The organism is Rhizobium sp. NFR07 (assembly GCF_900111905.1).
Taxonomy (GTDB): Bacteria; Pseudomonadota; Alphaproteobacteria; order Rhizobiales; family Rhizobiaceae; genus Neorhizobium.
Map to the genome: position 1 here is coordinate 56,990 of NZ_FOKM01000014.1, position 115,343 is coordinate 172,332.

Sequence of the window (115,343 nt, forward strand, 5' to 3'; positions counted from 1 at the left end):
TCGCCACCCAGCCCCATGTAACGCAGCAGGTACTTGTTGGCCTTGATTGCGGTTTGCTCATCAGCATTCATTGACGAAATAAACTCTCTTGTTCGTGTTGTCCCCGACGACAAACGCGTCTTCGAGATCCGATTTCGAGAGAGTATCGGGAGAGCGGCACATGAAAAGCGCAAAGAGTTCGTCCCAATTGACAAGAAAAATTCATCATTGGAGTCTGCTACACAGACGGTACCCACGTGGGTGTCAGGCGGCTGGAGCGCCCTGGTTGTATCGCAGACATAGCCAAGTCAGTCAGTTGCCGGTCTACGCGGCATTCATCAGCCATTCGATGACGGCATCGACAGTCGCGCTCGGTCTTTTCGTCGATGGCGTGAAGATCCAGTAGCTTAGTCCCGGACGGTCTAAATGTGGAAACGGCGCAACAAGTGCTCCGGCCCTTACCTCTCGCTCTACCAGGATGCTGCTCTCCAGCACGATGCCCAGACCATCCGCGGCAGCCTGTATGGCCAGATAGGATGGATCCAGCTGGATCCTGTTGAGCGGGTTCCTGTCGAGTTGAACCCCTTGCACATTCAGCCATTCCTCCCAAGACATATGATTGTGGAACGTGCTGATCAGTGTCTGACCGAGAAGCGCGTGCGGGGTTTCAAGCGAATTCGCCGTCATCAGGCTCGGGGCGCAAAACGGTTGGAAGGTCTCACTAATCATCAAGGAGGCGCGATCCTTCCACATATCGTCGCCATAGACGATCTGGATATCGGCCGGCGCGTCGGCCTGGGGCTCCCAGGGCAATCTCTCGCCCTGGAGATTGGATCCTTGCGCGTTGAGCCGGATATCGAGCCCCGGCTGCAGGGCCAACAGATCCGCCAGCCGCGGAAGTATCCAGGAATGGGCGAAGGACGGGGGGGCTTCGATCCTGACGACATCGAGCGCGCTCCCGTTTTGCCCGCGCGCCCTGATATCGCTCGTTGCGGCACGCAGCCAACGGATACTGTGACGCACCGACCGGGCGTATTCTGCTCCCTCCGGTGTCAAAGTGACGCCCCGCCCGACTCTGTCGAAAAGCCGTACACCTAATATTGCCTCGAGCAGCCGGATCTGGTGGCTGACGGCTGACGGCGTGAGGTTGAGCTCCTCCGCTGCGGCATGAAAACTCTCAGCCCGTGCCGCGGCCTCGAAGACCGAAATCCCACGCAGCGGCAGCACCCGCTCAGTCATGTATCCTCACGGTCACCTGCCAAACCCAACAGAAAGAAGCATGGGCGAAATAAACCGTCGCGACAAGGGTAGATCGTAATCCAAAAACTCTCGAGACGTTGCTGTGGTCGAAAAAAGATATGTGATCCTATGACTGCGAGGCGCAGCACGCTTTGTAGCGTTTCGGCGCTAATCGATCCTATGGTCTTGAAGGTATATGAACCGTCGACCCCGACATTCTCCCAAACCGGTTCCCTACCAAGGCCTCGGCCATCAATGACTTACAAGTCCCAGTACTTATTCTCGATGGCAACTGCCTTGCCGATGACATAGGACAAACCGGAGCCCCGGAAAAAGTCATGGTTCTCGGCTGCTTTCGGAGACAGCCGCGTGTGTTGCCGGATTGGCCTTGCAAGCTTCGGCCGAAAGCCGCGCCTCGTAACCAAATTTCATCAGCGCCTTGTTGGCTTTGTAACGCAGCAGCTTCTTGACGTTGGCATATCATTGCCCGGCCGCCGAGCCTCCCGTCATTGGTGCCATGGCTTTTCTGGAATCGGCAATCAGAGCGTCCGCGCGACCAGCGTCTGCAAAGGCCGACACGTCGGAGAAGAGCCGGATCGCGTCTTGGTCGTTCAGAAGGCCGCAGGAAATCGCCGCCTGCGATATGGAAATGTCGTGGCGTGCCGCATGTTTGGCAACTGCGGAGGCCGCGAGATAACCGTATATTGCTGCAAGGATGGTAGACAGTGCCAGTGAACCATAGGCATCTGCGAGGCCTCGCTCTGCATTGACCTCTACACCGGACACGCAGCCGCTGATGAACAAGGGTATGGCACGGCGCATGAGGCGGATGGATTCGCTTAACGCCTCGAGGATGATGGATTCCCACACATTGAGATCCAATTCACCTTCTGCCGCCCGTGTTACCGTCGCATCGTTTCCGATGACTCGAAACGCGACCTGCATCATCATCTCCGGCATGACAGGATTGACCTTGCCGGGCATTATCGACGAGCCGGGTTGCACAGCAGGAAGCGCCATCTCGCCGAGGCCTGCTCTCGGACCAGAAGACATCAGCCGGAGATCGGACGACAGCTTCGATAGCGTGATGGCGATCGCCTTCAGGCAAGCCGAAACGCCCATCCAGTGATCGGCATTCTGCAAGGCATCGAAGAGGTTTTCCTCTTGGTGATATGCTTTGCCAGTCGAAGCCTGCAGCTCCTCGAAGACGAACGCGCGATAATCGGCGGAAGCGCCGAAACCGGTGCCGACAGCCGTCGCCCCGAGCGGCAGGCCGAGGCATGCCTGTTCCAAAGCTTTGAGGTCACTGGACTGACGCTGAAATGCCGCTCGGTAGCCTGAGAACTGTTGACCAAAGGTGATCGGCAGCGCGTCCTGCAGGCATGTCCGTGCGAGCTTGACGACATCGGCGAACAGACGCTCCTTTTCCAGAAGCGCTTCAACGAGTTGATCCAATGCCTGTCGGAGTGACGCCAGTTCATCACATATCGCCATTTTCATGGCAGACGGAATGACGTCGTTGGTGGACTGCGCCATGTTCACATGCGTATTGGGATGAACCGGATCCGATCCTCTGCGGCCCGTCAATATCTCACTCGCAAGGTTCGCCAGAACCTCGTTGACGTTCATGTTTGCCGCAGTGCCGCCGCCGCCATGATAAATGTCGACCGGATAATCCGCCCGCGATATCCAGCGCAACTGTTCTGTCGCGGCGTTTTCAATGGCCGCTGAAATCGCCTGATCGAGTTCGCCCGCCCGGCGATTGGCTATCGCCGCCGCTTTCTTGATCTGGATGACCGCTGGCACAAAACCTTCGATATCGGCGATGGTCCGCCCCGAGATGGAGAAATTCTCGATCGCTCTGACCGTCTGAATTCCATAGGCGATGTCGTCGGGGATCAGACGCGTACCGAGTGCGTCCTCCTCAAGGCGGGATGTTGTGGCGCGCATGATCGTCATGATGCATTCGCCGCCTGATCCTGGATCGTCTCAAAAATTCGTATCCAGCTACGGGCACCTTTACGAAGGCGCTCCGTGTCATATCGCTCATCCGGGGCATGAATGGCATCGCCCGGAAGAATGAAGCCGATGACCACACACTCAGCACCCAATCGATGGCTGAACTGCTCCACCAGCGGGATGGCGCCTCCGGTCCCGCGCAGCAGGGTCGGTGTCCCCCACTCCTCCTCAAGACCGCGGGCGGACGCGGTCAGGAACTGACTGTCCTGCGACAGGACGACGGCAGAACTGCCGCCCTCTCCCTCGAACGCTACACGACATCCTTTCGGCAGGCGCGTTTCGATGTGATTGCGAAAACTTTGCCGGATAGCTTCCGGCTCCTGTCCTGCGACCAGCCTGAAGGACAGGCGCGCCGAAGCGGCTCCCGGAAGGACCGAACGTTCTCCCGGCCCCTGGTTGCCGCCGGTAATGCCGTTGATATCGACCGTCGGCCTTCCCCACATGGCCTCGAGCGAAGAATATCCTTCTTCCGTCACGCCACCGGTCAGGTCTACGTCGCCCAGCAACCCGCGCTCCTGCGCCAGCTCGAACCATTGTTGACGCACGGGTTCGGACAGCTCCTTTACGCCATCATAGAACCCATCGATTGCTACGCGCCCCTTGTCGTCGTGTAGCCCGGCGAGGATCGTGCTCAGAATACGGATGGGGTTTGCAGCGACAGCACCATAGTGACCCGAATGGAGGTCCGGATTGGGAGCGGAGATCGTCACCTTCTCATGGACGAGCCCCTTCAGTTGCGTGGTGATGGCCGGCTGGGTTGGCGACCACATTTCAGCGTCGCAAATGAAGGCGACATCGCACTTCAGTTCGTCTCGGTAGGTCTCAATGAACTCCGGCAGGCTTGGAGAACCGCACTCCTCCTCCCCTTCCAAAAGCACGATGATGTCGGCCGGAAAATCACCTTGAACGATTTTCCATGCCCGCAGCGCCTCGATGAAAGTCCAAAGCTGGCTCTTGCTATCGGACGCGCCCCGGCCATAGAAGCGATGGACACCATCTTCCTCCACAATGCGCGGCTCGAACGGCTCATGTTTCCACTCCGCCCGATCTCCAACTGGCTGGACGTCGTAATGACCGTAGAACAGCAGGCAGGGACGCGCAGAGCCTGGACTTGCCGCAGACCGCGCCAGAACAACAGGATGTCCTTTTGTGGGAGCGACCTTCGCCGAGAGTCCGATGGTATCCAGCTCCGACTTGAGCCATTCAGCCGCTCTGGCGATATCCGCTCCAGCCGAAGGGTCACTGGAGATTGACGGTATCGCAATCAGCTCAAGCAGCTTATCGACCGCGACATCAAAATTCCGATCGATGTCGCGCAGCACATCTTCTCTATCCGACACGTCTCATTCCTCAATCTGTCTCGGAAGCACAGTTTTGGCCAATATCAACCGTTACTCGCGGCCTTCATCTGACCTTCGGCCGAAGCTGCTGTTGCGCGCCCCTCCAGCGTCTCAAGCAGCCGCTCCACATCGGTCCACAGTTCGGTCTCATCTTCGAGGCCGATGCTTAGGCGCAGGATGACATCCGGACCGTCCCAGGACGTTGCCGTGCGAAAACCGTCGATGGACATCGGCGCGGCCAGGCTTCGCGTGCCTCCCCAGGATGCGCCGATGGCGAACACCTGTAGCGTGTCGAGCGCTGCCGCAACATGGGCGGCGGCTTGCCTCTTGAAGACGATGCTGAACACGCCGCTCGATCCGAGAAAATCCCTTTTCCACAGCGCATGACCGGGGAAGGTTTCGAGCGCCGGGTGCAGAACCTGATCAACGACAGGATGCTCAGCGATCCTGCGTGCAAAATTCAGTGCAACCCGCTCCGAGTGTCGCAGCCGGACACCGAGCGTCTCGAAGCCACGCAGGACGAGCGATGCATCGTCCGGAGAGACCCCGATACCCATGCGGCCGATCATCGAGCGTATCGGTTTGAGGAGGCTCATATCCTTGATGGTGATCGACCCCATCAGCACGTCGGAATGGCCCGATACGAATTTGGTCAGCGCCTCGGTAACGATATCGGCACCATGCTCGAGCGGCTTGAAGTTGAGGGGCGTTGCCCAGGTGTTGTCGACGCCGACAAGCACGCCGTGCTGATGTGCAAACGCGGCGATCCTTGGCAGGTCCTGGATTTCCATGGTCGTGGAGCCCGGGCTTTCGCACCAGACGATTTTCGTGGTCGGACTGATCTTGGCGGCGACCTCTTCAGGCGACTGGGGATCGAAGAACTCCACCTCCACCCCTAGCCGTTTCAGATCTGTCTCGGCGAGATCGCGCATCGGCGGATAGGCGGTATCTGCAATCAGGATGTGATCACCAGCCGCCAGAAACGGCAGAACGGCAAGTGCGTTCGCGGCCTGGCCGGATGGTGTCAGGAAGCTCCAGGCGCCGCCCTCAAGGCTCGTCAGTTTTGCCTCAAGTGTACGCGTGGTGGGCGTGCCATAGAGACCATATGAATAGCCTTCATGGCCGCGGTCACCCCGAGAGGCATAGGTTGCCGCGTCCTTAAATACGATCGTCGAAGCTCGATGTACACCGACCCTGAGCGGATCGAACCCAGCGGTGGGCACTTCAGGCGTGAGGACGCATTGCGTGAGATCGTTCATTGCATCTTTCAGGGCATCGTTCATGGCCGGGCCTTTCTGAAGCGGCTTAGAAGTCCCGAGGAAAGCAATTCCAAACCGGACATCTTTGCGCTACTGCTATTCGCGTGAGTTATCAATATTGATTGAGAGTGGTGATGAACCTTCGGCAGGTTGAGATTTTTCGCGTGGTGATGACGAGTGGCACCACGGCGCGCGCAGCGGAAATCCTGCACGTCTCCCAGCCTGCGGTCAGCAAGATGATCCAGGAGCTCGAGCGCTCCCTCGGCTTTGATCTGTTCCAGCGCATCAAGGGACGACTTCATCCGACGCAGGAGGGCCAGCTCTTCTTTCGTGAGGTCGAGCAGGCTTTTCTGGGACTGGCGCACCTTCGGGGCGCTGCGGCTCGCATCCGCGATTACGGCTCGGGCGAGCTGAGGATCGCCTGCCTCTCGGCCCTGTCGACCAATGTGCTTCCGCGCGCGCTGCAGGCCTTCATGGCAAGAAATCCGAACGTCGCCATCACCTTTCAGGCAAGGATGTCGTCCAATGTCCGCGATCTCGTGGCATCTGGCCAGTTCGACCTCGGGGTCGTGGCGGACGAGATCGACATCACTGGTGTCGAGGTCGAGGAATTTGCCCGCTTCCGGGTGGCTGTCGCCATGCCCAAAGGCCATCCGCTGGAAGCGCTCGAGGTCGTTCATCCCGCCGACCTGGCTGGGCACGCTTTTATTGCGCTCGCTCCGGAAGACACGACCCGTCGGGAAGCGGAGGACGCGTTCGAGCGCGCCGGCGTCACCATTCGACCTGTCATGGAGACCCCCTACTCCACCACCATTTGTGCGATGGTGGCTGCGGGCATCGGGGTTGGGCTCGTCAATCCGTTGACGGCCGAGCCCTATGTCGAACACGGACTGGTTCTGCGACCGTTCGAACCTGCCCTGCATTTTCGCACACTGCTGATCACGCCGCCCAATCGGCTTGCGTCGCGAAATCTGGACGAGTTTGTCCGGGATCTGCGCGCCGCCGTCTGACAGTCTGCCCCTCATGATGGCCATGGCGGTCACAGGACTTTGGAGAGAAATGCCGCCGTGCGCGGGTTTTGCGGATCGGCCAACATCGAACGCGGATGGCCTTCTTCGACGATCTGCCCCTGATCCATGAACACGAGGTGATTGCCGACTTCGCGCGCAAAGCCGATTTCGTGCGTGACCACGACCATGGTGATGCCGCTTTGCGCCAGATCCTTGATGACATCCAGTACTTCGCCAACGAGTTCGGGATCGAGCGCGGAGGTCGGCTCGTCAAAGAGCATGACCTCCGGTTCCATCGCAAGCGCACGGGCGATTGCAACACGCTGCTGCTGACCGCCGGAGAGCTGCGCTGGATAGCGTTCACCAAATCCGCTCAACCCCACACGGTCGAGCAGCTGGCTGGCCTTGGCGCGCGCCTGATCCTTGGACCAGCCTTTGACATGCGCCGGCCCTTCCATGATGTTTTCCAGTGCCGTCATATGCGGAAACAGATGGAAACGCTGGAAGACCATGCCGGTCAGCCGTCGCTGCGCGGCGATCTGTCCAGAAGATAGCGGATGAAATCGGCCATCCCGCTCGACAAAGCCCTGTAATTCGCCTTTCAGGAGGACGCGACCTGCCGAGATTGTTTCGAGCTGATTGATGCAACGCAGCAGCGTCGACTTGCCCGATCCGGATGGACCGATTGCCACGCAGACCTCACCACGCCGCACGCGCAAGCTCACGCCTTTCAGGGCATGAAACGGGCCGTAGAATTTGTGAATGTTCTGCATCTCGACGTAGAATTCGGAAACGTTGGCGTTCATGACCTACTCCGCCCGTGTTGAATGAACGGAAACGCCCTTGCCGAAGTGACGCTCGAGAAAATACTGACCAACCATCAACAGGCTGGTGATGGCGAGATACCATGTGCCGGCGACCAGCAGCAGCGGGATCGGCAGGTAAAGCCTGTTCGAAATCGCGTTGGTGGCGAATGTCAGGTCCAGCGTGAACGGAATTGCCAGGACCAGCGACGTCATTTTCAGCATGCCGATGGTTTCGTTTCCGGTCGGAGGAATGATCACGCGCATCGCCTGCGGCATCAGGATGCGCATCCAGATCTTTTCCCGCTTCATGCCGAGAGCCTGTGCAGCTTCGGCTTGCCCGCGATCGATCGAATTGAAGCCCGCTCGGAAGATTTCGGTCAGATAAGCAGACTCGTTAAAGCCGAGGCCAAGGATTGCCGCCATTGCGGGCGTCAGGATGTATTTTGTCTCGACACTGACGATCTCCGGGCCGAAAGGGATCGAGAGACTGAGATTGGGAAAAAGAACCGCGAAAAGGCCCCAAAACAGCAACTGCGTATAGATCGGCGTTCCGCGGAAAAACCACACCCAGCCATAGGCTATTCCGCGAAAGATCGGATTTTCGCTGTCTCGCATAACGACCAACAGAGCCGCGACGGTGATCGCTACCGTCATTGCTACGACGGTGAGAAGAAGCGTCCAGCCGACCCCGCGGATAACCTGCGGAGCGAACAGGTAGTTCAGGTAGACATCCCAATGAAAGTTGGGATTGGCCGATATGGCCTGACCGATCTGAAGGGCAAGGACCGCGATAACCGCAACAGCGATCCATCGTCCCGGATGACGGCGGGGGACCACGACATTACGCGTGATTTCCTGCCTGTCACTGGAGACCGGCTTGAAGCCGGCCCCAATGTTTTCGACCCCGGAAGTCACGTGATCAGATCTTGACTTCAGGGTTGACCAGCGCCTTCTCGACGATCACCGAGCCAACGCCCCAGGTATCGAGCAATGTCTTGTAGGTGCCGTCGGCAATCAGGGAGTTGATCGTGTCGGCGACGAGCTGAGTGAGCTCCATGTCCGACTTGGCAACGGCAATGCCGTTCGGACCATGCTTTGCCAGGGGACCGGTGGTCGGCTTCAAGGTGTCGAAAGCGCCTTTCGACTGCTTTGCCGCATAACCGATGCCTGCCTCGCCGGAAACGGTAGCATCCGCGCCGCCGGCTGCCACACGGGTCAGCGCTTCAGGCTGCTTGGAGAACGGCAAGATCTCGATGGCAGCCTTGCCTTCCGTCTTGCAGCGCTCGTTTTCTTGAATGACGGCACGCTCATGATAGCTGCCGGACTGTATCGCGACCTTGCGACCGCAGGGATCACCCGGATCGAATTTGCCCGGGTTTCCAGCCTTTACGGCCCACATGCTGCCGGTATCGGCATAGCTGACAAAGTTGACCGCCTTCATGCGCTCCGTGGTGACAGAAAAGGCCGAGACGCCGAGATCAAATTTCGTGCCGAGAGCAGGAAGGATGGCTTCGAAAGCCGAGGTCTGGAAATCGATTTTTACGCCGAGCTTCTTGCCGATGGCGTTTGCGATATCGACGTCGATGCCCTCAGGCGTCTGCCCATCCTTTTCACTCAGGAATTCCCATGGTGCATAGGCCGTGTCGGAGCCGATCGTGATGACGCCCGATGTCTTGATTTTGGCTGGCAGGCGAGCGGCAAGAGCTTCTTCCACCGTGATGTTGGAGGTGTCGAAACTCTGGGCGGAAACCGCCGTGGCGCCACTGAGGGCAATCGCTGCGATCACCGGAATGCGAAAGACCGAATTGAACATTTGATGTTCCCCATCTTGTTATGTTTGCGACGGGTGGGACGCGGCTTGGGAGGACCGCATCCTCTTCGTCCCGGGCACTATGGGGTCTTGCCGCAAGTACGTCCAATAATAAGATCGGGGCACTCAATTCCTGCAGGTTATCGCTTCGGCTATACGTTCAGGTTCACGACAAACCCGCATATCGTGAAGGCCGTAAGGCCTTCTATGATTGGTTGCGCCACGCTTCCCGCGAGGGTCTGCTAGCCACCTGGTCGTGATTTGCGGCGTCGAGGACTGTTTTGCGGCCTATGCAGGAGATTGGACATTAGGCATCATGGATGCGGATGGAGCACTATCCTGGATAAACGCCCCACACACTCTGACCAATGCCGTAAAAAACCTCCCGCTTACTGAAAATCGCGAACTCGAAGGCGCGGCATGTCTAACGTCAAGCTTCCGCTCCAGGGAAGTTATTTCACCTACGATTGAGCGAATTGAAGGGTCGGCAACGCGCCTGATCATGGTTACCGATGGCTTTCGGTCGAGTTAAGTCCCGATCAGCAGATACTCTTCCTGAAGACCGGCAGCAGGGAAGTGTCAACCGGTCAGGACGATTGCAGTGCCCTGTTGATTAGCCTTTCCCAGACGGAGAGCGTGCATGGACTCCGTCTCATGGAGGATGGCTCGGACGGACTCTACGTTCGAAGGCTTGACTAAAGTCGGCCGGTCGTCGGTCGCGATCTCCCTCACAGACATTACTGCTCTTGATGACATCCGAACCGTTGTCCAGCAGGTGAAACGCCCGAGCTCTACAGTCGAGCTGCAAATCCGTCTTCCGGTACCTCGCTCCACCCAATATGATCAAGAGCCGCCCATACGAAGCTGCCCTCTCGGAGGGAGAGAGCTGGGCAAAGCAAACGTCTGCGCCCGGTTGATTACCGTAGGGTTCCAAAATCGTAGGTGGAACCGAGGGTCACCAGCGCCATGGAGCGAACACGATCATCACGAGCAATCGCCAGTTTACCGGAATGAGGTCATGAATTGCTTATTTGGTATCTATGCGAAAGGCGGATCGGAAAATCTCCAGCGCCGCAGTCGGATCGTCTTTCGCAAAGGCCTCAAGCGCGATCGGCCCGCGATAACCCATTTCGCAAAGCGCCGTCGCGATGCCGCGATAGTTGATTTCTCCTGTGCCCGGTTCACAACGTCCCGGCACATCGGCCACCTGTATCTCGCCAATCCATGGCAGGCAGGCGCGGCAGGTCTCGATCAGGTTCCCCTCGCCGATCTGCACATGATAGAGATCGAGGTTGAGCCTTAGACGCGGATGATTGACGCTTTCAACCAGCGCCAGCGTGTCTTCCGCCCGGCCGAAGGGCGTGCCCGGATGATCGACCGGCAGGTTGAGATTTTCCAGCGTGTAGACGATGCCTTCCTCCTCCGCCATATCGGCGATGCGCGCCAGCGTATCGCGCGCTTTCAGCCACATGCGTCCGGTCGTCACTTCGCTGGGTCGTACCGGAAGCCCGCCATCTCCAAGCCCCGTTCCGTGCAGGTTGAGCCGAGCGACACCAAGCCGCTTGCCGACCTGCGCCGTTTCGCGGGCCGAGCGCAGCAATTCGTCGGCACCCTCATCATCGGCAAGGCGGCCCGTCAGATAACCGTTCATGATGGAAAAGGTCGCGCCTGATTTTTCTAGCGCTCTGAGATCGTGATCCGGCCAGTTCCACAGTCCGACCTGGAAACCCAATTCCTGGAGCTGCGCGCAACGCCATTCGATCGGACGGTCGCACCAGAGCATTTCCGCGCAGGCGGCCAACGTAAACGGTTGGTCCATTGTCATCATCCGGACTGAAGGGAGGTCAGCGCATCAGGTGCTCGACCGGCGGTGCGGCAACAAAACGCCATTTGCGCAAAGGGCCAGCCATGACGTTGAGGTAATACATCTCGAAACCGTGCGGTGCGCCGCAGGGATGGTGGCCGCGTGGCACGCAGATGACATCGCCATCATGCACTGCCATGGTCTCGTTCAAAAGCAGGTCGTCGGTATAGACCCGCTGAATACCGAAACCATCGGCCGGGTTGAGGCGGTGGTAATAGGTCTCTTCCAAATAGGTGATGCGCGGGAAATCGTCCTCGTCGTGGCGGTGGCTCGGATAACTCGACCAGTGACCCGCCGGGGTGAACACTTCGGTCACCAGAAGGCTGTCGCAATAATCCTCGTTTTCCATGGCGATATTGTTGATGTAGCGGGTATTGGTACACTCGCCGCGCTGGGTGAGCGTGATACCATCGGGGCCGATCCGCCGTGCCTCGTGGCCTTGCTTGCCCGGAGCCGAGCAGACGGCAATCACGCAATCCGTCTCGGCCACGGCTTTCCAGTCGCTGCCGTTGGGCAGATAGAGGCAATGCGGCGGCGTTTTTTCGAAAACGCTCATGCGCTCGCCAAGCACGCCCCAGTCCCGTCCGCCAGCGTGAAGCGCCGCCTTGCCCTCGACGATGACCAGAATGACCTCGCGATCACCGGTCGCTTCCGCCGCCGTTTCTCCGGCTCGCAACCGGTAGAGCGAAAAGCCGACATAACGCCAGCCGGCCGAGGCCGGCGTGATCTCGTGGACCTTGCCATGAATACCAAATGGGCGATGGAGAAGGTTTGGCATCGAAAACTCCTGCTTTTCTCAGACAAGTCCGACCTTTGCGGCCGCAGCTTTCAAGATCCTCAGACCGAGCGACTGATACTGGAAGGGATTGCGGACATCCGGATCCTGCTCGGCCTCGATGACGATCCAGCCGTCGTATCCGGCATTTTTGAGGATCTGCAGCAGGGGTTCGAAATTCACGCCGCCCTCTTCGTCGCCCGGCACGGTGAACACGCCAGCACGCACGCCGTCCATGAAGGACAGCCCTTCATCACGCACGCGGCTCATGATGGCCGGGCGCACGTTCTTGGCGTGGAAATGGCTGACACGATCGACATAACGGGAGAGCACCGGCGCCGGATCGCGACCGTTGCCGCCAAAATAACAATGCCCGGCATCGAACAGCAGCCGTGTCGCCGGTCCCGTCGCCGCCATGAAGGCATCGATCTCTTCCGGCGTCTCGACCACCGTGCCCATATGGTGATGGTAGACGAGGTGAATGCCCTGATTTGCGGTAAAGGCTGCAAGCTCCTCCACTTTCGCGCCAAAAGCTTTCATTTCGGCGTCCGACAGTACAGGGCTTTCGGAAAGCGGTTTTTGCAGCCCCTGCACGCTGTTGGAGGTCTCGCAGGCGATGCAGACCGTGCAGCCATTGTGTTTCAGCTTGTCGAGATGCGGCTGAATGGCTTTCTTCTCATCCTCCACCGATTGCGACAGCAGGTTCAGTGAATACCAGCCGGAAACGAAGGCCAATCCGTATGACCCGAGCAGATCTTTTAGCGCCTGTGGATCGTTCGGCCAGCGGTGACCGTTCTCGATTCCGTCGAAGCCGATTTCGCCCGCTTCGCGGAGGATTTGGTCGGTCGGAGTGTTGGCGCCAAGGCTCTGGTCGTCGTCATTGGCCCAGGCGATGGGATTGGTGCCGAAGCGGATCATTCGTCTGCCCTCAATTCACGGTGTTCTGCTTGGCGGCGCTTGTAAGATAGTCCGCATAAGCCTGTTTCAGCTTGTCGGTTGCGCCCACTTCCGGCACGGCGACATCCCACCAATGGCCGGCATCACTGAAACCGGGACCATCGGTCGGGTCGGTATCGATGACGATGACCGTGGGGATATCGCGATTGCGGGCGGCGGCGATCTGCGTTTCAAGATCAGCGATATGTCTGGCTTTCACCGCGAAAGCGCCCATCGAACCGGCATGCGCGACAAAATCGATCGCCGGCTGCTGTTCGATATTGCAGTCCCTGTAGAGATTGTTGAACGCCTCGCCGCCGGTGCCGCGCTGCAGCCGGTTGATGCAGCCGTAACCACGATTGTCGGTCAGAACGACGGTGAACGGTACGCGGCGCATGACGGCAGTCGCCAGTTCGGAATTGGCCATCATGTAGGAGCCATCTCCGACGAAGCAGATCACCTCACGCTCCGGCCGCGCCAATTTCAGGCCCATGGCGCCGGCGATTTCGTAGCCCATGCAGGAATAACCGTATTCCATGTGATAACCGCCCTGGCTCGGCTGCCAGAGAAGCTTTAACGCACCCGGCATGGTGCCGGCGGCGCACATGGCGATGGCATCTTCATCCGTTGCCCTCTGCACCGCGCCGATCACCTGCGCATCGCTCGGCAGGCCTTCCTGTGCAGGTGCCGCGCAATGCCGGTCGACTGCGGCAAGCCATTCTCTGCGCAAGGTCGCCTCGGGCTGGGGCGCACGATAGGTGCCGAGCTTTTCGCCAAGCGCGGCAATCGCCACCTTGGCATCCGCCACGAGACCGATCGCTCCATGCTTGTCGGCGTCATAAGCCTGCACATTGATGGATACGAGTTTTCGCCCTTTGGCTTCGAACAGCGACCACGAACCGGTGGTGAAATCCTGAAAGCGCGTGCCGATGCCGATCACCAGATCGGCCTTGCGGGCCAGCGCATTGGCAGCGGCCGAACCATCGACGCCGGCCGCGCCAAAATTCATCGGATGGTTTTGGGCCAGCGCCGATTTTCCCGCCTGTGTTTCGATCACCGGGATGGCGTGACGCGTGGCGAAATCGGCAAGTTGCTGTTCGGCATCGCTGTAGATCACTCCGCCACCGGCAACGATCACCGGATTTTTGGCCGTTCGGATCAGTGCTACAACGTCATCAAGGTCACGGGCGTCCGGCGCCGGTCGGCGGATGCGCCAGACCTTTGGCTCGAAAAAGGCTTCCGGCCAGTCATACGCTTCCGCCTGCACATCCTGGCAGAAGGAAAGCGTCACCGGCCCGCAACTGGCGGGATCGGTCATCACCCGCAGTGCCCGCGGCAAGGCCGTCAAAAGCTGCTCGGGGCGGGTGATCCGGTCGAAATATCGGCTGACCGGACGAAAGCAGTCATTTGCCGAGACCGTGCCGTCATCGAAATCCTCGACCTGCTGCAAAACCGGATCGGGCCGACGGTTGGCAAAGACGTCGCCGGGGATGAGCAGAACCGGCAGGCGATTGACATGCGCGAGTGCCGCAGCCGTCACCATATTGGTGGCACCCGGCCCGATGGACGAGGTGACCGCCTGAACGCGTCGGCGTTTTTTCGCCTTGGCATAGGCGATGGCCGCATTCGCCATGGTCTGTTCGTTCTGTCCGCGCCATGTCGGCAGGCTGTTGCCGGCTTTCTGCAGGGCCTCGCCGAGACCCGCGACATTGCCGTGGCCAAAGATCGCCCAGACGCCATCGACAAAACGTTCGCCGTCTTCGGTCATCTGCGCGGCTAGCCATTTCACCATGGCCTGCGCCGCCGTCAGTCTTACCGTGCTCATGCCGCCTGCTCCCGTGCCTTTTGTCGCGCCCCGTCCCAGATGCGGCAGAGACGCTCGTAACGTTTCGCCATGTCGTCCACGGCATCCGCATCGGCCATTTCCCCAGTCAGCCAACGGCGTGCCGCATCGCCGAATATCGTGCGGCCGACCGCAAAACCCTTGACCAGATCGAACTGCGCGGCGACCTCGAAACTGGCGGACAGTTCCGCCTCCGGCGCATCCAGGCCGAGCACGACAATGCCGCGGGTAAACCGGTCATGTGCCTCAATCGCGGCAATGGCGTTCCGCCAGCCGGGCGCCGTCTTCATCGGCTCCAGTTTCCACCAGTCGGGATAGATGCCGGCCGCATAAAACTGATGGATCAGCGCCGCGACAGTCTGGTCATCGGTGACCCCGACCTTCGACGGTATGATTTCCAGCAGGAATTCCAGGCGATTGCGCCGCGCTGCTTCGAACAGTCTTTTGACCGTCTGTTCCTGCCCGGCACGCGTCGATGCGTCATCATCCGGGTGGCAGAAGCACAGAACCTTGACGACATCCTCACGCGCCCATTCCGACAGCGTGCCGCAATCCGTGCCCAGTTCCGGCTCCAGCGTCAGCGGCCGCGAACCCGGCCATTCCGCCGGCCGGCCGATCCACAATCCCGAGCCGGATGCACGATGCAGCGCCGAACGGCCGATGCGATTGTCGCAGAGAATGCCGTAACCGGATTTGCCGGACTGCACATGCAGAGCCGCCTTGAGGCAAAGTTCCTTGAAGGCCGCGCCCTTTTGCAGGGTGTAACCCGGCATCTGTTCCAGTTGCACACGGTGATCGAAGGCAAACACGCGCATGGTGGACCAGTCGCCATCCACCCGCCTTTGCCGCGTTGTCGACCAGTGCAACTGCTCCAGTTCCGGGTCATTGCGCAGATCGGGACGCACCACGCCGCGCTTCAGGAAAAACTGCAACTCCTCAAAACTTGGATAGGCCGGCGTGCAACCATGGCGGCTGACCGCGAAGGCGCCGCAGGCATTGGCGAATTTCAGCGATGTCGGCCAGTCCTCGCCGGTCATCCAGCCGCGCAGCAGGCCGGAGAAAAATCCGTCGCCGGCACCCAGCACATTGAACACTTCAATCGGAAAACCCTGCCCGCTCTGGCCGTCATCAAGGCTGCCGGGAATGCCGCCTTCAAAAGCCACAGCACCGAGCGGACCGCGTTTGCACACCAGTGTTGCAGCACTGACCGTGCGCACGGCGCTCAGGGCCTCCAGCGTATCAGTGGAACCGCCGGCGATATGAAACTCTTCCTCGGTGCCGACGATCAGATCGAACAGATTGAGCGTCGTCTGCAGTTTTGACGTCACTCTGGCGCTTTCGACGAACCGGCTTTCACCATCGCCATGGCCGGCGACACCCCAGAGATTGGGGCGATAATCGATATCGAGCGCGGTGCGCAGGCCATGTTTGCGGGCAAGCGTCAGCGCCTTGAGGACGGCGGCTTCCGTGCGCGTGTTGCTCAGATGCGTGCCGGTGACGACGACGGCGCGGGCCGAGGCGATAAAATCCTCGTCGATATCGTCTTCGCAGAGCGCCATATCGGCGCAATTTTCGCGGTAAAAAATCAAGGGGAACTGGCTGTCGTCACGAATGCCGAGAATGACCAATGCCGTCAGGCGTTCGGGATCGGTCTTCACGCCCTCGGTCGAGACACCCTCGCGCTTTAATTGCTCGAGGATGAAGCGGCCCATATGCTCGTCGCCAACACGGCTGATCAGCGCGGTCTTCAGGCCAAGTCGGGCGCTGCCGCAGGCGATATTGGTGGGCGAGCCGCCGATATATTTCTCGAACGAGCCCATATTCTCCAGACGCCCGCCGATCTGGGCGCCATAAAGATCGACGCCGGCGCGGCCGATGGTGATGACATCGAGTGTCTTCGTCATGTCGTCTGCCTTTCGATGCGGATGCCGCGGCCGTTGGAGGCGGCCATGGCGTGGATGACCTTTTCGATCTCCAGCCCCTGCGCGAAATCAGGCCCGGCATTCGGCCCGCCGGCAATGGCGGCCAGCAGATCGCGCGCCTCCACCACCTTCTGTTCGTTGAAGCCGAAATTGTGTCCGGGCGCCGGGCAGAAGGCCGCAAAATCCGGCTGGTCCGGCCCGGTCAGATGGCGGGTGAAACCGGCTTCGCCGGCACGGTGCAGCCACAGCTCGTTCATGTTTTCCTGATCGAAAACGAGAGTGCCTTCGCTGCCATGCACTTCCCACTGCAGACGGCATTTGCGACCACGGGCCACGCGCGATGTGGCGAACGAGCCATGCGCCCCCGAAGCGAAACGCAGCATGGCGAGCGCGCTATCCTCGTTTTCGACTGGTTTCGGCCCCTCCGGTGATGGCCGCGTGGCAATGGCGACCTGGGTCTGCGCCACAACCTCCACCACCGGCCCCATCAGCGCCAGCATATGGCTCACGAGGTGGCAGCCGAGATCGCCGAGTGCGCCCAGCCCGCCACCTTCGTGAGTCATCCGCCACGACCACGGGAAGAGTGGATCGGCGGAATAATCCTCGTCATAAACACCTCGGAAAGCGACCGGTTTACCGATCACACCATCGCGGATCATGTTGCGTGCCGACTGAAAAGCAGGACTCCGGAGATAATTGTAACCCAGCATGGTCGACTGCCCGGGATGGGCGGCGGCGGTTGCCGCCATCGCTTCGGCATCAGCCAGCGTCAGCGCCATCGGCTTTTCCAGCCAGACATGTTTTCCGGCCTTCAGCGCCGCCTCGGCCATCGGCCGGTGCATGCCATTCGGCGCCGTAATCGACACCACATCCACCTTCGGATCGGTGACGGCCTCTTCCCACCGCGCGGTAGCGCGGGCAAAACCGAACTGGCCGGCGAATTTTTGTGCGCTGTCTGGCGTGGCATCCGAGAGGATTTCCAGCCGGTGATGAGCACCACCGAACACGGCGGCAACATTGCGCCATGTCATGGCGTGGCACTTGCCCATGAAGCCGGTGCCGATCAATGCGATGCCAAGCGGACGATCCGGCAGAGTTTTCGTCTGTACCATCAAAAATGCCTCAGATCGTTCCGCCGAGCGAGCCTTCAAGCTCGGCCATTTCCTGTCCGCCCGCCATCATGTCCTGAAGCTGGGCGGCGTTAATCTCGCCCCGCGTCGCGGTCCCGAGCGTCTGTCCCCGGTTCAAAACAGTAAACCGATCTCCGACCGCCATGGCATGACGGACATTGTGGGAGATGAACACGACACCGATACCCAGCGCCCGCACCCGGTTGATGGTGGCAAGCACATTGGCGGTCTGGCGCACACCGAGCGCCGAGGTCGGCTCGTCCAGGATCAGCACCTTGGCCCCGAAATAGACGGCACGGGCAATCGCCACGGTCTGCCTTTCACCGCCGGACAGCGTGCCGACCGCCTGATCGGGACCACGCAGATTGATGCCCATCTTGTGCATCTCAGTCATGGTGATCTCGTTGGCGGTATCGATGTCGAACCGCTTGAAGATGCCCCGACCCTTTGTCGGCTCGCGCCCCATGAAAAAATTGCGCGTTACCGACATCAGCGGGATCATGGCGAGATCCTGGAAGACGGTAGCGATACCGGCTTCCATCGCATCACGCGGGCTGTTGAAGGAGAGCGGCTTTCCTTCGAAGTTGATCGAGCCTTCCGTCGGCTTGTGCACGCCCGACATGGTCTTGATGAAGGTGGATTTGCCGGCGCCGTTATCGCCAAGCAGGCAATGGCATTCGCCGGCACGCACGTCGAAGGTCACACCGTTCAGCGCAATGACGTTTCCATAGTGCTTCTTGATATTTTCCATATGGATGATCGGTGCGGACATTGTCAGCGCTCCCCGGTCACACGTCGGCGAATGACGTTGTTGAAGATGACGGCGAGCAGCAGCATCGCGCCAAGGAAAACCTGGAACCAGTCCTGATCGAACTTGGTGTAGGTCAGGCCGATCGTGACCATGCCGAAAATGATGGCGCCGAAGAAGGCACCGATGGCGGAACCGTAACCGCCGGTCAGCAGGCATCCTCCAATGACAGCCGCGATAATCGCTTCGAATTCCTTCATGAAACCGCGGCGGGCGTCTGTGGAACCGGCGTCGATGACAGTGATGATCGCAACCAGGGCGGCGGCAACCGCCGTCAGCATGAACAGCGAGATCTTTACCCGACGCACCGGAACGCCGGAATTCTGCGCCGCGAAAGCATCGCCGCCGGTCGCAAATATCCAGTTGCCGGCAGGCGTGCGCAACAGGACATAAGTGGCAATCGCCGCAAAGGCGATGAACCAGATGATCTCGACCGGAATGCCCGGCACCTTCGGCACGCCGGACTTGAAACTGTCGACGATCCCGGCTTCCGCCAGCCAGCGCATCAGGAAGCCGAAGGCATCGCCGGAAAAGATCGGGGCGAGAAAATCACCCTCGACGGCTTCGCGGATGCCGCGCAACTGGGTGGAACCACCGGTGAAGAGTTTCAGGCCGACCAGCGCTGCGCCGCGAAGGATGAAAAGGCCGGCGAGCGTGACGATGAAGGATGGCAGGCCGGTGCGCAGCACGACCATGCCGTTGGTCGCGCCGAGCGCGGCGGCAATGGCGAGCGTCAGCGGTATGGCGATGACGAGCGGCATGCCGACATTGACGACGAAGACGCCGAACACCATGCCGGCGAAGGCCACCATGGAGCCGATCGACAGATCAAATTCACCGCCGATCATCAGCATCGCGGCGGCAATGCCGAGGATGCCGAGCTGGGCGGCCGGCGTCATGAAGTTCATCACACCCGACAGCGTGAACATGGTGCTGTCGGCCGTGATCATGAAGAAGATCGTGACGAGGACCACGCCCCCAATGGCGCCGAGTTCCGGCCGTTTCATGAGTTTAGCGACAAAGGACTCGGATTTTACCCGCTCGTCCGCGCGCGGCAGCGTCTGTGTCGACATTGACCTGTCTCCTGGAGCAGCGTCCGGGCCGCGGCGGAACGCGCGGCGGCCCGGTGAACCGTGTGGTTAGCGAATGCCCTTGGCCGAAAGGTCGATGACCTGGGCAGCCTTTTCCTTGGTCACGAGGTTCGGGCCGGACGGCACGTCGCCGCCGGGCATGAGGCCGTATTCCGCGTTGAGGGCAAGGAAGGCGACCGGCAGGTAACCCTGGAGATACTGCTGCTGATCGATCGAGAAGGCCGCCTTGCCATCGGCGACATCCTTGAGAAAGCCGGCGGACATGTCGAAGGTCGAGATCAGCACCTCATCGCGGCCGAGCGCCTGCGCCGCCTTGACGGCCGGCTCGCCGACCAGCGAGGCGTTGAGCGACAGGATGACATTGACGTCCTTGTCGGATTCCAGTGCCGCGCGTACCTTGGATTCGACCTCGGTCGGATCATTGGTGGTCGGCAACACCTTCACTTCCTTGCCGAAACCCTCGGTGAAACCGGCGCAACGCTGGTCGAGCGAAACATTGCCGACTTCCTGGTTGACGCAGATGGCCTTCGTGCCGCCCATTTCGGCGAGTTTGGCTCCGGCGACCTTGCCGGCATCGAACTCGGACTGGCCGACATGCAGTTTGGCGCCGAGCTTGTGGGCGACATCCGAGCCGGAATTCATCGAGATGACCGGAATGCCGGCATCGACGGCGCGCTTGATGGCTGGGCCCAGCGCATCGCCATCCGGGATAGACACAACAAGGCCGTCCGGATCCTGATTGACGGCGGCGTCGATCAGCTGGCCCATGGCGACCATGTCGAAGGTTTCCGGCGAGCGGAACTCGACGTTCACGCCCGTATCCTTGGCTGCCTTTTCCGCGCCGTTCTTGACCACCGACCAGAACGGGTCGTTCGCCTGACCGTGCGCTACGACAATGATATCGGTGGCGAGCACCGGGCTTGCGGCGGCGACGAGCGCCACCGTTGCTGCGGCTGCGAGCAATTTCTTCATGACTTCCTCCCAGTTGAGTTCCAAAAGCGTCACTCCCAGACGCCCCGTCCATCCGGCCATGCGGGACCGGCACCGAAAGCCTGCGGCACACTCCCCTGCTCCGCAGCAATTCCCTGTCCGACGACGTTAGCCGTCACTCCCGATTTATCCGCCGAGCGCGACCGGCTGGCCGGATTTTACCGATTGCGTCGCCGCCTCCGCTAGCGCCAATGCCGCAACACCGTCCTTGAGCGTTACCGGAATGGTGGCCCCGTCGAGAATGGCGGCGACGAAGGCGTCCCATTCCGCCGCATAGGCGCGCATGTAGCGTTCGAGGAAAAAGAACTTCGGCTTGGCGCTGCTGACGCCCTGCTTGGTAGCCTTTGAAACTGTGTTTTCCAGCACATTGCCGGCCGACAGCAGTCCTTCGGAGCCGAGAATCTCAACACGCTGGTCATAGCCATAAACAGCGCGGCGGCTGTTCTTGATGACCGCGATGCGTCCATCTGCATAGGTCAACGTCACGACGGCGGTATCGACATCACCCGCCTTGCCGATCTCGTGATCGACGATCGAAGTGCCAACGGCATGCACCGTCTTCGGGACATCACCCATCAGGAAATTCGCCATGTCGAAATCATGGATCATCATGTCGCGGAACAGGCCGCCCGACACTTTGATATAGGCGATCGGTGGTGGCGCCGGATCGAAGGACGTGATCGACAAGAGCTCCGGCTTACCAATTTCGCCTGCGGCGATGGATGCCTTGACCGCCGCAAAGTTGGGGTCGAAGCGGCGGTTAAAGCCGATCATGACAGGAACGCCGCCCTTCGAAACGACATCAAGGCAGGCCTGTGCACGCTGCAACGACAAGTCGATCGGCTTCTCGCAAAGTACGGCCTTTCCCGCGGCCGTCGCCTTTTCGATCAGGTCCGAATGCGTGTCCGTGGAGGTTGCGATCAACACGGCATCAATCGATGCATCGCCTAAAATCTCTTCGGACGTGGTGGCTATTGCACCATGGGCATCGGCCAGAGACCGCGCCGCTTCCTCGTTCACATCGGATACGGCAACCAGCTGGCTGCGCGCGTGACCGACAATATTGATGGCATGCACGCGACCGATGCGGCCCGCGCCGAGCAATCCGATTTTCAGCACTCTCAATCTCCCAAAAGGCAGCTCCCGACCGCCTCAGAACGGAGCATTGCAATTTTTGCTCGCGTGAGCAAGCGTGGTTTGCTCACGCGAGCAAAATTAATTTCAGGCGATCCGAAAAAAACGTTATGAATGTAAGAGAACCGATCCAAGACGGATTCGGGAGATCGAGATGTCCGACGAGAAAAAGCCAGCCTTTGCAGGAAACATCACAGCCGACGACGTGGCCGCCGAGGCCGGCGTTTCGCGCTGGACCGTCAACCGCGCTTTCCGCAAGGATGCCTCGATCTCTTCAAAGAGCCTGGAAAAAGTACGTATCGCGGCGGAGCGCCTTGGTTATGTGCCCGATCTTCGGGCTGCGAGTCTCGCCTCCGACCGCTCCAACCTGGTGGCCCTGCTGATTGACGACTTCGCCAACCCGCATAAGCTGGTAATGATGGAGCGCCTGACCCGCATCCTGCGGCGCGAGGGCTGGGACATCCTGCTGGTCAACACGCTCGGTCGCGACGACGCCGGACATGCGCTGCTGAATGCCAGCCAGCGCCGCGTCGACGCAGTCATCCTGATCGGGATCCAGTTTGACGACGAGGTTCTCGACACGGCCTTGCACGCCCGCCGATTTCGCAAGCTCATCATCTTCGCCCGAACGTCACGCAATCCGGACACGATCTCGATTGCTGTTGACGATGTCCACGCGATGAAGGAAATCGCCAACTACGTGCACGAGCGCGGTTATCGCCGGCCAATGTTCCTGGCCGGTCCGCGGACGTCCTCCGCGCACCTGCTGCGCAAGGAGACTTTCGTGGACTATTGGCGTCGGCATTTCGGCAACGAGCCCGAGACGGTTTCGGTCTCCGCCTATGATCCGGCGCTGGCAGCCGGGATCGTCGAAGACACGCTCGCCGGACGGGACGCGGCCATGCTTCCGGACATTCTCGTCTGCGAGAACGATGCGCTGGCGATCGGCGCGACCGATGTGATCCGCCACAAGCTCGGCCTGCGCATCCCCGAGGACATTGCCATTACCGGGTTCGACGACGTACCGCAGGCGGAGGGGGCCAACTATCGGCTTACCACCTACCGCCAGCCACTGACGGACATGGCGGAATATCTCGTCGAGGTACTGGGCAGCGCCGAAGGGCGCGATCTCGATCGGCTCTTCGCAGGCCGACTGATCGTCCGGCAAAGCGCCTGAGGAAAAGCGCTCCAAGACTAGCCGCCTCGAACCGATCCTCGCCAAACAAGCTCAGCCTCAAGCTTGCGCGAGCCGCCACTGGTCGCCATCGGCTGAGCGAGCCAGGAAACCGCTTCGTCGGCGATGCGGTCAACCGGTTGCGTGAATGTCGTGAGATCGTAGGAGGACCACGACGACTGTTCTATGTCGTCAAAGCCGATCACGCATAAGTCCTCGGGAATGCGAAGCTTGAACTGGTTTCGTGCTGCGTCCATCAGCCCGCAGGCCAGAAGATCGTTCGCACAGAATACCGCATCTGGCCGCTTTTCGCGGGTGAGCAACCGTTGGGCCAGAACCACACCACTCTGGTAGCGTGTGGGGCCGAAACGTTCGACTTTGACGTCAAGGCCTTGTTCGAGCGCCGCTGACCGAAAACCTTCCTCACGCGCCATCAAGCTCGGCGTACCCACGTCGGAATTGGCGAACGCGAAATTCTGGCAACCTGCCCTCAAGAAGGCGATGAAAGCCCTTTTCGCCGCCTCGCGATCATACAAGTTGATCAGCAAGGCGCCGTCACGTCGTTCATCGCGATTGATCAAGACCATGCGCTGTCCACTGTTAATACAGCGCTCGGTGATGGATTTGTCGGGCATGCCGGAAAGGATTATTGACGCGTCCGCACGATAGCTGATCGCCTGACGCAAAGCCTGATCGACACTGTCATCCGACCGATCGGTGTTGATCAGCATCGCGATTTTTGACGCACTCTGCAGTCGTCGCGTCAAAGCTCGAATGAGGCTTGCTCGATAAGGTGTATCGAGTTCAGACACGATCAGGCAGACAATACCGCTTTCGTTGCGCGTCAGACTGCGCGCGAGATGGTTGACGTGATATCCTAGTGCCTCTGCCGCCTCGATGACGCGGCGACGGGTTTCATCCGAAACGCTTGCACCAGGCGTAAACGTGCGCGAGACCGCGGAACGGGATACGCCGGCACGGTCTGCAACCTCCTTCGCACTGATGAATATCTTGCCCCTCACGCATCCACTCCTTCGATACTTCATGCCCGTATTTGCAAGCGCTTGCAACACTCTTGTCACTCGACTGCCTGCGCCCGCGACCGAGCCTGCAACGCTCTTTCAATGAAGATGATTGACAACAAGTACGCCTTCATGGAACGATTGCACACGCTTGCAAGAGCGAGGTGACGTGGAGGCGTCACTCAATCTGGGAGGATTATCATGCGTCTTGCTGTGATGGCGTCGGTCGCGTTTGCCGGCCTGACAATGAATGCGCCGAACACCCGTGCTGCCGAACAACTCAACCTCATCTGCTCTGCCGATGTCGTGATCTGCGAGATGATGCAGCAGATGTTCGAGAAGGACACCGGCATCAAGGTCAACATGGTACGGCTGTCTTCGGGCGAAACCTATGCAAAGATCCGCGCCGAGGCTCGTAATCCGAAAACCGATATCTGGTGGGCGGGCACCGGCGACCCGCATCTTCAGGCGGCATCGGAAGGCCTGACACAGGAATACAAGTCGCCGCATCTCGACGAATTACAGGACTGGGCGAAAAAGCAGGCGGAAAGCTCCGGCTACAAGACTGTCGGCGTTTATGCCGGCGCACTGGGCTGGGGTTACAATACCGACCTCTTCAAGCAGAAGAACTACAGGGAGCCCAAATGCTGGGCCGATCTTCTCGACCCTGCGCTTAAGGGCGAGATCCAGATGGCCAATCCCAATTCGTCCGGCACGGCCTATACGGCGCTGGCATCGCTCGTGCAGATCATGGGCGAGGACAAGGCGTTCGATTACCTGAAACAGCTCAACGCCAATGTTTCGCAATATACCAAATCCGGCTCAGCGCCGGTGAAGGCGGCCGCACGCGGTGAAACCGGCCTCGGCATCGTCTTCATGCATGATGCGGTAGCACAGACGGTCGAGGGCTCTCCGGTCAAGTCGATCGCGCCTTGCGAGGGCACAGGTTATGAGATCGGCTCGATGTCGATCGTCAAAGGTGCCCGCAATCTGGACAGCGCCAAGAAATGGTATGACTGGGCGCTGACGGCCGAGGTGCAGTCGCACATGAAGGAGGCAAAGTCCTTCCAACTTCCGTCCAACAGACAAGCCGAGATTCCCAAAGAATCGCCGCGCTTCGAGGACATCAAGCTGATCGATTACGACTTCAAGACCTATGGCGACCCGACCGAGCGCAAAAAGCTGCTCGAACGCTGGGACAAGGAAATCGGCGCCAACGCCAACTGATCCCATTCGTCTCTGCCGCGCTTCGGCTGGCCGTGGCGCGGCATGATCGACTTGTCCTGTGATGAGGTCGCATCAAACCATGAACAATCGCAATCGTAGACTGGATATCGTGCTGGCGCTTGGCGCTGCCGCTGTATTGCTCGTTCCCTGGTATCGCATTGAACAGGGTTTTTATGCCTTTACATGGCTTTCCGAATTCCCCGGCGAGCCGGCGGCAGCACCAGGTATCATGCAGATTTTTCTTCATGGCCGCGTCTGGCTGATCGCGGTTCTCGTCGCCTACGGGCTTGCACTTGCCGCGCGTTTCACCGCCGATCCGATGCGGCGCGGAAAAATGCTTGCCCTTGCCGGCGGGTTTGGCGTCGCATTCCTTGTCCTGCAGGGATTGGCGATCGGCATTACCGGTTTCACCTGGACGATCAGTGAAACGATGTTTGGTCCGCTTGCCGACGGCCAGCCGCCGATGGGAGCGGGTGCGGTTCTCTCTGCCATCTGCTTCGTGCTGATGTTTGCCTTCGGCCTTGCCGAACGCGGCGTAATGCGCGGCGATGCCTTCGTGGTCGCCACCATTTCCATGCTGGTCTTTCTCGTCGGCGTCTTCGTGTTTTATCCGATAGGATCGATGTTCATTGGCGCCTTTCAGGATTTCGACGGCTCGGTCAGTTTCGATGGTTTTTCACGCAACATTGTCGATTCGTCGATCTGGAGCCTTGATTGCATCATCGGCGGCGCGCGCTGCGGCGTGGCATGGCGCACGCTGTTCCTAGCCATCATGACGGCTGCGGGTTCGACCGCGCTCGGCCTTGCCTTCGCGCTGGTCGCCACCCGCACGCGCTTTCCCTTCAAGAAGGGCCTGCGGCTCCTGACCATCCTGCCGATCATCACGCCACCCTTCGTGATCGGTCTGGCGCTGACGCTTCTCTTTGGCCGCGCCGGCATCGTCACGCAGGGCCTCTCCGCCACAATCGGCATCGAACCGAGCCGCTGGCTCTATGGCCTCACCGGTATCTGGATCGCACAGGTCCTGTCCTTCACACCGATTTCCTTCCTCGTGCTGATCGGTGTCGTCGAAGGCATCAGCCCGTCGATGGAAGAAGCCTCGCAGACATTGCGTGCCGATCGCTGGCGCACCTTCTGGCGCATCTCGCTGCCGCTGATGAAACCCGGTCTCGCCAACGCTTTTCTGATCGGCTTCATCGAGAGCATGGCGGATTTCGGCAACCCGCTGGTGCTCGGCGGCAGCCATGGCGTGCTGTCGACGGAAATCTTCTTCGCCGTGGTTGGCTCGCAGAACGACCCGGCCAGAGCCGCCGTGCTCGCCATGATCCTGCTTGGCTTCACGCTCTCCGCCTTCCTCGCCCAGCGCATCTGGCTGTCTGGCAAGAATTTTGCCACCGTCACCGGCAAGGGCGATAGCGGCGCGCATATCGCCCTGCCCCGGCCGTTGTCGATCGGTGTGCATGCCGTCGTTATCCCTTGGATGATCTTCACTCTCGTGGTTTACGGCATGATCCTGTTCGGCGGTTTCGTCAAAACCTGGGGCCTCGACAACAGCCTGACGCTCGCGCATTACGCCAAGGCCTTTTCCGTCACTTTCCGCGATGGCTCACTGGTCTGGACCGGGGTCGCCTGGAACTCGTTCTGGACGACGATGGAGATCGCGCTGATCGCCGCCCCGCTGACGGCGGCGGTCGGGCTTGCCACGGCTTACGTCATCGTGCGGCAGAAATTTGCCGGACGCGAACTGTTCGAATTCGCGCTGATGATGAGTTTTGCCATTCCTGGCACGGTCATCGGCATCAGTTACATTATGGCCTTCAACCTGCCGCCGCTGGAAATGACCGGCACCGCGCTGATCCTGATTGCATGTTTCGTGTTTCGCAACATGCCGGTCGGCGTGCGTGGCGGCATCGCGGCCATGACTCAGTTGGACAAGAGCCTCGACGAAGCCTCGATGACGCTGCGCGCCACCAGTTTCCGCACCGCCCGCAAGGTGATCCTGCCGCTCCTGCGCCCCGCCATCACCGCAGCACTGGTCTACTCCTTCGTACGCGCCATCACCTCGATCAGCGCCGTCGTGTTCCTCGTCAGCGCCCAGTACAACATGGCGACATCCTATATCGTTGGGCTGGTGGAAAACGGCGAATACGGCGTCGCCATCGCCTATTCCTCCATGCTGATCGTGGTGATGATCACCGTCATCACCGGTTTTCAGCTTCTGGTCGGCGAACGGCGGCTGCGGCGGGAAAACCGTATCTCGGCATCGCGCGTCCGCCTTCCGACAGCCCAGCCCAAGGAGAAAACCGCATGACCAGAAATGCCGGTTCGGTCACGTTCCAGAATGTGCGCAAATCCTTCGGCGCCTTCACGGCCATCCATGACCTGTCGCTGACGGTCGAGCCCGGCACGCTGGTGACGCTGCTCGGCCCCTCAGGCTGCGGCAAGACGACGACGCTGCGCATGCTCGCGGGTCTCGAACACCCGACGTCGGGCCGCATCCTGATCGGCGGCAAGGATGTGACCATGCTGCCGGCCAACGAACGTGACGTGTCAATGGTGTTCCAGTCCTATGCGCTGTTTCCGCATATGAGCTCGCTCGACAATGTCGCCTACGGCCTGGAATCCTCCGGGCTTTCGAAAATGGAGGCTCGGCAAAAGGCTGAACACGGCCTCGAACTCGTCGGCCTCGCCGGCATGGGCGGGCGGCTTCCGGCAGAATTGTCGGGTGGCCAGCAGCAACGCGTTGCCGTCGCCCGCGCGCTCGTGCTTGAACCCCAGGTTCTGCTGCTGGACGAGCCGCTTTCAAATCTCGACGCCCGCCTGCGCCGCCGGGTGCGCACCGAAATTCGCGAGCTTCAGCAACGCCTGCAGTTCACCGCCGTCTACGTCACCCACGATCAGGACGAGGCACTGGCCGTCTCCGACCAGATCATCGTCATGAAGGATGGCGAGATCGCCCAGCAGGGCTCGCCGCGGGATCTGTATGAAGCCCCGGCCTCGCCCTTCATCGCCGATTTCATCGGCGAAGCGAATGTCGTGCCCTGTGAGGTGATCGATATCAGCGGCAACGAAGCGACGATCAGCATCGAAGGGCTGCAGCATGTCGTGCCGGCGCGTGGCGCAAGACCCGGCAGAAGCCAGCTTGCCGTGCGCCCAAGCGCGATCACGCTCGAACCGGCGGAAACGGCGGCCTTTCCCGGTCGCATCAGCCATGCCGCCTATCTCGGCGACCATATCGAATACGAGGCGGAAACGAGCGGCGGGACCCTGTTTATCGTGGACCCGTCGGTCGACCACCCGCTTGCCCCCGGAACGCGTGTTGCCATCGGCCTGAAAAACCGCGGCATCGCCATCATTGCGCAGTGAGGATGGACCTATGACATCGGAACATGACGAGATCGCCAGACGCCACAAGCTGGCGGAAGGTATAGCCGCCGAGGCCGGCAAGCTGGCGCTCGGTTATTATCGCCGTCGCGATACGCTGGTGATCGAGACCAAGGGTGATCCGCAGGATGTCGTCTCGATCGCCGATCGCGAAGTTGAGGACCTTATCCGGAAGAGAACGGGAGAGGCCTTTCCCAATGACGGCTTTCTCGGCGAGGAATACGGGCTGACCGGCGGCGGAAGCGGCTATACCTGGGTAGTAGATCCAATCGACGGGACCAGCCCATTCGTACACGGCATGCCGAACTGGTGCGTGTCGATCGCCGTTCTCTACAAGGATGAGCCGGTGGTCGGTGTCATCCATGTTCCTTGCCATGATGAGCTGTATTCGGGCGCGCTCGGTAACGGCGCCACGTTGAACGGCAAGGCTCTCAAACTGGGTAACACCAAGACGATCCGCAACGCCGTCACCGGCATCGGCGCAAATCATCATGTGACACCGCAATCGGTCGGAAAGATCGTCGAGGACATCTTGGCGATCGGTGGCAATTTCGTGCGGCTGGGCTCGGGCGCTCTGATGCTTGCCTATGTCGCGGCCGGTCGTCTCGCAGGTTACTATGAGCCCTATATGCATGCCTGGGATTGCCTTGGCGGTTATTGCCTTGTGCGCGAGGCGGGCGGCTGGTTTCTGCCGTTTCCAAGCGATGGCGAGCGACTGACCAAGGGTGCTCCCGTTCTGGCCGCGGGCCCGGGCGCTGCCGAAGACCTTTGCCGCATCGCCGGCATCAATATGGGGGGTGTCGCCGCAGCCTGAAGGAAAAGGGTGCGAACGCCTGTCAGACGTGGCGAGACCGGGGAGGGGCTCGCAGAAAACCGCCGGATCGGCGACAGACCAATTCATGGAAAGGGAGGAAATCGACCATGAAAACCGCTTTTGCAGCAGTCCTTACCACCGCCGCCTCGCTGCTGATGGCATCGAGTGCGCTCGCCGCCACCGAAATCTCGTGGTGGCACGCCATGACCGGCGCCAATAACGAGGTCGTCGACCAGCTGGCCAAGGAGTTCAACGAAAGCCAGTCCGATTACAAGATCGTGCCGGTGTTCAAGGGCACCTATCCGGAAACGCTGAATGCCGGCATCGCCGCCTTCCGCGCCAAGCAGCCACCGGCCATCATCCAGGTTTTTGATGTGGGAACCGGTGTGATGATGGGTGCGCAGGGCGCCATCGTGCCGGTGGCGGAGGTCTTGGAAAAGGGCGGCTTCAAGTTCGACAAGGCGCAATACCTGCCTGGAATCGTGGCCTATTATTCGAAGCCTGACGGCACGATGCTGTCCTTCCCCTACAACTCGTCCTCACCCATCCTCTATTACAACAAGGATGTTTTCGAAAAGGCGGGTCTGAACGCCGACACACCGCCAAAGACATGGCCGGAAGTCTTTGAGGCCGCCAAGAAAATCAAATCAAGCGGGGCTGCCAACTGCGGCTTCACCTCGACATGGCTGACCTGGATCCAGACCGAGAACTTTGCCGCCTGGAACAATCTCTCCTATGCAAGCGACGAAAACGGTCTCGGGGGCACGAACGTCAAGCTGGCCTTCAATTCGGAACCCTTTGTCAAACATTTCCAGTCGATCGCCGATCTCGCCAAGGATGGCACCTTCCGCTATGGCGGCCGCACCTCGGAAGCCAAGCAACTTTTCACCTCCGGCGAATGCGGCATCCTGACGGAATCTTCCGGTGGACTTGGCGATATCATCAAGTCCGGCATGAAATACGGCATCGGCCAACTGCCCTATTATGAGGGTGAGGGACGTCCGCAGAACACCATTCCGGGCGGGGCGAGCCTGTGGGTGTTCGGCGGCAAGAGTGATGCGGAATACAAGGGCGTCGCTACCTTCTTCAACTTCCTGTCTCAGACCAAGATCCAGGCCCGCCTGCATCAGGTCTCCGGTTACATGCCGGTGACGATGGCAGCTTATGAAGAGACCAAGAAATCCGGCTTCTACGACAAGAACCCGGGCCGAGAGACGCCGCTTCTGCAGATGATGGGCAAGGCGCCGACCGAAAATTCCAAGGGCGTTCGTCTCGTCAACCTGCCGCAGGTGCGTGACATCATGAACGAGGAATTCGAGGCCATGCTGGCCGGCAAGCAGGACGCCAAGGCCGCTCTCGACAAGGCGGTCGAACGCGGCAATGCGGCGATCCAGCAGGCGCTCGGAAACTGACATCGGTCTTCGCCGCCCGCATGAGAAAAACATGCGGGCGGCTTTCCTGATCCTCAAGGAGCCTGCCCGTGCAAAGCACCGTGTTTCCGAACAAGATCCTTCCCTATTTTCTGGTCGCGCCGCAGATCGTGCTGACCATCGTGTTCTTTTTCTGGCCGGCAAGCCAGGCACTTTACCAATCCGCCATGCGGGAAGACCCGTTCGGGTTGCAGAGCACGTTTGTGGGTCTGGCCAATTTCACCACGATCCTGTCGGACGCCAATTACCTGCATGCGCTGCGCGTCACCGTCGTCTTCAGTATCGCCACCGCCGTGCTCTCCATGGGCATCGCGCTTCTTCTGGCGACCGCCGCCGATCTCGTCGTGCGTGGTAAAGGGTTTTACCGCACGATGATGATCATCCCCTATGCGGTGGCGCCTGCGGTCGCGGGCATGTTGTGGCTGTTCATGTTCAACCCGGCCATGGGCACGTTCGCCTATATCCTGCGCCGCAACGGCATTGCCTGGGACCCGCTCCTGAACGGCGATCAGGCCATGGCGCTGGTCGTGGTGGCCGCCGCCTGGAAACAGATCAGCTACAATTTCCTCTTCTTCGTCGCCGGCCTGCAGGCCATTCCGAAATCGCTCCTGGAGGCAGCCTCCATCGATGGCGCGCGCGGATCTCGCCGGTTCTGGACGATCGTTTTTCCGCTTTTGGCGCCCACCACATTCTTCCTGCTGGTGGTCAACACCGTCTACGCCTTTTTCGACACATTCGGCATCATCCATTCGGTCACCGGCGGCGGACCTGCCAAGGCCACAGAAACGCTGGTCTACAAGGTCTATAACGACGGTTTCGTGAACCTCAATCTTGGCTCGTCGGCCGCCCAGTCGGTCATCCTGATGGTCATCGTCATCGCGCTGACCGCCTTCCAGTTCCGCTTCGTCGAGCGGCGCGTGCATTATGGTTGAGGTGAGAAGATGATCGAAAACCGCCCAGTAGCCAGCATGATGGCGCATCTGATGCTGATCCTCGGCATCATCATCGTCGCCTTCCCGATCTATTACACGTTCATCGCCTCGACGGCGCCATCAGGCGCCATCATCCGGCCGCCGCTGTCGCTGCTGCCCGGCGGGCACATGATGGAAAACTATTCGGAATCCATTTCCGGCGGCGTTGAACGTGTCGTCGGCGTCAGTCTCGAACGGCTGCTGTTCAACAGCTTTGTCGTCGCAGTCGCGATTGCCATCGGCAAGATCATCATCTCGTTCCTGTCGGCCTTCGCGATCGTGTTTTTCCGCTTTCCCTTCCGCATGGGCTTTTTCTGGATGATCTTCATCACGCTCATGCTGCCGGTGGAAGTTCGTATCCTGCCGACCTACAAGGTGATCGTCGATCTCGGGCTCTTGAACACCTATGCAGGCCTCACACTGCCGCTGATGGCATCGGCGACGGCCACCTTCCTGTTCCGGCAGTTCTTTCTCACCATTCCCGGCGAGATGGTGGAAGCCGCACGCATCGACAATGCCGGGCCGTTCCGCTTCATGAAGGATATCCTTCTGCCGCTGTCGACGACCAATATCGCGGCGCTGTTCGTCATCCTCTTCATCTACGGATGGACGCAATATCTCTGGCCGCTGCTCGTCACCGACAGGGCCGAAATGAACACGATCATCATCGGCCTTCGCCGCATGGTGGATTTCGCAGATGCCTCGACGCCGTGGAACTACGTGATGGTGACGGCCATCCTGGCGATCATTCCTCCCGTCATCGTCGTGGTGCTGATGCAGCGCTGGTTCGTCAAGGGTTTGGTGGAGACCGAAAAATAATGGCTACGATTGAACTGAAAGACGTCCGCAAGGTCTACGGCACCAATATCGAGGCGATCAAGAGCGTGTCGCTCGATATCGCCGATGGCGAAATGATCGTGCTGGTCGGCCCGTCCGGCTGCGGAAAATCGACGCTTCTGCGCATGGTTGCGGGGCTCGAAAGCATCACCTCCGGCGATGTGACGATCGCCGGGCGGCGCGTCAACACGCTGGAACCATCCGAGCGCGACATCGCCATGGTGTTCCAGAACTATGCGCTTTACCCGCACATGACCGTGCGCCAGAACCTTGCCTATGGGCTGAAGAACCGCAACACGCCGAAGGACGAGATCGACCGACGCATTACCGAGGCGGCGCGGGCTCTGGAAATCGAACAGTTTCTCGAACGAAAACCCCGCCAGCTTTCCGGCGGCCAGCGACAGCGTGTGGCCATGGGCCGCGCCATTGTGCGAAAACCCTCCGCCTTCCTGTTCGATGAACCGCTGTCCAATCTCGACGCAAAACTGCGCGTTCAGATGCGGGTGGAAATCCGCAGACTGCAGCGTTCGCTTGCCACGACGTCGATCTATGTCACCCACGACCAGATGGAGGCGATGACACTTGCCGACCGGCTGGTGGTACTTAATGCCGGGCGGATCGAACAGGTCGGCACGCCGATCGAGTTATACGAAAAGCCGGCCACCACTTTCGTCGCCACCTTCATAGGATCGCCATCGATGAACCTGATGAAACCGGCCGGAAGCCAAGTCACTGCCATCAACTGGCCGTCAAACGTGGCGACGATAGGCATCCGCCCTGAGGACCTTGTCATTGCCGATGCTGCGTCCGGCAATGGTTTCCGCATCAAGGTAGAGGTTATCGCGGTCGAACTGGTCGGTGCCGAAAGTTATGTTCATGGCGCCACGAAGGAAGGAGACACGGTCGTTTTCCGCGTCCCCGGCCGCTCGGTCATCGAGATCGGAGAAAGCAAGGACCTCACTGCGGCATCGGATCGCTTTCATCTTTTCGGCAGTGACGGAAAGCGTCTGCAGGCATGATTTCAATGGAAAAACAGGAAGTTTCGCGCCAGCGCTTGCATACGAACGCAAGACGAATATCATTAGTCGGCTATTGATATTCCGTAATATGCAACTGGAGTGCCTATGTCCATCATCCTTGCCATCATTGCGCTGGTTGGCCATATCGCGCTTCTTCTTTGGGGAACGCGCATGGTGCAGACCGGCATCCAGCGCGCTTTCGGTCCCAGCCTGCGGTCCTTCCTGAGCCACGCACTCAGCAATCGCATGAAGGCCTTCATGGCGGGCATGGGCGTCACGGCAGTTCTGCAGAGCAGCACTGCGACGGGGCTGATGGCAACAGGCTTTACAGCAGGCGGGCTGGTGGATCTGGTCCCGGCGCTGGCGGTCATGCTTGGCGCCAATGTCGGCAGCACGCTGATCGTCCAGGTGCTTTCGTTCAATGTGGCGGCTGCGTCACCGGCACTCATCCTGATCGGGGTGCTGATGTTCCGGCGGGTGCAGAACCCGCAGGTCCATGATCTCGGCCGAGTTTTCATCGGCATAGGCTTCATGCTTCTTGCCCTGCATCAATTGCTGGAGGTGCTGGAGCAGTACGCTGATACGCCCGCATTCCAAGGGGCGCTCCATGCCATTTCGAAGGCACCCGTCCTCAGCCTCCTGCTTGCTGCCGCGCTTACGTGGGCTGCGCATTCCAGCGTCGCCGTCGTGTTGCTGATCATGTCACTCGCAAGTCAGGGCCTTCTCGATCCCTATCAGGCCTGCGCAATGACGCTTGGAGCAAACCTCGGCACCGCGATCAATCCCGTCGTGGAAGGACAATCGGGTGCGGCTCTCTCGGCTCGCCGCCTTCCGATAGGAAACCTTCTTACCAGAATAATCGGCGTTGCTCTCGCCTTTCTCTTCCTCGAGCAGATCACCTATCTGATGACGCAGTCAGCCGGCAGCGACAGTCGTTTGGTGGCCAATTTTCATACCGCCTTCAACCTCGTCGTTGCCGCGCTGTTCATGCCCTTCTTGTCGCCATTTGCAAACGCGCTCGTCAAATTCATGCCGCAGCGTATCGACGAAAGCGATCCCGGTCAGCCGCGATATCTCGATCCTTCAGCTAAAGAGACACCGATCGTCGCGTTGCAGGCCGCAGCCCGCGAGGTGCTTCGTATTGTAGATACACTCGAGGAGATGCTGGCGGGGACAAAAGCGGCGCTTTCAACGAACGATCGCAAGGCCTTGTCTGCGTTGCGCAAGCTGGACACGGTTCTCGATCGTCTTAACACCGCGGTCAAGATTTACCTGACATCCATCGATCCCGACGAATTCAGCGAAGCGGACAAGCGTAGGCTCGAAGAGATCCTGATCTTTTCAACGGGTCTGGAACATGCAGGCGATGTGCTGGACCAGAATGTCCTGCCGCATCTGGCGAAACGCCTGCGTCGAGGCATGAAATTTTCGAAACCTGCCAGAGACGAGCTTGAAGCACTTTTCGACAGGTTGACGACGAACCTGCACACGGCAGCTGCCCTGTTCATGTCACAGGATGAGCGCATGGCCCGCATGCTGGCGGAGGAAAAGGTCGTTTTCAGAAAGGTTGAGCGAGACGGCACCAGGGCACATTTCGAACTGCTTCGAAAAGGAAATGTCGATGCCTCGGAAACCAGCTCTCTGCATCTGGATTTGCTGCGCGACCTCAAGCAGTTGAATTCGCATCTGGTTGCCGCGACCGCATACCCGGTGCTGGAACAACAGGGTGAACTGCTGCAGAGCCGGATCAGGTGATTTGAACCTTCATAATTTTCAACCTGCCACGTGGTTTCATTCAGCGTTAAGGCGAGGTCAAAGAATTTGATGAGCAGCCTCATTCAGTCAGGAAAAAACAGGGCATGTCCTTCCAAGGCCAGTCCAATTTCCTGCCCCACTGCGAAATCGACGCGTTCGGATACCATTGTCAATCGCAGGTCGACGTTACCGACAGCTACCGAGATGTGACTGAAACGACCTGAAAAGCTGATCGCGCTGACACGAGCGCCGAACCTGGCTCCCGCACTACCGGATGCGACGGGCCTTAGCTGCCCGCTCTGAATGAGCAATTGGCCGCTTCGGCACGTACGATCAAGGCCATTGCTGTTGCGATAGATTTGAACAGGCAGGCAGACAATGTGGAACTGGCTGACAGTCGATCTTGCGCCAGTTGCGCAGGCAGGGAGAAGCAGTCATCGCTGATGAAATAAGCGACGTCAGGCGATTTTGACCGTATCGTCAACATCGAAGCCGACCGTCATGGCCGGCTTACCCTCCAGCGACTTCTCGATCTGACCGATCGTCTACCCAGTGAATCGGGCCGCGATGAGCAAGTTGGTCGGTGGTCGCACCGGCGAAAGTCGCGTCGTCCGCATAGGCCGGCGTGACGACAAGTGCAGCCAGAAGAGCGAGATTGCGGGGCAGGAAAGTCATCCATAGTCTCCTTCCATGATGTCGTCAGAGTGACATCTTCCTCTCCAGAGAGGGTGTCAATCGCGCAGAACGCCACTCGCAAAGCCCAAATAGGATCGCTAAGGTTCACAGCCGCCTGTCCACAGGACATTGGATCCCAGGATCTCCGCTTGGTTGACTGCTAAGCTTTGCGCGCCGTAAAAACTCGCCATGGACAGCACGAGATCTCTCAGAAACATGCGTAATCCGCAGACCCGCCTGCTTGCCAGTATGGTAGCAGCACTCGGTTTCGTCAGCTGGACGACCGCCGCCAATGCGCTGAACGATGATCGGCTCAATGGCCAGTTGATGAAGCTGGATCCGGAAACAAGGCTCGAACAGACCTGTGACACCGAGGTGATGTTTCGGATCAACCGCGAACATCCCCAGTTTCGCGTGGACAAGGTCATTGCCTATGCCTTCGGCGACACTGCCAGCAGCGAAAATCTGTTCAAGGCGCCCGGAGCCGTGCTGCGTAGCCGCGGAAAATGGTATCGGCTGAAATACATCTGCATGACGGGTCCACGCCATCTCGACGCGCACAAACTCAAATATGAGATTGGACCTGTTGTGCCACGTTCAGATTGGAAGGCACATTACCTGTATGACTGATCGGTCCCAGCCCAAAGCTCGAGCGTTTTCAAGCAAATCGCGGTTCATCGCGGCCGGAAATTGACAAGCAAAGACTTCCAACTCGATCTCGCGAACGCGCCTAGCCGCCTCGTCGGGGCTAACCCATGCCAAGATCCTTTGCCCGCGCTCTTTGAATTTCGAACTGACCTCGTCAACTTCAACCTGAAAAATCTCGACGACGCAGGGCACCACAACACCACCGTCCAGCTCTTTGAGGTAGGTGTAACGGCCAATCGCCTTCTTTTTCGCTTTGCCGCGAACCCCGGCTTCCTCCCAGGCCTCAATGACAGCAGCCTCGTGCGGCTTCTTGCCCTTCATCGGCCAACCTTTGGGGATTATCCAACGCCCGCTGTCGCGTGATGTGACGACAAGGAGGTCGATTTGGCCTGCATCGCCATATCGAAAACACAAGGCTCCATATTGCTGGCGAAACGCGGCACCGAACAGTTTATCCGGCGCCTTCCTGGACAGGTCGTGCAGAAGCTTATGGGGCCGCCCCACCTTTATCGACTTGGCCTGTTTCTTCATTTTCATGCATGGAGAATGCCAGAACTGGGCTTCGCCACTCAACTGATCAGTGAGAGCTCCGTGCTAATAGGAACAGATAAGTTGGTGAGCACGTCCCCGCTATTTCGAGTAGACCTCCTCGACGCCTTCATTGGTCAACAAAGGTCTCGTTCTGGAGCAATGGTAGATCACCGAGGGCCAGGTCTTCTAGCATGGCGGCCGAGTGCGGATTATTCGTAAGCCGCCGAGATATCTCCGAGAGCCTTATGGCCTTCCATCGCACGAACCAGCTCGGGCAACGTCCTGTGTCCCTCTCGAAAAAGATTAATGCAAATCTCGGCGGCTATGATCGCGTCGGGATCATCTTTCGCTAGCCCGCATCGGCTCTTCCAGGATTGAAAGGCGATATCGATAATTTCGAGTTCGACCGGGCCAAATGTAGTTTCGAGAAATGATGGCATTTCGGTAATCCTTCACAGCGCAGAGCGATGTGGTACCGTACGGCGCGAATTCAAGCAGCGGCGCTTTGGTTTCCATTGAGTTGATCAGCTGGGACACGCAGCACAGTCTCGCTCTTGATGGGTATCAAACCGCCGGCCCGGAGCTAGAGCCGATTTAGATCATCGGGAGACCTCGACTATATGTTGGTCGATAAGAAAGGCGGTCCGAAGGGTTATCTCCCTCGATATTTTTGGAGATGACGTCGCGCAGCCGATAACGCGAACACGCACCAAGCAAAGCCTCACGATTTGAGTGCACTAGATCCGAGGCGACCCGGGAGTGCGTCCTCTTGCCAATCTGGATGCACTTACAGACTGCATCGGTACCGTCCGATCCATGCTTTCCAGCACGGCTGAGGCACGTACCGCGAACATCGGCATCGATACGCGTTGGACAGGTACGTCTGCAGCCAAGGGCTCTTTCTACATTGGCAGCAATGCAAACCAATGATCGATAAGATCGGGCCAAACTTAGGACCGTAGTTTGCTTGCGGTGGCAGGTATGGCGGACCAGCATGTTTACGTCTGCGGTACGAAACGGCCTACATTCTCATTCAATCTTCGTGCTGATGTCGGTTCGCATCTGGTCCAGCAGGACTGCAATCCTTTCTTTCAGCTCTGGTGTGCCGAGGCTGGCGGGATAGGATATCGCTACGCCGAAAATCTCCATCGTCTCAGGGTCCCGCATGGCCACGCCCTGGGATGAAACACCTTCCACGATCTCGTTTGATGCGTAGGATCTGCCGGTTGCGCGGATCTTGCCGATGCGCTCCATCAACTCGGCATGATCCTTCGGTGAGTTCGGCGACACATAGGGGAGCGGCTCCGGGACCCTCTGCTTCAATGCAGGGTCGTCCAGCAGCGCCAGCATCGCGCGTCCATTGGAGGTTGCGTAGGCGGAAGACTTGTAGCCTGGCGTCGAGGCGATTGCCAACGGGTTGGAACCCCGCACCACCCTGAGCACAATCAGATCGGCGCCATCGAAGACGGTAATGTAGCCGGTATGGCCGCCGATATCGCAGATCTGCTTCACCCGCGTATAGACCAGATCGAGGAAATGATGGCGCGAGCGGAAGATCTGCCCGAGTTCGAAAAGCCGCATGCCGGGCGAATAGAGCCGCGTCGCGTGGTCGTATTCGAGCAGGCCAGCGGCAACGAGGCTTTTCAGCGCGCGATGAACCGTCGCCTTGGGACGATCGAGGCGGCGCGCCAGATCCGCCTGCCCGATCGCCGGCTCCTCCAGAGAGAAACATCCGAATATCGCAACCGCATCGTCAAGAACGCCCATCTTCCCCACTCGCTTGTTTCAATAAGAGCAATTGTTTCACTATTGAAATTCGGTGTCAATTTTGAAACTCACGCTAGACTCGCGAAAAAACACCGCCTACAAATCTCGCAACGGAGAGAGAAGCTGAATTTTGAGGCAATCGCCCGACGCGGCAGATTTGCCCAAAACTACGGCTCGGGAACTTGAAGCTTCGGCCCAATGATGGCCGGCTTATTTGCGTGACCTAGGATTGATAAATGCAAGCTACTGGCCAGACGACCGGTAAGCGCCTGCGTGCGGGCGTGGATATCGGCGGTACGTTCACCGACTTCATCCTTTTCGACGAGAGCGCCACCGCGATCCGTCTGCACAAGTGCCTGACCACGCCGCGTGATCCCTCCCAAGGTGCTCTGAGTGGCCTCGGCGAACTGGTCAAGGCGGCCGGCATCGACATTTCAGACCTTTCCGAGATTGTCCACGGCACCACGCTGGTCACCAATGCCGTCATCGAGCGCAAGGGCGCGCCGGTCGGCCTAATCACCACCGAAGGCTTTCGCGATATTCTCGAAATCGGCACCGAGCAGCGTTACGACATCTACGACCTGACGCTGGCTTATCCCACGCCGCTGGTCGAGCGTTCGCGCCGCATGGAAGTGACGGAGCGCATCGATGCCGATGGCAATATCATCATCGAACTTGACGAAGTCGCCGTGTTGCGCGCCGCCGAGGCGCTGAAGAAGGACGGTGTCGAGGCGGTCGCCATCTGCTTCATGCATTCCTACCGGAACCCGGCACATGAGCGCCGCGCCCGCGACATCATCGCCAAGGCCCTGCCAGAGCTGCAGATTTCGATTTCCTCGGAAGTCGTTGCCGAAATCTCCGAATATCAGCGCTTTGTCACCACCTGCGCCAATGCCTATGTGCAGCCGCTGATGGACCGCTACCTGCGCCGTTTCGAAGGCGAACTGGCAAAGATGGGTTTTGCAGGCGATTTCCGCCTGATGCATTCCGCCGGCGGCCTCGTTTCGCTTGAAACCGCCCGCGCCTTCCCGATCCGTCTACTGGAGTCCGGCCCGGCCGGTGGCGCGCTCGCCACCGCATGGTTCGGCAAGAATGCCGGTCATGACAATGTCATCGCCTTCGATATGGGCGGCACGACGGCAAAAGCCTGCCTGATCGAAGACGGCAAGATAGATATCGCCTCCTATCTGGAAGCCGGCCGCGAGCACCGCTTCAAGAACGGCTCCGGCCTGCCGATCAAATCGCCAGTCGTCGACATGATCGAAATCGGCGCCGGCGGCGGCTCGATCGCCTCGATCGACGGCGTCGGCCTGCTGCAGGTCGGCCCCCATTCGGCAAGCTCGGAGCCGGGTCCCGCCTGTTACGGTCGTGGCGGCCTGAAGCCAACCGTGACAGACGCCTCCGTCGCGCTCGGCTATTACGATCCGTCCTTCTTCCTCGGCGGACGCATGACGCTCGATCTAGATGCCGCCGAAAAGGCGCTCGGTACGATCGCCAAGCCATTCAACATTTCTGCCGTCGAAGCGGCATGGGGCATCCATCAGGTCGTCAGCGAAAGCATGGCGAGCGCTGCCCGCATCCATCTCGTCGAAAAAGGCAAGGATCCGCGCGGTTATTCGATGATCGGCTTTGGCGGCGCCGGCCCGGCATTCGCCGCCAAGGTCGCTCGCATTCTCGGCGTCTCGGAAGTCATCATACCGCCGGCAAGCGGTGCTGCTTCAGCTTTCGGCTTCCTCACCGCCCCCCTCTCCTTCGACATCGTCCGCTCGCACCCGATCGCGTTGTCGGAAAAACTCGAAGCAGACAAGCTCAACGCCATCATCGAGGAAATTTCCGAGGATGGCCGCGTGCAGCTGCGCAGCGCGGGCGTTGCCGATGCCGACATACTGGTCGAACGTTCGGCAGACATCCGCCTCCTTGGTCAGTTGCATGAAATCAACGTGCCGCTGCCGGCGGGCAAGCTGGATGCCGGCGCCTATGCCGAAATCCGCAAGGCATTCGAAGCCGTCTATAGCGCGCGCTACACCCGCGTGCCGACCGAAGCGAAGCTCGAAATCCTCTCCTTCCGCATCCGCGCTTCCGGCGCCGTACCGCAGCTGACCGTCCGTCAGGCCGGTATCGAAGGCGGCGCGACCGATCCCAAAAAAGGCACCCGCAAGACGTTCTTCGGCAGCGACTGGGTCGATGCCGGCATCTATGACCGTTATTCGATGCGTCCGGGTATTCTCGTCGAAGGTCCCGCCATCATCGAGGAACGCGAATCCACCACCATCATCCCGCCGGGTGACAAGGTGACGGTCGACGAGACCGGCAACCTGCGCATCCAGATCGCCGAAACCGCCAAGGGCGCGACCATCGTCGAAGACACGATGACGCTCGAAGAGGCGAGCCGCCGCATCCAGTCCGATCCGATCGCGCTGGAAGTGATGTGGAGCCGACTCGTCAACGTTGCGGAAGAAATGTGGTCGACGGTGTGCCGCACCGCATTTTCGCTGATCATCTCAGAAAGCCAGGATTTTGGCTGCGCCATTCTCGATCCGAACGGCGAAACGCTGGCCCACTCCGCCCGCGTCATGCCGGTCTTCAACCTGACCCTGCCGATGGCGGTGAAGGCGATCATCGAGCGTTACCCGGTCGATACGATGAAGCCGGGCGATGTCTACATCACCAATGATCCGTGGCTCTGCGCCGGCCACCTGTTCGACCTCGCCATCGTCACGCCGGTCTTCCATCGCGGTCGCGTCGTGGCGCTGATGGGCACGGTCGGCCATGTCGGCGATATCGGCGGCAGCCGTGACGGTCTGAATGTCACCGAGCTTTACGAAGAAGGCATCCAGATCCCGGAAATGAAGCTGGTGCGCGCAGGCGAGGAGAACGAAGACCTGTTCCGCCTGATGGCGGACAATATTCGCGACAGCGACCAGGTTCTCGGCGACGTCCGTTCGTTCATCTCCGCCAACGAGACAGGCTCCGCCCGCATGCGCTCCTTCATGGAAGAGTATGGCATGCACGACCTGAAGGCGCTGTCGCATGTCGTGCAGTCGCTTTCCGAAAAGGCCATGCGCGATGCGGTGACCAAACTCACCGACGGCGTCTACCATTCGGAGATTTCCAACAATCCGATGGGTTCGACCATGACCTTCCCGCTGAAGGTGACGGTCAAGGGCGACGAGATCGAACTCGATTTCGAAGGCGCACCGCCACAGACGGTCAAGGGCGGCATCAATTGCACGCTCTCCTACACGACGGCACACGCGACCTACCCGATCAAGTGCATGCTGACACCGGGCATCCGCGGCAATGCGGGCTGCTATCGTCCGTTCACGGTGAAGGCGCCAAAAGGCTCGATCCTCAATTGCGAAAAGCCGGCTCCGGTTTCGCTCCGCACCCGCACCGGCTGGTACCTTGCACCGAACGTCTTCCGCGCACTTTCGGAAGCAGCACCGGATACCGCTCAGTCCTTCTCCGGCCTGCCGAGCCTGATGAGTTTTTATGGCAAGTCGGTCGAATCGGGCGCGCTGTTCTACGAACTGCTGCTGCTCGGCGGCGGCCAGGGCGCTTCGCAGACCAAGGACGGCAAGTCCTCGCTTCTGTGGCCGACGTCTGCAGCAACCTCGTCGCTGGAAATGTTCGAAACCCGCTCGCCGATCGTCATCTGGGAAAAGAGCCTGATGACCGACAGCGGCGGCGCCGGCGAAAACCGCGGTGGTTTGGGTGTTCGCGTCCGCATCTCGCGCCGCAATGTCGAAGGTCATCCGATCAAGGCGATCGTGTCGCCGGAAGGTGTCGATCTGCCCGTCGAAGGCCTGTTCGGCGGCAAGCCGGGCAAAACGGCAACCGGCAAGATCCTGTCGCATGCCAGCGGTGACGTGGTGCAGGATTGCGGCACCGGCGCGATCGTCGATCTCGTCGACACCGATGCAGTCGTGGAACTGACGCTTGCCGGTGGCTCCGGTTACGGTGATCCGAAGAAGCGCAGCATCGAAAAACTCGATGACGACGTGCGCCAGGGTTACGTCAGCGCGGAAGCGGCCGACGCCATCTATGGCCGCACGGCCCGCAGCGGGGAACGCAAGAAGTCCGATACCGCAGCCTGAACGATAAATTCCGGTCGTCTTAAGGGGAGACGGCCGGTTATCCAAAAACCAGGAGACCATTCGCATGCAGATGACCAGACGTTCGTTCATGGGTTCGGCGGTTTCCGCGGCCGCGCTCGCTTCGATGCCGCTCGAAAGCTTTGCCGCAGGCCGCAAGATCCTGATCATGGCCAGCAGTGTCGATATTCCGAATTTCGACCCGCATGTCGCCACCGGTTATGCCCCGGCCATGCTGTTCCGCAACACCTATGATGCGCTGGTGCGCGTCGTCGGCACGCCGCCGGAAGTCAAGCCGGGTCTGGCAACCAGCTGGACGGTTTCGGAAGACCAGAAGCATTACGAATTCAAGCTCGATCCGACTGCGAAGTTCCAGGACGGCTCGCCGGTGACGGCAGAAGCCGTCGTCTATTCCTTCAAGCGCATCGTCAAGCTCAAGCGCGGTCCCTCCTGGATGATCGCCGGTATCGTCGATGCCGACAGCGTCAAGGCGGCGGATGCCCAGACCGTCGCCTTCGATCTCAAGGCACCCTTCGCGCCCTTCCTGCAGGTCCTGCCGTGGATGTTCATCGTCAACCCCACGGTGGTCGAAGCCAATATCGGCAGCGATGACGGTCAAGCCTATCTTCTGGCCAACACGGCCGGCTCCGGCCCGTTCAAGTTGGGCCGTGTTCTGCCCGGCAACATGTACGAGTTCATCCGCGTCAAGGACGACTGGCACCAGGGCGGCGGCAATCTCGAAGGCGCGATCTGGAAGATCGTGCGCGAGGCGTCCACCGAACGCATGATGCTGCAGCGCAAGGAAGCGCATATCGCCCTCGAGCTTTACGCCGAGGACATGGAAGCCTTGAAGGACAATCCGGCCGTCGTTAGCGTCATCGAGCCGGAATACCGCACCTTCTCGATCAAGATGAACACTGCCAAGGGACCGCTCGCAGACAAGAACCTGCGCAAGGCGATCTCCTACGCCTTCAATTACCAGAGCATGCTGGATGCCGCAGGCCCGGCCGAACTGATGGTCGGCCCGCTGCCGACCGGCATCTTTGGCCACGACCCGAGCCTCACCGTCTATCGTCACGACATGGACAAGGCGAAGGAATATCTCGCCAAGTCGGAATACAAGGATGGCGGCTTCAAGCTCTCCGTCATGCATGCCACCGGTTATGAAAACCAGCGTCGCTGGTCTCTCCTGCTGCTGGAAGCATTGAAAGCGCTCAACATCGAACTCGATATCCGCCCTGCCACATGGCCTGACACGGTTGCGGCTGCACAGTCTCCGGACACGATGCCGAGCTTCATGTGCCTGTTCCAGACGGCCAACTATGCCGATCCGGACAACGTCGCCTTTGCCGCCTATCACTCGTCGCGCAATGGCCAGTGGCAGAACCCGGTCTACAAGAACGAGGAAGTCGACAAGCTGATCGAGGCGGCCCGCGTCGAGACCGACCAGACCAAGCGTGCGGAACTTTACAAGCAGTTCCAGGAACTTGTCATCGACGACGCGCCGGATATTTTTGGCTTACTCGAAAAGCGCAAGCTCGGCTTCGGCGCAAACGTGAAGAACTTCGTCTTCACCCCGGTTGCCGCCAACGCCATCGAGCTTCTGCCGCTGTCGCTTGATTGATAGGGACGATCGCAAAAGAAAAGAAAGACCCCTCCCAACCCTCCCCACAAGGGGGAGGGCTTAACCCAGCCGAACCGCCAACGCTCGATTTATCCGAGGCGGTTGCCACAAGTCTTCTCCCCCTTGTGGGGGAGATGGCCGGCAGGCCAGAGGGGAACTTTAATCAGGGAGCTTTCATCCTCATGCGATCGACCCAAACTACTGACCACCGGAAGCGCCCATGATCCTTTACACTCTGAGACGCCTCATTCTTCTGATCCCGATGCTGATCGGGCTGACGATGATCGTTTTCGCCATCGCCCGCCTTCTTCCCGGTGATCCGGTGGCGCTTGCTGCCGGCCCCAATGCCACGCCCGACGTGATCGAAAGCGTGCGCCAGGAATTCGGCCTCGATAAATCGCTGCCCCAGCAATACTGGGCTTACGTGACGGGGCTGGTTCAGGGTGACTGGGGTGTTTCGATCTTCACGCGCCGCCCGGTGTTCGAAGACATCATGACCTTCCTGCCGGCGACACTGGAACTGGTGGCAGCCGCCATGCTGATTGCCATCGTGCTCGGCATTCCGCTCGGCCTTGCAGCCGCCGTCTATCGCAATGGTGTTGTCGATTACCTGACCCGCACGGTGGCACTCGGCGGCATCGCCATGCCGCGCTTTTTCCTCGGCCTGCTGCTGCAGCTGATGTTCGTCTCCTGGCTCGACATCCTGCCGCTCTCGGGCCGTTTCCCACTGATCGAGATCCCGCCGGAAGGCCCTACCGGTATCTATACGATCGATTCCATTGTCGCCGGTGACTGGTATTCGCTAACGATTGCATTGCAGCACCTCGCTCTCCCCGCCTTTGCCATGTCGCTTTCCCCTCTGGCGACCATCATGCGCATGATGCGCGCGTCGACGATCGAGGTACTGCAGCAGGATTTTGTCATGACCGAACGGGCGCTCGGCATTTCCAACACAAAAATCCTGTTCAAATACGTGCTGAAGAACGCCATGACCTCGACGCTGACCGTCATCGGTCTCTACGTCTCCTGGTTGCTCGGTGGCACGGTTCTGGTCGAGACGGTGTTCGACTGGCCGGGTCTTGGCCTTTATGCCACGCAGGCGATCCTTTCCCAGGATTTCATGCCGGTCATCGGCGTCACGCTGGTCATCGCCATGATCTATCTCGTCACCATGCTGATCGTCGACCTGCTCTACGGCGTCTTCAACCCGAGGGTTCGTTACACATGACCTCCACCCCGACCACGCTCCCCAAGCGCGACCAGTCGGCACGGCTGGAAAATTGGGCTCGCGCCTTTTACCGCTTCCGCCAGAGCTGGCTTTCCGTCATCGGCCTCGCGATCGTCGTGATGCTCGTCGCCGTCGCACTGTTCGCGCCGCTCATCGTGCCGCATCCCGAGCATGTCGCTGGCGGCACCAACACGGCCGCCCGCTTCACGGCGCCCGGCGCAGACTTCTGGTTCGGCACCAATGCACTCGGCCAGGACGTGTTTTCGCTCGTCCTTGTCGGCTCACAGGTGTCACTGTTCTCCGGTCTTGCGGTGGTCATCATCGCCATCGTGGTCGGCGGTCTTGTCGGAGCGATCGCCGGCTATTTCGGCGGCTGGATCGACGAAATCCTGATGCGCATCACCGACCTTCTGCTCACGATCCCGAGCCTGATCCTCGCCATGGCGGTCGCCGCAGCACTCGGGACGGGCGTGACCAACATGATCATCGCCATCGCCATCACCTGGTGGCCAGCCTATGCCCGCCTCGTGCGCGGCGAGGTGATCGGCAAGAAGGAAGAGCAGTTCATCACCGCCGCAAAGGCGCTCGGCGCCAGCTGGCCGCGCATTCTCGGCCGCCATATCCTGCCCAACATCATGTCGCCGATCATCGTCAAGGCCTCGCTGGACATGGGTTTTGCCGTCCTGACCGTCGCGTCGCTCGGCTTTGTCGGCATCGGTGTGAAGGCGCCGACGCCGGAATGGGGCACGCTGCTTTCCGTCGCTCGCGCCGACATGCCGGATTACTGGTGGACGGCGGTCTTCCCCGGCTGCGCCATCTTCCTGGCGGTTCTTGCCTTCAACCTCCTTGGCGACGGTCTGCGCGACGTCATGGACCCCAAGGCGCGGCGGTGAGGTGACGGCATGACACTCCTCGACATCAAGAACCTCAACCTTTCCATGCGCAGTTTCGAAGGTGAAACGCAGATCCTGCACGGCATCGATCTCAAGGTCGAACGCGGCGAAATCTGGGGCATGGTCGGCGAGACCGGCTCGGGAAAATCGCTGACCGGTCTCTCCGTTTCGCGCCTCATCCCACCGGCAACCGGCCGCTATCTTGCGGGCTCGATCGAGTTCGAAGGCCGCGATGTACTGAAAGCCGGAGAGAAGGAAATGCGTGCTCTGCGCGGCCGCAAGATCGGTATGATCTTTCAGGACCCGACAACCAACCTCAACCCGGTTTTCCGTATCGGCACGCAGCTGGTCGATGTGGCGCTGCATGCCGGCCATGCCGACCCGACCGTGCTGGGTCTCGAACCCGGCGCATCGTCCCGCGACCTGAAAAAGGCGGCAAAACGCGTGGCCGTCGAAATGCTCGACAAGGTCGGCATTCCGAAGGCAGCGGAGCGCATTCACGACTATCCGCACCAGTTTTCCGGCGGCATGCGTCAACGCGTGCTGATCGCCATGGCGATGATCGGCAAGCCCGACCTCTTGATTGCCGACGAGCCGACAACGGCGCTCGACGTCTCCGTACAGGCGCAGATCCTGAAGCTGATCCACGACCTAGTGGCGGAGCGAAACATCGGCGTACTGATGATCACCCACAACCTCGGCGTCGTGGCGCAGATCTGCTCCCATGTCGCCGTCATGTATCGCGGCCGCATTCTGGAGCGCGGGCTTGTCACGGACGTGCTGAAAAAGCCGTCTCACGTCTATACGCAGGCACTCCTCAATTCCATTCCGACAGCCCATACCAAACGCGGCGAACTCCGCGGCCTTGGCGGCGTCATGCCGGAGGTTCAGTAATGCTTGAGATCAACAACGTCTCGAAGATCTTTCCCGGCCAGCGCAAGGGTCTGTTCGGCCAGGCCGAGGGGTTCAAGGCACTCGACGATGTCAGCCTGCGGGTGACAAGGGGAAAGAGCTTCGGCCTCGTCGGCGAATCCGGCTCCGGAAAGACAACGCTGACGCGCTGCATCCTGAAACTGGAAACGCTGACATCCGGCAACATCCTCTATGAAGGCGCCGACATAGCCAGGTTGGCGCCGGCTGAAATGCGACGCCTGCGCGCCCGCCTGCAGATCGTCTTCCAAGACCCCTACGCCTCGCTCGATCCTCGCATGACGATCCATGACATCGTTGCCGAGCCGCTGGTCATCCATCGCGATATCGTGCCGATGACATCCCGTCAGCGCACCGAACGCGTGCTGGAACTGCTGCTGCAGGTCGGTCTGCGCGCAGAGCATCTGTTCCGTTACCCGCACGAATTTTCCGGTGGCCAGCGCCAGCGTATCGGTATTGCCCGGGCGCTGGCGGTGAAGCCGGAATTCCTCATCCTCGACGAGCCGACATCGGCGCTTGACGTCTCGGTTCAGGCCGACGTCCTCAATCTTTTGCACAGGCTGCAGGAAGAACTGGGCCTAACCTATTTCTTCATCAGCCACGATCTCGGCGTCATCCGTTATATCTGCGACGACGTCGCGGTGATCTATCGTGGAAAGCTGGTTGAAAGTGGCCCGGTTGCCGATATCTTCGAGCGGCCGACAAACGAATATACACGCATGCTGCTCAATGCGATGCCAGATCCCGATCCGGATCGCTCGCCCTTCCGCACGGTAGCATCCGTCTGAAACCTTGGAGCCAGCATGACCTTTGACGCCCCTTCCCTTGCCGCGCTTGCCGATGAAGCAAAAGACTGGCGCCGAACGATCCACCAGAATCCCGAATTGTTGTTCGACCTGCCGAAGACGGCGGCGCTGGTGACGGAGAAGCTCAAGGAGTTTGGTTGCGACGAGGTCGTGGGTGGCATTGCCAAGACCGGCGTGGTCGCCGTGATCAACGGTAATAAAGGGCCGGGCCGTACAATTGCCCTGCGCTCGGAAATGGATGCCTTGCCGATGGCGGAGCAGACCAACCTGCCCTATGCCTCCAAGGTGGAAAACATGATGCACGCTTGCGGGCATGACGGCCATACCGCCATGCTGCTGGCGACAGCCAAGAAGCTTGCCGACGATCGCGAGTTTGCCGGAAGGGTGGTTGTGGTTTTCCAGCCGGCCGAAGAAGGTGGCGCGGGCGGCCGGGTCATGATCGAGGAAGGCATTCTCGAACGCTTCGGCATCGAGGAAGTCTACGGCATGCATAACGAACCCGGGCTTCCGGTCGGTTCCTTTGCCACGCGTAGCGGTCCGATCATGGCCGGTGGAGACCGTTTCGTCGTGACGATCAACGGCAAGGGCGGGCACGCCGCCTTGCCGCATCTCAGCCACGACCCGGTCATCGTGATGGGACAGATGATCGCCGCGCTGCAGACAATTCCCTCGCGCTTCGTCGATCCTCTGGATTCGGTCGTCCTGTCACTGACCTTCATCGAAGGTGGCAGCGAGAAGGCCCTCAACGTCATTCCGGCGTCCGTCAGGATCGGCGGCACGATACGCACGATGCGGCCCATGACCCGCGCGGCCGTGGAAGCACGCTTCCGTGACGTCGTCGCGATGACGGCAAAGCTCTTTTCGGCGGAAGCCGCAATCGATTGGCGGCCGGGCTATCCGGTCACCGTCAACGACCCGGCCAAGACCAAGCTCGCGGTGGCGGCAGCCAAGGCGGTCGCCGGGGATGCTAATGTCGACGATGACTATCCGCCGACGATGGGTTCGGAAGATTTCTCCTACATGCTGGAAAAGCGGCCCGGCGCATTCATGTGGCTCGGGAACGGGGACAGCGCCGACCTGCACAACCCCGCTTATGACTTCAACGACGATGCGATCGTTCACGGTGTCCGATACTGGCTGACGCTCGTCGACCAGCGTCTCAACGGCTCATTAGTCGAATGATGACGTCCGGCGTCGCCGGGGAGCCATTCTAAGCCAGCCTTAATTCAGAGCTCCGAGTGAGCTTCACTTGGGCGTAATCGTCACGGAATGTATGGCCCTTATCGCGCGCCTACGGCATGAGACAGTCCATCGTTGTCGGTTGACTAATTGTCTTTTCGACCTCGTCAATCAGGCGAAAATATGCAATCAGGACGTCTAGATTTTGATGGGAGCTGGACACACGAATTGTAAAGCAGTTGACTCCAAAGCACTGAAACTTAAGTGATAACGTCCGCATCCCATATTGGCGCTCTCAATCAAACGCTCCTGCGACGGGCTTTGAAACCTGTCATTACGTGCGCCGACCAGCATAGCGCGGCGAGGCATTTCGCGGCGAGCTATTGGCAGCCGGGCCGCGCTGAGCACGACCCGCCAAGACGGCGCCGATCAGATGTGAATTCCGCCGGCGACCTCGATTCGCTGGCCATTGACCCAGCCGAAATTATCAGAGAGAAGGCCGGCGATTACCGGACCAACATCGTCGGGTCCGCCGACGCGACCGAGCGCAGTATGCGACGCTAAAGTCTTTGCCACCTCCGGGTTGTCGCGCACGACCCCACCGCTGAAGTCGGTGGCTATGGCGCCTGGGGCGACAACGTTCACGGCGATACGACGCGCGCCCAGTTCCATGGCCATGTACCGGGTCAGCGCCTCAACGGCTGCCTTCATCGGTCCATAGATTGTGCGACCTGGAAATGAGAACCTTGCAAGTCCGGACGAGATATTCACGATGCGACCACCGTCGTTCATCAACGGCAGAAGCTTCTGCGTCAGCAGAAAAGGGCCCTTGAAGTGGACGGCAAACTGCGCGTCCAATTCTGCTTCGGTCCCATTTTGCAGCGTCGCTGTCGATGAGGTTCCCGCGTTATTGACGAGATAGTCAAATCGACTGGCGCCGAGCAGCGCCAGTGCATTGCGAACCTGGGTGACGAACCGATCAAATGTATCTGCCTGACCAACGTTCAACTGCAATGCCACTGCAGCTGCGCCGGCTTCCCGAACGGCCGTGACGACCTTTTCAGCCTCGTCCCGCCGGCTGTTGTAGGTGATGATTGACGAGACACCTTGATGGGCGAGACGCATCGCTGTGTCGCGACCCATTCCCCTGCTGCCCCCGGTGATGATGGCAATGCGTCGAGTATCGTTCATGATTGATCTCCTTCACCGAGAAACATAGTCGCTTCAATTCGAGCAAAAAATACGGTAATGATGTCACATGCTGTACGGAAATTTGAACAATGCTTACCGACTTCGCCGCAGCTAGGGCCTTCGTCGCTGTCGCGTCAGCAGGCGGTTTCCGCGACGCTTCGGTCGCAACAGGTATAAGTGCCTCCAGCCTTAGCGGTGCGGTGAAACGGCTTGAAAGCCAACTCGGCGTTCGACTACTCCATCGTACCACCCGCAGTGTGGTCACGACCGAAGCAGGAGCTCACTTGCTGGAGCACCTGCAAGCTGCCATGGCAGACGTGGAGGCCGCTCTGGACCGCGCCAATAAGTACCGTCATGAGCCCGCAGGAAAAATCCGCCTCAACGTACCGGTCAACGTAGCCCGCATTGTGCTGCCGAGAATTTTACCCGGGTTCGTCGCTGCCTATCCCAAAATCCGAGTAGAAGTCGTGGCACAACACGGATTTGTAGACATACTTGCCGAGGGGTGCGATGCCGGAATTCGCTACGATGAAAGGCTGACCAAGAACATGGTCGCTATACCGATCGGGCCTTCCAGGCAGCGGTTTGCCACTGCCGCCTCACCGGCTTACCTGGCACGCCACGGACGCCCTGAACAACCTGAGGATCTGCTCGATCACGCATGCCTGCATGGCCGGCTCAGCAGCGGAGCGCCCGCTGCGTGGGAATTCGAACGTGCTGGTGCTGTGGTGAGGATTGAGCCGACGGGTCCGATATCGGTGGACATAAACGCCATCGACCTCGCCGTATCGACCGCCATCGACGGATGCGGCATTATACATCTGTTCGAGGATTGGTTGCGGCCGGCTCTCGATAGTGGTTCGTTGGTGCCGATCCTTGAACCGTTCTGGCAGAGCTTTACGGGGCCGTTTTTGTATTACCATGGACAGGAATACGTTCCCGCCCCGCTGAAAGCATTTATCGGTTACGTGCAGGAGAACCGCTGGTAAGCTGAAGATCAGCCAAGCCCAAGGAACTCGTGTGGTTCATGAAAACGACACTTGGCAGTCGGACCGCTGACTCGCATTCTTGCCAAACCTTTGAATAAGTGGCGCCACGGGGGCTCCGACTCAAACCAGCCTCCTCGTCAACGGCACGCACCGCACAGTCTCTACCAGGCAGCGTTTGGAAATGCGTTGAGCGGAATTTTAAGATAACTGGTTCCGTTTTCTTCCAAAGACGGCAACGAGCCGGCGTTGAGATTGACCTGCAGCGCATGCAGCATCAGGCGCGGAAACGGCAGTGATGCGTCCCGACGCGTCCGCGAGGCCATAAATTCATCGCGGCCATTCTGCACATGCGGATTATGCCGGCGCTGCTCCGCCACCGTGCTTTCCCAAAGCGCCTCGCGCCCACCCGGGCGATAGTCGTGGCCGGTATAGAGCCTGGTATCATCGGGCAGACTCAAGATCGCATCGATCGACGACCAGAGGTTCTCGGGGCTTCCGCCGGGGAAATCCGCGCGCGCCGAACCGCTATCGGGCATGAACAGCGTATCGTGGATGAAGGCTGCATCGCCGACGACATAGGTGATCGACGCCAGCGTGTGGCCTGGCGAATGCATCACCCGGCATTCCATATTGCCGATCATGAAACGATCGCCGTCGGCAAACAGGTAGTCCCATTGCGACCCGTCCGTTATCAATTCGGGCATATTGTAGATCGTCTGCCAGAGCGCCTGCACCTTCACCACTTCGGCACCGATCGCCGTCTTAATACCGGTCGTCGATTTCAGGTAGGCAGCAGCGGAAAAATGGTCGGCATGGGGATGGGTATCGAGAATCCATTGTAGCCGGAGGCCCCGGTCCTCGATGTAAGCGAGAATGGCATCCGCATGCCGAGTGGTGGTGCTGCCGGATTTCTCATCGTAGTCGAGGACCGGGTCGATGATCGCGCAATCCTTCGTCAGCGGGTCGCTGACCACATACTGGATGCTTCCGGTCCGTTCATCATAAAAGCCGACAACGTCGGGCCTGACTGTCATGCTTGAAAATCCGGATGTTCGAAGGCCAGGACGGGCATTGCTTGTTTGGGGTCAAGCCTGCGGATGTCCACAAGACAGGTCTGGGCGCTGCAGCCCTGCGACAGCGAGGATGCAGGGATATCGAGCGTCACGGCATTGGGATTGCCATGTTTTTCGATGCGGGCGTCATGATCCATGTCAAACCAGGCGCCGGTCGACAGTCGCAGCACGCCCGGCATGATAGCCTCGGAAACCACCGCTGCCGAGATCAGCCGGCCGCGCTCGTTGAACACTTCAACAAGATCGCCATCGGCAATGTCGCGCACGGCCGCGTCGGCGGGATTGATATGGATCGGCTCGCGCCCGGCGACCTTTCCTTCTCTGCTATGAGGGCTGGCATCCAGCTGGCTGTGAAGGCGACGCACCGGCTGATCGGAGATGAGGTGCAGCCTGCCGTCGCCGGGTGTTCGGGCCCCCAGCCATTCGGTCGGCTCACGCCAGGTCGGGTGTCCGGCGCAATCGGCAAGACAGAACCCAGCAATGGTCTCGGAAAAGATCTCGATCCGCCCCGACGGGGTCGACACAGGATTCTCGGCCGGCGCGCGGCGAAAATCATCGAGCATGACGATCGGCTTTGCCTGCGGCCCAAGGTCGAACAGGCCCTGGTGCCAGAAGTCGTCGAAACCCGGCATCTGAATGTGTTGCGCGGCGGCATTCTCACGCGAGACCTCGTAGAGACGACGCAGCCATCCCTGTTCGTCCAGGCCTTCGGAAAAGTCGACATCCATGCGTCTGGCGAGCGCATTGAAGATGTCGAAATCGTTTCTGGACTGACCGAAGGGCTCTTCCACCTTCTTCATCGCGACGACGAAATCCTCGCCACTGGCGGCGGCTATATCGTTGCGCTCCAGCGATGTCGTGACCGGCAATACGATATCGGCGCGCTTGGCGGTCGGTGTCCAGTAGGGTTCGTTGACGATGATCGTCTCGGGTTTTTGCCAGGCCTGAAGCAGCCGGTTGAGATCCTGATGGTGATGGAAGGGATTGCCGCCCGCCCAGTAGACAAGGCGGATATCGGGATAGGCATGGGACTTGCCGTTATAGGTGAAGACGCTTCCGGGATTGAGAAGCATATCGGCAATGCGAGCGACGGGGATGAAGGTCTTGAGCGGGTTCTGCCCCTGCGGAAAATCCCCGAACTTGAAACGGATATTGTCGTTGCCGACGGAGTTCATAGCGCCGTAACCGACGCCGAAGCCGCCACCGGGCAAACCGATCTGACCGACCATGGCGGCAAGCGTGATCAACATCCAGAACGGCTGCTCGCCATGCACGGCGCGTTGCAACGACCATGAAATGTTGAGCATCGTTCGATGCGATGCCATCTCTCGCGCCAGCGTCTCGATCCGACCCGCAGCAACACCGCAGATTTCGGATGCCCAGGCGGGTGTCTTGGCGATTCCGTCGGCTGCGCCTGTCAGATAGTCGGCGAAGCGTTCATAGCCGACGCAGTGGCTCTTCAGGAAGGCGAAGTCGGCAAGCCCGTCCTTATGCAGGACATGGGCGATCGCCAGCATCATCGCCGTGTCTGTGTTGGGCCGGATCGCCAGCCACTCGCTCTCCACGGGCATGTTGTCGCCGACGGGGCTGACATTGACGAAACGCGTTCCGGCCTCCTCCATCCCGCGCATGCCGGCAACGACCCGATGGCGGCCCGGACCGCCCTGCGATATCTGGGCATTCTTCACCGGTATCCCGCCGAAGGTGACGAAGAGCTCGGTATTGCTGGCCATCACGTCCCAGGACGTATGCTGATTGAGAAGAGGGCTCAATCCCGAGACGACATGCGGCAGGATAACCTTGCCAGCGCCCAGGCTGTAACTGTCGACATGGCTGACATAGCCGCCGATAAGGTTGAGGAACCGGTGGACCTGGCTCTGCGCATGATGAAAGCGGCCGGCACTCGCCCAGCCGTAGGAACCGCCAAAGATCGCCTCGTTTCCGAATGTCTCGCGGATACGCTTGAACTCACCGGCGAGAAGATCGAGCGCCACGTCCCATTCGACCTCGACGAAGGGTTCTCGACCGCGCAGGAGCTGGTTGGAGCCGGGACCGTGCTCCAACCAGCTCCTGCGGATGGCCGGTCGCGCGATCCGCACCCTTTTCAGGGCGTCCGATGCCATATGAAGGCCGATCGGCGAAGGATCGCCATCCTCCGCAGCACTCCTAATGCTCACACCTCCGGCATCGTCGGGAATAATCTCATACACACCCCAATGGGCGGCGGTGCGCGTCTTGCTGTTGGTGCCTGCCCCTGACATCTACTTTACGGCCACCAATTGCTCTTCACGCTGCTGCAGTGCCTCGATCACGATCCGGGCGCCATCTTCTATGGCGTGTTCAATGGCGGCGCGCGCGGCCCCCGCCTGCTTATCCGAGAGGGCCTGCATCAGATCGTCGTAATTGTGATGCTCGCCTGACGCCGAATGCGCCTCGGGATAGAGATAGTTGAAGCCGGGACCGGCCTTTAGCCACAGCATCTCGATGACACCGAGAAGGGTCGGCATGCGGGCAGCTGTATAAAGGACGAAGCGGAATTCCTTGTTCAAAGTCAGCGCCAGGTGCTGATCTTTTGCAGCCTTCGCGACCAGATATTTCTTCAACAAGGCCTGCATTTCAGCGATTTCCCCGCCGCTGATCTGGGTGGCTGCGTTAAAGGCGGCCAGTCCTTCCACTGACTTTCGGATCTCGGCAATTTCCGAATATTGCGCTACCGTCATCGTCGGGACCCTGAAGGACTGGGCCGGCTCAGCGGTCAAGACGCCCGACGCCGCGAAACGCACCAGCGCCTCTCGCACCGGGGTGATGCTCATTCCCAGCGATTCGGCCAAATCCTTGGTGACAAGCCGCGTTCCCGGCTCAAGCCGACCCTCTATCAGCGCCGCGCGGATCTCGTCTTCGACATGGGTAACCAGGCTCTTCCTTGGAGCCGCATTGAAGAAAGCCGTACTCACATGATCCTCGCGCTTGAAAAATTTGCCCGTTTTTTACCACGGATTTGAAACTGCCTATATCTTGCTCACACAGAATATATCATATATCTTGAGCTTATGTACAACCGTATTGCCGTTCGGCTCGGCGGAAGTGACCATCAATAACAAATACCAACTCCAGAGGAAGTGAAGGCTCGATGAAAAGACTTGCTGCTCTAGCCCTTGCGGCATCCATGCTGCTGCCAATCACCACGGCGATTGCGAGCGCCGCCGACCTCGTGGTCGGTCGCGGCGCCTCCACCACCGCAATGGACCCCGGCTTCCTTAAGGAAAGCGCCACCATTGTCGACAATATCTTTGACACGCTGGTCATGCGCGACAAGGACATGAAGCTGGTTCCCGGTCTCGCCACCGGATGGACCGCGATCGACGACACGACGTGGGAATTCAAGCTGCGTGACGGCGTCAAGTTCCACAATGGCGAGGCAATGGATGCCGAGGCCGTCAAGTTCACCATTGACCGCGTGATCGATCCCGCCGCGAAGTCGCCGACGGTTTCCTACATCCGCACGATCGAAAGCGTCGAGGTCATCGACCCGCTGACGGTCCGCATCAAGACCAAGGGCGCCGATCCGCTTCTGCCGACCCGCATGAGTCGTTATCCCGCCTATATCGTGCCGCCGAAATACGTGAAGGAAGTCGGCAACGACGTTTTTGCTCGCAAGCCGATCGGCACCGGCCCCTACAAGTTCGTCGAATTCGTTCCCGACCAGCATGTCATTCTGGAAGCCAACAAGGATTACTGGCGCGGCGCGCCTGCGATCGACAAGGTCACCTGGCGCGCGATCCCCGACGGCACGGCGCGCATCACCGCGCTTCTGACCGGTGAAGTCGACCTGATCGAGAACGTGCCTGTCGATATCGCCCCCATGGTCAAGGATAGCCCGGACGCCGACCTCGTGCAGGTCAAGAATGGCGGCCTCACCATCTATCTCGGCCTCGTCATGAACGAAAAGCCGCTCGACAACGTCAAGGTACGCCAGGCGCTCAACATGGCAATCGACCGCCAGTCGATCGTGACCAACATTTTGCAGGGCATGGCTTCGCCGCGCGGAACGCAGGTTGGCGCCGCCGATTTCGGCTACAAGGATCTGCCCGTCACGACGTTCGATCCAGCAAAGGCGAAGGCATTGCTCACCGAAGCCGGCTTCCCGAACGGCTTCTCGATCAAGATGCAGTCCACCCACCGCTACATGAAGGACAGTGAAGTCGCCCAGGCGATCGCACAGCAGTTTGGTGATATCGGCGTGAAGATCGACCAGGAAGTTCTCGACTGGTCCGTCTATACCCAGCAGGTTCCGCGCAAGGGCCCGATCTTCATGCTCGGCTGGGGCTCGACCCAGACCCTCGACGCTGATGCCGCCGTCTATGCCATCTTCAAGACCGGCGAACCCTATTCGACGGCCTCCATTCCGGAAATGGACAAGCTGCTCGATGAAAGCCGCTCCATTGTCGATCCGGCCAAGCGCGGCGAAGTTCTCGCCCAGATCCAGGACCTTGCTGCAGAACAGGTGCCGGTCATACCGCTCTACCAGGAAGACGCGCTCTACGGTAAGGCAAAGTCGGTGACCTTCGAGGGGCGCCCGGATGCCCGTATCCCGATCTTCGACATCAAGAAGCAGTAATTGAGCATGACACGGTTCTGGAATGTCAGGGACAATGCGGACGCCCTGTTCGCCGGGTTCCTTCTGGTTGCGGTTCTGGCGCTCTGCGTCTTCGTGCCACTCCTGTGGCCGATCGATCCGGTGCGTGGCACCCTGACCGCGACATTCAAGCCGCCGCTCTCCGTCATCGGCGGAGAGCTCCATCCTCTGGGAACTGACCAGCTCGGGCGGGATCTGCTCGCCCGGCTGGGACTTGGAACGGCAATCTCCCTGTCGATCGTCCTTGCAGCCTCGGTGATCTCGGTGGTGCTGGGCACCACGCTTGGGATGGTTGCAGGATACTATCGCGGCTGGTTCGACATCGTCATCATGCGTGCCGTCGACGTTCAGCTCGCCATCCCCTTCATCCTGCTCATTCTCCTGATCGTCGCCGTCATCGGCCCGAGCATGGGCAATCTCGTGGTCGTGCTCGGCGTCACCGGCTGGGCGGTCTTTGCCCGTGTCGCACGCGCCAAGACGCTCGAAATCCGCGAACTCGAATATATCGACGCCTCGCGATCAATCGGCCTGTCGGACATGGTCATCATTTTCCGCCATGTGCTGCCGAATATCGTCGGTCCGATCACCGTGCTGATGACGTTGGACCTGCCCCGACTGATCATTCTGGAAGCGTCCGTCGGCTTCCTCGGTCTCGGTGTACAGCCTCCGACACCCACGCTCGGCAACCTGATCGGTGAAGGACGCTCCTTCATCCTGCTCGCCAACTGGCTGGTGCTCTATCCGGGCCTCGTCATCGGCGCGCTGGTCATCGGCTGCAATCTGGTTGGCGACTGGCTCGTTAGACGAGCCGACAGCAGGAACGCATAAACATGAAGACCCTGAGCTTTATCACCGGCCGCGCCCTTCAAGGCCTCGTCGTCATGTTCGGCGTCTCGGCCATCGTTTTTTTCGCGCTGTTTCTGACCGGCGATCCGGCCGCCATGATGATGTCGCCGGACGCCTCGCGCGAGGAACTGGACGCCTTCCGTCAGGCCATGGGGTTCAATGATCCCATCTGGGTCCAGTACGGCCGGTTCCTGGCAAGTGCGCTGACCGGGGAACTGGGGATCTCGCTGCGCTTCCAGCGCCCGGCGCTTGACCTTCTGGTCGAGCGACTGCCGGCGACGGCACTGCTGGCGCTGACCGCGCTCGTCTGGAGTTCGCTGCTCGGCTTCCTGCTCGGCACGATCGCCGCGATCCGCAAGAACAGCGCGATCGATTTCGCGATCCGCGTCATCTCGCTGCTCGGCCAGGCGATCCCTGTCTTCTGGCTGGCGCTGCTGCTGATCATCTTGTTCTCGCTGAAGCTGCGCTGGCTGCCGTCGAGCGGCATCGGCTCGGCCGTGCATCTGATCATGCCGTCGATCGCGCTCGGCGCCTATTATCTGAGCGCCATTACGCGGCTGGTGCGTGCCAGCCTGATCGAGGTACTGGGCGAGAACTATATCCGCACCGCGCGCGCCAAGGGCATATCCGCATGGCGGATCATCGTCCATCACGCACTGCGCAATGCGCTGATCCCGGTCATTACAGTGCAGGGCATGTATTTCGCCTCGCTGCTCGGCGGCGCACTCGTCACCGAAATCATCTTCGCCTGGCCCGGCATTGGACGACTTGCCGTCGAGGCGATCCAGAACCGCGACTTCCCCGTCGTGCAGGCCGTGGTGCTGTTTGCCGCTGCCGTGTTCGTCATCGTCAACTTCCTCGTCGACCTTGCCTATGTCTGGCTCAATCCGAGGATCCGGCTGTGATCTCCCAAGCGACGTTCGACGCCGCTCTTGATCTCACCCGCGAATGGTGCGCCATTCCTTCGGTCAAGGGTGATGAAAGGCAGATTGGCCGGCAGGCCGATGCCCTTGTTGCCTGGCTGAGGACCGAGCTTGGCGCAACCATCGTCTCGGCAGCCTCCGCAAACGGCCGTCCTCCGGTCATCCATGCACGCATCGATGCCGGTGCGGCAAAGACGGTCATCTTCTACAATATGTATGACGTCATGCCCGCCTCGCCTGAAGGCTGGTCGGTCGACCCATTCAAGGGCGACATCGTCGATCTCGATGGCATCGGGACAAGCTACGTCGCGCGCGGTGCGGAAAACAACAAGGGGCCGCTCGCCGGCATGCTGCTGGCACTGAAAGCACTGATCGATGCAGACAGGCTGCAGGTCAATGTCGAGATCCTCGTCGATGGCGAGGAAGAAAGCGGCAGCGGCGCGATGCGGGATTATCTTGCCGATCCCAACTGCCCAGTCCGCCAAAGCGCGTCAGCGATATTCCCGTCCTTCTGCGAGTATGGCGGCGGTGCGCCGCGGGTCTACCTCGGCTTTTCCGGTATCGCCAAGGGTGAAGTCCGTGTCGATGGCGGCACTTGGGGCGGTCCGAAGGCGGCCATCCATTCCAGCAACGCGCCCTGGATCGCCAATCCCGCAGCCAGGCTGGTCGACGCTTTGTCCCTCATCGGCAAGCCGCCGACCGGCGAGCTTGCGAAAATCGCGATCGACGACGAGGCTGCCGGCATCATCGCGGCCTTGGCCGGGACCTTCGATCCAGCCGCCGAGCTGCGCTTCCGCAAGACGGAGGTGTTCTCGCTGGAGGGCGATGCGCGGGCCCTGCTCGACCATGTCATGTCGACAGCCTCCTTCAACATTTCCAGCCTTGAAACCATGCCGCTCCATTCCGATGGCGTCATTCCGCATGGCGCGCGCGCGGCCTTCGAACTGCGTACACCGCCCTCGCTCGATCCCGCAGATTTCCTGGCCAGCTATCGCCAGGCGCTTGAAACCAGGCCCGGAGCTGTGTTGAGCGTTGCCGACAGCTATCCCGGCTTCCGGTTCCGCGCTGACGCTTCCGGCGTGTCCGCCTTGCTGAGAAGCTATGAAACAACCGCCAATGCGGCACCGCAGATCTGGCCCTGGGCGATCGGCGCGGCACCGGCCTATGCGTTTGCGCCGCATGCGCGCTCCTTCCTTCTCGGCGGCGCGGGGCGCGGCGGCAATGCCCATGGCATCGACGAATTCATGACGCTCGAAGGCTTCCGCCGCTTCATTCAATCGATGGCCACATGGCTCGACCTGATGGGTCGGGAGGCCGATGCCGAATGACGATGATCCGTCACCTTTCCCGCGCGGATGTCGTCAACGCCGGTGCCCTTGACTGGGCGGCGGCGGTCAACGACGTGCACGAAACAATCCGGCTGCTGCGGGACGGCACGGCCGGAATGGTCGCAGAGAGCGTCATGCCGCTCGGGGCAGATCCCCGCAACAAGGCCTATGGCTTGCCGGCTTTCGTCGGCGGCGCCTATAATGCCGCCGGTTTGAAATGGACGGTCCATCGGGCCGAACCGATAGTCGATCTGCCGAGCATCAGCAGCACGACGATCATCAACCGCCTCACCGACGGTGCGCCGGTCGGCAGCGTCGAGAGCGCACTTCTGACCCGCATGCGCACGGCGGCCGTGTCGGCAGCTGCAATCACGGCCCTGAAACCCGAAGGCATCCGGTCCGTTGCGCTGCTCGGCGCCGGCCAGCACGCACAGTCTCATCTCGACATGCTGCTGGCGCTGTTTCCCGATATCGGGACGATCCACCTGTGGAACCGCACACGCGCGCATCTGGATGCGCTGATCGCACAGACTGATCGTGCAGCCTCGACCGAACTGCAACCCCATGCGGATCTCGCAGGCGCAGTCCAAGACGCGGACGTCGTCCTCTGCTGCACCTCTGCGCCACAGCCCTTCATCGACGCATCCGCCGTGAAAGCCGGCCGGCTGATCATGCAGATCGGCTTCCACGAGGTGATGTTCGAGGCGATCGCGGCAACGGATATCGTGACTGTCGATCTATGGGGCGATTTCGCCGAGAAGAGCGCCAAGAGCCTGTTTCAGATGTACCGCGCCGGGCAGTTCGAGGCTCAGCACGTGGCAGCGGATCTTCCAGCCATCCTTCTGGATGGCTGGAAGCCACCGGCCGGTGCATCGCTCTATTTTTCGAGCTTCGGCCTCAACGTCTTCGATATCGCATTCGCCGCCCGCATCCTGCAGCAGGCCCGGGAATTGAACATCGGCACAGTGCTGCCGTCCATCTGATCCGCATCCCCGAAAGGAACCGGCCATGATCATCACCGCCGCTGAACTTATCCGCAGGCTTCCGGAAGGCCGGTTCGTCCCGGTCGATGTGCGCCCGGAAGCAGCATGGCGCGAAGCGACCATTCCTGGTGCCGTTAGCCTCAACGTGTATGATTATTTCATCCCCGAAAGCGACGAGGCCGGCATTGCCGGCATGGCAGCCGGCGCCAAGGCAGCCTTCGAAAGGCTGGGCATAGGCGGCGATCGCATCCCCGTCTTTTTCGAGGAACAGACGGGCATGATCTCGCCGCGCGGACTGTGGTTTCACGAACTCGTCGGGCTTGAAGGCGGACTGATCCTCGACGGCGGCATTCAGGCTTGGAAAGCGGCCAGTGGCGCGACGGCGCCGGGAGAAGGCACTCCCGAGGCAATCAGCCAGGCCGATGGCGCGGGCACCACGCTGCGCCGCGATCTGGCAGCCTCCACGGATGAGGTACTGAACCATGCGCACCATGCTGCCGATATTTTCGACGTGCGCCGCAAGACCGAATTCGAAGGCACGTTCCTGCATCCCTGCTGCGCACGGCCAGGCCGCATCCCGCATGCCCATTTCGCGTTTTACGAGGACCTGCTGCTGGACGGTAAATACCGGCCGGCGTCGGAAATCCGTCAGATCGCCGAAAAAGCCGGCCTGTCTACGGATCGCGAGATCATAACCTATTGCCACCGCGGCGCCCGTGCAGCCACCGCGCTTTACGGCCTGCGGCTTGCAGGCTTCGACAAGGTGAAGATCTATGTCGGCTCCTGGCACGAATGGGCGGGCAATTCTGCCCTGCCACTCGAGATCGGTCCCGCCGAAGAGGTCTGAAAACCGGCTTAGAGCCAGTTCTGGATTTCGATCGGGCTTCCATCGCCAAAACGGGAGAAGCGGAACGGCGTCGGGTCGACGCAGGGCTGCCTGTCCGTCGCAATCTCGGATAGAAGCTGCCCCGCTCCCGGACCGATGCCGAAGCCGTGGCCGGAAAAGCCGGTTCCGATGACAAGACCCGGCAGCGCCTCGACCTTGGAAATGACCGGGATGACATCCGGCGTGGTGTCGATCATGCCACCCCATTTCTGCAGGATCGACACGTCCCGGAAGGATGGGATGCCGGCACGCATATGGGCTTCGACACGGGCGAGCAGATCGCCATCCGGCGCCGGATCCAGAACCCGTACCGTTTCATAAATGCTCTTCTGCTCAAGCGGTCGATGCCGGTAGGCAAGCAGTTCATCGACAAACGGCTTGCCGAAGCGCAGCTTAAGGGATTTTCGTTCCAGCTTGATGGCCGGCAGGAATTCCCGGAAGAAGCGGAAACTGTCCGGCACGACATCGACAAGGCTGACGGCAGAGGAGGCCACCGTATAGCCGCCATCCAGCCGCTTGCGGATGGAGAAATCGGAAAAGCCCATGGTCGGCTCGATGCCCGTCTCGACGGGTCCGGTCCGCATGACCGAGGACAGGACCTTGAGTTGCGGCAGGCGCACGCCGTGGCGCGCAAGAAGGTGCGACGACCAGGCTCCTCCGGCAACGATCACCGTCGAAGCCTTGACCCGTCCCGTCTCCGTCACCACGCCGGCCACCCGGCCGGCCTCGATATCCAGGCCGCGCACGGCGCAGTTCTGGAAGATCAAGGCGCCCGCTGCCTGTGCCGCCGAAGCGATCGCCGGTGCAGCAAGCTGCGGCTCTGCGCCGGCATCTTCGGGAACATACATGCCACCGAAAGGCGTCCGATTGAGACCGGGCACGAAGCCCGCAACCTCGGCAGGATCGAGGCTGCGCGCATCGATCCCGAATTCGCGAGCGGCCAAAGCCCAGCGCCGGTAGCGATCGCGCGCCTTGGGCGTCTTGGCTGCATAGAGAATGCCGCGCCGACGGTAGCCAACATCGATGCCGGTTTCCTGGTGAAGTGTCGACCATACCGCATGCGCCTGCAGCATCAGCGGCAGCTCGCGCAGGTCACGACCGGCTAGCCTGACCCAGCCCCAGTTGCGGCCGGATTGCTCGCCGCCAACTTCTCCCTTTTCGAAAAGGGCGACGCGGTTTCCCTGCCGAGCGAGAAAGAAAGCCGCGGAGACGCCGATAATGCCGCCGCCGACGATTGCCACATCGACAGACCCCATAAGCGTCTGCGAATTTGCGACCGCCGTCATGGCCGGGCCGCGATGGATAAGGCGAGTATTCATGTCAGTAGCAGTCTTCCACGCTGAAATGGACCGGTATCTCGGCGATGCTGGCCGTCTTGGGGAGCTCCAGCACCATGTGCACGATGCGGGAAATATCCTCAGGCTGGGTCAGCTCCGTGCTGTCACGGTTGGCAAGCGCGTTCCCCATATCGGTCGCCACGAAACTTGGGCAGATGATCGTCGATCGGACCCCATTCTCCTTGCCGCATTGACGAAGGCCATGGCCCAGCGCAACGGCCGCAAATTTCGACATGGCGTATAGTCCAGAGCCTGCGGACTTGACGCGCTTGCCTGACAGGGAGGCGACGGTCACGATACGCCCGGCCGGCGCTTTTTCCAGATGCGGCCAGGCCAGCTGGGAAAGCCGCATCGGCGATTTGACATTGACGTTGAAGATCAGGTCGAAATCGGCATCCTGGGCCTCGAGCACCGTTTTCGGGATCATCATGCCGGCATTGTGCACCAGCCCATCGAGCCGGCCGAAACGGGCGAGCGTCTGCTCGACCCACAGGCTTTCACTTTCTGGATCGAGCGCATCGAAACGGCAGACCAGCGCGTCCGGATTGTCCCCGAAGGTGGAGGCCTCCGGCGTCCGCACGCCGAGACTGACGGCCCAGCCTTCCGACAGAAGCTTCTCGGCGATCGACGCGCCGATCCCGCGCGAGGCGCCGCTGATCATGGCGACGCGTTTTTGCATGGACATGTCTTCCACCCTATCCTGATGCTTCAGGCCGCGGCTGCGGCATTGCCCCATTCATCGCCGAACACCTGAACCAGATGGCCCGGCGACACTTCCCGGTATTCGCGCTTCGGCACCACATAGGCCAAGGACCGGACCGGGCTCTTGATCTCCTCGTTGCTCAGGCCCCGGCGGATGCCGCGGCGGGCCGGATCGGGGATCGGCACGGCCGCCAGGAGTCGCTTTGTATAGGGGTGCTGCGGATTTTCGAAGATCGCCTGGCGCGGACCGATCTCGACGATTTCGCCGAGATACATCACGGCAACCCGATGGCTCATGCGTTCCACCACGGCCATGTCGTGGGAAATGAAGAGATAGGCAAGGCCCATGTTCTCCTGCAGGTCGAGCATCAGGTTGATGACCTGCGCCTTGATCGACACATCGAGCGCCGAGACGGCTTCGTCCGCAACGATGACCTGCGGCGCCATGGCCAGCGCCCGCGCGATGCAGAGGCGCTGGCGCTGGCCGCCGGAAAATTCATGCGGGAAACGGCTCGCCATATCGGGCTGAAGTCCGACCTTGACCATCAGGTCGGCTACGCGCTCGCGCGCATCCCTTTTTCCCGAGGCGATCCTGTGGGCCAGAAGCGGCTCGGCAATCGCATCGCCCACCTCGATGCGGGGATTGAGCGAAGCGAACGGATCCTGGAAGATCATCTGGATATGCCGGCGCATGTCGCGCATCTCCTGGTTGGACAGGCTAAGGATCTCCTTGCCCTCCAGCTTGACCGAACCGGAATTGGCATCGAGCAGGCGCATGATCGCACGCCCCGTCGTCGATTTGCCGCAGCCGCTCTCGCCAACCAGAGCCAGCGTTTCGCCGGCCTTGAGATCGAAGGAGACATTCTCCACCGCATGGACGCGTCCGGAAGTGGAGCCGAGAAAGCCGCCGCCGATATCAAAACGGGCAACGAGATCGCGAACCTGCAGCAGCGGGACCGGCTTTTCCGAGACGGTGTTGTCGACCGGCGGCATGGCGACCGGCTCGCCGCTTTCCACATCGATCAGCGGAAAGCGCGCCGGGCCGGCTTCCCCGGTCATCGAGCCGAGCTTCGGCACGGCGGAAAGAAGCGCCTTGGTATAGGCGCGCTGCGGATCCGCGAAAATCTTTCCGGTCGCACCGCGCTCGATCGCCTCCCCCTTGTACATGACGATCGTGCGGTCGGCGATCTCGGCGACCACACCCATGTCGTGGGTGATGAAGAGGACGCCCATTCCCTCTTCCTCCTGCAGCAGCTTGATCAGTTCGAGGATCTGAGCCTGGATCGTCACGTCGAGCGCCGTCGTCGGTTCGTCGGCGATCAGCAGGCGCGGGCGGCAGGCCAGCGCCATGGCGATCATGATGCGCTGACGCATGCCGCCGGACAGCTGATGCGGATATTCCTCCATGCGCTTCGCGGCAGACGGGATGCGCACCTTCTCCATCAGGGCCAGCGTCTCCTTGGCGGCCGCGCCGAAGGAAAGGCCGCGATGGGCGACGAGCACTTCGGAAATCTGGTCGCCGATCGTCAGCGACGGATTGAGGCTGGTCATCGGCTCCTGAAAGATCATCGCGATCCGGTTGCCGCGGATGTCACGCATTTTCCGCTCCGGCAGCGTCAGAAGGTTTTGCCCCTCGAGCCTCACCTCACCTTCGATGCGGCACGTATCAGGCTGGTAGAGCCGCATCATCGACATAGCCGTGACACTCTTGCCCGATCCGCTCTCCCCTACCAGAGAGACCGTCTCACCGGCAGCAACCTCGAATGAGACGTCGTGCACGACCGGCAGCCACAGTCCCTTCCTGCGGAATGATGTTTTCAGGCCGGAAACGCTGATCACGGGTTCAGCCATAGCAAATCCTTTCAGGAGTCGTCGGACGCAGTCGAGGACGTCTCTGCCTCATTATGTTGCATGCCACAAATAAAAGCATCTTGCCAGCCTTGATATAGGATATATGATATATTCATAGTGAGCGACCAAACCCTTCGACGCGCTGCGCTCGAAAACGAGGACCATTTCATGAAGCTTGAAGACATCCCCCGCCTCTCCCTTGGCTTCCTGCCGACGCCGATCGAAAAGCTGGAGCGGCTGAGCGCGGAACTTGGCATCTCGCTCTCCGTCAAGCGCGACGATTTCACCGGCTTCGGCGGCGGCGGCAACAAGGTTCGCAAGCTTGAATATCTGATGGCCGACGCGGTGGCGCAGGGCGTCAAGGTGCTGATCACGACCGGCGGTCACCAGTCCAACCATGCCCGTATGACCGCAGCCGCGGCCCGGAAATTCGGCATGAAGCCGATCCTCGTGCTGCGCGGCAACCGCCCAGATCTCTATCAGGGCAATCTCCTGCTCGACCATCTGTTCGGCTCGGACATCGTTTTCCTTGATCCGGACGCCTATTTCACCGAAATCAACCCGCGCATGCAGCATCATGCGAGCGAGGTCGAAGCGCGTGGCGAGAAGGCCTATATCATCCCGCTCGGCGGCGCCTCCGCACTCGGCGCCATGGGCTATGTCAATGCTGTCAAGGAACTCGCCGAGCAATATGCCGCCTCCGGCACTGCCACGCCGGATTACATCATCGCTCCGGTCGGATCCGGCGGCACGCTCGCCGGCCTGCATGTCGGCTGCGCCATGTTCATGCCGAAGACCGAAGTGGTCGGCATTGCCGTGACCGGCAGCGCCGTCCCTTTCAGTGAGCGCATCGCGGTGATGGCCAGTGCGGCGGCGGAACTACTCGACTACGAACGGCGCTGGACGGCCGACGAGATCCGCATCGAGAACGACTATATCGGTCCCGGTTATTCTATCCCCTCCGAGGCTGGCAATGCCGCTATTAAGCTGGCTGGCAAGTCGGAAGGCGTTCTGCTTGACCCCGTCTACACCGGCAAGGCTTTTGCCGGCATTATCGGCTGCGTCGAGGCGGGCAGCGTCGCCAAGGGCAGCTCGGTTCTCTTTATCCATTGCGGCGGATCGCCGGCGCTCTATCCTTTCGCAGGCCAGCTGACCAGCGACCTCAACACCGGCTTGGCAGGCTGAACCATGGCCTATCGCATCGGATGTGACGTCGGCGGCACTTTCACCGACCTCTGCCTCTTCGAGGAAGAAACCGGCAAGACCTTCTTCGTGAAGACGCCGACCACGACCGGCCATCAGGCCACGGCCGTGGTCAATGCCGCCCGTAGCGCGCTTGGCATGGCCGGCCTTGCCGCCCATGAACTGTCCGGTTTTGCCCATGGCACGACGGTTGCGACCAATGCGATTTTGGAAAGGCGCGGTGCCCGCACCGCGCTTCTCATCACCCGCGGTTTTCGCGATGTTCTGGCGATCGGTCGCCAGTCCCGCGCCCATCTCTATGATCAGTATGCCCGCAAGCCGGAGCCGCTGGTCCCTCGCGAATTCATCTATGAAATCGACGAGCGGCTCGCACCGGACGGCAGCGTCACCCACGCCCTCGATGAAGAGACCGTTCGCAGCGCCGTTAGCGCAATGCTTGCCGCCGGGATCGAGACGGTCGCAATCTCCTTCCTGCATTCCTATGCCAACCCGGACCATGAACAGCGGGTGGCAGCCATCGTCCGCGACATGGCATCGGAGATCCGGATCTCGATTTCCTCCGACGTTCTGGCGGAACCCGGCGAGTTCGAACGCACCTCGACGACGGTCATGAACGCCTATCTCATGCCGCCGCTGAAGGACTATCTGGAGCGCATCGCCAATACGCTGATCGCCGACGGCGTTACGGCAGAGCCCGCCATCATGCAGTCCGGTGGCGGCGTCATGCCAATCGAAACGGCAAGCGGTGTCAAGGCCGTCCATACCTGTCTTTCCGGACCCGCGGCCGGCATGATCGGCGCACGCCGTTTCGCCGAGGCCGCTGGTTACAAAAATGTCGTGACGATCGACATGGGCGGCACCAGTTTCGATGTCGGCCTGATCGAGAACGGCCATATCCTTACCCGCTATGAGAGCGAGATCGAAGGCTTTCCGCTGCGCGTGCCGATGTTCGACATCATCACGCTTGGCGCAGGCGGCGGCTCGATTGCCCATGTGGATGCCGGCGGCCTGTTGAAGGTCGGCCCGGAAAGCGCCGGTGCCCGCCCGGGCCCGGCCGCCTACGGCAAGGGCGGTGACCGCCCGACCGTCACCGACGCCAATGTCATTCTCGGCCGGCTGCGGCCGGGCCGCGCGATCGGCGGCGGCATCGTCATCGACCGCGACAGGGCTGCAAAGGCGATCGAAACCCATGTTGCAGGACCGCTTGGCATCTCGGTCGAAGAGGCGGCGGTCGGCATGCTGCAGGTCGTCAACGCCGCCATGGTGCGCGGCATGCGTCGCATCACAGTCGAGCGCGGGCTAGAACCACGCGATTTCGCCGTCATGGCCTTCGGCGGCGCCGGCCCGCTGCATGCGGTGGACCTGTGCGCCGAAATGGATGTCGAGACCGTCATCGTGCCGCCGTCGCCCGGCCTTCTCTGCGGCATCGGCCTTCTTCTGGCGCCCTGGAAACATGACGAGACATCGATGATCTCCGGCCTTGCGGAGGCGAAGTCGAATTCGGACATCCGCATGGCGATTGAAATGATGGGATGCAAGGTTGTCACCCAGGCGAAGAAGGATGGCATCGATTTCAAGTCTGTGACCTTCGCGCCGGTTCTGGAAATGCGCTATCGCGGCCAGGGGCATCAGCTGCCGATCGCCTGGACCGGCGATGGCCTCGACGCGGCCGTGGAAGCCTTCCATCAGGCTCATCACCGCAGCTTTGGTTACGACCGCCGCAGCGAGAGCGTCGAGATCTGCCTACTGCGGCTGACCGCCAGCGCATCGCCGCCATCCGACAGGCTCCCGGTTCCGGTCATCACACCGAGCGACGATCCCGTCATCGCCCGTTCGCCGCTCTGGTTCGAAGGCGCCATGGTCGATGTGCACGTCTATGACCGTGCCCGGCTTGCGCTCGGGACTGAGCTGACCGGGCCGCTGATCGTCGAACAGCAGGATACGACGCTGATCGTCGGAGCCCAGACGCTCGTCGTCGACGAACATGGCAACCTCATCATCAGGATGCAGAAATGAAGAGCGATACCATTCTTGCCGAAGTCGTCCGCCATGGCCTGCAGGCCGTTGCAGAGGAAATGGGCGCGGCCCTGATCCGCACAGCTCATTCGATCAACATCCGCGACCGCCGCGATTTTTCCTGCGGCGTCTTCGATGCTGAGGGCCAGCTGATTGCGCAGGCCGAACACATTCCCGTCCATCTCGGCCTGATCGCGGGTGTCGTCAGCCGCACCATCGCCAATCTGGGCGAGGACATCGCGCCCGGCACGATGGTCGTCACCAATGACCCCTGGCTCACGGGTTCGCACCTTCCCGACGTCGTCGTCATCGCGCCGGTCGATGCCGACGGCGAGCGCCTCGGTTACGTCGCCAACATGGCGCATCAGGTCGATCTCGGCGGCTTTGCGCCCGGAAGTCTCGCGCTCGGAACGGTGGATATCACCCAAGAAGGCCTGCGCGTTCCGCCGATGATCCTCGTCCGCGATGGCGAGGTCGAACGCTCGACGCTGTCGCTTTTCAGGCTTGCCAGCCGCACGCCTGACATGGTGGCCGGGGACCTGCTGGCACAGGCAGCCGCCAACACGACCGGCGCCCGCCGGCTGGCGGCCCTTGTCGAGCGAACAGGCAAGGACCGTTTCGCGGGAGCCGTCACGACCCTGCTTTCAACGACGGAAAAGCGGTTGGAAACGGCTTTTCGGGCGCTGGAAGGCCGCAAGGGCAGTTTTGCCGACACGCTCGAATGGTATGAAGACGGCAAGGATGTCGATCTAACTGTCAGCGTCGAACTGACGATTACCGAGGGCAAACTGCGTGCCGATTTTGCCGGGACATCCGGACAGGTTGCCGGTCCGGTCAACGCGCCGGTTTTCCTCACCGCAAGCTGCGTGCTCTACGTTGTCAAGGCCATGCTCGATCCGGATATTCCGTCGAATGCCGGCCTTTTCCGCCGCATCGTGATCACCGCGCCGGACCACTCGATCGTTAATGCTGCGGCGCCGTCTCCCGTGGCGCTCTGCACGTCGATCACCAGCCAGCGCATTACCGACGCTCTGATCGGCGCGTTTAATCAGATCCGCCCGGAGAAGCCGATCGCCGCCTCGACCGGCAGCATGAACGCTCTCATCCTCGGCGGCGCCGATCCGGCAACCGGCCGCGCCTATTCCTATGTCGAGACCTATGCCGGCGGCCAGGGCGGACTTCCGGGAAAAGACGGCGCAAGCGGCGTGCATTGCCACATGACCAATACCGCCAATTCGCCGGTGGAACTGATCGAGCGCGAATATCCCTTGACAGTCCTGGATTACAGCCTTGTGGACAGCAGCGGCGGAGCGGGAGAGTTTGCCGGTGGCCTCGGCCTGCGTCGGACGATCCTTGTCAACGCGGATTCGGTGCTGACCGTGCATCTCGACCGCACCCGGCACGAGCCCTGGGGCGTGATGGGCGGATCGTCTGCGCGGGGATCACGCATCACCGTTGCTGACAGCAATGGTGAGCGCAGCTTGCCGGGCAAGTGCACGACGCGTGTCTCGGCAGGAACCACGGTGAAAATGGAAACCGCAGGGGGCGGCGGCTGGGGTCTCCAGTGAGTATGCAACACTCTCCCGAATCTCGGGGCAGAGGGCAGTTCAAATGAACAGAAAAATCAATCAGTCCGCCCAATCTGCTTATTGAGGCCCACAATCTCCGGGTTTAACGTCCAGATACTTGGGTTTCGAGCGGATCAGAACGGCCGTCCCAGGATTTGCCAGTCTCGTTTTTGCAGACCAGATCCAGCTCCGCATTTGCCATTGAAGATGCGCTCGTCCCTCCATCACTTTCTCCAAAGCGAGATATCTTGATATCTGGATACTGGAAACCAGTTCGGAGATTGTCTATGCGCCATGACACGACGGGTGACCTCAACAAGCAGGTCGGAGATGTCACGGATGCGGCGAGCAGTGAGCCAGTAGCTACAGGAAGCCACGCTTCATGCTGATGAGCTATGAGCCATGAGCATTATGAACGATAAGCCAGAAAATCCGCTTTAGAAAATAGCAGAGAGGCTTGTTCTTCAGCTGGCTGGCGATAGTTATCCCGCCGTTGCAATGTATTGCGAGTGACCCGTGCTTCAGCCAGCTATCGACGACGCCGATCCATTTCAGTTCCTTGGACATCAAGGTGAGGTAGCTGACCTCATTCGAAAGCACGACTGGTCGAAAACGCCACTGGGCGGCGTCGAAAGCTGGTCTTCGTCCCTCAAGACTGCAACCGCCCTGCTCCTCCAGTCCCCTGTTCCGATCGTGATGCTGTGGGGCGAGCAAGGCGTAATGATCTACAACGACGCGTATTCGGTTTTCGCCGGCCATCGTCATCCCGAGCTTTTCGGATCCAACGTCCGCGAGGGCTGGTCTGAAATATCCGATTTTAACGACAACGTCATGAAGGTCGGCCTCGCTGGCGGCACGCTCTCCTATCGCGATCAGGAACTGACGCTTCATCGGCATGGTTATCCCGAGCAGGTCTGGATGGACCTTGCCTATTCTCCAGTGCCGGACGAAAGCGGAAAGCCTGCCGGCGTCATCGCGATTGTCGTCGAGACAACCGAGCGCGTTTTGGCCGAGCGGAGAAACAGGGAAGAAGCGCAGCGACTTCAGAATTTGTTCGAGCAGGCGCCAACCTTTATGGCGCTGATCAGTGCCGACCAGCAGCGCTTCGAAATAATCAACCCGGAATATCGACGGCTGATCGGCGATCGGGAAATCGTAGGCCTGCCCTTCGCTGAAGCATTGCCGGAAGTCGCCGAGCAAGGATTTGACAAGTTGCTTGATCAGGTCTTCGCCTCAGGAGAACCGATCAGGCGGACCTCGGAACGCGTGATGTTCCGATGGAGCAAGGACGGTCCGCTCGAGGAGCGGTTTGTCGATTTCGTCTATCAGCCGATCCGGGAGAATGGCCAGGTCACCCACATCTTCGTGCAGGGCTCGGACGTCACCGAACGCGTGCGTGCAGAAAACCATCAGAAGCTTCTCATCAACGAGTTGAACCACAGGGTCAAAAACACCCTGGCGTCGATCCAGTCGATCGTGACGCAAACCTTGAGGAGTGTTCAGTCGAGAGAAGAAGCGTCAAGCGCGATCACAGCCCGGATCCTGGCGCTGTCGCGTGCGCATAACGTACTTACCAACGAGAACTGGGATGGGGCTGATCTGCATGGAATGGTGGAGAGCGCCCTTGAGGCGTTTCAGCAGGAAGGCAGACAGGCGATCACTATCAGCGGTCCAGTTCTCCGGGTCGGGCCCCATGCCGCGCTTTCTATAGCTCTGGCGTTGCATGAGCTCGCGACAAATGCGGTGAAATACGGTTCTCTCTCAGGCAGCGAAGGAACGGTCGACATCGCCTGGAATATCGATGACCACAATCGCTTCAAGCTGAAGTGGACTGAGCAGGGTGGGCCTCAGGTTATCCGGGGTGACAGACAGGGTTTTGGATCTCGCCTGATCTTGCGGGTGCTGCCGAGAGAGCTCCAGGGAACAGCCGAAATAGATTTCCCTCCAACCGGTGTTGTGTTTGAGCTCGAGACGTCATTGGCGGCCATCAGCGATCGACCATTGATGGAACAGATCTGAATGGCTCGAATTCTGATTGTCGAAGACCAAATGCTGTCGCCATGCTGGTCGAGGATGTCATCCTCGACCTTGGCCATGAGGTCGTCGGTCCGGCAATGACGCAGGGGGCAACTGAGATGTCCTAAAGCCGCAGCGATTATCGTGGCTTGAACTTCGCCTGCCGTACCGGGAATTTCGCAGCCGAAAATCTTCGCCAATGTCACGAACGACATGTGCATCGCTCGCGAGGAGATTTTCGGACCGGTACTGTCTGCCCTGACCTGCCAGGACGAGGAGGCTGTGATCCGTATCGCCGCTGACACGAGCTGCGGTCTTTCAGGCATATCTGCACGGCACGGGCAGCGAGCACATGCGAGCGCTTGCTACTCAGCTGGGATGCGGCCGGGTGGTGGTCAATGTTGCACCCCACGAGCAAATGGCGCAGTTCGGTGGAATGAAGCAATCGGGTATCGGTCTCGAATTCGGCCTTTTCGGATCGGAGGCTTTTCTGGAGCCGAAGGCGATATTGGCTTAACTCAGCACCTCACGACAGCAGAAGTCACACGTAACTGGCCAAGCTTTGTCTTGCACGGTGCGGGTCGCGGCGCCTGATATGGCCTTTCCTGATGAGCCGAATGTCTAGCCCATCTGATGGGTTAAGCTGTTGAAGGAATGCGAACCACCGGCCCAGTTGTTCTAGAGCCATCCGATTGAAATTTCTTTGGTTGTGGGCATCAACCTCGCCCATTAGGGATGACCAATCGGAACGAGGACGCAGGCTCATGGCTGTGCTTGAGACCTTGCGCGCACGAGCTGCAACTCCCTCGGGAAGAGATCAAGCGGAGCGCACAGCGCGGCTCGCATATTCGTTGTGTAGGCGCTGTTGGTTCAGAGCATCCTGTTTGGGTGCGACGCCAAAAGTTCTTGAGTATTCCCGGCTGAATTGCGACGCGCTCTCATACCCCACCTTATAGGCCGCTTCGGCAACATTGGCAGCCTGCGTCACCATAAGGCGACGCGCCTCCAGCAGGCGGAGTTGCTTCTGGAACTGAAGTGGCGTCATCGAGGTCAGCGCCTTAAAATGCTGGTGAAACGAAGAGGGGCTCATCCTCGCAACTTCGGCCAACTGATCGACGCGCAAAGTCTCCGCGAAGTTTGTGTGTAAAAGGGCGACTGCCCTTACTACCCGTTCGATGTTTGATTCCGGGCAGGCTAGTTTGCAGATCTCGCCACCATGGGGGCCGCTTAACAGCCAGTAGCAGATCTCGCGTACGATCGAAGGCGCCAGGATGGGGATTGCCTTCGGCGTTGCCAGGAGCCGAACCATGCGAGTTATGCAATCAGCGAGTGCTTGATCCACTTTGGCGATAAAAGCACCAGGACCGGTCGCCTCTGATTGCGCTGGCGGTGTATCCAATTGCTCGAGAACCTCGCGGACGGTTGCGACGTCGAAATCGATCAACACACCGACGTAAGGCTTGGCGGCACTGGCCTCGACGATCCTTCCGGTCGCAGGCATTCCAACGCTGACGACCAAACACTCCATGCTGCGGTAATCGAGATGCTCGTCGCCGAACTGCAGTTCCTTCGCGCCTTCCAGCACGACGCAGAGCGACGGCCGATAAATGTTTCGCATCGGCATCATCGACTGAAACGAACGGATGATATTGAAGCCTTCGATAGCCGTCGGGAACAGGCCTTGCCCGCCGCCCTGTTCGTCGATGTAAGCCGTGACGGCGGAGAGCAGTGGGGTATTCAAGCGAGGCTCCGGCTGTTTCAGCGGCCACGGCAGCACGTGGCTTCTTGCCGGCATCTTCGCCTTTCCTGCAGGAATAGGCAAGATTCTTGAAGGTTCGGGCATTTTGGTTATTGGACACTCCATCTAGCTTAAGGGCACAACCAAGCGAGGAGTGACCCCAGGATGACAGAAATTGTTGCGCGGTCAATAGATCCTTCACAGACACGAGCACCGCCCGCTGCCTCTAGCCGGAAATACGTCAGAGGCACACGGATGGCGGCTATATGCATCGCGCTTCTGCTGATTAACGCGTTCTCGCTGATCGATCGGATACTTACCTTCAACCTGGTGGAGCAAATGAGAGCAGACCAGCGGCTGACCGACACTGAGCTGGGCCTGATCACGGGCTTCGCCTTCGCGGTCTGCTACGCGCTTTTGTCTCTGCCGCTCGCCCGCACAGCAGATCAGGGATCACCCGGGTCGCGCGGGTGTCCTGCGTCCTGTTGGAACGTGACGAGGACACTCCGCCGCAACCAAGGCACCGCAGGAGATCTATCAAACGTTCTGGCCAAGGAATCGGGTGGCCTCAGCTTTGGTGAACGCGATTTCGCCGGGTGTTGTCGATACCCAACTACTGCGAGATAACTCCCGAACACCCGCCTGAATGAGGCGAAGGGGCCGGGCGCTCCTCCGCAGGCCGGTCGATGCCATCGTATAGGCTCAGGCCGGGAGCCGCCCCTTCCGAGTCCCGCGAAAAGTCGCTTCACCCCACGGCGACCTGTCCGCCGAAGGCATGCCCGGAACAATGCGTCTTCGGCGGCCGATCTTGCCCTAGCAAAAAAGAAAGGAACTGACGATGCCGAAATCGTGGACACTTGACGATATGCCGTCTCAAAAGGGCCGGACGATCTTGATCACCGGAACCGGTGGCCTGGGCTTCGAAGATGCGCTTGCGCTCGCCCAGGCTGGTGGCGACGTGATCATCGCAGGGCGCAATCCGACAAAGGCTGCCGAAGCCGTCCGACGCATTAAGGAGAAGGCGCCCCAGGCCTCGATCACACTGGAGATTGTCGACCTTGCCAGCCTCGCATCGATCGAGGCGCTGGCCAAAAGATTGAAAGAAACGCACCACCATGTCGATGTTCTTATCAACAACGCCGGTGTCATGACGCCGCCGACGCGTCAGACGACCAAGGACGGCTTCGAACTGCAGTTTGGCACCAACCACCTTGGCCACTTTGCCCTCACTGGCCACTTGTTGCCGCTGCTCATGCGGGCACAGGACCCGCGGGTCGTCTCGCTTTCCAGCATTGCTGTCAAAAGCGCAAGCGCCGCAATCAATTTCGACGACCTGCAAGCGGAGCGTGGCTATAAGCGGATGCCTGTCTACACTCAGTCGAAGCTGGCTTGCCTGATGTTTGCGTTCGAACTGCAACGGCGGAGTGAAGAAGCGGGATGGGGGGTTACCAGTATTGCTGCTCACCCAGGTGTGTCGCGCACCGACCTGCTTCACAATGCCCCTGGGCAGCACAGTGCTCAAAGCCTCATCAGGACATACTTGTGGTTCTTGTTTCAGCCCGTTGCGCAGGGCGCTTTGCCGACTTTGTTTGCGGCTACATCTCCGGAGGCCCGCGGCGGCGGCTATTACGGGCCTGATAGGCTCGGCGAAACCCGTGGGCACCCAACAGAAGCGCAGATCCCACGACAGGCATTGGATATGGACGCGGCACACAGGCTGTGGGAAATTTCTGAGAAACTGACCGGGATCTCGTTCAACGCGCAGGCTCTAAGCTTGGATATCTCAAGCGCGCGCGCGACAGCGATTGCGCGGGAGGCCTGAGAGATGGATCCGCTCGGATATCTTGTCGAATGGATTGCCCTATACGGCATGTTTGGTCTCTTCGCGATCGGTCTTGCGGAGCGTTTCCTGCCTGCATTACCCTCCTACGGGATCCTCGTCGCGATAGGCATTGCGGCCGACGGTGAGGTCTGGTCGCTCCACACCGCCGTGATCGGGACGACGGTTGGAAGCTCTATCGGAGCTCTCGTTCTCTATCTTCTCGTGCGTGCGGTAGGAGAGAAACGGACGACAGCGCTTCTATACTCAGTTGGCGGATGGGTGGGGCTACCACGACCCCGTATCGACTGGACACTGTCCTCGCTGCGCGAGCGGGAACGTGCACTGACGATCCTTTCGCAACTCATTCCAACCGTCCGGTTGATCTCGCCTGTGGCGGCAGGGCTATTAGGCACAAATACGCTGCGGTTTGTCGCTGGCGTATCGATCGGCATCGTCCTGTGGAACGGGCTGTTTATTGCCGGCGGTTACCTGGCTGTACTGGCCATCCCTGGCATCAACTCGTCGGCACTCGCCCTGAAAATACTGATCCTGCTTGTTGCCTCGGAGCTTCTTATTGCCTTGGCGTGGCGGCTTCAGCGGCGATATTTGATGCGCCTAAGCCCGGGAGCTAGCCAGCGATGACGAACAGGACTGCTGATGCGCTTTTGTTTTTTCGGGCTTGGCTTTCCGCCCCTCTCCGTGTCGCGTCCGTTACGCCGTCTGGTCGCGCGCTGTCTTCTCTTATGATAGCCGAGATAACGTCGCAGACAGGCACAGTCATCGAGTTGGGCCCTGGAACAGGGGTGTTTACGGACGCTCTGCTACGACAGGGGGTGGCAGAAGAAAATCTCGTGCTCGTCGAATACGGTGCTGAATTCGCGAACCAACTCGCCAACCGTTTTCCAGCCGCGAAAACCGTCCAGATGGATGCTGCTCAGTTGCGCAAGCTGCCGCTTCACGCCACAGCACCTGTCGGTGCTATCGTCAGCGGCCTGCCGGTCCTGTCGATGCCAATGCGGAAGGTCTACGCGATTTTATCAGGAGCATTTTCGCATCTTCGCCATGGTGGAGCCTTTTACCAATTCACCTACGGACCCCGATGCCCGATCTCAAGGCCCTTATTGGATCGCTTGGGCCTTAAGGCGACATATGTCGGCTGGACCTTTGCCAATATTCCGCCTGCGGCCGTCTATCGCATCACTCAACGGAGACCGAAAAAACCTTCAGAGCAGAGACATCAAAGTGAGTTGTTCGATCCGCCAACGGATCTGTCTTACGGTCCGGCTAGATAATCGCCGGGAGGATCAGGCATGTTTTTTGTCGGATCGGGCATATCCGGACACGGTGGCTCGATCCTAAGCTTGCCGTCATCAGAAGGGATGTTTCCATGTCTTACACGCTATCGGTCAATGGACGATCACATAATGTCGACGAAGACGGCGAAACACCGCTTCTATGGGTGCTACGCGATAGCCTGTCACTGACGGGAACCAAGTACGGTTGCGGTGCAGCGCAGTGCGGCGCCTGTACAGTCCATCTCGACGGAAGCCCGGTTCGATCCTGTTCAATACCATTGCGAGCCGCGGTCTCGGCGCGGATTAACACGATTGAGGGCATGGACGGCGCCGAAGCATCTGCCCTACGCGATGCCTGGGTCAAGCACGATGTACCGCAGTGCGGTTTCTGCCAATCCGGCCAGATGATGAGCGCGGTCGCGCTGTTGCGCGACATCAAACAACCCACGGATGAAGACATCGACATCGCTATGAGCGGCAATCTCTGTCGATGCGCCACTTACAGCCGCATTCGTGCGGCCATCCACGATGCGGCGGGGAAGCTCGGGGCGGAGACATGACACGACACAAATCCGAGAAAGGAAGATGGCGCCGCTGCGTGAAAATGGTGTTTGCGACGATATTCGGAGTAATCTTATTTACGGGCGCCGCGGGCCTGATCTACGCCCTTTATCCGCGAACCATGCCGCAAACACAGGCTATTGAAGACAGACTGCAACCCGCCGAGCTCGATCTTCTGCGTCAGGTGTCGGACTTCAACACGATTACCGACCCGACTGCGAGGTCTGTAGCTCTCTTCGAAGAAGCCGGCCGTGTGATCGCGCATCCGCGCTGCATGAACTGCCACCCGCGCACGGATCGTCCCACCCAGACCGAGGCGATGCGCCCGCATACGCCTTGGGTGACCCGTGGCGCCGACGGCGGTGGTACACCAACGCTTCGCTGTTCGACCTGCCATCAAGCCGAGAATTTCGAAGCGTCCGGCGTTCCCGGGAATCCCAAGTGGAGGCTCGCACCGATCGAAATGGCCTGGCAGGGCCAGACGCTCGGCAACATCTGCAGGCAACTTTTAGATCCGGCACGGTCGCATATGACGCGTGAGGAATTGCTCCACCACATGGCGCAGGACGAACTGGTTGGCTGGGCCTGGCACCCGGGAGCAAATCGCAAGCCCGCGCCCGGCACTCAGGAAGCCTTCGGGTTGTTGATCAAAGCCTGGCTTGAGACAGGCGCGGCGTGCCCGCAGTGAGTGGGCACAAGTGAATGCAAGATGGCAACTGGAGAATGCCCATGACCGACTCCCCTGATCGAAAGCCACGATTTCAAATGACACGTCGACGCTTGATCCTAGGTGGCTCGCTGATCGGTGGTGCGCTCGTCGTGGGGTACGCCGCAGCCAACCCGATGCAGGCTATCGGCGCGATCCTTCAAGCCGGCGGTCCTGACCCGGAACCAAGTGCCTTTGGACCATTCATCCGGATCACCGATGACGGCTGGGTGACGATTGTCAATAAACAGCAAGAACTCGGCCAAGGCATCCATGCCGGGCTTGCCGCGATCGTCGCGGAAGAGCTCGACGCGGATTGGGATAAGGTGCGTGTCGTCGATGCGCGCAGCAACGTCCGCGCCTACGGTGTGCAAATGACAGCCGGTTCGAATTCGATCGCCTCGAACTGGGATCTCATGCGCAATGCCGGTGCCGCGGCGCGCGCGATGTTCGTCCAGGCGGCCGCGGCTCGCTGGGGCGTTGAACCTGCTGACATCCTCGTCCGCGACGGCGCACTCTCCCACCCTGGCTCCAATCGAACGGCGAACTTCGTCGATCTCCTCGCCGACGCCTCGCGTCAGACGCCGCCCCAAACGCCAACACTCAAGCGGCGGCACGACTACCGGCTGATCGGAACCGAGCGGGTGCGGCGGAAGGATAGTCTGCCCAAGAGCACCGGGACCCAGATCTACACGCAGGATATCCAACGTCCGGAACTGCTTGTTGCGATGGTCGCTCATAGTCCCCGCTTTGGAGGAAAGCTGATGCGGTTCGATGCATCGGACGCCCTGAAGATAAAGGGCGTCAGCCACGTCTTTGCGATAGAGTCGGGTGTCGCCGTACTCGCCGAGACGACCTTTGCCGCCAAGCGGGGACGCGACGCGCTCCGTATCGAATGGGACGATAGCGAAGCTGAGATTCGCTCCTCTGCCGACCTTATCTCCTATTACCGGGACATCGCAGCCGGTCGCACTGATGTCGAGCCCGATATCTTTCAGTCGACAGGTCAATCGCCGGAGGCGCCATTCGATGGCGACGTCGTGGAGTTTGCATTTGATTTCCCTTATCTAGCACATGCGCCGATGGAGACACTCGATTGCGTCGCCAAGGTCGATGGCTGGGATGTTGCGATCACATCGGGCGCACATCTGGTAACAGTTGATCAGGTTCAGGCAGCACTCACTGCTCGGACCGCTCCAGGCCGAGTTGACATTGAGGTGATCCCTGCTGGCGGTTCGTTCGGCCGCCGTGGTGGAATGAGCTCTGACTATGTCGTCGAATGTGTGCGGATAGCAAAGCGGGTCGAGGGTCGTACGGTCAAATTGATCTGGAGCCGCGAGGACGACATGAGGCTGGGATACTTCCGGCCGATGTCCCATCACCGGGTATGGGTCCAGCTGGGCGCGGACGGATTTCCGGAGCGTTGGCGCTTCCATTCCGTTTGCCAGAACTTGCTTCCTCTTGGCCCAAACTTCACGGCGACCGAGGGTATCGCCGACTCGCCAAATCTTTCCACAGCAACGACTGTCGATGGCAAGATCTTCACGCCAACGCTCCCGGTCACTGTCGGGTTCTGGCGGTCTGTCGGCAATTCGCACACCGCCATGGTGATGGAGCATATCGTGGATCAGCTGGCCCTCCGGGCCGGCAAAGATCCGGCATCCTACCGTCGCTTTCTGTATCAGAAGGCCGGCGACACCCGCCGAATAGCCGTCCTTGATGAGCTTTGCGCCAAGGCAGGTTGGGATACTTCGATTGACGCGGGGTGGGCCCGCGGCATGGCCATTCATCAAGCATTCGGGACTATCGTGGGTCAGGTCGCCGAGGTCCGGCTACTTGACGGCCGGCCGATCGTACGTCGCGTGGTTGCCGTTGTCGATTGTGGCATCGCCGTTGCGCCCGATCAGATCGCCGCGCAAGTGGAAGGAAGTATCGGCTTCGGGCTGTCCGCCGCGTTGTACGGTTCGATCACGATCAAGGACGGAATTGTGCAGGAGACGAATTTCGATCGTTATCCGATCTTGCGGATTAACGAGATGCCCGCTGTGGAAACACACATCATTTCCTCGGACAACAGGCCGACGGGGATGGGAGAGCCGGGCGTGGCACCTGTGGCGCCGGCGGTTGCCAATGCCATCCTCGCCTTATCAGGCACGCCGTCGCAGCGCTTGCCGTTCGTGATTGGCGAGATGAACGCCGGCTTCTCGATCAGATCCTGAGGAAAAAGCGTAATATGCAAACGCACCGCAGCCTTGCACGTCCGACGCAGTTGCGAAGCGTAGCTAATCAGTCTGCGCTGGATTTTTCGGCTTATCGTTCCGCTTGACCGGACTTACGTTGAATATGCGAATTAGGAGCGTCACGCCGAAAGGCATGACGCGCTGCATTGTTGCAACCCAACAGGAGGCGAAGTCCGGATGTCAGGCCCGCACGATAGACAGTCCATCGAGATCACCCGGCGACAGGTTTTGGAGGCCGGGACGATCGTTACCATGTCTGGAATGCTGCCGGTGGCGGCGGAGGCACAAACGTCGAGTTCGCAGCTTCCGCCCGAAAACGGCTCGACCGTTCAAGTCAGCTTCCAGATCAACGGCCAGCCAAGCACGCTGGAAATCGATGCGCGGGCGTCCTTGCTGGACATGTTGCGCGAGCGGTTGGGCCTCGTCGGCGCCAAGAAGGGATGCGACCACGGTCAATGCGGCGCCTGCACAGTGCACATTGACGGGCGCAGGGTGGCCTCCTGTCTGACTGTCGCCGCCAAGGTCGATGGGCGCAAGGTCACAACCATCGAAGGTATCGGCAGCGCGGATGCTCTGCATCCCATGCAGCAGGCATTTATCGACCATGACGCCCTGCAATGCGGCTACTGCACGCCCGGCCAAATCATGGCGGCAATCGCCTGCGTGAAGGAAGGCCATGCGTCAACGCCGGAGGACATCCGAGAATACATGAGCGGCAATATCTGTCGGTGCGGAGCCTATGTCGGCATCGTGGCTTCGATCGAGCAGGCTGCTCCCCAGATTGAGCGGGGCTGAGGCATGAGATCGCTATCCTATGTCCGCGCCAGGACTGTTCGTGAAGCAACCCAGGCTTTTGCGACGGCGGGTGAAGGCGCCCGTTATATCGCCGGCGGCACCACTCTCTATGATCTGATGAAGCTGGGCGTCGAACACCCCGCCCACCTGATCGACATCGCATCTCTCGACGGAGCCGACCGGATCGATACAGGCGGCGACGTCCTGTTCTTTGGCGCCGGAGCGCTCATGGCGGACGTTGCCGAAGATGACGTTGTCCGCCACGACTACCCGATCCTGGCCGAGAGCCTCTCGAAAGCCGCATCCCAGCAGCTTCGCAACATGGCGACCGTTGGTGGCAATATCCTGCAGCGAACGCGATGTCCCTACTTCCGGAACGGAGCCATCGGCGCCTATCCCTGCAACAAGCGGGAGCCCGGCTCCGGATGCGCGGCGATCGGCGGGCTCGACCGTAGCCAGGCCGTGCTCGGCATCAGCGATACCTGTACGGCCGTGTCGCCCGGTGATTGGCCCGTCGCGCTGACGGCGATGGACGCAACGATCGAGATCCAAGGCCCGGCGGGGCCACGGTCCGTTCCAATTGCCGAATTTTACCGGTTACCCGGTGGAACGCCCCACCTCGAATTCTCGATCGAGGGCGGCGAGATCGTGACGGGAATCTCGGTGCCCAAGACGGAAGCGGGCAAGAATTCAACCTACCTCAAAGTGCGCGACCGGGAATCCTACGCCTTTGCCCTGGCCTCGGCAGCCGTGGCACTGGCGATGGATGGAGATCGCGTGCGGCGGGCGCACATTGCTCTTGGCGGCGTTGCAACCCGGCCTTGGCGCGCACACGAGGCGGAAACGCTTTTGAACGGCCAGACGATCGACAGGGAGATCGCTCTGGCTGCCGGCAGGTCGGCCTTTGCGGATGCGTCGGCCGGCGAGCACAACGCCTTCAAGATCGAACTCGGTGCCCGCACGCTTGCCGACGCCATCATGACAGCTGGAAGGAAGACGCAATGACGCAGAAACGGACCGTTGACCGCCCGCGGATCGATGCCCACGAAAAGGTGCTGGGTCGAGCCCTATACGCAGCAGATCAGCCGATTCCCGGGCTGCTGCATGCGATGACGGTACCTGCAACGATCGTCACGGGGCGTATCGAGGCAATCGACCTGACTGCCGCGATGAATGTGCAAGGCGTCGTTCGCGTCTTCACGCATGAAGATTTCTCTCAGATCAAGACAACGCCTGCCTCACGCGGCGCTTACGGCCAGCCCGGCAAGGGCTATCAGCCTATGACCGGCCCCGTCGTCCGTCATCGCGGAGAACCCGTCGTTCTTGTTGTCGCAGAAACGCTGGAGGCCGCGATAGAGGGCGCGGAAGCCGTCAAGGTACGGTATGCCGACGAGGCCTTCAGCGCGGCAATGGAGGACGACCGTGCGGGCCGCGAGCCAGAGCCCGAGAGCGAGCTGTCCACCGGCGATGCGGAGGCCGCATTTGCGTCCGCCAACCATCGTATCGACGTCGAGTATCTGCACCCCCAGCAGCATCACAATCCGATCGAGCTGATCTCGACAACCGCCGCATTCGAGGACGGTGAACTGCGAATCTACGAGGGGACGCAGGCGGCGGCGGCTTTCGCGGGCGGCCTTGCCGGCATGATGGGACTGGACCCGACGCAGCTGCGTGGCGTAAGCCCCTACACCGGCGGAGGTTTCGGACAGAAGAACGGCATTCAGGAGCAGAGCGTGCTCGTCGCAAGCGCCGCCGCCTTGCTCAACCGCCCCGTGAAGCTGGTGATGCCACGCAATCAGCTTTTTCATACGGCATCCTACCGCCCGAGAAGCCGTCACCGCGTTCGCCTCGGTGCGGACGAACAAGGGCGCTTGCTGGCCGGGCTTTATGAAACGGTCCAGCAGAACAGCCGGTATGACGGGTTTGGCTGCGAGCATGGCGCCAATCCTCCGCGAATGTATGGCTATGGTTCCTGGCTGGGCAGTGACCGGGTCGTCCGGGTCGATACCCAGACCCCCGGCCACCAGCGGGCTCCCCATGAGCATCCCTCGAGCTTCGCTACCGAATGCGCGATGGATGAGCTCGCCGAGGCTGTGGGGATGGATCCCGTGGAGCTCCGTCTTGCAAACGATACGCAAAATGATCCGATCACGGGCAAACCATTCTCGTCGCGTCATCTCGCGGACTGTCTGAGACGCGGTGCCAAATTGGTCGACTGGAGCCGGCGCATGCGCGAACCGCGCGCGTTGGTCGCGGAGAATGGCGACCTCATCGGCCTCGGCGTCGCATGCGGAAGTTACAAGGGGTCGATGACCCCCGCTGTGACCAGGCTTCGCCTTTTTGCAAGCGGACGGTGCGAAATCGCAACATCCGGTCACGAGATGGGACAAGGCATTCGTAACGTCATCGCGGCAGAGCTCACGGATGTCCTCGGCATCGATCCGGAAAATCTGGAAATCCGCATCGGCGACACGGGGCACGCGCCCCAGCACTTAACCGCCGGTTCATGGGGAACGGGCAGCGCGGCGCCAGCTGCGCGAAGCGCCGCCATGAAACTGCGCGAAGAACTTGGCCTTCTGACCGGCAGCGCGCTGTCGGAAGAGCCAGTCCATGTCCAGCTTGCACGCACCCGCCGCCCGCTCCTGGAGGTCACGGTCGATACGATCCCACTCGGCAAGGATGGGCAAGCAATCGAGCAGTTGCGCAGGGGCATCCCATCCACCACCGGGCCTGAATATCCCGAATTCATGGCCTTCAGCTGGATCGCCCATTTTGCTGAAGTTCGCGTTGAGACGTCAACCGGGCGCGTGCGCGTCAGACGTGTCGTCAGCGTTGTCGACTGCGGCCGGGTCATGAATAGGCGCACGGCTCAAAGCCAGGTCCAGGGTGGTGTCGTCTGGGGTATCGGCGCTGCACTGCGCGAGGCGGGTGAAACGGACCCCCGGTTCGGCGGCGTGCTCAACAACGATCTTGCCGAATATGTCTTGCCGGTCAACGCCGACATCGGCGCGATCGACGTCGATTTCATCGACCAACCGGACTTCAAGCTCAACATATCGGGCGTCAAAGGCCTCGGCGAGGTCGCGATGGTCGGAGCGAGCGCGGCCGTGGTCAATGCCGTTTACAATGCGACCGGCAGACGCGTGCGACATCTGCCAATCAGAATAGAAGACCTGCTGTAGCGGCCATTGAACCGGTGCTAATCGGCTGTAGCACCGCTTCTTCCAGCGCCGACATCCGGATCGGATCAGCCACGGCGTAGGCGGGGTCGGCGATCATTTCGACGAAGGCGGATCGGCTCGGATAGCGAACCAGCGCCACCGCATCCCAGGATTGGCCGGGTTCGGCACAGAGTGCAGCCGTCCCATCGCCGGCGAAGACGATTTCTGCTCCATACCGTTCGACGATCGGGCTTGCCATGGCGAGATAGTCGAGGTAGCGCCGGCGCCCGCCATCGGCCTTGAACCGAAGCAGGTTGAGCATAACGATGGGTTGGCCGTCGTCTTCGGCCAAAAAAACGTCAATATCCGCAGGGGTGACCTTGATCATCATCATTCTCCGGTAAAACAGGCTTCTGGCCTCGAAAAATCCTCCGGCAAACTAGGCGATCGCCTGTGCACGCTCCATAATGCAAACCCCGGAACACTTTATACAAAGCCCAATAATGGATCCCTTCCTCGATCTTATCCGCCTGCTACGGCCACGCGCTGCCCTCCTGGGCCGGGGCATGGACGCGGCCGGAGACTGGGGCCTGAGCTTTCCAGCGCTGGGAGACCTGCTGTTTTTCTGGCTGGAAGACGGCCAATGCCTGCTGACACGACCTGGCTGTGATCCGCTATCGTTGAAAAAGGGCGACCTCGTGCTGCTGCAGACAACCTTTCCTTTTACGCTCGCCTCCAGTCAGGAGGTAGAGCCGTTAGACAGCATCGCTGCAGTCGCTGCCAAGCGGGCGGGACGGTTGAAGCTGGGCTCCGGTCGGGAAAGACTGATTTCGCTTCACATGGGCAAATTTCTGTTCTCGACAGCCAACGAGGATATCGTGACGGGTCTTCTTCCACCCATCGTTCAGATACCCTCTCGTTCGCCTAGGCTCCATCGGCTTCACACCTTGCTTATGCTGATGGAATCCGAAGGCCGCGACCCCGGACCAGCAAGCGAGTTCATCATCCTCCGTCTCGTCGAATTGGCGCTGGTCGAAATACTTAGAATGCCTGCATCGGGTCTTCCGGAAAAAGCCGTCGATCCTGCCAACCGCAGTCTGCTCGCCGGCCTTCGTGACCCGGTCACGGCCAAGGCAATTCGCGCCATGCATGAAAACGTCGGGCAGGAATGGACGGTCGAGTCCCTCGCGAGGCTCTGCGGCGTCTCCCGGTCCACCTTCGCCACCCGCTTTCGTGCCGTCGTCGGGATCGGTCCGATCTCCTACCTGTTGCGGTGGCGCATGGCGCTTGCCAGGGAGGCGCTCCAATCTGGAACGGCTAGGGTGGAGGAAATCGCCTTTTCGATCGGCTACAAGTCAGCAAGCGCGTTCAGCACTGCCTTCACCCAAGCGGTCGGCTGCTCGCCGAGCCGCTTCGCAGAACGTCCTTCCCGCTCTGAATAAGGGACTAGCCTCAAAGCCAGTTGAGGGGGCCATCACTCCTAGGGGTCAGCCCTTGCTCTGCATGCTCTGCCGGATGGCACCGGTTACGTTGTCCCAGCCGGAAAGCGCAAATTCCGCCGCGGCATGCAGTTCGGCGCGATCGGCTCCATCGCGGGCGCGGATCGCCATTCCACTCTGGACGATCTGCACGAACCTCGCCAATTTGGTCGTGTCTGCCGTGGGCTCAAGATCACCGTCGTTCTTCGCGGCCTCGAAACGCGTCTTCAGGAGATCGAAGCCGCCTGCGCGAGTCGCTCGCATGAATTCGGCAAGTTGGGAGTGTCCTTCGCTGCCGACAGTGGCAAGTGTTGCCATGCACCCGTGCGGTAAGTCGCTGTCTCCGCCGGTCATGGCGATAGCGGAATCCTGGAGGAATGCGAGGGCAGCCTCCCTCGCGGTCGACGCCTTTCTGAACCGGGTCCAGACCAGCCCCTCGTAGGTCGTGTAATAATATCTAAGCGCCTCGGCACAGAGCTCGTCCTTCGAGCCGAAGGCAGCATAAAGGCTTTTGACACCGATCCCCATCGCCTCTGTCAGGTCGGCGACCGACGTCGCTTCATATCCCTTGATCCAGAACAGCCTCATCGCAGCAGCGAGTGCGGCAACGCGGTCAAATTTCCGCGGCCGGCCGCGCGAGCGGGGGGTCTGTTCTGAATGTTTGGCGAGTGGTTGATCGTCATTATGCATCGGTCACTGCATAATATGCTTGACCAAAGTTTGCAACGGCTTTAGGCATTTGTACATCGATCACTGCATAATGGGGAGATCATGGAATTATTTGGAAAACGCGCCTTGGTGAACGGCGGCTCGCGAGGAATAGGCGCCGCGATCACTGTTGCGCTTGCCGAGAATGGCGCCGACGTCGCCTTCACGTATCATCGCTCGGCCGACAGGGCTGCATCGGGGGTCATGACTATCGAGGAAAAAGGCCGTCGCGGGCTTGCTATTCAGGCTGACAGTGCCGATCCGGACGCCATTCGGCGGGCTGTGAGCCAGACTGTCGACACGCTTGGAGGGCTTGATATCCTGGTCAACAGCGCAGGCATCGGGACCGCTGGCATGACCGCGGATCTGGCACTCGCCGACCTGCAGGCCATGCTTGATGTGAATGTCCGCGCCCCCGTCTTGTTCGCCCAGGCGGCAATCCCGCATCTGTCATCCGGTGGCCGGATCATCTCTCTCGGCTCCTCCTTGGCGGAGCGTGTTCCTTTCCCCGGCGTCACGGCTTACGCGATGTCGAAGTCGGCGCTTCTGTCGTTCACTCGGGGCCTTTCGCGCGAACTCGGGCCTCAAGGCATCACCGTCAATCTCGTTCTACCTGGATCGACCGACACGGAGATGAATCCGGCCGATGGTGAGAATGCGGATTATCAGCGCAGCCTCACCTCGCTCGGCCGTTTTGGCGAGCCCCGCGAAGTCGCCAGTGCGGTCACGTTTTTAGCGGGTCCAAGTGCAAATTTGATTACGGGCGCAGTTCTGAGTGTCGATGCAGGCTTCAACGCCTAATCTTGGCCCCTCATCGTCCGGGCGTCGTGTTTTTACGGCGTCCGACTTAAGTTTGAGCGCAACGGGTCCCTGCGGTGTCCGGCAGCCTTCCTTCGCTAGGTCACGAAATCGAACCGGCCAAACTTTCCATCCCCGGTTTGCTTGATGTTGAGGAGAAGCGCCTCGTCAAACAGTCTGTCTCCGGCATTCCTCGCCTCGCCGGGAAAATAGAGTTGGGTGGTGATGACGCGCCCACCCGGACGCTGAACCTTGAAATGGAAATGGCGTGTTCGGCCGGGATAAAGTGCCGGCACGATGGTGTTGAACCACCAGCGTCCCTGCGTGTCGCTGAATTGGTGTCCGCGCAGGCGGAACCCCACGCTGTCATAGTCGCCTTTCTCATCGGCTTGCCAGATCTCGACGAGGCTACCGCTGAGTGGCCAGCACCGAGTGTCGAGTATGACCCCTGCGACGGTTATACGTTCGCCGTGGGGTGAATCTGGATAGAGATCGCGTTTCAGCGGCGAGTTCGGCTTGAAGAAGGGGCCGGCTTCCCGTTCAAGGGTCGGGTCGTCGCCATCGTCACATGCGGGAGTGAGCGGCAGCTCTGGAGCGGCCTGCGCGAACGCCCTCGTCCTCGCCGAGTCGATGAGAGGCAGCGTCAAAAAGGCCGTCAGAAGCGAGCGTCTAGTGGAGGGCAAGGTCGGTCTCCCAGTGATGGCGGGTTAATCGACGCGCCGTTACCGCAGGCGCTGCGCGGCATTCGCCTGCGCCTCCCGTATCAGGCCAGAATACATATTCTCCTTGCCGGGATACCACGGCATCGTGCCGATGGACCCAAAGCCGGGAACCGTTTCCATATGTGCGACCATGCGGGCACGCATGCGCTCGTCTGGAAGCGGGCCAGTCATCGCCTGGACATTGTCGCTCATGTGGTCGGGGTTGGACGTGCCGCAAAGCACGCTGGTAACAGCCGGGTGCGCCATGACCCATTTCAGGAAGAACTGCGCCCAGCTGGTGGCCCCGAAATCCTGCGCAAAGCCGGGGAGCGGCCGGCCCTCGACCACCTTCATCAATCGTGCCTTTTCGAGCGGCAGATTGATCAGGACGCCGACACCCTTGTCGGCGGCGGTCGGGAGCAGGCGACGTTCGGCGTCTCGATTGAAGATCGAGTAGTTCGTTTGGATGAAGTCGACGTCGTCGCGTTGAACGATCGCCAATAATTGGTCCTGGGCCGCCGACTCGTGGTGGGTCACACCGACGTGGCGTATGTGGCCCTCCCTCTTCCATGCCTTCATCAAGGGAATGACAACCGGCGCGTTGGTAATGCTGTGGCACTGCATGAGATTGATCGTTTCACGCCATGTCCGCATGCGCGATTGCCGGAAGCTTTCAACGGCGTGGCTTTCGTCTCCGAGATACTCTCCTGTCGACCAGACCTTGTTGGCGAGGAACATCTCGTCGGATCCTTCGAACTCTCCCATGAACTGGCCGACACTGACTTCCGCAGAGCCGTAGAGCGGCGAGGTGTCGACCACGCGACCGCCGGCGGCGACATACCGTTCGAAGACCTGGCGTAGAGCGTCGCGGCGATCCCCGGGCTTCAGGTCGAAGGTCAGGAAAGTGCCGAGCCCCAGGGCCGTAACCCTTTCGCCGGTACGTGGCAAAATGCGGGTCAGTACGTCCGGGCTTGATGCAGTGGATGGCGACGTCGCATTCGTTACCTGGGCCTGCGCCGCGTTGGTGGCGAGCACCAGCCCTGTTGCTGCCACACCCATCGTGCCGAGGAAACCGCGTCTGTTGAGTTTTGACTTATCCATGAGATCTCTCCTGTTCCCTTAACTTCAGAACTGCCAGTTCGCGGGAACCCAGGCGTAACCGCCGTCGGTCTTCAACATCCGACCAAGACCGGGGAATGGAAAGTGGAAGCCAAGCACGGGCATGCGCTCGGCTGCAGCCCTGTCGAAAATGCGACGGCGTGAGGATAGGGCCGTTTCCTTGTCGCGGTCGGGGCCTGGAAGCCATGGCCTATCGACGTTGACAACGGGGTGGTAGGCAAGATCTGCCGTCAGCAGCAATTGGTCATTCCCGGAATGGACGAGAAAGGTTGACATGCCCGGCGTGTGACCGGACGCAGCGATCGTCGTCAAACCCGGCACGATATCGGCGCCGGCTTCATAGAGTTCGACATCGTTCATGAACGGCTCGAGGCTGCTCTTGATGTTCGCGGCGAAGCGCAGACGGAATTCCTCCGGCACCGGCATGTAGGAGAGATCCGGATCGGTGCGGACGAAGAAATCCCAGTCGGCCTTGGGAACGAAGACCGTCGCGCGGGGAAAGGCCTTACCACCGTCCGCGGTTCGTAAGTTACCGACATGATCGGGATGGGTGTGGGAGATGACAATCGCATCGATGTCCGCGGCATCGAGGCCGATCGCCGCGAGGTTATCGAAGATGCGTCCTCCATTCGGGCCCATGGTCTTGCCGGCTCCGGCTTCAATCAGGATCCGCCGGCCGTCGGTTTCGATCAGCAGTGTGTTGAGGTTGAGCGTCATTTGGTCGGTCGGCAGAAATGCTTGCCGCAGGACCTCCTGAAGCTCGGCTTCCGGCGCGTCGCTTGCGTAGACGCGCGGCCGGCCACCAATCACACCATCACTCAAGACAGTCACACTGATTTCGCCGACACGGAAGCGGTAGTGACCGGCATTCCCAGTCACCGAAGGCGCAGCCTGGGCGTTGGCTCTGCCTAAGCCACCCAGGCTCGGAACAAGCATGCCCGATGCGCCCGCGACAGCGGACAGCATGATAGCGCGTCTATTGAGGGTGAAGGAATTCACCGGTCTTCCCTTCTTCATTGGGCGCAATGGAACTCTGTCTCTCTCGATCGATGTGACGCCGAGACAAAGTTTCCAGTACGCAACGCTTAGCTTGCACGATCGTGACATGCAGCGATTGGTTTGATAACCTGCCTTACGTTTAACAGTTTGATTAGAGAAACTTCTCAATGGACCCTATACGTCTAGACAGCTTCGATGTCTTTGTTGCCATCGTGCGCTGTGGTGGTTTCCGCGCGGCTGCGCTTGAGCGAGGCGTGTCTTCATCTGCCTTGAGCCAGACGATCAATGGCCTGGAAGAGGCTCTTGGTATCCGGCTCCTCAACCGAACAACAAGGAGCGTGTTCCCGACAGAGGCAGGACAACGCCTCCTTGAACGGCTGGCACCTGCGTTAGGCGACATCAGGCTCGCAATAGCAGAGGTCGACGAATTACGTGATAGCCCATCCGGAACTCTTAGGATCAACGCGCCCGCACCCGCTGTTGACCATTTTCTCTGCCCGCTGGTGTTCGACTTCATGGACGCTTATTCCGAGGTGAAGATCGAGATCATCAGCGATGCGGCCGTCATCGATATTGTGGAACAGGGTTTCGATGCCGGCGTCAGGTTCGGTAAACAGCTAGCCCAGGACATGATCGCGCTACCGCTTGGACCCGCGCTTCGTTATGCAATTGTCGCTTCGCCCGACTACATCAAGAAGTGCGGACAGCCGCAGACGCCGCACGAACTCGTTGATCACGACTGTATCAAACGTCGTTTCCCTGGTGGCACGCTCGTCACCTGGCGGTTTACTGAGGGAGGCGAGGAGATCGAAGTCACTCCCACGGGGCGCTTGACCGTCAGTTCGGCACACAACGAACTGCAAGCCGCTCTAGCGGGCAGAGGAATAGCTCACGTCTTCGATGACTACGCCAAGCCGCATATCCACACCGGCCGGCTGGTGGAGCTTCTCATCGACTGGAGCCCCACCCTGCCGCACTGGTTCTTATACTACCCCAGCCGCCGCCTCCCGAGCGCAGCAATGCGGGCGTTTCTTGACCACATGAGGAACCATGACTGGAAGGCAAAGGCTGCCGTCGATCTAAAGCAATTTGACCAGCAGCTTTTGTAGAAGCAGAGCGAAGCCCTTTCTAAATCCGGCGTTGTTCGGCGGCATCGAACGCGATACGGTACTTTTTAATGGCTTGCCAATCATCGGCGATCCAGTCCGTAAAATCCCGCGAGCGTCCTCCGCATCGATTTTCCGCAGTCGGTCAGCTCATACTGGTTACGATAGGAGCAGCAACAGGCCCTGAGCCATGGATTGTCCAGACGACGTCGGGAGCGAGAAGTTCCGCGAAGACATAGGCGACTCCGCAAGGGTATGGATCGAAGTAAAGCCGTCTACTTACGCGACTGAGGGCGGCCATTCATCGAACCCCATCATGACGAAAAGATCTGATAGCTGATTGCGATGGATCGCGCAGATTGGTTAGCTCAACTAACCAGCAACGTTAGACAGTCGGCATTGCAACGCAGCCTGAAACCCTTCTACCCTCCAGCTATCTCTGGACGGCTGCCTGGCTGGCAGTGTCCATGCCATTGTTCCTGACGACATTGGTACAATCTTCGCCAGAGCTGGCACGTCTTTGCTCGGAAGATGTTGGTTCACCGTAGAGGAGAAGCAGATGACGCATGACCGTCGACCCCTTGAGGTCGCTCGTCGCGATTTCAACAAAGCAGCAGGAGTTGGTATCGCGGCCGGCGTTAGCATGAGCTGGATGACCTTTGTGCAACCACCGGCTTTGGCTCAGACATCCTTCGGAAGCATTGTTGACATTGAACTCAACGTCAACGGCGAGGTCCGGCAGCTTTCCGTCGATCCGCGGATTTCCCTGCTGGACGCCTTGCGAGAGCATGTAGGGCTGACCGGCACTAAAAAGGGCTGCGATCATGGCCAGTGCGGTGCGTGCACCGTCATCGTTGACGGCCGCCGGATGAACTCCTGCCTCAGCCTTGCGGTCATGCTCACAGGCAGCGAAATCCTGACAATCGAAGGCCTGGGAAGCGCAGAGGCCCTACATCCGATGCAAGCTGCTTTCATAGAGAGAGACGGATTTCAGTGCGGCTACTGCACCCCGGGCCAGATCCTGTCAGCGGTTGCGACGCTCGATGAGATCGCCGCCGGCATCCCGAGCTCGGTGACGGCCGACGTTACGGTACAGTCATCGGCCTCTGCGGAGGAGATACGAGAAAGAATGAGCGGAAACCTTTGTCGCTGCGCGGCCTATCCTAACATTATTGCTGCAATAACCGACGTTCAGGAGCAACGCTAATGAAGCCGTTTATTTATCAGCGCGCGACTTCCTTGCAAGACGCCGTCGCCATGTTGGCAGCCAGACCCGATGCCCGGGTCATCGCGGGCGGAACCAATTTGCTCGATCTCATGAAGCTCCAGATCGAAGTGCCTCAGCATCTTGTCGATCTCAACAATCTGGGCCTCGATACGATCGAAAACATCCCAGGCGGCGGACTGCGACTTGGTGCAATGGTGCGCAATACCGATCTCGCGTCGAACGAGACCGTCCGGCGGCAGTACGGCGTCCTGACACGGGCGATCGTTTCAGGTGCATCCGGACAGATTCGCAATCGGGCAACCACCGCCGGAAACCTGATGCAGCGCACACGCTGTCCGTATTTTTATGGCACGGCGATGGCCTGCAACAAGCGCGAGCCGGGTTCCGGGTGCGATGCGCGGAATGGCATTTCGGCAAACCTCGCCATACTCGGAACGAGCGATGCCTGCATTGCAACGCATCCGTCCGATATGGCGATCGCGATGAGAGCACTCGACGCTGAAGTCCGTGTGCTGGGAGCCGAAGGCGAATACAGCATCCCCATCGCCGACTTTCATCGTCTTCCTGGTGATACGCCTCACATCGACACCGGTCTTCGCAGCGGAGAGATCATTACCGCAGTCGAGCTTCCTGCGCCACTCGGGGGGACGCACGTCTACCGCAAGGTGCGCGAGCGGGCGAGTTATGCCTTCGCCACCGTTTCTGTTGCCTTGGTGGCTCAGGTGGACGGAGCCAATGTGGCGATCGAGCGCTTAGCGTTTGGAGGTCTTGCGGCAAAACCCTGGCGCGTGGAAGCTGCCGAGCGTCGCGGATCTGGCACACCGGAAGAGATCGCGCGCGATGCCGCGGCGATCGTTCTTGAGGGAGCGCGCCCCACCGAACGCAATCGCTACAAGATAGATCTGGCGCAACGCACTTTACATGCAGCGCTGATCGACGCACAGGAGCACAGCCGATGACCCGCATGGACACGCAGAACGTCGAAACGAGGATCGTCGGTCGATCGATCAATCGGTTGGATGGACCGCAGAAGGTCACGGGCTCCGCCACCTATGCCTACGAGAGGGCCAAGATGCGGCAGACGCTGGTTGGCGTGTTTGCGACGGCGACGATCGGCAAGGGGGAAATTCGAGAGCTGAATACATCGGCTGCCGAAACAATGCCGGGCGTCCGACTGGTGATAACCCACAGGAACGCACCGCAGCAGGGCGAACTCAATCCTGAAACTCCGGGCTTTGCCGTTCGCGCCCGTCCTATTCTCGCCGGAACACGCATCGATCATTTTGGACAACCGATCGCGCTAGTCGTCGCAGACACGTTCGAAAACGCGCGCGATGCGGCTCATGCCGTTGTTGCCACCTACACGTCGATGCCGGGGAGCTTCGCTTATGTCGAAGGTAACAATGTCACCGAACCGGAACTTGCCAATGCTGGGTTTCCGGCCTTCACCCAACACGGAGACTTCGACGCAGGTTATGCAGGTGCTGCCGTCAAAATCGACCAGACCTACGAGACACCGCCGCATTTCTCGCAACCACTGGAGCCGCATGCCACCCTTGCCCGTTGGGAAGGCGAAATGCTGCACATCACGACCAGCCATCAGACCATCCGGTACATCGGCGTCTCTCTCAAGGCCGCTCTCGATATCGAGCCTGAGAACCTAACCATCTCCGCACCCTTCGTCGGCGGCGGCTTTGGATCTAAACTCGCGGTTCATGCAGACATGATGGGAGCAGCGATCGCTGCGATGATGGTCAACGAACCGGTCAAGGTTTGCATGACCCGTCAGCAAATGTTTAGCCTGCTGGGTATGCGGCCTTGGCAGCGGCAGCGCGTGCGACTTGGCGCCGACACGGCAGGCAGACTGGTTGCAATCGGCCATGAGGCGCTGATCTACTCGAATAGCAGGGATCCGTTTCTCGAGCAGACCGGCACTGTAACGCGCTCGCTTTACTCCGGCGCAAACCGCATGACGCGTCACAGGGCGACACATCTGGACCTGACGAACGGTGAACCGGTTCGTGGGCCCGGAGAACTCCCAGGATTGCTGGCTGTCGAGTCTGCAATGGATGAACTTGCCGAAGCCTTGAACATGGATCCGGTCGAACTGCGCGCGTTGAATGACACGATGATGGATCCGGAAAGCGGGGTACCGTTGACAGGGCGCAGCCTTACCGAATGTTTGAGGACGGGTGCTGACCGCTTCGGCTGGTCCCAGCGCCCGACCCGGCCGCGCAGCCGCCAGGAAGGACAGTGGCTCATAGGCATGGGCATGGCCTCGGCGATCCGCATGCATTTCCAGGGAGCGACGGACGTGGAGGTGGCCATCACGCCGGAACGCCGCGTCGCCGTGCGATCGGATCTGACCGATATCGGCACGGGAAGCTATACCATCCTCGCTCAGTTCGCCGCAGAGGTGCTGGGCGTATCGGTTTCAGACGTAGACATATTTCTAGCACACTCAAGCCTTCCCGCCGGCGGAGGCTCAGGCGGCTCTTGGGGAGCATCGAACACTACGGCCGCGCTTCATGACGCCTGCCTTAGCCTTGTTCAACAGGCCGGCGTTCCCGCAGGCGACAATTTTATCAGCCAAACTCTGGCGAAATACCCCAAAGGATTATCCGCAACCGGCAGGCTGCCGGCGTCGTCGCAGGTTCCTGACTGGAGCGAAAAATCGCGCCACACTTACGGTGCACATTTCGTGGAACTCGCCGTGCACCGGCTCACCGGGGAAATCAGGGTCCGCCGAATGCTTGGCGCCTTTTCGGCAGGGCGGATCATCAACCCCAAAACTGCCCGTTCGCAGTTGCTTGGAGGCATGATATGGGGCCTCTCCGCGGCCTTGCGCGAAGCGGCAGAGATCGATCCACGGTATGGCAATATCGTGAACGGTGATTTAGCTGAGTATCTGCTGCCGGTCCATGCTGACGTGCCTGATGTCGAGGTCGTGCTGGTTGACAAGCCCGATCTCGATGCCAATCCCGTCGGGGTGAAAGGTGTAGGCGAACTCGGCGCGTGCGGAGCATCTGCCGCGTTCGTAAACGCGCTGTACAATGCCTGCGGCGTTCGAGTGCGCCATTTTCCCATCAAACTCGCAAGCATTTTTTCTCATTTCCCTGAGCGTCATTAGCGACAGCTTGATCAACGACGTCGCCCGTTATCTCGAAGCCTCAGACCTTGCACGGTCCTTCCATCACGCATTCAGGTCATGTATCTGCCGGCATCGACATGGATGGTCTGACCTGTCAGATATTCCGTCTCTATGATCATCCGTGTCGCCGGCCAAAGTTCCTCGGCGCGCCCCATCCGCCCGAAGGGCAGATTTTCCGTGGGACCGGCATCGATTGCATTTGCCATTCTGCTCTCGATCAGAGCGGGCGCAATGGCATTTGCCGTGATCCGGTGCGGCCGGAGCGCGCTAGCATAGGCGTGCATCAAGCTTTCTACACCACCTTTCGACGCGGCATAGGCGGCGGAAAGCCCGCCGCCGGTGCGCGCGGCAGTCGAGGACATGAAGATGAGCCGGCCGCCATCCCGCGTCATATGCGGCCATGCAGCCTGCGAAACCAAGAACGCACTTGTCAGGTTAGCAAGAATCGTCCTTTCGAAGAGCGCAAGATCGAGACGGTCGATCGGGCATACTTCGCCGATGCCAGCATTGTTGATGACACAATCGATGCGGCCGAAGTGGGCGAGCGTCTCGTTGATCAGACGTTGCACATCCTCCGCTATGCTGACATCCGCGCGAATGCCGATGCCATTTTTGAGACGAGATATCAATTGCTCGACCTCGATGCTCTCGGATCGATAATTCGCAGCGACATAGTGACCCTCGGCCGCAGCGGCGTTCGCCAGCGAAGCACCGATGCCGCGACCGGCGCCCGTGATCAGGATGACCTTGGCAGACGGGTTGTGGGACGGTTGCATGATCACTCACCATAAATTTGGGCTGATCACATCTAATCGCCTACGGCTGACTATCAAGACCATTCGACGCTTCAATAATTACGCGAGGCTCCATCGAAGGTGGACAGGGAGGCTTCGATGTCATGCCTAAGTTAAGCGTTGACGCTGCGCACATCGCGCCGATGCGATAGTCGCTGCCTCCGGTCGGTCAGCAGATGCACGAGTTGCGATGCCATTGAGCCAGCGGAGTGACGAAGATATTCGGACATTAAAATCCGGCGTCGCGATCCTGCGGCGACGGGTCTTCGATTTTCAGAAAGCGCTCACTTGTCGCCGAAGAAGCTGTGATATTGGCCCTGCTCGAGGCATGGCGCGACTTACGTGAGTGCGCATCCAATCTTGATCACCAACTGCTCGTAGCTTCCAGACACCGCGTCGCGAGATATGGCCATTAAAATTTATTTTGCCAGACTGATAGCGCCGCGTCGTCAGCCCTAGCAAAGCGCAGACTGAGCGCCCGATCGACATGGAGGATTACTTTTTTGAAGGGTAGGATTTCAACTGCACTCATGAGTTGGCTGGGAACAGACTCTCATTTCTTTACGGCGTGGAAAACGGCACGACCGCCTACTTGGAACTTCTGGATGGTGGCCTAGTTGAAGGGCTGTCACTGCCGCGCCCCAGTTTCCGTCCCTTGCTAAGACGTATCCCACGGCCCTGGCGGTGACGCCATTCAGGATGGAAACTCCCCAATTAGCCCGCTTCGAGCGGGCTTCTTTTTGGCGTCGGCTTAACCGCTGCTGAGTATTCCCGCGCGCCCCTGCGGATTATTACATAGTACTAGATACGCGAGAGCGGCTTGTCGCCCTCCGGCACGGTTTAGTATCGCAGTTGACTCGCCGCCGCGTGAAACGAAGCAGCGCGGGCATCTCGATACACTTGAGCGAACGCAAATTCTCGCGTAGGTTGTTTATGCCTGCTTGGCACTCCGACAATACAGGTGATCACACCCCCTGCTGCGCCCCTCGCGGCAGGGGGACTTGCTGTTTGCCAGCATCGCCAAGCATGCTAATCGTTCGAACGTGTGACCAGAGCTTGCTTTGGTCCGGGCTTCCATGCGCATGGAATAAGCACCTGCCACGTTGATCGAAGCGGCATAGGCATACTTAATTACTCGGCCTAGCGACCGGCCGCCCTACCCGCTTATGCTCGAGAGCGCTACGGGCTTCGCTTGCGTGTTCAACTATTTTGACCTTAGTCAAAATACATGACGCATTAGCAGCTACGGCAACAATCGTCGCTGCGTTCGCCCCTCCTAACGTTTTAAGCACCATGCCTGGAGCGTGGGGCGCGGCGACACTCCAAAAAAATTCACTCAGCGCAGGAACATAACTGCTTTCTGAATGGTTTGTTCATGTAGCATTCATGTTCGGAGACAAGATCATGTTCCTTTCCACCCTTCAGCCGTCTGCCACCTTTTCTTTCGCTCAGGACCACGGTATCTCGATGGAGAAAACTGCTATCGAGACTGAGCTGAGCTATCTGGTTGACGTCGATGCCAGCAACGTATCGCTCGATGTGACTGGTGACTACATTGTGCTCGAAGGCGCCGTGAAGACCACTGGCGAATACGCCCGCATTCTCCGCGTTGCCCGCGAAATCGTCGGTTATAACCGGGTTCTTTCCCGCGTCCTGGTTGTTTCCGACGCCGCATAGTTTCGGCGATATTTCCAAACCGAACCGCTGAGGATCTGGGGCGGTGATGGATCACTAAGATTTCAGGAGACGGCGCGCTCGGCGGCAAGTATGTCACGTAGTATTCCTACTGCGAGGCTTACTATGTCATCAACTCTCCGTGATCTAGTAACTGAGATCCATGTCGCGTCCAGCGCCGCGCTTGACCGCAAGTACACGATTTCCGAGGCGTTACTCTCCAACATCGATAAAGCGTCAATCGAGGAAGCATCCGCCGCTGGCTGGATCGTAGTCGCAAATAAAGATGACTTTGGTGACTATTTAGTCATCTCAGTTACTGACAAAGGGCGTCGAGAATTCCGGCTCGCGGACGTCGAACGCAGTACCTTTTTAGACAAGGTGCGGGCAGTCTTTGCCCCCGCTTTTGCTACGTTCCGCTGAAGTTCAGCTTCAGGGCTCGCGCACGTTGGTGTCGCGGGCCCTTCTCGATCTGCTAGATGTCATGGCGCGGGTAAACGTGCTTACGTAGCGGAAAGTGGACGGCGCTGGTGTCATTTTTCCCGCTCGCCGAGGCTACCGCGCCAAACGTCTGTTCGAATAAGCGATCGCTGTCTGCGGGCCTTGAGATAATTGACCGCGCAACGCTCCTTGATAAACCTCATCCGCTCCAATCTGGACCCTTTACTCAGCCGAAGGCATAACGCTCGCCATCAGGATACATCTCGATATCGAACGGGCCCTTGCGCCAGCTGGTCTCGCCAAGCTCCTCTCTCGCGATGCGGGCGAGGACTTTCAGGACTGACCGGCGAATGTGGCGCTCGTCTATTATATCTGGATCGTGGGTAAGCGTTAATATCGTCGCGCGGACCAACTGCTCCCGCAGATGATCATTGCATGTATAGCGGGCCGCCCATGCGTAGAGCGTCCTATAGAGGGCAGCCGGTCGTTGCAGCGGATTCCTCAGATGGGAAGAATTCATTCGCTCTCCCCTCCTCAGCTACGCGCGTATCTTTTCTCTTCAAGCCGCGGCTGCGTGGCTTCATTGATAAGCAGAGCCTAAATCACATTTTGAGGAGAGCCACCGCCAAAATGTGACCCACCCTCCCGTTTGCGCCGTACAATGTCATCGGAACAAGAAGAAGAAGCTCATCGTTCGGCTCAAAACAGCCAGAGGGCCGACCGACGTGCAGATCTTCCATTTCAACGTGATCTATCCCAACAAAATTATCCCAGATCTCGAAGGTTCTGCCTTCAGCGACCATGCTGACGCACAACGCGAAGCGTTTAGATCTCTCTGTTCTATCGTAGCGAACGATGTCGAGAAAGGCCGGAGGATTGAGGTCCGCCAAATAGACGTCCTGGCGCCCGATGGCTCCAAGCTTCACTCCGTCACTCTAGCTGAACTAATTACTGCAGTCGTCCCATTCGACGATGATCTGTTTTTCAGCGAGGTGGCAGAACAACTCACTCGCACTGGAGAGCTTGATGCCTAGGATTTCGCGACAGGTCTCTATAGCACATCGCCACCGTCGCTTAGCTTGTCCTCGTCTGACAGGTTGGCATCGCCTGCGCCGCCCGCCGCAGACAAGATAGAGCTATCGTCGCGCTTCATCTGCCGAAGTCTTTCCATGTGCCGAGAAAGCGCCGAAAGGTATTTTTCTCTCCGCATTCTTTCAGCAATCTGGCAAAGAGTCCGCTCATGAAATGACCTGTCGCACATGATGCCTCCCGTTCTTTGCGGGCGCGCGAACTGACGTCGGCTTCAAAAGTTCCGGAAAAAAATGACCAACGCCGGTCCGTTACAATTTTGTTCTTTCGTCTCACTCGGCCTTATGCCGGGCGTGTTAGCATACGGCCTTGCTCAGGGAACTGTTGATACCAAACCTCAATTACTGTTTTTCTAGCGCGTTTCTGTGGCCTGCGATGTCGCAGGCCGGATTCGGCGCGCTGGTGCTGGCCGCTTACCGTAATGGTGAGATCGTCTACGTTGGAAGCAACCACGCCCTAGCCTTTTTTTGCAAGCTCACCACCGCTCGTTCCTGGCATGAAGAGATCAATGATCGCTGGTAGAAACCGTTTTACTCGATCCCCTGGCTCAATCAGATGAGCGTCCACTATCGGCAAACTGATCTCTCATATCGAGCGCGGAAGCCACAACGCGGTCGCGGCCACCGGCTTTCGCCACATACAGCGCCTGGTCGGCTGCTTCGAAGAGAGCTGATTGCCCAAGCTCACCCTGGGCCGTCGTCACGCCGATGCTGATGGTGACATGCCCCTGCTGATGCCCGGAATGAACGATGCCCAACGATGCGACGGCCCGCCGGATCACTTCTGCACGGTTCGATGCGCCTGTCGCATCCGTGTTTGGAAGGAGGACGGCGAATTCCTCCCCGCCGTAGCGCGCGCAACTATCGGCAGGACGCCTGATCGCCCCCGAGATCGCGGCGGCAATCTCCTTGAGGCAACGGTCCCCTTCGACGTGGCCGTAAATGTCGTTGAACGCTTTGAAGTGGTCGACGTCGATCAGCATGACGGAAAGAGGCTGCCCTTCCCGACCGCTGCGCCTGGTTTCGAGTTCAACGAGGCGATTGAGCTCGCGACGATTATTGATGCCGGTCAGTTCGTCTGTCGTCGCCAGTCGCAGGAGCTGACTGTTGGCGGCTTCCAGTTCGGCCTCGACAGCCTTCCGCTTGGAAATGTTTCGCATGGTGAACACGAGACCGCTTTCGTCAGCCATACGCCGCCCGCTCACCTCTACCCAGAGCAGCGTCCCGTCCTTGCGGGTGACACGATATTGCTCAGCGCCAACATCCGGAATGTCTCGGGTGCGCCGGAAGAGCTCTCGAACTCGGTCACGATCCTCTTCATGCACTAAGTCCAACGCTGCCCGGCCGATCAGTTCCTGCGGCTCGTATCCGAGGACATCACGGGAGGCGCCGGAGACGAAGGTCCGTCGGCCTGTCAGATCCACGGCCGTGATCATATCGGCAGTATTGTCGGCCACGAGACGGAAACGGCGCTCGGTCTCCATGTTCTTTCGCTCGATTTCCTGAGCCGCCTGCAGCTTGCCGGCGGTCTGGTTCAAGCTCGTCGCGAGGCTTCGGAACTCCTGTGCCTGCCACCCCTCTATTGTTACTGGACTGGTGAACTTACCCTCACCGAGACGTTCGGACTTGAGCACAAGACGCACAAGGGGTCTTAGCTGTGTCCAGTATGCGATGGTGGCCGAGAGCAGAATTGCGGTGATCAGCGCGACGATGGCAAGGACGATCGCCCAGGTCGCTCTGCCTTGGACATCTGCGAATGCTTCCGCCTCTGGCAGGCCGAGCGAGACGGCCAATGAACTGCCGGTCGCATCGGCAACCGGTGCAAAACCGAAGAAGCGATGAATATCATCGAAGCCAATCGAGAACGTCGTACCTCCGTCAGGTTCCCCGGCGATGGCCTCGATCAGGGGATGGCCCGGAAACGCAGTCCCGAACGGTACGATTGTGGGCGAACGCACAAGAACCCTCTGATTGGTGGGGTCGATCAACGCGACCGTGTGGTTGGTCTCTGCCACGATCGACTGGGCGATGTGGTTGAAGACATCCAGGTTTAGCGCGCCGAAAATGGAAAGTTGCTCACCAGCCGACGTCGTGGGAAGGCGCATTGCAACCGCGACCGTCGGCTTCTTGCTGACCGGGCCGATCATGAAGCGCCCCACCAGAAGCTCGTCCGCACCTGCGTTCGCCATTCGTAGGGCGAGCTCCATATCGCCGAACTGGCCCGTCGTGTCAGGTTTGTTGTGGCAGACTATGTTGCCCGCCGCGTCTAGAACGCCCATGGTCACGAACATCGGCTGGCTGGCCAAAACCTTTTGGACGAAACCGTCACAGCGGGCGCGATCGCTTGCCTGCAGGGGCGGCATGCCTCTGAGCGTGCCGAGCACCACCTTGGCATCGAGAAAGACCCTGGAGAATTTTGCCGCGCCGAGCTCAGCATCCGAGGCGATGTTGCGCCGGGTCGCGCGATCAGCCTCGCTATAGGAAAATAGAATGCCGGCAGCGATAAGCGCCAAGAAAGGGGCGATCGTCGCCATAATCAGCGTGACCATGCGCGAGCGCACACCCATATGATGAAGTATCGACATCCTTTGCCTCGAGCAGACCGGTAACTCGGTCGCTCGTAACATAAGCCTGTCAACGAACGGCTAAAAGCCAACGCCGCTGCTGGCGTATGGATTCGCCAGCGCACGCTATTCAAATAGTTTCACTCGCCCCGTTCAACTCCAGAAACTTAGAATGGGTACGAGCTGAATGAATTCGCCGCTCGCAGTGCTTCGTCGCCATCTGGCTTTGACCACGGATGTACCGGCACTGGTAGAGATGCGGCGGTGAGGAAAGTCGGTGCGATTTCGCCCCGTTGCTTTTTTGTTTTGGCTTATTAAAGCACCTGGGTGGATAGTTGGTCGGCGGGTCAATGGCGTTCGCAAGAAAATAGCCCTCGACGCTGCTGAATTCACCTGACGCAAACCGCACCACGGTCTCTACAGCCTCAACCGACCAGAGGCATGCGGAAGGTGAAGCGCGTCTCGATCTCATCCGAGTTCACAATGATAGTTCCGCCATGAGCCGCGGCGATCTCCGAGGCGATAAACAGACCAAGCCCGAGCCCCTGCATGCTCGGCCTCACATCGCCGCGCCGGAATGGCTGGAACAGCTTGGCAATCGTTTCTTCCGAAATCGGCTGCCCGCCGTTGGCGACGGACACCTCCAGCATCCGACCGTTTACGCCGGCTACAATTCTGACGGGCTCGGTCTCAACGCCATGGGTGATTGCATTCGACACCAGGTTGGAAAACAACTGAGCAAGACGCAGCTTGTCAATGGCAAGTGCTGGCGGGAGATCGAGGGAAACAGCGATCTCCCGATCCGGATGAGACAGCTGCAGCTCTTCGACGACATGACGAAGGGTAGCGCCAAGATCGTTTTCTGCCAGATCGAGAGTAATGCCGCCGCCCATCCGCGCACGGGCCAGGTCCATGACGTTGTCGACAAGCCCGATCATTCGGGAGATGCTGGCCTTCATCAGTTTCAGGACGAGCGGGCTTCGGGCGGTCCAGCCTTCCTTTAGCAGACGCGAGGTGCCGGCATCGAGCGCCGCGATCGGATTGCGCAGGTCATGGCCTAGAACGGCGATGAACTGCTCGCGCAGCTCGGACAGGCCCATCTCGCGTTCGAGCTGCTCTTCGGTCGCCTTGAGACGGTCGTCCGCATAGAGGTGATGGCCGATCAGTTCGGCAAACAGTTTGAATGTGCCGATCACCTGCGAATTGTTGACCTTCGCCGGATGGGGATCGATGGCGCAGAGTGTGCCAAAAAACTGGCCGTTGGCCAGAATGATCGGCACGGAGATATAGCTGCGCAGACCGTATACCCGTGGCGTATGATGGTCGCGATAGAGCGGCTCTTCGGAGGCATCATCGAAGACAATCGGCTCACGATGCCTGCGGATTTCGTCGCAGAGCGTGCTTTGGACCGGCAGCTCGTCGCCGGCCTTGAGGCCAAAGCCGACATGGTCGAGCGACTGACAGCTTATCCAGCGATCGTCGGTGACCCTGGCGACGGCGGCAAAACCCATTCCCGTCATTCGAAGGACGACATCGAGGATCGTCGGGACAGCCGCGATACCGGCGACGCGTGCAATATCCTTGGAAAAATCTTCCTTGCTTTTTGCACCATCCACTACAGACGGCTTGCTGGAGCTGGCGACGGCATGGACTGCCTGAGTCTTTTCGATTGCGATGGCAGCCGCGCCCGCAAGCGTTTCCAACACATCGACTTCCCACTCGGCCGGCGAATAGGGCCTTGACCAATAGGCTCCGATAGCGCCGATCGGATTTTTGACGCGCACTGGTGCCATCGCGACAGATTTGACGAAGGTGCCGGCATAGAGCTCGTAGGGAATTCGATCGTCCTTCGTCACGTCAGCAACGACGACCGTTTGCCGATGGATCATCGCCCAGCCGCTGATGCAGGCTGAAGCCGGAAACTTATGTCCCTTCCACAAAGGTCCAATCACATCCTCCTCGATGTAGTGGCAGAAATCGCCGTCGCGGCGGATAATGGCAATGCCGTCGCATCCGATCAGCGATCGGGCGGTCGCGCGCAGCGTTTCGACCACATCTTCGAAGCTCTGGGCGCATCCCATCGCCGCGATCGCCTTGTTCAGCGTCGACAGCGGCGTTGCGACCTTGGAGGGATCAATTTCTGCGGGAGTGATTTGAATGGAAATAGACACGGTTTCACTCCTGCTTGGGGCAAGAGCGTATCGTCTCCCAGCCGTCCGCGCCCTACCAGTCTGCGAACGATGAGTATGATATTAGGGCCATAGGGCTTTAATGTCCATCTTCGCATATTTCCAACCTCACGGCGCGATCGATGTAAAGCAATCCGAGACATCGGGCTGCTAACTGCCCCGATCAACTGTCTAGCCTGATCCCGCCTTCCCAAACGTCTCAGCTCCCCCATATATCAGCCACCGCTCAACATCAGGATCACAGGCAGCTTTGACCATGCAGTTTCCACCCAGCGGCTGTGCGACGATCTTTCAGGGCTTCGATTGGGCAACGTCTCCGCTCGGACCCCAGTCAGGTTGGCCGCCTGAGCTGAAGACACTAACCAGCGTCATGCTCGGCTCGCTGCAGCCGATGCTAATCGTCTGGGGGCCTGAGCAAACGACGCTCTACAATGACGGCTACGCTGCGATGTGCGGCAATCGGCATCCGGCCGCCTTTGGTGGAAGTTTTCAATCCCTCTGGCATGATATTTGGGACCAAGTCGAGCCGATCATATCGGCAGCCTATGCCGGCCAGGGCACCTCGATGGACGACATCGAGTTCACGATGCATCGAAACGGTTACCCCGAAGAGACACATTTCGCGTTCTCCTACACGCCGGTACGCGATCCATGGGGTTCTGTGCTCGGCATGTTCTGCGCCTGCACCGAGACGACATCAGAGGTGCGCGCCCGCCGGGTTCAGGATGACCTCAAGGAACGCTTCATGCAAGTCTTCGAACTGAGCCAGGGCGGCATCGCCATGCTAGTGGGCAAGGATCATGTCTTCGAATATGCCAATGAAGAATACTACTCGATGATCGGTGTCGGGCGCGAGATCATCGGCAAGACGGTTGCCGAGGCCGTACCAGAAGTCATCCGGCAGGGATTTATCGGGATTCTGGACGGCGTCTTCGCGACTGGCGACCCGTTCGTCGCAAAGAACCTGCCCGTCAAGCTCAACCGAGGGCCTGAGGGCGAAGAGCAGAACCGTCTGATCGATCTCGTTTACCAGCCGACGCGAAGCGCCGAAGGCTGCATCACCGGCATTCTCGTCCAGGCTCGCGATGTGACGGTGCTGAGGGCGGAAGAAAAGCATCGCGAGCTGCTCGCCTACGAACTCGGCCACCGACTGAAAAACCAGCTTGCCATGGTCCAGGCAATCGCCTCGCAGACATTACGATATGCACCCGATATGCAGACCGCGCGCACGAACCTCAGCGATCGGATCGCGGTTCTCAGCCGATCGCACGATGCGATCATCGAAGGGGGAACCGGTCATTCAAGGGTTGGTGATCTCGTTGGCCAGATGACCGCCATCCATGACAACCCCGATCATCCGCGCATTTTCGTGGCTGGCCCAAATATGACCGTAGGGTCTCGACCGGCTCTTTCGCTATCGCTGATCCTGCATGAATTGGCCACCAACGCTGTGAAGTACGGTGCGCTTTCAAGGCCGGACGGTAGCGTTACGTTGACCTGGCGCGTCGGCGGCCCGTACCGTGATCGCTTCAAACTCGATTGGAAAGAAACTGGCGGGCCACGTGTAGCCAAACCCGAAAAGGAAGGGACCGGCAGTCGCCTGATCAGAGCCGGCCTCAACGGCACGGCGGAGTGTCAGTTGTCGATCAACTACGAAGCCGACGGCCTGAGATTTTCGATTTCGGCCGATCTTGCCGGTTTCCAGAAGGAGCACTGATATGGCCGTATCGACGACGGGACCGCTTTTAATCGTCGAAGACGATGGCCTGATCCGGATGGATCTTGCCGACACCCTTCAAGATGCCGGCTACGCGGTGCTGGAAGCGGCAAATGCCGACGAAGCCTGGGCGATTCTGCTTGAAACGGATGTCTCAGCGCTCATCACCGATATCGACATGCCCGGCTCGATGGATGGGTTGGAGCTTGCGCGTCGCGTTTGCGATCGCTGGCCTGATTGCCAGATCATCGTTATCTCCGGGCGATACAATCCGGAGGCTTCGACACTCCCCCCGGATGCAATCTTTCTGACCAAACCGGTGGGTGAAACCGAGTTGTTCAAAGCACTGGAAGCTCGCGGTCTAGCAGTCTAATCGAATATCGGCGCGGGAACCGCTGCCCCTCGGCGAAGACGAGCGAGCCTACGACCCGTGTAAAGCTCTTGAGAGCCCATATGTGGACGGCCCCCGACCCGCAAGATAATTCGAGATAATGGGATCTGATCGCTTGCGTCCATATGTCCGGCCTGTTGTTGCGTTCGCACATGAACGCTGGCCAAGATGGTTTGCGCAACACAGGTGCCAAACATCAAGACGGCCTTGAGGGGCCAATGGGATCTTCGGAGTATTCTGTGTCTCGGATCGATCGATCACACCATCTGCTATTATCTTGCAAGTTGTAGTATCGCAAATACGTGGTGAAGATCAGGACGGCTTGGCGGCTTGCTTCCCCATCTTCAGGTAACGCACCCCGTCAAGGCCGGGCCTGATTTGGCGCTGTATGTCTCTACCGAGACCATGAGCTTCCAGGCTATGCGCGCCATCTTGTTGGCGAGCGCGACAGCTGCCAATTTGGGCGGTTTTTGCGTGAGCAGTTCCGCGGTTGAAAGAGCTCCGGAGCGGGTGTCTTCATGATCAAGAGAGCCGAACCGATTGGGCCAATACCGGGAATGGTGTTGAGGCGTATGCTGCGTTCGTCGTTGCGTTGCCATGCCTTGACCTCCACATCCGCAATCTTCTTCTCCAGTTCAGCGTATTCCTCGGCCTGGCTCATGAACAATTCCTGCGCGAGCTCTAACACAGTTTTCTCAACTTTTATCCTTTCGAGCAGCATCGGAATATGCGCTAGCCCCTTAGCTGCGGAAATGCCGAATTCATTGGTGTAGCCCCGGATCGCGTTGGCGAGTTGGGTGCGGTTGGCGAACAGACGGGTAAAGACGCTGATCAGCATGAGTGCTGCTTGTCATCAACTGTCTTGACCGAAACAAACCGCATCGTTGGGCGGGCCATTGCCTCGCACAGCCCTTCGGCGTCGGCAGCGTCATTCTTGTTCCGCTTAACGTAAGGCTTGGCGAGTTGTGGTGCGATCATCTTCACCTCATGTCCGAATGAGGCGAGTAAGCGCGCCCAATGATGGGAACCAACACAGGCCTCGATCGCGGCTGAAGTTGGCGGGTAGGTACCCCTGATGTTTAAGTGGACGGCCCCTGAACGGCATCGAAATGTGCCAGAATGAGCTGAGTAGCGGCCTGCTCCGTGGCAGAGTGAGGTCGCTAGAAAAGTCTCTGGAGGCCAACCACGCCGATGACAGCAGATCAATCTCAAAAGCAAACCGCTACTCTCGTTGATCTTGGCGCAATTTTCGCCTATGTACCCGACCATTTCGCGCGGCCGTTCCTGGCGTCCCGCCAGTTACGCACCGTACTTGAAGACTGGTGTCGGCCGACGCCGCGCCTGGCGCTTTATTACCCCCGCAGCCGGCACGTCCCGTCCCCGTTATGAGCCTTCATCGACCTCCTGCGCGAGGTGGACAGGTTACGAGATTACGCTTCATCCGAATCCGCAGCATAGAGCCTTGACATTTATTCGCTACCTTGCGATTATCGTATGGTAGCGAACGAAATAAATAGGCCGTTTTCATGCATGAGCAGGCGGACATCAGAGACCTCTCCGTGGCAGCATGGACCAAACGATGTTATTTCGCGGGCCGGGCTCTCATGGACGACCGTCTTCGGCCTTTCGATCTGGGATCTACGCAATGGTATGTCCTCTGGCATCTCGTCAACAACGGCCCGTCCGTCCAACGTGATCTCGGTCGCGCACTTGAACTGGAACGCGCGACCCTAAGCGGAATCATCGCGACGCTCGTCCGCAAAGATCTGGTCGCACAGACCGCGGATGGAGGCGATCAGCGTCAACGCTTGCTGACTTTGACCGCCGCCGGCCAGGCCCTATGGCGCCGGATCCCGGATTTTTCTTTCATTCACAACGCTGCCTTCGGCGGGATCGACGAGGCCGATCTGGCCACGACAATCCGCGTCCTCAAATCAGCGACCGAACGACTGCAGGCCCTGTTGCGAGAGGAATAGGGAATGACTTTATTGATCACCGGAGCCACCGGGCTCGTTGGCGAGCGACTTCTGCCGCGGTTGTTGGAGACTGGCTATGCTTGCCGAGCCATGCTCCGGGCGGGCAAGAGCTGCCCTGATGGAATAGGTGCCGTAACGGGCGACATTCTCGACACTTCAACCTTGGCGAACGCCGTCCACGGGGTTTCAGCAATCGTGCACCTCGCCGCCGTCTTTCGCACAAAAGACACCGATCTCATCTGGAAGAGCAACCTCGACGGAACACGCAACTTGATCGCTGCTGTGAAGGCCCACGCTCCCGACGCGCGGTTCATCATGTCGAGCACCAGCCATGTCTACAATAGGGACAATCCGCATCCGGGAAGAGAGGACGACCCGGTCGATCCTCAGCACGCCTATCCCGCAAGCAAGGTCGCCGCGGAAAAGGAACTGCGTGAAAGCGGGTTGAACTGGTCGATCCTACGCTTCCCCTTCGTTTATGGCGACGGTGACGGGCATCTCGAATCTCTGCCCAAGCACGTCAGCGCCTGGCATCCGGCCCAACGCATGAGCACGATCCACCATCGTGACATCGCCCAGGCAGTCACACTGGCGCTGGATGGTCTCTTCGATCGGCGAATAGTGAACTTGGCCGACGAGGCGCCCTCCTCCATCTACGAGCTCGCGGGCATGTTGGGCAAGCGGTTGGACTCCAGTGGCGAGCCTCTCTCGGATCCTTGGTATCTGCATGTCGATACGTCCCTCGCCCGCAGTCTGGGTTTTCATCCCAGCATCAGGACCGTCTACCAGGCCAGGCAGGAGGGGCTGTTGTAGAAGACCCTCGCCCACTTCGGCCGTATCGATTGCGTGATCAAAAACGCTGGTATCGGCGAAGTCTGCCCTATCGACCGTCTCGATCTCGCGCTTTTTCAAAAGACGCTTAATGCTAATCTGACGAGCGGTTTTTTGTTCTCACAGGCTGCATGGCCACATATGACCTGGGATGGTGCCGGCTTATCTTCATGTCGTCGGCCGCCGCCCGAACAGGTGGCGGGCTTTCCGCCGCGTATGCAGCGTCGAAAGGCGGGGTGGAGAGTTTGATGCACGCTTATGCTAGCGCGCTTCGGTCGCACCGGATCACGCCGAACGCCATAGCGCCTGATCTGATCGAGAGCAAAATAGCCAATGCAATCGAAGTCGGCCCCACGGAAAATCTGTCCTTAGGGCGCATGGGGCGTGCTGAAGAACTTTGGCCAGCAACGCGGATGATCATAGTGACCGAAAATCTGACAGTTCAGACCATCCATGTCGATGCCGGCAGATATATAACTAGATGCCTGCGAAAGGGTCGCGCAAGGCGGGGAACATCAAAGGCTAGTTCGTCTCTTGATTGGATACGAGCCTACGACCTGTAGAAAAAAGGCATCAACCGCTGACCGAAGGCGAGCGCCTCAGCGACTGCAGATCGCCCCGCTAGTGACGGGCGAGGCACGGGGCGAACAATCTCTCTTCAAAACGTCCAACGCCGCCGGCGGGCGTCGCCCTCGGCGGTCACTAACCCGAGGACGGTAGGTTTACGGATTGTCGCTTTGAACGAAAAGGCTATTGCTTGGCCTTGATCATTGGCAGGAAGCGAGCCGTAACATTCATGGTCTTGAGACAACTTAATCCGGAAGGTGTACTTCCTCTTCGCGCCTTGGCGATGTGGTTGACGATGAGCCTCGCCGCCATCGGCTCGTTGGTGATCTTTTCGTCATAACGATTCCAACGCCTTGCTCGATTGTCTTGAAAGAATCTGAACCAGCGCCCCGTCTCGGATAAAACAACACGCTGTTTATCCATAATAATAGTGTAGCACAGATGCAGTGGGTTCTCGGACTTACTTAAGATCGAGAATGCGTTAGGAGATAGGCACGTGACAACCTGTTCGTTGCCTTGGCGAGACACGTCACGTCGTCACTATCGTCCGCCCCCGGAGGGCAAGTCAGTTCCGTGATTTTCGATCTTCGAGTACCAAAGGATCTCGGGGCATTCCTGCGCATTGTCGCCGAGGAGATGAAAGTTGCGCCGATGCTGGTCGAAAAAGACTACTGGATCATGCACTGTCTCTACGGTCTGCAGCAGCTGGAAATGCAGTTCGAGCTGAAGGGCGGTACCTCGCTCTTCAAAGGCTACCGCATCATCAACCGCTTCTCAGAAGACATCGATATCTGCATCGAGCCTCCCGAAGTGATGGGCGTCAAGACCGGTCCAAATCACGACAAGCCCGCACATCGTGAAGGCCGTAAGGCCTTCTATGACTGGTTGGCCGAGACGATCACGATCGACGGCATAAAGAGCATCGAGCGCGATACCGAATTCGACAACGAGAGTTACCGCAGCGGCGGCGTTCGCCTCTATTATGCGGAGGCGATAGGCGTACGATCGGATCTGAAGGCCGGGGTGCTGCTTGAAGCCGGGTTTGAGCCCCATTGAGGGCTGCTTTGCGCCATGTGTGGACGGCTCCGGTTTGGCAAGAGTTTTGTCGACTACTTTTGCACATTGCTGGTCGGAGCTGCCATGTGTCCGGCCTTTGGATGCGGCACAGGACGGGGCCGCTGGCCATAATGCTCTCCGCGGAGTGGGTCCCGGTCAAAAGCCCGCGCTCGAAGCGCCTGGCGCAAAATGGGATGTCCCTTTCCTTGGGCCGACTGGCGTAGGTGCGCTATAAGTCTCCTGCTCTTACCAACGACGTTCACGGCACATGCGCCGTGTATCAATTTCCGGCGGTGACCGGCTTTATTCTATAGGGTTCATTCCGGTTCATGATTGCCCATGCAACCCGTGCCATTTTGTTGGCGAGCGCTACTGCGGCGACCTTCGTTGATCGGCGTTCCATCAATGAGACAAGCCAAGGATGGCGGGTATAGCCCAATAGCTTGGCTCGCTTGATCACCGCCATCGCGCCAACCACCAATAACTGTCGTAGATATCGGTTCCCAGCCTTACTAATCCCGCCGAGTTTCTCCTTGCCGCCACTGGAGTTCTGTTTCGGGATAGGCAAATCCAAGGCACTCAGATCGCGACCGGAACGGAAGACACCGGGGTCGGGAACGCTGGCAGCCAGTGCGGTTGCTACCAATGGACCAACGCCCGGAATGCCTTCGAGTTTACGGCTGAGATCATGGGTGCGGTGCCACTCCATGATCTGCCGATCCAGTTCCAGTATTCGCTGTTTCAAGAGATCGACCTGGTCGGCCAAGGCGGCAAGACATAAACATGCTTAGGCTGGTATTTCAGGTTTTTCGCCCTTGCGAATGGAGATTGAGAAGCTCAATCAGCCCGTTACGACCGATCCCCGCAACAATACCGAACTCGGCGAGGTGGGCACGGACAGCGTTGTTGGTCATCGTGCGCTGGCGAATAAACAGAATGCGGGTCAGATGAAGCATCAGGATCGATTGCTGATCGGCTGTCTTGATCGGAACAAAGCGCATGTTCGGCCGTTTCACGGCTTCGCATATCGCCTCAGTATCCGCCGCATCGTTTTGGTTGCGTTTGACGTAAGGCTTCACATAGCGCGGAGGCATAAGCCGCACTCGGTGCCCGAGTTTCTCCAGTTCACGGCGCTAGTGATGCGCGGTTGCGCAAGCTTCTATACCAACAAGACAGGGGCTGATGTTCGCAAAAAACTGAACGACGTAGCGGCGCCTCAATTGTCGGCGGACGAGGACCGCGCCGGCTGCGGAAAAGGCGTGAACCTGGAACACCGACTTAGTAATGTCGAGTCCAATCGTGGTAATCTCTTCCATGGATGGCTCCTCCCATGCGGTTCCTAACAGCACCGCGAATATGGCACATCGCGATGCCGGCGGAGGAGCCGTCCACAGTATCAATACCGGCCGTAGCGATCTTAAAAGTGGCTTGATGACGAGCTAGTTCTCAATTCGGAGAGGCCCAAAGCACCGGTGCCCGGAGCCACTCACTCGTTCAGACCTGCGCAGCGCCACCGTCAGCAAAAACTTCGCTGCCGGTCATGAAGCTGCTGTCCTCCGAAGCAAGGAAGAGCGCTACGGCCGCGGTCTCCTCAGGACTTGCGATACGGCCGAGGGGAGTCTGCGCCGCAAGACTTTCAAGCAGCGCCGCCTCCTCTGCAGGTGTTACGAGACCTTTCAGACCGGGCGTCTCCGTGGCCCCAGGAGACAGTACGTTGACCCGGATACCTGATCCTTTCAGATCCAGGGCCCAGCTACGGGCAAAGTTGCGGATTGCTGCCTTCGTTGCGCTGTAGACGCTGAAGGCTGCAGTTCCCATGGCGCCGGTTGTCGATCCGGTGAGGATGATTGATCCACCCGTCTGCATCAGCGGCAGTGCTTTTTGCACTGTGAACAAGGTACCTTTGACGTTGACGCTGAGTGTCCGATCGAATGACGCCTCGTCAATCGCACCGAGGGGGGCAAATGTCCCTAAACCAGCATTGGCGAAAAGGATGTCTATCCGGCCGCTCTTTTCACGCACCGTATCGAACAGTCGGTCGAGATCGTCCAGCCGCGACACGTCGCCCTGTACTGCCGTCACTCGAGCGCCGATTGCCTCGACCGCCCTGTCGAGTTCCTCTTGGCGGCGGCCGGTGATAAAGATCTCGGCCCCTTCCGCAACGAACCGCTTTGCCGTAGCTAGACCTATCCCGCTGTTTCCCCCGGTGATGACGGCAATTTTCCCTTGAAGTCTTCCCATCGAAATCCCCTTTCAAGATGTCAAGCGAGACCGGAGATAGACACTGGCTTTCTCTGTTGCTAGTATGCACCTTTTGGTAAGTACCAGGAGCATGCTGGATGACTACATCCAATTTTGTCTGCGGGCTTGACGCATCACTCGCTGTGATTGGCGGCAAATGGAAGCCGTTGATCCTGTTCCACCTGGCTTACGAAGCTCGGCGGTATGGCGACCTCAGGCGAGCCATCGGCAATGTCAGCGACAAGATGCTCATCCAGCAGCTCAAGGAATTAGAGGCCGACGGGATTGTTGCTCGGCACGATTTCAAGGAGATTCCTCCACGGGTCGAATACTCCCTCACTTCATTCGGACAGACACTCGCTGAGGCGCTGAAGCCACTTTGTGCGTGGGGAACGGAGCACATGTCGGCGGTAGAGAAATTGATGTCACGAAGAGAACCTTTCGGTTCGAAGAAGATCGCCTGATATCTTCAGTTGATCGACCGCTTCGGGCCGAAAGCCGTTATGGTGCAGACGCGCCATGAGGTTCGTGCCAATGAGTCGAGCTTGAGCACGACGGTAGATAGCTCATCATGCAGAGCCTCTGTTAGCGGGCAGTCGCGATTGGGAAGAGTTGGATGAACCTGATAGCCCATGTCGAAATTCCCGTTGCCGATATTGCAAGGGGAATCCGTTTCTACGGCGCTGTCTTTGAAATA

99 protein-coding genes and 5 pseudogenes (2 of these 104 running past the window's edge) are annotated in these 115,343 nt (G+C 59.7%); 57 read left to right on the forward strand and 47 right to left on the reverse strand.

Features of this window, described 5'->3' with window-relative positions:
- From BM216_RS25030 to BM216_RS25050, 6 genes and pseudogenes are all read right to left on the reverse strand, one after another.
- Positions 1-236: the 5' end (the start) of an aspartate aminotransferase family protein gene (locus BM216_RS25030; RefSeq protein WP_348272013.1), read on the reverse strand. Its footprint begins 1,228 nt before the window's first position; only the first 236 of its 1,464 coding nucleotides appear in the window; it begins with the start codon at positions 234-236; its stop codon lies off the left edge, out of view.
- 67 nt (positions 237-303) lie between these two features.
- Entirely contained in the window at positions 304-1,218 is a 915-nt protein-coding gene (locus BM216_RS25035) for a LysR family transcriptional regulator (protein WP_093001947.1), read from the reverse strand.
- A 260-nt stretch (positions 1,219-1,478) separates the two neighbouring features.
- Positions 1,479-1,692 (reverse strand): annotated as a pseudogene (locus BM216_RS34715) (ribonucleotide-diphosphate reductase subunit beta); the annotation flags it as partial.
- Between the two features lie 6 nt (positions 1,693-1,698).
- Positions 1,699-3,177: an aspartate ammonia-lyase gene (locus tag BM216_RS25040; RefSeq protein WP_244530314.1), complete on the reverse strand. Its 1,479-nt coding sequence runs from the start codon at positions 3,175-3,177 to the stop codon at positions 1,699-1,701.
- Positions 3,174-4,577 (reverse strand): M20/M25/M40 family metallo-hydrolase, encoded by a 1,404-nt coding sequence (locus tag BM216_RS25045; RefSeq protein ID WP_093001948.1) that lies wholly within the window; start codon positions 4,575-4,577, stop codon positions 3,174-3,176. The genes BM216_RS25040 and BM216_RS25045 overlap by 4 nt, the downstream gene beginning before the upstream one ends.
- A gap of 44 nt (positions 4,578-4,621) precedes the next feature.
- Positions 4,622-5,836 (reverse strand): trans-sulfuration enzyme family protein, encoded by a 1,215-nt coding sequence (locus tag BM216_RS25050; RefSeq protein WP_093002041.1) that lies wholly within the window; start codon positions 5,834-5,836, stop codon positions 4,622-4,624.
- 134 nt (positions 5,837-5,970) lie between these two features.
- Between BM216_RS25050 and BM216_RS25055 the strand changes: the two genes are divergently transcribed.
- A complete protein-coding gene (locus BM216_RS25055; RefSeq protein ID WP_093001949.1) occupies positions 5,971-6,846 on the forward strand; it encodes a LysR substrate-binding domain-containing protein in 876 nt (291 codons plus the stop codon).
- A gap of 29 nt (positions 6,847-6,875) precedes the next feature.
- Here the strand turns inward: BM216_RS25055 and BM216_RS25060 are convergent, their stop codons facing one another.
- From BM216_RS25060 to iolG, 13 genes are all read right to left on the reverse strand, one after another.
- Complete coding sequence (locus BM216_RS25060) at positions 6,876-7,652, reverse strand: amino acid ABC transporter ATP-binding protein (protein WP_093001950.1); 777 nt, start codon at positions 7,650-7,652, stop codon at positions 6,876-6,878.
- Between the two features lie 3 nt (positions 7,653-7,655).
- Positions 7,656-8,567, reverse strand: a complete 912-nt coding sequence (locus tag BM216_RS25065; protein ID WP_210217066.1) for an amino acid ABC transporter permease — start codon at positions 8,565-8,567, stop codon at positions 7,656-7,658.
- 4 nt (positions 8,568-8,571) lie between these two features.
- Positions 8,572-9,465: an ABC transporter substrate-binding protein gene (locus BM216_RS25070; protein ID WP_093001951.1), complete on the reverse strand. Its 894-nt coding sequence runs from the start codon at positions 9,463-9,465 to the stop codon at positions 8,572-8,574.
- A 1,024-nt stretch (positions 9,466-10,489) separates the two neighbouring features.
- On the reverse strand, positions 10,490-11,281 hold the full coding sequence (locus tag BM216_RS25075) for a TIM barrel protein (RefSeq protein ID WP_093001952.1): 792 nt from the start codon (positions 11,279-11,281) through the stop codon (positions 10,490-10,492).
- Between the two features lie 25 nt (positions 11,282-11,306).
- Positions 11,307-12,104 (reverse strand): 5-deoxy-glucuronate isomerase, encoded by a 798-nt coding sequence (gene iolB / locus BM216_RS25080; protein ID WP_093001953.1) that lies wholly within the window; start codon positions 12,102-12,104, stop codon positions 11,307-11,309.
- Positions 12,105-12,122: 18 nt separating this feature from the next.
- Positions 12,123-13,019 (reverse strand): myo-inosose-2 dehydratase, encoded by an 897-nt coding sequence (iolE, locus tag BM216_RS25085; RefSeq protein WP_093001954.1) that lies wholly within the window; start codon positions 13,017-13,019, stop codon positions 12,123-12,125.
- A gap of 10 nt (positions 13,020-13,029) precedes the next feature.
- Positions 13,030-14,862, reverse strand: coding sequence for a 3D-(3,5/4)-trihydroxycyclohexane-1,2-dione acylhydrolase (decyclizing) (gene iolD, locus BM216_RS25090; RefSeq protein WP_093001955.1), 1,833 nt, complete (start codon positions 14,860-14,862; stop codon positions 13,030-13,032).
- A complete protein-coding gene (gene iolC, locus BM216_RS25095) occupies positions 14,859-16,784 on the reverse strand; it encodes a bifunctional 5-dehydro-2-deoxygluconokinase/5-dehydro-2-deoxyphosphogluconate aldolase (RefSeq protein ID WP_093001956.1) in 1,926 nt (641 codons plus the stop codon). Before iolC ends, iolD begins: the two co-directional genes overlap by 4 nt.
- Complete coding sequence (locus tag BM216_RS25100) at positions 16,781-17,914, reverse strand: Gfo/Idh/MocA family protein (protein ID WP_093001957.1); 1,134 nt, start codon at positions 17,912-17,914, stop codon at positions 16,781-16,783. Before BM216_RS25100 ends, iolC begins: the two co-directional genes overlap by 4 nt.
- Positions 17,915-17,924: 10 nt before the next feature.
- Positions 17,925-18,704 (reverse strand): ATP-binding cassette domain-containing protein, encoded by a 780-nt coding sequence (locus BM216_RS25105; protein WP_093001958.1) that lies wholly within the window; start codon positions 18,702-18,704, stop codon positions 17,925-17,927.
- Positions 18,705-18,706: 2 nt separating this feature from the next.
- Positions 18,707-19,813, reverse strand: coding sequence for an ABC transporter permease (locus BM216_RS25110; protein ID WP_093001959.1), 1,107 nt, complete (start codon positions 19,811-19,813; stop codon positions 18,707-18,709).
- A 66-nt stretch (positions 19,814-19,879) separates the two neighbouring features.
- Positions 19,880-20,803, reverse strand: coding sequence for a sugar ABC transporter substrate-binding protein (locus BM216_RS25115; protein WP_093001960.1), 924 nt, complete (start codon positions 20,801-20,803; stop codon positions 19,880-19,882).
- Positions 20,804-20,947: 144 nt separating this feature from the next.
- Complete coding sequence (gene iolG, locus BM216_RS25120; RefSeq protein WP_093001961.1) at positions 20,948-21,940, reverse strand: inositol 2-dehydrogenase; 993 nt, start codon at positions 21,938-21,940, stop codon at positions 20,948-20,950.
- Positions 21,941-22,109: 169 nt separating this feature from the next.
- Here iolG and BM216_RS25125 point away from each other — a divergent pair, with 169 nt between their 5' ends.
- Positions 22,110-23,132: a LacI family DNA-binding transcriptional regulator gene (locus BM216_RS25125; protein WP_093001962.1), complete on the forward strand. Its 1,023-nt coding sequence runs from the start codon at positions 22,110-22,112 to the stop codon at positions 23,130-23,132.
- Positions 23,133-23,149: 17 nt separating this feature from the next.
- Here BM216_RS25125 and BM216_RS25130 read toward each other — a convergent pair whose 3' ends face one another.
- Complete coding sequence (locus BM216_RS25130; protein ID WP_093001963.1) at positions 23,150-24,151, reverse strand: LacI family DNA-binding transcriptional regulator; 1,002 nt, start codon at positions 24,149-24,151, stop codon at positions 23,150-23,152.
- Between the two features lie 201 nt (positions 24,152-24,352).
- Here BM216_RS25130 and BM216_RS25135 point away from each other — a divergent pair, with 201 nt between their 5' ends.
- The 9 genes from BM216_RS25135 (at position 24,353) to BM216_RS25175 (ending at position 35,588) form a co-directional block, all read left to right on the forward strand.
- Positions 24,353-25,378 carry an ABC transporter substrate-binding protein gene (locus BM216_RS25135; protein WP_093001964.1) on the forward strand — a complete coding sequence of 342 codons (1,026 nt, stop codon included), beginning with the start codon at positions 24,353-24,355 and terminating at the stop codon, positions 25,376-25,378.
- A 79-nt stretch (positions 25,379-25,457) separates the two neighbouring features.
- Positions 25,458-27,689, forward strand: coding sequence for an ABC transporter permease (locus BM216_RS25140; RefSeq protein ID WP_093001965.1), 2,232 nt, complete (start codon positions 25,458-25,460; stop codon positions 27,687-27,689).
- Positions 27,686-28,744: an ABC transporter ATP-binding protein gene (locus tag BM216_RS25145; RefSeq protein ID WP_093001966.1), complete on the forward strand. Its 1,059-nt coding sequence runs from the start codon at positions 27,686-27,688 to the stop codon at positions 28,742-28,744. The genes BM216_RS25140 and BM216_RS25145 overlap by 4 nt, the downstream gene beginning before the upstream one ends.
- Positions 28,745-28,754: 10 nt before the next feature.
- Positions 28,755-29,576, forward strand: a complete 822-nt coding sequence (locus BM216_RS25150) for an inositol monophosphatase family protein (RefSeq protein WP_093001967.1) — start codon at positions 28,755-28,757, stop codon at positions 29,574-29,576.
- A 107-nt stretch (positions 29,577-29,683) separates the two neighbouring features.
- Positions 29,684-30,988, forward strand: a complete 1,305-nt coding sequence (gene ugpB, locus BM216_RS25155) for a sn-glycerol-3-phosphate ABC transporter substrate-binding protein UgpB (RefSeq protein WP_093001968.1) — start codon at positions 29,684-29,686, stop codon at positions 30,986-30,988.
- Positions 30,989-31,056: 68 nt separating this feature from the next.
- Complete coding sequence (gene ugpA, locus BM216_RS25160) at positions 31,057-31,938, forward strand: sn-glycerol-3-phosphate ABC transporter permease UgpA (RefSeq protein ID WP_093001969.1); 882 nt, start codon at positions 31,057-31,059, stop codon at positions 31,936-31,938.
- 9 nt (positions 31,939-31,947) lie between these two features.
- The gene (ugpE, locus tag BM216_RS25165) at positions 31,948-32,796 is read left to right on the forward strand and encodes a sn-glycerol-3-phosphate ABC transporter permease UgpE (protein WP_093001970.1); all 849 of its coding nucleotides are present in this window, start codon (positions 31,948-31,950) and stop codon (positions 32,794-32,796) included.
- Positions 32,796-33,833 carry a sn-glycerol-3-phosphate import ATP-binding protein UgpC gene (locus tag BM216_RS25170; RefSeq protein WP_093001971.1) on the forward strand — a complete coding sequence of 346 codons (1,038 nt, stop codon included), beginning with the start codon at positions 32,796-32,798 and terminating at the stop codon, positions 33,831-33,833. The genes ugpE and BM216_RS25170 overlap by 1 nt, the downstream gene beginning before the upstream one ends.
- A gap of 105 nt (positions 33,834-33,938) precedes the next feature.
- Positions 33,939-35,588, forward strand: a complete 1,650-nt coding sequence (locus tag BM216_RS25175) for a Na/Pi cotransporter family protein (RefSeq protein ID WP_093001972.1) — start codon at positions 33,939-33,941, stop codon at positions 35,586-35,588.
- 510 nt (positions 35,589-36,098) lie between these two features.
- On the opposite strand, the gene BM216_RS34155 is transcribed toward BM216_RS25175, so the two are convergent.
- Positions 36,099-36,263, reverse strand: a complete 165-nt coding sequence (locus BM216_RS34155) for a hypothetical protein (RefSeq protein WP_177230901.1) — start codon at positions 36,261-36,263, stop codon at positions 36,099-36,101.
- A gap of 216 nt (positions 36,264-36,479) precedes the next feature.
- Between BM216_RS34155 and BM216_RS25180 the strand changes: the two genes are divergently transcribed.
- A complete protein-coding gene (locus BM216_RS25180; RefSeq protein ID WP_244530315.1) occupies positions 36,480-36,893 on the forward strand; it encodes a DUF930 domain-containing protein in 414 nt (137 codons plus the stop codon).
- Here the strand turns inward: BM216_RS25180 and BM216_RS25185 are convergent.
- The 3 genes from BM216_RS25185 to BM216_RS25195 form a co-directional block, all read right to left on the reverse strand.
- Entirely contained in the window at positions 36,861-37,448 is a 588-nt protein-coding gene (locus tag BM216_RS25185; protein ID WP_093001973.1) for an NUDIX hydrolase, read from the reverse strand. The two genes, BM216_RS25180 and BM216_RS25185, sit on opposite strands and share 33 nt — an antisense overlap.
- A 203-nt stretch (positions 37,449-37,651) precedes the next feature.
- Positions 37,652-37,882: a hypothetical protein gene (locus tag BM216_RS25190; RefSeq protein ID WP_093001974.1), complete on the reverse strand. Its 231-nt coding sequence runs from the start codon at positions 37,880-37,882 to the stop codon at positions 37,652-37,654.
- A 589-nt stretch (positions 37,883-38,471) separates the two neighbouring features.
- Positions 38,472-39,209: an IclR family transcriptional regulator gene (locus BM216_RS25195; RefSeq protein ID WP_093001975.1), complete on the reverse strand. Its 738-nt coding sequence runs from the start codon at positions 39,207-39,209 to the stop codon at positions 38,472-38,474.
- A gap of 236 nt (positions 39,210-39,445) precedes the next feature.
- Between BM216_RS25195 and BM216_RS25200 the strand changes: the two genes are divergently transcribed.
- From BM216_RS25200 to BM216_RS25230, 7 genes are all read left to right on the forward strand, one after another.
- A complete protein-coding gene (locus BM216_RS25200) occupies positions 39,446-43,306 on the forward strand; it encodes a hydantoinase B/oxoprolinase family protein (protein WP_093001976.1) in 3,861 nt (1,286 codons plus the stop codon).
- Between the two features lie 64 nt (positions 43,307-43,370).
- Positions 43,371-44,927: an ABC transporter substrate-binding protein gene (locus BM216_RS25205; protein WP_093001977.1), complete on the forward strand. Its 1,557-nt coding sequence runs from the start codon at positions 43,371-43,373 to the stop codon at positions 44,925-44,927.
- 220 nt (positions 44,928-45,147) lie between these two features.
- Complete coding sequence (locus BM216_RS25210; RefSeq protein WP_093001978.1) at positions 45,148-46,155, forward strand: ABC transporter permease; 1,008 nt, start codon at positions 45,148-45,150, stop codon at positions 46,153-46,155.
- Positions 46,152-47,048, forward strand: coding sequence for an ABC transporter permease (locus BM216_RS25215; RefSeq protein ID WP_093001979.1), 897 nt, complete (start codon positions 46,152-46,154; stop codon positions 47,046-47,048). The genes BM216_RS25210 and BM216_RS25215 overlap by 4 nt, the downstream gene beginning before the upstream one ends.
- A gap of 9 nt (positions 47,049-47,057) precedes the next feature.
- A complete protein-coding gene (locus BM216_RS25220; RefSeq protein WP_093001980.1) occupies positions 47,058-47,942 on the forward strand; it encodes an ABC transporter ATP-binding protein in 885 nt (294 codons plus the stop codon).
- Positions 47,942-48,766: an ABC transporter ATP-binding protein gene (locus tag BM216_RS25225; protein WP_093001981.1), complete on the forward strand. Its 825-nt coding sequence runs from the start codon at positions 47,942-47,944 to the stop codon at positions 48,764-48,766. The genes BM216_RS25220 and BM216_RS25225 overlap by 1 nt, the downstream gene beginning before the upstream one ends.
- A 15-nt stretch (positions 48,767-48,781) precedes the next feature.
- Positions 48,782-49,966: a M20 aminoacylase family protein gene (locus BM216_RS25230; RefSeq protein ID WP_093001982.1), complete on the forward strand. Its 1,185-nt coding sequence runs from the start codon at positions 48,782-48,784 to the stop codon at positions 49,964-49,966.
- 426 nt (positions 49,967-50,392) lie between these two features.
- Here the strand turns inward: BM216_RS25230 and BM216_RS25235 are convergent, their stop codons facing one another.
- Positions 50,393-51,154 carry an SDR family NAD(P)-dependent oxidoreductase gene (locus BM216_RS25235; RefSeq protein WP_093001983.1) on the reverse strand — a complete coding sequence of 254 codons (762 nt, stop codon included), beginning with the start codon at positions 51,152-51,154 and terminating at the stop codon, positions 50,393-50,395.
- 89 nt (positions 51,155-51,243) lie between these two features.
- Between BM216_RS25235 and BM216_RS25240 the strand changes: the two genes are divergently transcribed.
- The gene (locus BM216_RS25240; RefSeq protein ID WP_093001984.1) at positions 51,244-52,143 is read left to right on the forward strand and encodes a LysR substrate-binding domain-containing protein; all 900 of its coding nucleotides are present in this window, start codon (positions 51,244-51,246) and stop codon (positions 52,141-52,143) included.
- A 161-nt stretch (positions 52,144-52,304) separates the two neighbouring features.
- Here the strand turns inward: BM216_RS25240 and BM216_RS25245 are convergent, their stop codons facing one another.
- Genes BM216_RS25245 through BM216_RS25255 form a run of 3 tightly spaced genes read right to left on the reverse strand, consistent with a single transcriptional unit; the run spans position 52,305 to position 56,170 of the window.
- Positions 52,305-53,177 (reverse strand): MBL fold metallo-hydrolase, encoded by an 873-nt coding sequence (locus BM216_RS25245; protein WP_093001985.1) that lies wholly within the window; start codon positions 53,175-53,177, stop codon positions 52,305-52,307.
- Positions 53,174-55,477, reverse strand: coding sequence for a molybdopterin guanine dinucleotide-containing S/N-oxide reductase (locus BM216_RS25250; protein WP_093001986.1), 2,304 nt, complete (start codon positions 55,475-55,477; stop codon positions 53,174-53,176). The genes BM216_RS25245 and BM216_RS25250 overlap by 4 nt, the downstream gene beginning before the upstream one ends.
- Positions 55,478-56,170, reverse strand: a complete 693-nt coding sequence (locus BM216_RS25255) for an FCD domain-containing protein (protein ID WP_210217067.1) — start codon at positions 56,168-56,170, stop codon at positions 55,478-55,480.
- A gap of 176 nt (positions 56,171-56,346) precedes the next feature.
- Here BM216_RS25255 and BM216_RS25260 point away from each other — a divergent pair, with 176 nt between their 5' ends.
- Genes BM216_RS25260 through BM216_RS25285 form a run of 6 tightly spaced genes read left to right on the forward strand, consistent with a single transcriptional unit; the run spans position 56,347 to position 62,779 of the window.
- Entirely contained in the window at positions 56,347-57,834 is a 1,488-nt protein-coding gene (locus BM216_RS25260; protein ID WP_093001987.1) for an ABC transporter substrate-binding protein, read from the forward strand.
- A 6-nt stretch (positions 57,835-57,840) separates the two neighbouring features.
- Entirely contained in the window at positions 57,841-58,680 is an 840-nt protein-coding gene (locus BM216_RS25265) for an ABC transporter permease (protein ID WP_093002044.1), read from the forward strand.
- 2 nt (positions 58,681-58,682) lie between these two features.
- The gene (locus tag BM216_RS25270; protein WP_093001988.1) at positions 58,683-59,603 is read left to right on the forward strand and encodes an ABC transporter permease; all 921 of its coding nucleotides are present in this window, start codon (positions 58,683-58,685) and stop codon (positions 59,601-59,603) included.
- Complete coding sequence (locus BM216_RS25275; RefSeq protein ID WP_093001989.1) at positions 59,600-60,949, forward strand: M20/M25/M40 family metallo-hydrolase; 1,350 nt, start codon at positions 59,600-59,602, stop codon at positions 60,947-60,949. The genes BM216_RS25270 and BM216_RS25275 overlap by 4 nt, the downstream gene beginning before the upstream one ends.
- Entirely contained in the window at positions 60,946-61,932 is a 987-nt protein-coding gene (locus tag BM216_RS25280) for a hypothetical protein (RefSeq protein WP_093001990.1), read from the forward strand. Before BM216_RS25275 ends, BM216_RS25280 begins: the two co-directional genes overlap by 4 nt.
- A 25-nt stretch (positions 61,933-61,957) precedes the next feature.
- Positions 61,958-62,779, forward strand: a complete 822-nt coding sequence (locus BM216_RS25285; RefSeq protein ID WP_093001991.1) for a sulfurtransferase — start codon at positions 61,958-61,960, stop codon at positions 62,777-62,779.
- A gap of 8 nt (positions 62,780-62,787) precedes the next feature.
- On the opposite strand, the gene BM216_RS25290 is transcribed toward BM216_RS25285, so the two are convergent.
- The 3 genes from BM216_RS25290 to BM216_RS25300 are packed head-to-tail and all read right to left on the reverse strand — an operon-like array spanning position 62,788 to position 66,708.
- Positions 62,788-64,137 (reverse strand): NAD(P)/FAD-dependent oxidoreductase, encoded by a 1,350-nt coding sequence (locus BM216_RS25290; protein ID WP_244530316.1) that lies wholly within the window; start codon positions 64,135-64,137, stop codon positions 62,788-62,790.
- A gap of 1 nt (position 64,138) precedes the next feature.
- On the reverse strand, positions 64,139-64,840 hold the full coding sequence (locus BM216_RS25295) for an SDR family NAD(P)-dependent oxidoreductase (protein ID WP_177230902.1): 702 nt from the start codon (positions 64,838-64,840) through the stop codon (positions 64,139-64,141).
- 23 nt (positions 64,841-64,863) lie between these two features.
- Positions 64,864-66,708, reverse strand: a complete 1,845-nt coding sequence (locus BM216_RS25300; protein ID WP_093001992.1) for an ABC transporter ATP-binding protein — start codon at positions 66,706-66,708, stop codon at positions 64,864-64,866.
- 168 nt (positions 66,709-66,876) lie between these two features.
- On the opposite strand from BM216_RS25300, the gene BM216_RS25305 reads away from it, so the two are divergent.
- The 6 genes and pseudogenes from BM216_RS25305 (at position 66,877) to BM216_RS35090 (ending at position 74,028) form a co-directional block, all read left to right on the forward strand.
- Positions 66,877-67,893 carry a 1-aminocyclopropane-1-carboxylate deaminase/D-cysteine desulfhydrase gene (locus BM216_RS25305; protein WP_093002047.1) on the forward strand — a complete coding sequence of 339 codons (1,017 nt, stop codon included), beginning with the start codon at positions 66,877-66,879 and terminating at the stop codon, positions 67,891-67,893.
- 3 nt (positions 67,894-67,896) lie between these two features.
- Positions 67,897-69,927, forward strand: a complete 2,031-nt coding sequence (locus BM216_RS25310; protein WP_093001993.1) for a hydantoinase/oxoprolinase family protein — start codon at positions 67,897-67,899, stop codon at positions 69,925-69,927.
- Entirely contained in the window at positions 69,924-71,495 is a 1,572-nt protein-coding gene (locus tag BM216_RS25315) for a hydantoinase B/oxoprolinase family protein (RefSeq protein ID WP_093001994.1), read from the forward strand. Before BM216_RS25310 ends, BM216_RS25315 begins: the two co-directional genes overlap by 4 nt.
- A 287-nt stretch (positions 71,496-71,782) precedes the next feature.
- A pseudogene (locus BM216_RS34720) lies at positions 71,783-71,857 on the forward strand (type II toxin-antitoxin system prevent-host-death family antitoxin); the annotation flags it as partial.
- A gap of 154 nt (positions 71,858-72,011) precedes the next feature.
- Positions 72,012-73,514: a sensor histidine kinase gene (locus BM216_RS34160; RefSeq protein ID WP_177230903.1), complete on the forward strand. Its 1,503-nt coding sequence runs from the start codon at positions 72,012-72,014 to the stop codon at positions 73,512-73,514.
- 349 nt (positions 73,515-73,863) lie between these two features.
- Complete coding sequence (locus BM216_RS35090; protein WP_280141706.1) at positions 73,864-74,028, forward strand: aldehyde dehydrogenase family protein; 165 nt, start codon at positions 73,864-73,866, stop codon at positions 74,026-74,028.
- A 300-nt stretch (positions 74,029-74,328) separates the two neighbouring features.
- On the opposite strand, the gene BM216_RS25335 is transcribed toward BM216_RS35090, so the two are convergent.
- Complete coding sequence (locus BM216_RS25335; RefSeq protein WP_093002048.1) at positions 74,329-75,252, reverse strand: AraC family transcriptional regulator; 924 nt, start codon at positions 75,250-75,252, stop codon at positions 74,329-74,331.
- Between the two features lie 835 nt (positions 75,253-76,087).
- Here BM216_RS25335 and BM216_RS25345 point away from each other — a divergent pair.
- From BM216_RS25345 to BM216_RS25385, 9 genes are all read left to right on the forward strand, one after another.
- A complete protein-coding gene (locus BM216_RS25345) occupies positions 76,088-77,071 on the forward strand; it encodes an oxidoreductase (protein ID WP_093001995.1) in 984 nt (327 codons plus the stop codon).
- 3 nt (positions 77,072-77,074) lie between these two features.
- Entirely contained in the window at positions 77,075-77,713 is a 639-nt protein-coding gene (locus BM216_RS25350) for a DedA family protein (RefSeq protein ID WP_093001996.1), read from the forward strand.
- Positions 77,714-77,904: 191 nt separating this feature from the next.
- Positions 77,905-78,363, forward strand: a complete 459-nt coding sequence (locus tag BM216_RS25355) for a class I SAM-dependent methyltransferase (RefSeq protein WP_348272014.1) — start codon at positions 77,905-77,907, stop codon at positions 78,361-78,363.
- Positions 78,364-78,458: 95 nt separating this feature from the next.
- The gene (locus BM216_RS25360) at positions 78,459-78,926 is read left to right on the forward strand and encodes a (2Fe-2S)-binding protein (RefSeq protein WP_093001998.1); all 468 of its coding nucleotides are present in this window, start codon (positions 78,459-78,461) and stop codon (positions 78,924-78,926) included.
- Positions 78,923-79,615, forward strand: a complete 693-nt coding sequence (locus tag BM216_RS25365) for an Isoquinoline 1-oxidoreductase subunit (RefSeq protein WP_093001999.1) — start codon at positions 78,923-78,925, stop codon at positions 79,613-79,615. The genes BM216_RS25360 and BM216_RS25365 overlap by 4 nt, the downstream gene beginning before the upstream one ends.
- A gap of 41 nt (positions 79,616-79,656) precedes the next feature.
- Positions 79,657-81,852 (forward strand): xanthine dehydrogenase family protein molybdopterin-binding subunit, encoded by a 2,196-nt coding sequence (locus tag BM216_RS25370; RefSeq protein WP_093002000.1) that lies wholly within the window; start codon positions 79,657-79,659, stop codon positions 81,850-81,852.
- A 198-nt stretch (positions 81,853-82,050) separates the two neighbouring features.
- The gene (locus BM216_RS25375; RefSeq protein WP_093002001.1) at positions 82,051-82,668 is read left to right on the forward strand and encodes a (2Fe-2S)-binding protein; all 618 of its coding nucleotides are present in this window, start codon (positions 82,051-82,053) and stop codon (positions 82,666-82,668) included.
- 3 nt (positions 82,669-82,671) lie between these two features.
- Positions 82,672-83,673, forward strand: coding sequence for an FAD binding domain-containing protein (locus tag BM216_RS25380; RefSeq protein ID WP_093002002.1), 1,002 nt, complete (start codon positions 82,672-82,674; stop codon positions 83,671-83,673).
- A complete protein-coding gene (locus BM216_RS25385; protein WP_093002003.1) occupies positions 83,670-85,850 on the forward strand; it encodes a xanthine dehydrogenase family protein molybdopterin-binding subunit in 2,181 nt (726 codons plus the stop codon). The genes BM216_RS25380 and BM216_RS25385 overlap by 4 nt, the downstream gene beginning before the upstream one ends.
- Here BM216_RS25385 and BM216_RS25390 read toward each other — a convergent pair.
- Positions 85,828-86,217, reverse strand: a complete 390-nt coding sequence (locus BM216_RS25390; protein ID WP_177230904.1) for a DUF1330 domain-containing protein — start codon at positions 86,215-86,217, stop codon at positions 85,828-85,830. The two genes, BM216_RS25385 and BM216_RS25390, sit on opposite strands and share 23 nt — an antisense overlap.
- Before the next feature lie 115 nt (positions 86,218-86,332).
- On the opposite strand from BM216_RS25390, the gene BM216_RS25395 reads away from it, so the two are divergent.
- On the forward strand, positions 86,333-87,271 hold the full coding sequence (locus BM216_RS25395; RefSeq protein ID WP_093002004.1) for an AraC family transcriptional regulator: 939 nt from the start codon (positions 86,333-86,335) through the stop codon (positions 87,269-87,271).
- Between the two features lie 45 nt (positions 87,272-87,316).
- On the opposite strand, the gene BM216_RS25400 is transcribed toward BM216_RS25395, so the two are convergent.
- Positions 87,317-87,997: a TetR/AcrR family transcriptional regulator gene (locus BM216_RS25400; protein ID WP_093002005.1), complete on the reverse strand. Its 681-nt coding sequence runs from the start codon at positions 87,995-87,997 to the stop codon at positions 87,317-87,319.
- A gap of 78 nt (positions 87,998-88,075) precedes the next feature.
- Here BM216_RS25400 and BM216_RS25405 point away from each other — a divergent pair, with 78 nt between their 5' ends.
- On the forward strand, positions 88,076-88,816 hold the full coding sequence (locus BM216_RS25405) for an SDR family NAD(P)-dependent oxidoreductase (protein WP_177230909.1): 741 nt from the start codon (positions 88,076-88,078) through the stop codon (positions 88,814-88,816).
- Positions 88,817-88,911: 95 nt separating this feature from the next.
- Here BM216_RS25405 and BM216_RS25410 read toward each other — a convergent pair whose 3' ends face one another.
- Genes BM216_RS25410 through BM216_RS25420 form a run of 3 tightly spaced genes read right to left on the reverse strand, consistent with a single transcriptional unit; the run spans position 88,912 to position 91,632 of the window.
- Positions 88,912-89,496 carry a dioxygenase family protein gene (locus tag BM216_RS25410; protein ID WP_093002007.1) on the reverse strand — a complete coding sequence of 195 codons (585 nt, stop codon included), beginning with the start codon at positions 89,494-89,496 and terminating at the stop codon, positions 88,912-88,914.
- A 39-nt stretch (positions 89,497-89,535) separates the two neighbouring features.
- Positions 89,536-90,615, reverse strand: a complete 1,080-nt coding sequence (locus BM216_RS25415) for an aldo/keto reductase (protein ID WP_093002008.1) — start codon at positions 90,613-90,615, stop codon at positions 89,536-89,538.
- Positions 90,616-90,639: 24 nt separating this feature from the next.
- Positions 90,640-91,632, reverse strand: coding sequence for an MBL fold metallo-hydrolase (locus BM216_RS25420; RefSeq protein WP_093002050.1), 993 nt, complete (start codon positions 91,630-91,632; stop codon positions 90,640-90,642).
- A 167-nt stretch (positions 91,633-91,799) separates the two neighbouring features.
- Between BM216_RS25420 and BM216_RS25425 the strand changes: the two genes are divergently transcribed.
- The 4 genes from BM216_RS25425 to BM216_RS25440 all read left to right on the forward strand — a co-directional run bounded on the left by BM216_RS25425 (position 91,800) and on the right by BM216_RS25440 (position 97,096).
- A complete protein-coding gene (locus BM216_RS25425; RefSeq protein WP_093002009.1) occupies positions 91,800-92,741 on the forward strand; it encodes a LysR family transcriptional regulator in 942 nt (313 codons plus the stop codon).
- Between the two features lie 556 nt (positions 92,742-93,297).
- Positions 93,298-93,945, forward strand: a complete 648-nt coding sequence (locus BM216_RS25430) for a 2Fe-2S iron-sulfur cluster-binding protein (RefSeq protein ID WP_093002010.1) — start codon at positions 93,298-93,300, stop codon at positions 93,943-93,945.
- Complete coding sequence (locus tag BM216_RS25435; RefSeq protein WP_093002011.1) at positions 93,945-94,925, forward strand: FAD binding domain-containing protein; 981 nt, start codon at positions 93,945-93,947, stop codon at positions 94,923-94,925. The genes BM216_RS25430 and BM216_RS25435 overlap by 1 nt, the downstream gene beginning before the upstream one ends.
- The gene (locus BM216_RS25440; RefSeq protein ID WP_210217069.1) at positions 94,922-97,096 is read left to right on the forward strand and encodes a xanthine dehydrogenase family protein molybdopterin-binding subunit; all 2,175 of its coding nucleotides are present in this window, start codon (positions 94,922-94,924) and stop codon (positions 97,094-97,096) included. Before BM216_RS25435 ends, BM216_RS25440 begins: the two co-directional genes overlap by 4 nt.
- A gap of 71 nt (positions 97,097-97,167) precedes the next feature.
- On the opposite strand, the gene BM216_RS25445 is transcribed toward BM216_RS25440, so the two are convergent.
- Positions 97,168-97,893, reverse strand: a complete 726-nt coding sequence (locus BM216_RS25445) for an SDR family NAD(P)-dependent oxidoreductase (protein WP_093002012.1) — start codon at positions 97,891-97,893, stop codon at positions 97,168-97,170.
- 387 nt (positions 97,894-98,280) lie between these two features.
- Positions 98,281-98,388, reverse strand: a pseudogene (locus BM216_RS35095) (transposase); the annotation flags it as partial.
- Positions 98,389-99,315: 927 nt separating this feature from the next.
- Between BM216_RS35095 and BM216_RS25455 the strand changes: the two are divergent.
- Positions 99,316-99,588 carry a hypothetical protein gene (locus BM216_RS25455; protein ID WP_143102855.1) on the forward strand — a complete coding sequence of 91 codons (273 nt, stop codon included), beginning with the start codon at positions 99,316-99,318 and terminating at the stop codon, positions 99,586-99,588.
- Positions 99,589-99,711: 123 nt separating this feature from the next.
- Positions 99,712-100,008 (forward strand): hypothetical protein, encoded by a 297-nt coding sequence (locus BM216_RS25460; RefSeq protein ID WP_093002014.1) that lies wholly within the window; start codon positions 99,712-99,714, stop codon positions 100,006-100,008.
- 244 nt (positions 100,009-100,252) lie between these two features.
- Here BM216_RS25460 and BM216_RS25465 read toward each other — a convergent pair whose 3' ends face one another.
- Positions 100,253-100,546, reverse strand: a complete 294-nt coding sequence (locus BM216_RS25465) for a hypothetical protein (protein WP_093002015.1) — start codon at positions 100,544-100,546, stop codon at positions 100,253-100,255.
- Positions 100,547-100,628: 82 nt separating this feature from the next.
- Positions 100,629-100,952 (reverse strand): hypothetical protein, encoded by a 324-nt coding sequence (locus BM216_RS33670; protein WP_143102856.1) that lies wholly within the window; start codon positions 100,950-100,952, stop codon positions 100,629-100,631.
- A gap of 472 nt (positions 100,953-101,424) precedes the next feature.
- Here BM216_RS33670 and BM216_RS33675 point away from each other — a divergent pair, with 472 nt between their 5' ends.
- Positions 101,425-101,637 (forward strand): hypothetical protein, encoded by a 213-nt coding sequence (locus BM216_RS33675; RefSeq protein ID WP_143102857.1) that lies wholly within the window; start codon positions 101,425-101,427, stop codon positions 101,635-101,637.
- Positions 101,638-101,662: 25 nt separating this feature from the next.
- Here BM216_RS33675 and BM216_RS25475 read toward each other — a convergent pair whose 3' ends face one another.
- Together BM216_RS25475 and BM216_RS25480 are read right to left on the reverse strand one after the other, a co-directional pair.
- Complete coding sequence (locus tag BM216_RS25475) at positions 101,663-103,699, reverse strand: sensor domain-containing diguanylate cyclase (RefSeq protein WP_177230905.1); 2,037 nt, start codon at positions 103,697-103,699, stop codon at positions 101,663-101,665.
- A 404-nt stretch (positions 103,700-104,103) separates the two neighbouring features.
- Entirely contained in the window at positions 104,104-105,849 is a 1,746-nt protein-coding gene (locus tag BM216_RS25480) for a sensor histidine kinase (RefSeq protein WP_244530318.1), read from the reverse strand.
- A 274-nt stretch (positions 105,850-106,123) separates the two neighbouring features.
- Here BM216_RS25480 and BM216_RS25485 point away from each other — a divergent pair, with 274 nt between their 5' ends.
- Positions 106,124-107,584 carry a PAS domain-containing sensor histidine kinase gene (locus BM216_RS25485; protein ID WP_093002018.1) on the forward strand — a complete coding sequence of 487 codons (1,461 nt, stop codon included), beginning with the start codon at positions 106,124-106,126 and terminating at the stop codon, positions 107,582-107,584.
- Position 107,585: 1 nt separating this feature from the next.
- Positions 107,586-107,957, forward strand: coding sequence for a response regulator (locus tag BM216_RS25490; RefSeq protein WP_093002019.1), 372 nt, complete (start codon positions 107,586-107,588; stop codon positions 107,955-107,957).
- A gap of 362 nt (positions 107,958-108,319) precedes the next feature.
- Here BM216_RS25490 and BM216_RS25495 read toward each other — a convergent pair.
- A pseudogene (locus BM216_RS25495) lies at positions 108,320-109,037 on the reverse strand (IS110 family transposase); the annotation flags it as partial.
- Positions 109,038-109,501: 464 nt separating this feature from the next.
- On the opposite strand from BM216_RS25495, the gene BM216_RS25500 reads away from it, so the two are divergent.
- The gene (locus BM216_RS25500) at positions 109,502-109,951 is read left to right on the forward strand and encodes a MarR family winged helix-turn-helix transcriptional regulator (protein WP_093002020.1); all 450 of its coding nucleotides are present in this window, start codon (positions 109,502-109,504) and stop codon (positions 109,949-109,951) included.
- A gap of 3 nt (positions 109,952-109,954) precedes the next feature.
- Positions 109,955-110,764 (forward strand): NAD-dependent epimerase/dehydratase family protein, encoded by an 810-nt coding sequence (locus BM216_RS25505; RefSeq protein ID WP_093002021.1) that lies wholly within the window; start codon positions 109,955-109,957, stop codon positions 110,762-110,764.
- Positions 110,765-111,532: 768 nt separating this feature from the next.
- Here BM216_RS25505 and BM216_RS34165 read toward each other — a convergent pair.
- Positions 111,533-111,772 carry a hypothetical protein gene (locus BM216_RS34165; RefSeq protein WP_093002024.1) on the reverse strand — a complete coding sequence of 80 codons (240 nt, stop codon included), beginning with the start codon at positions 111,770-111,772 and terminating at the stop codon, positions 111,533-111,535.
- 228 nt (positions 111,773-112,000) lie between these two features.
- Here BM216_RS34165 and BM216_RS25525 point away from each other — a divergent pair, with 228 nt between their 5' ends.
- Positions 112,001-112,405 (forward strand): nucleotidyl transferase AbiEii/AbiGii toxin family protein, encoded by a 405-nt coding sequence (locus BM216_RS25525; protein WP_244530319.1) that lies wholly within the window; start codon positions 112,001-112,003, stop codon positions 112,403-112,405.
- Between the two features lie 280 nt (positions 112,406-112,685).
- Here BM216_RS25525 and BM216_RS25530 read toward each other — a convergent pair.
- Both BM216_RS25530 and BM216_RS25535 read right to left on the reverse strand, forming a co-directional pair.
- Positions 112,686-113,721 (reverse strand): annotated as a pseudogene (locus BM216_RS25530) (IS110 family transposase).
- A 178-nt stretch (positions 113,722-113,899) separates the two neighbouring features.
- Positions 113,900-114,646 (reverse strand): SDR family NAD(P)-dependent oxidoreductase, encoded by a 747-nt coding sequence (locus BM216_RS25535; RefSeq protein ID WP_093002025.1) that lies wholly within the window; start codon positions 114,644-114,646, stop codon positions 113,900-113,902.
- A gap of 98 nt (positions 114,647-114,744) precedes the next feature.
- On the opposite strand from BM216_RS25535, the gene BM216_RS25540 reads away from it, so the two are divergent.
- Both BM216_RS25540 and BM216_RS34725 read left to right on the forward strand, forming a co-directional pair.
- Positions 114,745-115,110 carry a winged helix-turn-helix transcriptional regulator gene (locus BM216_RS25540; RefSeq protein WP_093002026.1) on the forward strand — a complete coding sequence of 122 codons (366 nt, stop codon included), beginning with the start codon at positions 114,745-114,747 and terminating at the stop codon, positions 115,108-115,110.
- 152 nt (positions 115,111-115,262) lie between these two features.
- Positions 115,263-115,343, forward strand: partial view of a VOC family protein gene (locus tag BM216_RS34725; protein WP_244530320.1) — the 5' portion only. Its footprint extends 705 nt past the window's final position; only the first 81 of its 786 coding nucleotides appear in the window; the start codon lies at positions 115,263-115,265; its stop codon lies beyond the right edge, outside the window.

Coding starts and splice junctions, on each gene's coding strand:
- BM216_RS25230 (WP_093001982.1), top strand. CDS start 48,782: ATGACCTTTGACGCCCCTTCCCTTGCCGCGCTTGCCGATGAAGCAAAA.
- BM216_RS25500 (WP_093002020.1), top strand. CDS start 109,502: ATGCATGAGCAGGCGGACATCAGAGACCTCTCCGTGGCAGCATGGACC.
- BM216_RS25195 (WP_093001975.1), bottom strand. CDS start 39,209: ATGGGCGTTCTTGACGATGCGGTTGCGATATTCGGATGTTTCTCTCTG.
- BM216_RS25455 (WP_143102855.1), top strand. CDS start 99,316: ATGTTCCTTTCCACCCTTCAGCCGTCTGCCACCTTTTCTTTCGCTCAG.
- BM216_RS25240 (WP_093001984.1), top strand. CDS start 51,244: ATGCTTACCGACTTCGCCGCAGCTAGGGCCTTCGTCGCTGTCGCGTCA.
- BM216_RS25075 (WP_093001952.1), bottom strand. CDS start 11,281: ATGGACCAACCGTTTACGTTGGCCGCCTGCGCGGAAATGCTCTGGTGC.
- BM216_RS25265 (WP_093002044.1), top strand. CDS start 57,841: ATGACACGGTTCTGGAATGTCAGGGACAATGCGGACGCCCTGTTCGCC.
- BM216_RS25260 (WP_093001987.1), top strand. CDS start 56,347: ATGAAAAGACTTGCTGCTCTAGCCCTTGCGGCATCCATGCTGCTGCCA.
- BM216_RS25215 (WP_093001979.1), top strand. CDS start 46,152: ATGACCTCCACCCCGACCACGCTCCCCAAGCGCGACCAGTCGGCACGG.
- BM216_RS25400 (WP_093002005.1), bottom strand. CDS start 87,997: ATGCATAATGACGATCAACCACTCGCCAAACATTCAGAACAGACCCCC.
- BM216_RS25370 (WP_093002000.1), top strand. CDS start 79,657: ATGACCGACTCCCCTGATCGAAAGCCACGATTTCAAATGACACGTCGA.
- BM216_RS25505 (WP_093002021.1), top strand. CDS start 109,955: ATGACTTTATTGATCACCGGAGCCACCGGGCTCGTTGGCGAGCGACTT.
- BM216_RS25540 (WP_093002026.1), top strand. CDS start 114,745: ATGACTACATCCAATTTTGTCTGCGGGCTTGACGCATCACTCGCTGTG.
- BM216_RS25360 (WP_093001998.1), top strand. CDS start 78,459: ATGTCTTACACGCTATCGGTCAATGGACGATCACATAATGTCGACGAA.
- BM216_RS25210 (WP_093001978.1), top strand. CDS start 45,148: ATGATCCTTTACACTCTGAGACGCCTCATTCTTCTGATCCCGATGCTG.
- BM216_RS25245 (WP_093001985.1), bottom strand. CDS start 53,177: ATGACAGTCAGGCCCGACGTTGTCGGCTTTTATGATGAACGGACCGGA.
- BM216_RS25145 (WP_093001966.1), top strand. CDS start 27,686: ATGACCAGAAATGCCGGTTCGGTCACGTTCCAGAATGTGCGCAAATCC.
- BM216_RS25305 (WP_093002047.1), top strand. CDS start 66,877: ATGAAGCTTGAAGACATCCCCCGCCTCTCCCTTGGCTTCCTGCCGACG.
- BM216_RS25040 (WP_244530314.1), bottom strand. CDS start 3,177: ATGACGATCATGCGCGCCACAACATCCCGCCTTGAGGAGGACGCACTC.
- BM216_RS25125 (WP_093001962.1), top strand. CDS start 22,110: ATGTCCGACGAGAAAAAGCCAGCCTTTGCAGGAAACATCACAGCCGAC.
- BM216_RS25070 (WP_093001951.1), bottom strand. CDS start 9,465: ATGTTCAATTCGGTCTTTCGCATTCCGGTGATCGCAGCGATTGCCCTC.
- BM216_RS25295 (WP_177230902.1), bottom strand. CDS start 64,840: ATGTCCATGCAAAAACGCGTCGCCATGATCAGCGGCGCCTCGCGCGGG.
- BM216_RS25225 (WP_093001981.1), top strand. CDS start 47,942: ATGCTTGAGATCAACAACGTCTCGAAGATCTTTCCCGGCCAGCGCAAG.
- BM216_RS34155 (WP_177230901.1), bottom strand. CDS start 36,263: ATGACTTTCCTGCCCCGCAATCTCGCTCTTCTGGCTGCACTTGTCGTC.
- BM216_RS25535 (WP_093002025.1), bottom strand. CDS start 114,646: ATGGGAAGACTTCAAGGGAAAATTGCCGTCATCACCGGGGGAAACAGC.
- BM216_RS25285 (WP_093001991.1), top strand. CDS start 61,958: ATGATCATCACCGCCGCTGAACTTATCCGCAGGCTTCCGGAAGGCCGG.
- BM216_RS25250 (WP_093001986.1), bottom strand. CDS start 55,477: ATGTCAGGGGCAGGCACCAACAGCAAGACGCGCACCGCCGCCCATTGG.
- ugpE (WP_093001970.1), top strand. CDS start 31,948: ATGATCGAAAACCGCCCAGTAGCCAGCATGATGGCGCATCTGATGCTG.
- BM216_RS35090 (WP_280141706.1), top strand. CDS start 73,864: ATGCGAGCGCTTGCTACTCAGCTGGGATGCGGCCGGGTGGTGGTCAAT.
- BM216_RS25310 (WP_093001993.1), top strand. CDS start 67,897: ATGGCCTATCGCATCGGATGTGACGTCGGCGGCACTTTCACCGACCTC.
- BM216_RS25465 (WP_093002015.1), bottom strand. CDS start 100,546: ATGAATTCTTCCCATCTGAGGAATCCGCTGCAACGACCGGCTGCCCTC.
- iolC (WP_093001956.1), bottom strand. CDS start 16,784: ATGACGAAGACACTCGATGTCATCACCATCGGCCGCGCCGGCGTCGAT.
- BM216_RS34165 (WP_093002024.1), bottom strand. CDS start 111,772: ATGGATAAACAGCGTGTTGTTTTATCCGAGACGGGGCGCTGGTTCAGA.
- BM216_RS25280 (WP_093001990.1), top strand. CDS start 60,946: ATGACGATGATCCGTCACCTTTCCCGCGCGGATGTCGTCAACGCCGGT.
- BM216_RS25300 (WP_093001992.1), bottom strand. CDS start 66,708: ATGGCTGAACCCGTGATCAGCGTTTCCGGCCTGAAAACATCATTCCGC.
- BM216_RS25445 (WP_093002012.1), bottom strand. CDS start 97,893: ATGCAACCGTCCCACAACCCGTCTGCCAAGGTCATCCTGATCACGGGC.
- BM216_RS25365 (WP_093001999.1), top strand. CDS start 78,923: ATGACACGACACAAATCCGAGAAAGGAAGATGGCGCCGCTGCGTGAAA.
- BM216_RS25150 (WP_093001967.1), top strand. CDS start 28,755: ATGACATCGGAACATGACGAGATCGCCAGACGCCACAAGCTGGCGGAA.
- BM216_RS25220 (WP_093001980.1), top strand. CDS start 47,058: ATGACACTCCTCGACATCAAGAACCTCAACCTTTCCATGCGCAGTTTC.
- BM216_RS25345 (WP_093001995.1), top strand. CDS start 76,088: ATGCCGAAATCGTGGACACTTGACGATATGCCGTCTCAAAAGGGCCGG.
- iolD (WP_093001955.1), bottom strand. CDS start 14,862: ATGAGCACGGTAAGACTGACGGCGGCGCAGGCCATGGTGAAATGGCTA.
- BM216_RS25190 (WP_093001974.1), bottom strand. CDS start 37,882: ATGCCATCATTTCTCGAAACTACATTTGGCCCGGTCGAACTCGAAATT.
- BM216_RS25390 (WP_177230904.1), bottom strand. CDS start 86,217: ATGATCAAGGTCACCCCTGCGGATATTGACGTTTTTTTGGCCGAAGAC.
- BM216_RS25175 (WP_093001972.1), top strand. CDS start 33,939: ATGTCCATCATCCTTGCCATCATTGCGCTGGTTGGCCATATCGCGCTT.
- BM216_RS25395 (WP_093002004.1), top strand. CDS start 86,333: ATGGATCCCTTCCTCGATCTTATCCGCCTGCTACGGCCACGCGCTGCC.
- iolB (WP_093001953.1), bottom strand. CDS start 12,104: ATGCCAAACCTTCTCCATCGCCCATTTGGTATTCATGGCAAGGTCCAC.
- BM216_RS25430 (WP_093002010.1), top strand. CDS start 93,298: ATGACGCATGACCGTCGACCCCTTGAGGTCGCTCGTCGCGATTTCAAC.
- BM216_RS25490 (WP_093002019.1), top strand. CDS start 107,586: ATGGCCGTATCGACGACGGGACCGCTTTTAATCGTCGAAGACGATGGC.
- BM216_RS25140 (WP_093001965.1), top strand. CDS start 25,458: ATGAACAATCGCAATCGTAGACTGGATATCGTGCTGGCGCTTGGCGCT.
- iolE (WP_093001954.1), bottom strand. CDS start 13,019: ATGATCCGCTTCGGCACCAATCCCATCGCCTGGGCCAATGACGACGAC.
- BM216_RS25525 (WP_244530319.1), top strand. CDS start 112,001: ATGCTGGTCGAAAAAGACTACTGGATCATGCACTGTCTCTACGGTCTG.
- BM216_RS25385 (WP_093002003.1), top strand. CDS start 83,670: ATGACGCAGAAACGGACCGTTGACCGCCCGCGGATCGATGCCCACGAA.
- BM216_RS25485 (WP_093002018.1), top strand. CDS start 106,124: ATGCAGTTTCCACCCAGCGGCTGTGCGACGATCTTTCAGGGCTTCGAT.
- BM216_RS25290 (WP_244530316.1), bottom strand. CDS start 64,137: ATGAATACTCGCCTTATCCATCGCGGCCCGGCCATGACGGCGGTCGCA.
- BM216_RS25350 (WP_093001996.1), top strand. CDS start 77,075: ATGGATCCGCTCGGATATCTTGTCGAATGGATTGCCCTATACGGCATG.
- BM216_RS25380 (WP_093002002.1), top strand. CDS start 82,672: ATGAGATCGCTATCCTATGTCCGCGCCAGGACTGTTCGTGAAGCAACC.
- BM216_RS25315 (WP_093001994.1), top strand. CDS start 69,924: ATGAAGAGCGATACCATTCTTGCCGAAGTCGTCCGCCATGGCCTGCAG.
- BM216_RS25200 (WP_093001976.1), top strand. CDS start 39,446: ATGCAAGCTACTGGCCAGACGACCGGTAAGCGCCTGCGTGCGGGCGTG.
- BM216_RS25170 (WP_093001971.1), top strand. CDS start 32,796: ATGGCTACGATTGAACTGAAAGACGTCCGCAAGGTCTACGGCACCAAT.
- BM216_RS25375 (WP_093002001.1), top strand. CDS start 82,051: ATGTCAGGCCCGCACGATAGACAGTCCATCGAGATCACCCGGCGACAG.
- BM216_RS25035 (WP_093001947.1), bottom strand. CDS start 1,218: ATGACTGAGCGGGTGCTGCCGCTGCGTGGGATTTCGGTCTTCGAGGCC.
- BM216_RS25270 (WP_093001988.1), top strand. CDS start 58,683: ATGAAGACCCTGAGCTTTATCACCGGCCGCGCCCTTCAAGGCCTCGTC.
- BM216_RS25050 (WP_093002041.1), bottom strand. CDS start 5,836: ATGAACGATCTCACGCAATGCGTCCTCACGCCTGAAGTGCCCACCGCT.
- ugpB (WP_093001968.1), top strand. CDS start 29,684: ATGAAAACCGCTTTTGCAGCAGTCCTTACCACCGCCGCCTCGCTGCTG.
- BM216_RS25185 (WP_093001973.1), bottom strand. CDS start 37,448: ATGAAAATGAAGAAACAGGCCAAGTCGATAAAGGTGGGGCGGCCCCAT.
- BM216_RS25180 (WP_244530315.1), top strand. CDS start 36,480: ATGCGTAATCCGCAGACCCGCCTGCTTGCCAGTATGGTAGCAGCACTC.
- BM216_RS25460 (WP_093002014.1), top strand. CDS start 99,712: ATGTCATCAACTCTCCGTGATCTAGTAACTGAGATCCATGTCGCGTCC.
- BM216_RS25055 (WP_093001949.1), top strand. CDS start 5,971: ATGAACCTTCGGCAGGTTGAGATTTTTCGCGTGGTGATGACGAGTGGC.
- BM216_RS25135 (WP_093001964.1), top strand. CDS start 24,353: ATGCGTCTTGCTGTGATGGCGTCGGTCGCGTTTGCCGGCCTGACAATG.
- BM216_RS25475 (WP_177230905.1), bottom strand. CDS start 103,699: ATGTCGATACTTCATCATATGGGTGTGCGCTCGCGCATGGTCACGCTG.
- BM216_RS25440 (WP_210217069.1), top strand. CDS start 94,922: ATGACCCGCATGGACACGCAGAACGTCGAAACGAGGATCGTCGGTCGA.
- BM216_RS25060 (WP_093001950.1), bottom strand. CDS start 7,652: ATGAACGCCAACGTTTCCGAATTCTACGTCGAGATGCAGAACATTCAC.
- BM216_RS25205 (WP_093001977.1), top strand. CDS start 43,371: ATGCAGATGACCAGACGTTCGTTCATGGGTTCGGCGGTTTCCGCGGCC.
- BM216_RS25100 (WP_093001957.1), bottom strand. CDS start 17,914: ATGGTACAGACGAAAACTCTGCCGGATCGTCCGCTTGGCATCGCATTG.
- BM216_RS25110 (WP_093001959.1), bottom strand. CDS start 19,813: ATGTCGACACAGACGCTGCCGCGCGCGGACGAGCGGGTAAAATCCGAG.
- BM216_RS25235 (WP_093001983.1), bottom strand. CDS start 51,154: ATGAACGATACTCGACGCATTGCCATCATCACCGGGGGCAGCAGGGGA.
- BM216_RS25415 (WP_093002008.1), bottom strand. CDS start 90,615: ATGGATAAGTCAAAACTCAACAGACGCGGTTTCCTCGGCACGATGGGT.
- BM216_RS25425 (WP_093002009.1), top strand. CDS start 91,800: ATGGACCCTATACGTCTAGACAGCTTCGATGTCTTTGTTGCCATCGTG.
- BM216_RS25105 (WP_093001958.1), bottom strand. CDS start 18,704: ATGTCCGCACCGATCATCCATATGGAAAATATCAAGAAGCACTATGGA.
- BM216_RS25115 (WP_093001960.1), bottom strand. CDS start 20,803: ATGAAGAAATTGCTCGCAGCCGCAGCAACGGTGGCGCTCGTCGCCGCC.
- BM216_RS25435 (WP_093002011.1), top strand. CDS start 93,945: ATGAAGCCGTTTATTTATCAGCGCGCGACTTCCTTGCAAGACGCCGTC.